Source organism: Stenotrophomonas sp. PvP093, assembly GCF_017876915.1.
Classification (GTDB): domain Bacteria; phylum Pseudomonadota; class Gammaproteobacteria; order Xanthomonadales; family Xanthomonadaceae; genus Stenotrophomonas; species Stenotrophomonas muris.
The window spans coordinates 507,776-620,788 of the sequence record NZ_JAGIOX010000004.1; the positions used below are offsets into that span (position 1 = coordinate 507,776).

At 66.0% G+C, this 113,013-nt stretch carries 101 protein-coding genes, 1 tRNA gene and 1 pseudogene (1 of these 103 running past the window's edge); 54 read left to right on the top strand and 49 right to left on the bottom strand.

Translation table 11 applies throughout. From position 1 onward, the window contains the following. On the top strand, positions 1–528 hold the 3' portion of the coding sequence (locus J3A72_RS05065; protein ID WP_019660789.1) for an SDR family oxidoreductase. 249 nt of this gene lie to the left of the window's left edge; the window shows 528 of its 777 coding nt (coding positions 250–777); its start codon lies beyond the left edge, outside the window; the stop codon is at positions 526–528. A gap of 94 nt (positions 529–622) precedes the next feature. On the opposite strand, the gene J3A72_RS05070 is transcribed toward J3A72_RS05065, so the two are convergent. The 9 genes from J3A72_RS05070 to J3A72_RS05110 form a co-directional block, all read right to left on the bottom strand. Next, positions 623–1,336, bottom strand: coding sequence for a hypothetical protein (locus J3A72_RS05070; protein ID WP_041864295.1), 714 nt, complete (start codon positions 1,334–1,336; stop codon positions 623–625). 34 nt (positions 1,337–1,370) lie between these two features. Next, positions 1,371–2,060 (bottom strand): hypothetical protein, encoded by a 690-nt coding sequence (locus tag J3A72_RS05075; RefSeq protein WP_046432746.1) that lies wholly within the window; start codon positions 2,058–2,060, stop codon positions 1,371–1,373. Positions 2,061–2,103: 43 nt separating this feature from the next. After that, positions 2,104–2,694, bottom strand: coding sequence for a Sua5/YciO/YrdC/YwlC family protein (locus J3A72_RS05080; RefSeq protein ID WP_080053022.1), 591 nt, complete (start codon positions 2,692–2,694; stop codon positions 2,104–2,106). Positions 2,695–2,822: 128 nt separating this feature from the next. Then, positions 2,823–5,315 (bottom strand): DNA topoisomerase I, encoded by a 2,493-nt coding sequence (locus tag J3A72_RS05085; protein WP_075076445.1) that lies wholly within the window; start codon positions 5,313–5,315, stop codon positions 2,823–2,825. A 193-nt stretch (positions 5,316–5,508) separates the two neighbouring features. Then, positions 5,509–6,438 carry an RDD family protein gene (locus J3A72_RS05090; protein ID WP_014648568.1) on the bottom strand — a complete coding sequence of 310 codons (930 nt, stop codon included), beginning with the start codon at positions 6,436–6,438 and terminating at the stop codon, positions 5,509–5,511. A 49-nt stretch (positions 6,439–6,487) separates the two neighbouring features. Beyond that, positions 6,488–7,252, bottom strand: coding sequence for a pilin (locus J3A72_RS05095; protein WP_014648567.1), 765 nt, complete (start codon positions 7,250–7,252; stop codon positions 6,488–6,490). Between the two features lie 39 nt (positions 7,253–7,291). Next, complete coding sequence (locus J3A72_RS05100; RefSeq protein WP_005419622.1) at positions 7,292–7,765, bottom strand: DUF494 family protein; 474 nt, start codon at positions 7,763–7,765, stop codon at positions 7,292–7,294. Positions 7,766–7,808: 43 nt separating this feature from the next. Continuing rightward, positions 7,809–8,936 (bottom strand): DNA-processing protein DprA, encoded by a 1,128-nt coding sequence (gene dprA, locus J3A72_RS05105; protein ID WP_014648566.1) that lies wholly within the window; start codon positions 8,934–8,936, stop codon positions 7,809–7,811. A 129-nt stretch (positions 8,937–9,065) separates the two neighbouring features. After that, positions 9,066–10,196: a LysM peptidoglycan-binding domain-containing protein gene (locus tag J3A72_RS05110; RefSeq protein WP_032958270.1), complete on the bottom strand. Its 1,131-nt coding sequence runs from the start codon at positions 10,194–10,196 to the stop codon at positions 9,066–9,068. A 126-nt stretch (positions 10,197–10,322) separates the two neighbouring features. On the opposite strand from J3A72_RS05110, the gene def reads away from it, so the two are divergent. The 5 genes from def (at position 10,323) to J3A72_RS05135 (ending at position 16,360) form a co-directional block, all read left to right on the top strand. Next, positions 10,323–10,835 carry a peptide deformylase gene (gene def, locus J3A72_RS05115; protein ID WP_014648564.1) on the top strand — a complete coding sequence of 171 codons (513 nt, stop codon included), beginning with the start codon at positions 10,323–10,325 and terminating at the stop codon, positions 10,833–10,835. A 120-nt stretch (positions 10,836–10,955) separates the two neighbouring features. Continuing rightward, entirely contained in the window at positions 10,956–11,879 is a 924-nt protein-coding gene (gene fmt, locus J3A72_RS05120) for a methionyl-tRNA formyltransferase (protein WP_075076444.1), read from the top strand. A 3-nt stretch (positions 11,880–11,882) separates the two neighbouring features. Continuing rightward, complete coding sequence (gene rsmB / locus J3A72_RS05125; protein ID WP_046432737.1) at positions 11,883–13,214, top strand: 16S rRNA (cytosine(967)-C(5))-methyltransferase RsmB; 1,332 nt, start codon at positions 11,883–11,885, stop codon at positions 13,212–13,214. 24 nt (positions 13,215–13,238) lie between these two features. After that, positions 13,239–14,948, top strand: a complete 1,710-nt coding sequence (locus tag J3A72_RS05130; RefSeq protein ID WP_075076443.1) for a glycosyltransferase family 39 protein — start codon at positions 13,239–13,241, stop codon at positions 14,946–14,948. A 152-nt stretch (positions 14,949–15,100) separates the two neighbouring features. Then, positions 15,101–16,360, top strand: a complete 1,260-nt coding sequence (locus J3A72_RS05135; protein ID WP_075076442.1) for an O-antigen ligase — start codon at positions 15,101–15,103, stop codon at positions 16,358–16,360. A gap of 30 nt (positions 16,361–16,390) precedes the next feature. Here the strand turns inward: J3A72_RS05135 and J3A72_RS05140 are convergent, their stop codons facing one another. Further along, positions 16,391–17,197: a glycosyltransferase family 2 protein gene (locus J3A72_RS05140; RefSeq protein WP_014648559.1), complete on the bottom strand. Its 807-nt coding sequence runs from the start codon at positions 17,195–17,197 to the stop codon at positions 16,391–16,393. On the opposite strand from J3A72_RS05140, the gene J3A72_RS05145 reads away from it, so the two are divergent. Then, on the top strand, positions 17,196–18,254 hold the full coding sequence (locus J3A72_RS05145) for a CDP-glycerol glycerophosphotransferase family protein (RefSeq protein WP_032958279.1): 1,059 nt from the start codon (positions 17,196–17,198) through the stop codon (positions 18,252–18,254). The two genes, J3A72_RS05140 and J3A72_RS05145, sit on opposite strands and share 2 nt — an antisense overlap. A 97-nt stretch (positions 18,255–18,351) precedes the next feature. Here J3A72_RS05145 and J3A72_RS05150 read toward each other — a convergent pair whose 3' ends face one another. From J3A72_RS05150 to J3A72_RS05165, 4 genes are all read right to left on the bottom strand, one after another. Beyond that, entirely contained in the window at positions 18,352–19,890 is a 1,539-nt protein-coding gene (locus J3A72_RS05150; RefSeq protein WP_075076441.1) for a PH domain-containing protein, read from the bottom strand. Continuing rightward, entirely contained in the window at positions 19,887–20,387 is a 501-nt protein-coding gene (locus J3A72_RS05155; RefSeq protein WP_032958281.1) for a PH domain-containing protein, read from the bottom strand. The genes J3A72_RS05150 and J3A72_RS05155 overlap by 4 nt, the downstream gene beginning before the upstream one ends. Before the next feature lie 74 nt (positions 20,388–20,461). Further along, entirely contained in the window at positions 20,462–21,598 is a 1,137-nt protein-coding gene (ribA, locus tag J3A72_RS05160; protein WP_075076440.1) for a GTP cyclohydrolase II RibA, read from the bottom strand. An 87-nt stretch (positions 21,599–21,685) separates the two neighbouring features. Beyond that, positions 21,686–22,606 carry a lauroyl acyltransferase gene (locus tag J3A72_RS05165; RefSeq protein WP_075076439.1) on the bottom strand — a complete coding sequence of 307 codons (921 nt, stop codon included), beginning with the start codon at positions 22,604–22,606 and terminating at the stop codon, positions 21,686–21,688. A 61-nt stretch (positions 22,607–22,667) separates the two neighbouring features. Here J3A72_RS05165 and dtd point away from each other — a divergent pair, with 61 nt between their 5' ends. From dtd to J3A72_RS05180, 3 genes are all read left to right on the top strand, one after another. Further along, on the top strand, positions 22,668–23,108 hold the full coding sequence (gene dtd / locus J3A72_RS05170; RefSeq protein WP_014648553.1) for a D-aminoacyl-tRNA deacylase: 441 nt from the start codon (positions 22,668–22,670) through the stop codon (positions 23,106–23,108). A gap of 90 nt (positions 23,109–23,198) precedes the next feature. After that, the gene (gene rpoD / locus J3A72_RS05175; protein ID WP_014648552.1) at positions 23,199–25,052 is read left to right on the top strand and encodes an RNA polymerase sigma factor RpoD; all 1,854 of its coding nucleotides are present in this window, start codon (positions 23,199–23,201) and stop codon (positions 25,050–25,052) included. Between the two features lie 944 nt (positions 25,053–25,996). Continuing rightward, a tRNA-Ile gene (locus J3A72_RS05180) sits at positions 25,997–26,072 on the top strand. 231 nt (positions 26,073–26,303) lie between these two features. On the opposite strand, the gene J3A72_RS05185 is transcribed toward J3A72_RS05180, so the two are convergent. The 6 genes from J3A72_RS05185 to J3A72_RS05210 form a co-directional block, all read right to left on the bottom strand. Further along, entirely contained in the window at positions 26,304–27,248 is a 945-nt protein-coding gene (locus J3A72_RS05185) for an aldo/keto reductase family protein (protein ID WP_158490976.1), read from the bottom strand. 105 nt (positions 27,249–27,353) lie between these two features. Further along, positions 27,354–27,539, bottom strand: a complete 186-nt coding sequence (locus tag J3A72_RS05190; protein ID WP_049404788.1) for a hypothetical protein — start codon at positions 27,537–27,539, stop codon at positions 27,354–27,356. Positions 27,540–27,694: 155 nt separating this feature from the next. Continuing rightward, positions 27,695–28,930, bottom strand: a complete 1,236-nt coding sequence (locus tag J3A72_RS05195; protein ID WP_049404786.1) for a radical SAM protein — start codon at positions 28,928–28,930, stop codon at positions 27,695–27,697. Next, positions 28,927–30,375 (bottom strand): hypothetical protein, encoded by a 1,449-nt coding sequence (locus J3A72_RS05200; protein ID WP_049419465.1) that lies wholly within the window; start codon positions 30,373–30,375, stop codon positions 28,927–28,929. Before J3A72_RS05200 ends, J3A72_RS05195 begins: the two co-directional genes overlap by 4 nt. Before the next feature lie 207 nt (positions 30,376–30,582). Continuing rightward, positions 30,583–32,727, bottom strand: a complete 2,145-nt coding sequence (locus J3A72_RS05205; RefSeq protein WP_075076437.1) for a peptidase domain-containing ABC transporter — start codon at positions 32,725–32,727, stop codon at positions 30,583–30,585. Further along, positions 32,720–34,003, bottom strand: a complete 1,284-nt coding sequence (locus J3A72_RS05210; protein WP_075076436.1) for an HlyD family efflux transporter periplasmic adaptor subunit — start codon at positions 34,001–34,003, stop codon at positions 32,720–32,722. The genes J3A72_RS05205 and J3A72_RS05210 overlap by 8 nt, the downstream gene beginning before the upstream one ends. 797 nt (positions 34,004–34,800) lie before the next feature. Here J3A72_RS05210 and J3A72_RS05220 point away from each other — a divergent pair. After that, a complete protein-coding gene (locus J3A72_RS05220) occupies positions 34,801–35,535 on the top strand; it encodes an AAA family ATPase (RefSeq protein WP_230374577.1) in 735 nt (244 codons plus the stop codon). A 140-nt stretch (positions 35,536–35,675) separates the two neighbouring features. Here the strand turns inward: J3A72_RS05220 and J3A72_RS05225 are convergent, their stop codons facing one another. From J3A72_RS05225 to J3A72_RS05240, 4 genes are all read right to left on the bottom strand, one after another. Beyond that, positions 35,676–36,173: a fasciclin domain-containing protein gene (locus tag J3A72_RS05225; RefSeq protein WP_230374580.1), complete on the bottom strand. Its 498-nt coding sequence runs from the start codon at positions 36,171–36,173 to the stop codon at positions 35,676–35,678. 241 nt (positions 36,174–36,414) lie between these two features. Further along, entirely contained in the window at positions 36,415–36,666 is a 252-nt protein-coding gene (locus tag J3A72_RS05230; RefSeq protein ID WP_075076433.1) for a hypothetical protein, read from the bottom strand. Between the two features lie 91 nt (positions 36,667–36,757). Then, a complete protein-coding gene (locus tag J3A72_RS05235; protein WP_014648541.1) occupies positions 36,758–37,003 on the bottom strand; it encodes a hypothetical protein in 246 nt (81 codons plus the stop codon). A 489-nt stretch (positions 37,004–37,492) separates the two neighbouring features. Then, entirely contained in the window at positions 37,493–37,885 is a 393-nt protein-coding gene (locus tag J3A72_RS05240; protein WP_075076432.1) for a DoxX family protein, read from the bottom strand. A gap of 117 nt (positions 37,886–38,002) precedes the next feature. Here J3A72_RS05240 and J3A72_RS05245 point away from each other — a divergent pair, with 117 nt between their 5' ends. The 3 genes from J3A72_RS05245 to J3A72_RS05255 all read left to right on the top strand — a co-directional run bounded on the left by J3A72_RS05245 (position 38,003) and on the right by J3A72_RS05255 (position 39,667). Beyond that, complete coding sequence (locus J3A72_RS05245; protein ID WP_075076431.1) at positions 38,003–38,422, top strand: H-NS histone family protein; 420 nt, start codon at positions 38,003–38,005, stop codon at positions 38,420–38,422. Positions 38,423–38,471: 49 nt separating this feature from the next. After that, positions 38,472–38,879 carry a hypothetical protein gene (locus J3A72_RS05250; protein WP_014648538.1) on the top strand — a complete coding sequence of 136 codons (408 nt, stop codon included), beginning with the start codon at positions 38,472–38,474 and terminating at the stop codon, positions 38,877–38,879. A gap of 143 nt (positions 38,880–39,022) precedes the next feature. Further along, positions 39,023–39,667 carry a hypothetical protein gene (locus J3A72_RS05255; RefSeq protein WP_230374576.1) on the top strand — a complete coding sequence of 215 codons (645 nt, stop codon included), beginning with the start codon at positions 39,023–39,025 and terminating at the stop codon, positions 39,665–39,667. Positions 39,668–39,954: 287 nt separating this feature from the next. Here J3A72_RS05255 and J3A72_RS05260 read toward each other — a convergent pair whose 3' ends face one another. Then, positions 39,955–40,596, bottom strand: a complete 642-nt coding sequence (locus J3A72_RS05260; RefSeq protein WP_075076429.1) for a glutathione S-transferase family protein — start codon at positions 40,594–40,596, stop codon at positions 39,955–39,957. A gap of 86 nt (positions 40,597–40,682) precedes the next feature. Then, positions 40,683–40,952: pseudogene (locus J3A72_RS23155) on the bottom strand (helix-turn-helix domain-containing protein); the annotation flags it as partial. 164 nt (positions 40,953–41,116) lie between these two features. Between J3A72_RS23155 and J3A72_RS22965 the strand changes: the two are divergent. Then, positions 41,117–41,311, top strand: a complete 195-nt coding sequence (locus tag J3A72_RS22965; protein ID WP_230374578.1) for an EamA family transporter — start codon at positions 41,117–41,119, stop codon at positions 41,309–41,311. A 453-nt stretch (positions 41,312–41,764) separates the two neighbouring features. Further along, a complete protein-coding gene (locus tag J3A72_RS05275) occupies positions 41,765–42,217 on the top strand; it encodes a PA2169 family four-helix-bundle protein (protein ID WP_014648535.1) in 453 nt (150 codons plus the stop codon). Between the two features lie 91 nt (positions 42,218–42,308). On the opposite strand, the gene J3A72_RS05280 is transcribed toward J3A72_RS05275, so the two are convergent. Then, entirely contained in the window at positions 42,309–42,980 is a 672-nt protein-coding gene (locus J3A72_RS05280; protein ID WP_032958333.1) for a response regulator transcription factor, read from the bottom strand. A 312-nt stretch (positions 42,981–43,292) separates the two neighbouring features. Continuing rightward, positions 43,293–43,394: a class III lanthipeptide gene (locus J3A72_RS05285; protein ID WP_014038605.1), complete on the bottom strand. Its 102-nt coding sequence runs from the start codon at positions 43,392–43,394 to the stop codon at positions 43,293–43,295. Between the two features lie 460 nt (positions 43,395–43,854). On the opposite strand from J3A72_RS05285, the gene lanKC reads away from it, so the two are divergent. Genes lanKC through J3A72_RS05310 form a run of 5 tightly spaced genes read left to right on the top strand, consistent with a single transcriptional unit; the run spans position 43,855 to position 51,552 of the window. After that, on the top strand, positions 43,855–46,575 hold the full coding sequence (gene lanKC, locus J3A72_RS05290) for a class III lanthionine synthetase LanKC (RefSeq protein WP_075076428.1): 2,721 nt from the start codon (positions 43,855–43,857) through the stop codon (positions 46,573–46,575). After that, the gene (locus J3A72_RS05295; protein ID WP_075076427.1) at positions 46,572–48,215 is read left to right on the top strand and encodes an ABC transporter ATP-binding protein; all 1,644 of its coding nucleotides are present in this window, start codon (positions 46,572–46,574) and stop codon (positions 48,213–48,215) included. The genes lanKC and J3A72_RS05295 overlap by 4 nt, the downstream gene beginning before the upstream one ends. A gap of 37 nt (positions 48,216–48,252) precedes the next feature. Next, positions 48,253–49,578 carry an ABC transporter permease gene (locus J3A72_RS05300; RefSeq protein WP_075076426.1) on the top strand — a complete coding sequence of 442 codons (1,326 nt, stop codon included), beginning with the start codon at positions 48,253–48,255 and terminating at the stop codon, positions 49,576–49,578. 10 nt (positions 49,579–49,588) lie between these two features. Continuing rightward, positions 49,589–50,803, top strand: a complete 1,215-nt coding sequence (locus J3A72_RS05305) for an FtsX-like permease family protein (protein WP_032958343.1) — start codon at positions 49,589–49,591, stop codon at positions 50,801–50,803. A 53-nt stretch (positions 50,804–50,856) separates the two neighbouring features. Continuing rightward, entirely contained in the window at positions 50,857–51,552 is a 696-nt protein-coding gene (locus J3A72_RS05310) for an ABC transporter ATP-binding protein (RefSeq protein ID WP_049439239.1), read from the top strand. A 79-nt stretch (positions 51,553–51,631) separates the two neighbouring features. Here J3A72_RS05310 and J3A72_RS05315 read toward each other — a convergent pair whose 3' ends face one another. Together J3A72_RS05315 and J3A72_RS05320 are read right to left on the bottom strand one after the other, a co-directional pair. Next, positions 51,632–54,982: an autotransporter serine protease gene (locus tag J3A72_RS05315; protein WP_075076425.1), complete on the bottom strand. Its 3,351-nt coding sequence runs from the start codon at positions 54,980–54,982 to the stop codon at positions 51,632–51,634. A 153-nt stretch (positions 54,983–55,135) separates the two neighbouring features. After that, a complete protein-coding gene (locus tag J3A72_RS05320; protein WP_075076136.1) occupies positions 55,136–56,116 on the bottom strand; it encodes an IS5 family transposase in 981 nt (326 codons plus the stop codon). Between the two features lie 202 nt (positions 56,117–56,318). Between J3A72_RS05320 and J3A72_RS05325 the strand changes: the two genes are divergently transcribed. From J3A72_RS05325 to J3A72_RS05330, 3 genes are all read left to right on the top strand, one after another. After that, positions 56,319–56,732 carry a Rossmann fold nucleotide-binding protein gene (locus J3A72_RS05325; protein ID WP_049404763.1) on the top strand — a complete coding sequence of 138 codons (414 nt, stop codon included), beginning with the start codon at positions 56,319–56,321 and terminating at the stop codon, positions 56,730–56,732. Between the two features lie 91 nt (positions 56,733–56,823). Beyond that, a complete protein-coding gene (locus tag J3A72_RS23210; protein WP_032958391.1) occupies positions 56,824–57,024 on the top strand; it encodes a hypothetical protein in 201 nt (66 codons plus the stop codon). 104 nt (positions 57,025–57,128) lie between these two features. Further along, positions 57,129–57,479: a VOC family protein gene (locus J3A72_RS05330; protein WP_032958352.1), complete on the top strand. Its 351-nt coding sequence runs from the start codon at positions 57,129–57,131 to the stop codon at positions 57,477–57,479. A 15-nt stretch (positions 57,480–57,494) separates the two neighbouring features. Here the strand turns inward: J3A72_RS05330 and J3A72_RS05335 are convergent, their stop codons facing one another. Beyond that, positions 57,495–58,124, bottom strand: coding sequence for a TetR/AcrR family transcriptional regulator (locus tag J3A72_RS05335; protein WP_046432686.1), 630 nt, complete (start codon positions 58,122–58,124; stop codon positions 57,495–57,497). 124 nt (positions 58,125–58,248) lie between these two features. Between J3A72_RS05335 and J3A72_RS05340 the strand changes: the two genes are divergently transcribed. Then, complete coding sequence (locus J3A72_RS05340; protein WP_134965934.1) at positions 58,249–59,721, top strand: MFS transporter; 1,473 nt, start codon at positions 58,249–58,251, stop codon at positions 59,719–59,721. An 11-nt stretch (positions 59,722–59,732) separates the two neighbouring features. Here the strand turns inward: J3A72_RS05340 and J3A72_RS05345 are convergent, their stop codons facing one another. Next, entirely contained in the window at positions 59,733–60,038 is a 306-nt protein-coding gene (locus J3A72_RS05345) for a KGG domain-containing protein (protein ID WP_046432675.1), read from the bottom strand. A gap of 194 nt (positions 60,039–60,232) precedes the next feature. Between J3A72_RS05345 and J3A72_RS05350 the strand changes: the two genes are divergently transcribed. Beyond that, on the top strand, positions 60,233–61,717 hold the full coding sequence (locus J3A72_RS05350; protein WP_075076423.1) for a DUF4434 domain-containing protein: 1,485 nt from the start codon (positions 60,233–60,235) through the stop codon (positions 61,715–61,717). Between the two features lie 4 nt (positions 61,718–61,721). Here J3A72_RS05350 and J3A72_RS05355 read toward each other — a convergent pair whose 3' ends face one another. After that, positions 61,722–62,186, bottom strand: a complete 465-nt coding sequence (locus J3A72_RS05355; protein ID WP_014648520.1) for a MarR family transcriptional regulator — start codon at positions 62,184–62,186, stop codon at positions 61,722–61,724. Between the two features lie 49 nt (positions 62,187–62,235). Between J3A72_RS05355 and J3A72_RS05360 the strand changes: the two genes are divergently transcribed. The 3 genes from J3A72_RS05360 (at position 62,236) to J3A72_RS05370 (ending at position 66,882) form a co-directional block, all read left to right on the top strand. Next, positions 62,236–63,147, top strand: a complete 912-nt coding sequence (locus J3A72_RS05360; RefSeq protein ID WP_209572150.1) for a S41 family peptidase — start codon at positions 62,236–62,238, stop codon at positions 63,145–63,147. A gap of 98 nt (positions 63,148–63,245) precedes the next feature. Further along, entirely contained in the window at positions 63,246–64,139 is an 894-nt protein-coding gene (locus tag J3A72_RS05365; RefSeq protein WP_014648518.1) for an NAD(P)-dependent oxidoreductase, read from the top strand. 211 nt (positions 64,140–64,350) lie between these two features. Beyond that, positions 64,351–66,882 carry a methyl-accepting chemotaxis protein gene (locus J3A72_RS05370; RefSeq protein WP_032958364.1) on the top strand — a complete coding sequence of 844 codons (2,532 nt, stop codon included), beginning with the start codon at positions 64,351–64,353 and terminating at the stop codon, positions 66,880–66,882. A gap of 78 nt (positions 66,883–66,960) precedes the next feature. On the opposite strand, the gene J3A72_RS05375 is transcribed toward J3A72_RS05370, so the two are convergent. After that, positions 66,961–67,347 (bottom strand): DUF2628 domain-containing protein, encoded by a 387-nt coding sequence (locus J3A72_RS05375; RefSeq protein ID WP_014648516.1) that lies wholly within the window; start codon positions 67,345–67,347, stop codon positions 66,961–66,963. Between the two features lie 217 nt (positions 67,348–67,564). Here J3A72_RS05375 and J3A72_RS05380 point away from each other — a divergent pair, with 217 nt between their 5' ends. Further along, complete coding sequence (locus tag J3A72_RS05380; protein ID WP_005419553.1) at positions 67,565–67,735, top strand: hypothetical protein; 171 nt, start codon at positions 67,565–67,567, stop codon at positions 67,733–67,735. Positions 67,736–67,795: 60 nt separating this feature from the next. Here J3A72_RS05380 and J3A72_RS05385 read toward each other — a convergent pair whose 3' ends face one another. Next, complete coding sequence (locus J3A72_RS05385) at positions 67,796–69,841, bottom strand: TonB-dependent receptor (RefSeq protein WP_075076422.1); 2,046 nt, start codon at positions 69,839–69,841, stop codon at positions 67,796–67,798. 496 nt (positions 69,842–70,337) lie between these two features. On the opposite strand from J3A72_RS05385, the gene mdoH reads away from it, so the two are divergent. The 5 genes from mdoH to hemC all read left to right on the top strand — a co-directional run bounded on the left by mdoH (position 70,338) and on the right by hemC (position 76,358). Beyond that, on the top strand, positions 70,338–72,263 hold the full coding sequence (gene mdoH, locus J3A72_RS05390) for a glucans biosynthesis glucosyltransferase MdoH (RefSeq protein ID WP_075076420.1): 1,926 nt from the start codon (positions 70,338–70,340) through the stop codon (positions 72,261–72,263). A 50-nt stretch (positions 72,264–72,313) separates the two neighbouring features. Continuing rightward, complete coding sequence (locus J3A72_RS05395; protein ID WP_046432661.1) at positions 72,314–72,973, top strand: alpha/beta hydrolase; 660 nt, start codon at positions 72,314–72,316, stop codon at positions 72,971–72,973. Positions 72,974–73,003: 30 nt separating this feature from the next. Then, complete coding sequence (locus J3A72_RS05400) at positions 73,004–74,020, top strand: sensor histidine kinase (protein ID WP_041864274.1); 1,017 nt, start codon at positions 73,004–73,006, stop codon at positions 74,018–74,020. A 10-nt stretch (positions 74,021–74,030) separates the two neighbouring features. Next, positions 74,031–74,762 (top strand): LytTR family DNA-binding domain-containing protein, encoded by a 732-nt coding sequence (locus J3A72_RS05405; protein WP_014648511.1) that lies wholly within the window; start codon positions 74,031–74,033, stop codon positions 74,760–74,762. A gap of 684 nt (positions 74,763–75,446) precedes the next feature. Beyond that, positions 75,447–76,358, top strand: a complete 912-nt coding sequence (gene hemC, locus J3A72_RS05410) for a hydroxymethylbilane synthase (RefSeq protein WP_014648510.1) — start codon at positions 75,447–75,449, stop codon at positions 76,356–76,358. A gap of 116 nt (positions 76,359–76,474) precedes the next feature. On the opposite strand, the gene J3A72_RS05415 is transcribed toward hemC, so the two are convergent. Both J3A72_RS05415 and J3A72_RS05420 read right to left on the bottom strand, forming a co-directional pair. Beyond that, a complete protein-coding gene (locus J3A72_RS05415) occupies positions 76,475–77,251 on the bottom strand; it encodes a DUF481 domain-containing protein (protein WP_014648509.1) in 777 nt (258 codons plus the stop codon). A 106-nt stretch (positions 77,252–77,357) separates the two neighbouring features. Next, entirely contained in the window at positions 77,358–77,960 is a 603-nt protein-coding gene (locus J3A72_RS05420) for a hypothetical protein (RefSeq protein WP_075077122.1), read from the bottom strand. Between the two features lie 81 nt (positions 77,961–78,041). On the opposite strand from J3A72_RS05420, the gene J3A72_RS05425 reads away from it, so the two are divergent. Both J3A72_RS05425 and J3A72_RS05430 read left to right on the top strand, forming a co-directional pair. Further along, positions 78,042–79,013, top strand: a complete 972-nt coding sequence (locus J3A72_RS05425; RefSeq protein ID WP_014648507.1) for a YafY family protein — start codon at positions 78,042–78,044, stop codon at positions 79,011–79,013. A 25-nt stretch (positions 79,014–79,038) separates the two neighbouring features. Continuing rightward, positions 79,039–79,833: a MetQ/NlpA family ABC transporter substrate-binding protein gene (locus J3A72_RS05430; protein ID WP_075077123.1), complete on the top strand. Its 795-nt coding sequence runs from the start codon at positions 79,039–79,041 to the stop codon at positions 79,831–79,833. 136 nt (positions 79,834–79,969) lie between these two features. On the opposite strand, the gene glpK is transcribed toward J3A72_RS05430, so the two are convergent. The 3 genes from glpK to J3A72_RS05445 all read right to left on the bottom strand — a co-directional run bounded on the left by glpK (position 79,970) and on the right by J3A72_RS05445 (position 83,962). Then, entirely contained in the window at positions 79,970–81,469 is a 1,500-nt protein-coding gene (glpK, locus tag J3A72_RS05435) for a glycerol kinase GlpK (protein ID WP_014648505.1), read from the bottom strand. A gap of 96 nt (positions 81,470–81,565) precedes the next feature. Beyond that, entirely contained in the window at positions 81,566–83,080 is a 1,515-nt protein-coding gene (glpD, locus tag J3A72_RS05440) for a glycerol-3-phosphate dehydrogenase (RefSeq protein ID WP_075077124.1), read from the bottom strand. A gap of 246 nt (positions 83,081–83,326) precedes the next feature. Beyond that, positions 83,327–83,962, bottom strand: coding sequence for an OmpW family outer membrane protein (locus J3A72_RS05445; protein ID WP_014648503.1), 636 nt, complete (start codon positions 83,960–83,962; stop codon positions 83,327–83,329). Between the two features lie 186 nt (positions 83,963–84,148). Between J3A72_RS05445 and J3A72_RS05450 the strand changes: the two genes are divergently transcribed. The 3 genes from J3A72_RS05450 (at position 84,149) to lpdA (ending at position 88,454) form a co-directional block, all read left to right on the top strand. Then, positions 84,149–84,664 (top strand): DNA-deoxyinosine glycosylase, encoded by a 516-nt coding sequence (locus J3A72_RS05450; protein ID WP_049405907.1) that lies wholly within the window; start codon positions 84,149–84,151, stop codon positions 84,662–84,664. 167 nt (positions 84,665–84,831) lie between these two features. Then, complete coding sequence (aceF, locus tag J3A72_RS05455) at positions 84,832–86,544, top strand: dihydrolipoyllysine-residue acetyltransferase (RefSeq protein ID WP_075077125.1); 1,713 nt, start codon at positions 84,832–84,834, stop codon at positions 86,542–86,544. 107 nt (positions 86,545–86,651) lie between these two features. Next, positions 86,652–88,454, top strand: a complete 1,803-nt coding sequence (gene lpdA, locus J3A72_RS05460) for a dihydrolipoyl dehydrogenase (RefSeq protein WP_014648500.1) — start codon at positions 86,652–86,654, stop codon at positions 88,452–88,454. Positions 88,455–89,107: 653 nt separating this feature from the next. Here the strand turns inward: lpdA and J3A72_RS05465 are convergent. After that, positions 89,108–89,926 carry a hypothetical protein gene (locus J3A72_RS05465; protein WP_046432636.1) on the bottom strand — a complete coding sequence of 273 codons (819 nt, stop codon included), beginning with the start codon at positions 89,924–89,926 and terminating at the stop codon, positions 89,108–89,110. Positions 89,927–90,384: 458 nt separating this feature from the next. On the opposite strand from J3A72_RS05465, the gene J3A72_RS05470 reads away from it, so the two are divergent. The 10 genes from J3A72_RS05470 (at position 90,385) to J3A72_RS05515 (ending at position 99,887) form a co-directional block, all read left to right on the top strand. Beyond that, positions 90,385–90,750, top strand: coding sequence for a hypothetical protein (locus J3A72_RS05470; RefSeq protein ID WP_014648497.1), 366 nt, complete (start codon positions 90,385–90,387; stop codon positions 90,748–90,750). A gap of 31 nt (positions 90,751–90,781) precedes the next feature. Further along, a complete protein-coding gene (gene atpB / locus J3A72_RS05475; protein WP_014038569.1) occupies positions 90,782–91,582 on the top strand; it encodes a F0F1 ATP synthase subunit A in 801 nt (266 codons plus the stop codon). A 73-nt stretch (positions 91,583–91,655) separates the two neighbouring features. After that, positions 91,656–91,961, top strand: coding sequence for a F0F1 ATP synthase subunit C (atpE, locus tag J3A72_RS05480; RefSeq protein ID WP_005411133.1), 306 nt, complete (start codon positions 91,656–91,658; stop codon positions 91,959–91,961). Between the two features lie 106 nt (positions 91,962–92,067). Beyond that, positions 92,068–92,538, top strand: coding sequence for a F0F1 ATP synthase subunit B (locus J3A72_RS05485; protein WP_005419512.1), 471 nt, complete (start codon positions 92,068–92,070; stop codon positions 92,536–92,538). A gap of 2 nt (positions 92,539–92,540) precedes the next feature. Beyond that, entirely contained in the window at positions 92,541–93,068 is a 528-nt protein-coding gene (locus tag J3A72_RS05490; RefSeq protein WP_032129048.1) for a F0F1 ATP synthase subunit delta, read from the top strand. 44 nt (positions 93,069–93,112) lie between these two features. Then, a complete protein-coding gene (atpA, locus tag J3A72_RS05495; protein ID WP_005419511.1) occupies positions 93,113–94,660 on the top strand; it encodes a F0F1 ATP synthase subunit alpha in 1,548 nt (515 codons plus the stop codon). Between the two features lie 97 nt (positions 94,661–94,757). Continuing rightward, positions 94,758–95,621 carry a F0F1 ATP synthase subunit gamma gene (gene atpG / locus J3A72_RS05500; RefSeq protein ID WP_014648494.1) on the top strand — a complete coding sequence of 288 codons (864 nt, stop codon included), beginning with the start codon at positions 94,758–94,760 and terminating at the stop codon, positions 95,619–95,621. A 37-nt stretch (positions 95,622–95,658) separates the two neighbouring features. Next, positions 95,659–97,065 (top strand): F0F1 ATP synthase subunit beta, encoded by a 1,407-nt coding sequence (atpD, locus tag J3A72_RS05505; protein WP_005419510.1) that lies wholly within the window; start codon positions 95,659–95,661, stop codon positions 97,063–97,065. 113 nt (positions 97,066–97,178) lie between these two features. Further along, entirely contained in the window at positions 97,179–97,601 is a 423-nt protein-coding gene (locus J3A72_RS05510) for a F0F1 ATP synthase subunit epsilon (protein ID WP_005419509.1), read from the top strand. Positions 97,602–97,673: 72 nt separating this feature from the next. Beyond that, entirely contained in the window at positions 97,674–99,887 is a 2,214-nt protein-coding gene (locus tag J3A72_RS05515) for a hypothetical protein (RefSeq protein ID WP_069117829.1), read from the top strand. Positions 99,888–99,907: 20 nt separating this feature from the next. On the opposite strand, the gene J3A72_RS05520 is transcribed toward J3A72_RS05515, so the two are convergent. Continuing rightward, a complete protein-coding gene (locus J3A72_RS05520) occupies positions 99,908–100,291 on the bottom strand; it encodes a GtrA family protein (protein ID WP_069117831.1) in 384 nt (127 codons plus the stop codon). 83 nt (positions 100,292–100,374) lie between these two features. On the opposite strand from J3A72_RS05520, the gene glmU reads away from it, so the two are divergent. Then, positions 100,375–101,742, top strand: coding sequence for a bifunctional UDP-N-acetylglucosamine diphosphorylase/glucosamine-1-phosphate N-acetyltransferase GlmU (gene glmU / locus J3A72_RS05525; RefSeq protein WP_069117833.1), 1,368 nt, complete (start codon positions 100,375–100,377; stop codon positions 101,740–101,742). Continuing rightward, complete coding sequence (locus tag J3A72_RS05530) at positions 101,711–102,244, top strand: GNAT family N-acetyltransferase (protein ID WP_041863844.1); 534 nt, start codon at positions 101,711–101,713, stop codon at positions 102,242–102,244. The genes glmU and J3A72_RS05530 overlap by 32 nt, the downstream gene beginning before the upstream one ends. 56 nt (positions 102,245–102,300) lie before the next feature. Here the strand turns inward: J3A72_RS05530 and J3A72_RS05535 are convergent, their stop codons facing one another. The 7 genes from J3A72_RS05535 to J3A72_RS05565 form a co-directional block, all read right to left on the bottom strand. After that, positions 102,301–103,653, bottom strand: a complete 1,353-nt coding sequence (locus tag J3A72_RS05535; RefSeq protein ID WP_014648489.1) for a HAMP domain-containing sensor histidine kinase — start codon at positions 103,651–103,653, stop codon at positions 102,301–102,303. Beyond that, entirely contained in the window at positions 103,650–104,996 is a 1,347-nt protein-coding gene (locus tag J3A72_RS05540; protein WP_014648488.1) for a sigma-54 dependent transcriptional regulator, read from the bottom strand. Before J3A72_RS05540 ends, J3A72_RS05535 begins: the two co-directional genes overlap by 4 nt. A gap of 121 nt (positions 104,997–105,117) precedes the next feature. Then, positions 105,118–105,489: a PDZ domain-containing protein gene (locus tag J3A72_RS05545; protein ID WP_014648487.1), complete on the bottom strand. Its 372-nt coding sequence runs from the start codon at positions 105,487–105,489 to the stop codon at positions 105,118–105,120. Positions 105,490–105,505: 16 nt separating this feature from the next. Further along, complete coding sequence (locus tag J3A72_RS05550) at positions 105,506–106,720, bottom strand: FtsX-like permease family protein (protein ID WP_014648486.1); 1,215 nt, start codon at positions 106,718–106,720, stop codon at positions 105,506–105,508. 21 nt (positions 106,721–106,741) lie between these two features. Then, positions 106,742–108,043, bottom strand: a complete 1,302-nt coding sequence (locus J3A72_RS05555) for an ABC transporter permease (RefSeq protein ID WP_075077126.1) — start codon at positions 108,041–108,043, stop codon at positions 106,742–106,744. Between the two features lie 10 nt (positions 108,044–108,053). Then, on the bottom strand, positions 108,054–108,779 hold the full coding sequence (locus tag J3A72_RS05560; RefSeq protein WP_014648484.1) for an ABC transporter ATP-binding protein: 726 nt from the start codon (positions 108,777–108,779) through the stop codon (positions 108,054–108,056). 35 nt (positions 108,780–108,814) lie between these two features. Further along, positions 108,815–110,092, bottom strand: a complete 1,278-nt coding sequence (locus tag J3A72_RS05565) for an efflux RND transporter periplasmic adaptor subunit (protein ID WP_032961233.1) — start codon at positions 110,090–110,092, stop codon at positions 108,815–108,817. A gap of 203 nt (positions 110,093–110,295) precedes the next feature. Here J3A72_RS05565 and glmS point away from each other — a divergent pair, with 203 nt between their 5' ends. Continuing rightward, complete coding sequence (glmS, locus tag J3A72_RS05570; RefSeq protein ID WP_014648482.1) at positions 110,296–112,134, top strand: glutamine--fructose-6-phosphate transaminase (isomerizing); 1,839 nt, start codon at positions 110,296–110,298, stop codon at positions 112,132–112,134. Positions 112,135–112,579: 445 nt separating this feature from the next. Next, positions 112,580–113,011: a CBS domain-containing protein gene (locus tag J3A72_RS05575; RefSeq protein WP_014648481.1), complete on the top strand. Its 432-nt coding sequence runs from the start codon at positions 112,580–112,582 to the stop codon at positions 113,009–113,011. The last annotated feature ends 2 nt before the right edge of the window (positions 113,012–113,013 follow it).

The following is a 113,013-nucleotide window of genomic DNA, read 5'->3' on the forward strand; positions in this document are numbered from 1 at the left end:
GAAGACCACAGTGATGGCCTGCACATCCTGGTCAACAACGCTGGCGGCAACGTCACCAAGGCGGCCACGGAGTATTCAGAGGACGAATGGCGGAAGATCTTCGAGACCAACCTGTTCTCGGCGTTCGAGCTGTCGCGCTACGCGCATCCGCTGCTGGCTCGCCACGCATCGTCGTCTATCGTCAACGTCGGCAGCGTATCCGGCCTGACCCATGTGCGCAGTGGCGTGGTCTATGGCATGACCAAGGCGGCGATGCACCAGATGACCCGCAACCTGGCCGTCGAGTGGGCCGAGGATGGCATCCGGGTCAACGCGGTGGCGCCCTGGTACATCCGCACGCGGCGCACGTCCGGTCCGTTGTCGGACCCGGACTACTACGAGGAAGTGATCAACCGCACGCCGATGCGCCGCATCGGCGAGCCGGAGGAAGTGGCCGCAGCCGTCGGCTTCCTGTGCCTGCCGGCGGCCAGCTATGTCACCGGCGAATGCATCGCGGTGGATGGCGGCTTCCTGCGCTACGGGTTCTGATCTTCCAAAAGGTAGTGCCGGCCGCTGGCCGGCAACTGGAATCATTTGAAGATCCTGCGATTGCCGGCCAGCGGCCGGCACTACCGGGTGGCTGTCACCCCGGTACCGGGCAGTTGCTGGCCTCCAGCACGCCCTGCAGCCGTTCGCGTTCCCCACGGGCGTTGTCGCGGTTTTCCGGCGAGGCGAACCGCTCACGGCCACGTGCGTCGCGGAAGCGTTGCTGCCAGCTGCTGCAGCGCTGCGCGTCCGGCAGTTCCTCGCAGCGGTCGCGCACCACTTCGCAGCCGGCGGCATTGACCGGCGTGGCGCCGCCCAGTCCCTGCACGGTCATCAGTTCGCAGCGCCCGGGGGCGGCTTCGTATTCGTGCAGGTAGCCACCGCCCTGGCTGTCGGTGCACTGGAAGATCGGTGGCAGCGGCGGCTTCGGCGGCGCATTGCTGTCCGGCGCGGCATCGGCCTGGCGTGGCAGCGATGCACTGTCGAGTATCAGATCGCCGCCTTCGCGTTCGACCATGCCAGCTTCCATGATCGTGCGTCCTTCGCCGGGGCGACGAGGCGCGGGTGCGGGAACGGACGGCGCAGTGGCCGCGGCCGGTCCGGGCGCGGCCGGCACGGGTGCCGCTGAGGCCGGCGCCGGCGGAGCACTGGCCGGCACCCTCACCACCTGCTGCTTGCTGCCGGCAGGGCAGGGCGTGCGTTGCAGGGTGGGCACATCGCTGCTACTGGAGGTACAACGGTAGATCACCCCGTCGTCGGCCAACGCGTTGCCGGCGAACAGGCCCAGGGCCAGCCAGATCAGGTTCTTCATGCGCACAGCGTACATGCCCAGGCAGGCATCGCGCTCAGCGTTCGCAGTCCCGCGACAGGCGCGCGTCGATGCCACGCTGTTCATTGCTGATGGCGGTGCGCTCACTCTGCAGCGCGCTGTTGTAACGGCGGTCCAGTTCCCAGCGGCGGTCACGCAGGCGCGCACAGACGTCCTGCGGCGGCAGCGCATGGCAGCTGTCACGGACCAGCACGCTGCCGGCCGGCACCTGCACGCCGACGCCCACCGCAGGCGGCCGGTAGCCTGTGCCTTCACCGATCGGCGCACCGACCGGCGTGCCGAAGCCCGGGCGTGGACCGGGATGGACCGCGCCGTGGTGCCCGTGCGGGAGCCACACGCTGGTCCACAACGGGACCCAGCGCGGATTGCCCTCGTTGCTGTCGCTGGTGTAGCGGCGACCGTCGTCGCTCACGCACTCGTACAACGGTTGTGGCGGCTGGATGTAGACGTGGCGCACTTCGCGATCGCGCATCACCGGAACCTCGCTGGGCACCGCGGGAGGGGCGTCACTGCGCACCACCCGGGGTGCCGGATCGCGCGGGCGCTGCAGGTCACGCACCTCCTGCCGGCCGCTGCTGCAGGGCCTGTCCTGCAGGGCCACGGCGCCATTGCTGGCGACGCAGCGGTAGACGCGCACGTCCTCGGCGGCCGGTGCGGTCCATGGCAGCAGCAGGCACAGGCCCAGGGCGGTGCGCAGCAGGTTCATGGCGGCAGGGTGCGTGATTGTGCGTGGCAGTGCAATCGTCCGCTCAGGAGCGCAGCACGTTGCCGCTGAGCGCGTCGCGGATCGGGGTGGGCTGGGCCAGGCCGCCGGTTTCGCCATCGAGGATGCCATCGAGCAGGCGCAGCAGGCGTGGATCCAGCTCGGCACGGCTGCGTGCCGGTGGTTCACCGGCCAGGTTGGCGCTGGTGGAGACGAGGGGCCCCCCCCAGGCGCGGCACAGGGCGGCGACCAGCGGGTGCGCGCTGATGCGCACGGCGATGCCGCTGTGCTCGCCGGTAATCCAGGGCTGGGCGCGCGGACCGGCCGGCAGGATCCAGGTGTTGGCACCCGGCCAGCTGGCCAGCACCGCGCGCTGGCGGGCATCGGGCAACGCCTGCAGGCGCACCCAGCCCTCCAGCTGCGACAATTCGGCGGCGACCAGGATCATGCCCTTCTCGATCGGGCGCTGCTTCAGCCGCAGCACCATGTGCACCGCCGCCTCATGCGAGGGATCACAGCCCAGGCCCCAGACCGCTTCGGTCGGATAGGCGATCACGCCGCCGGCGCGGAGCGTGGCGACAGCAGAGTCCAGGGTGAGTTCTTTCATGGCGGCGACCGGCCCGACGTGGGCCCCCATTATCCCCCTGCGGCGTGCAGAAGGGGTGGACCCTGGCCCGGTAGTGCCGGCCGCTGGCCGGCATCGGGTGCTTCTGGATGTTGCCGGCCAGCGGCCGGCACTACCCCTTATCCACGCATGGCGTGAATCTACTTCGCGGCTTTCTTGACGGCCTTCTTCGCCGGTGCCTTCCTTGCAGCGGCCTTCTTTACCACGGCCTTCTTCGCCGCCTTCTTGGCAGGCGCTTTCTTGGCTGCGGCCTTCTTCGGCGCCGCTTCCTTCTTCACCGCCGCCTTCTTGGCCGGTGCCTTCTTCGCGGCAGCCTTCTTGGCGCCGAAGCCCTTGCGCACGGGCTTGCCGGTTTCTTCCATCAGCTGCTGCACTTCGGCCAGGGTCAGCGATGCCGGCTCGCGATCCTTGGGGATCTTGCCGTTCATCCTGCCGTCGCTGATGTACGGGCCGAAGCGGCCGTTCAGCACCTGGATGTCGCTGTCCTCGAACTCCTTGATGATCCGGTTGCGCGCGATCTCTTCCTTCTCTTCGATCAGGAACACGGCGCGGGCCAGGTCGATGGTGTACGGGTCGTCTTCCTTCTTCAGCGAGGCATAGGTGCTGCCGCGCTTGGCGAACGGGCCGAAGCGGCCGATGCCGACGCTGACCGGCTCGCCGTTGTCCTCGCCCAGCGCGCGTGGCATCAGGAACAGTTCCAGCGCATCTTCCAAGGATATGGTGTGCATCGACTGGCCGGGGCGCAGCGAGGCGAATTTCGGCTTCTCCTCGGCGTCCTCGGCGGTGCTGCCGATGGCGGCGTAAGGCCCGAAGCGGCCGAGGCGCACGCTGACCGGCTTGCCGGTCTTCGGGTCGGTGCCGAGCTCGCGCGCGCCACTGGCCTCGGCGCGGTCCACCGATTCCTTCTTGTCTTCCACCAGCTCCTTGAACGGCTCCCAGAAGCGGGCCATCAGCGGGATCCACTCTTCTTCGCCACGCGAGACGGCGTCGAGCTCGTCTTCGAGCTTGGCGGTGAAGTCGTAGTCCACGTACTGGGTGAAGTGGCTGGACAGGAACTTGGACACCGCGCGGCCGACGTCGGACGGGCGGAAGCTGCGGCCTTCCATTTCCACGTACTTGCGGAACAGCAGGGTCTGGATGATCGAGGCGTAGGTCGACGGACGGCCGATGCCGTACTCTTCCAGCGCCTTCACCAGCGCCGCTTCGGTGTAGCGCGGCGGCGGCTGGGTGAAATGCTGCTCGGCCTGGATGCGTTCCAGCGGCACGCGGTCGCCCGGCTTCATCGCCGGCAGCTTGCGGCCTTCGTCCTCGTCTTCGGCGCTCTTGTTGTCCTTGCCTTCCTCGTACACGGCCAGGAAGCCGGGCACCACCACGGTGGTACCGCTGGCACGGAACACGTGCTCGCTGCCAGCCGACAGGTCGACGCTGACCGTGTTGAGCGTGGCCGGAATCATCTGGCAGGCGACGGCGCGCTTCCAGATCAGTTCGTACAGGCGGCGCTCGTCGTCGGTCAGGAAGCGCGCCACCTGGGCCGGGGTGCGCAGGGCCGAGGTCGGGCGCACCGCCTCGTGCGCTTCCTGGGCGTTCTTGGACTTGGTCTGGTAGGTGTTCGGCTGGTCGGGCAGCGAGGCGATGCCGTAATCACGGGCGATCACGTCGCGGATTTCGGCCAGCGCGTCCTGCGACAGGTTCACCGAGTCGGTACGCATGTACGAGATCAAGCCGACGGTGCCTTCGTCACCGATCGCCACGCCTTCATACAGCTTCTGCGCCACCTGCATGGTCTTGCGGGTGGTGAAACCGAGCTTGCGCGAGGCTTCCTGCTGCAGGGTGGAGGTGGTGAACGGCGGCGCCGGGCGGCGCTTGCGCTCCTTGCTGGCCACGTCGGTGACATGCAGCGAGCCCTGCGCGGCCTGCTGGATGCGCAGGCGGGCGGCTTCGGCGGTGTCGCCGTCGGTGATGGTGAACTGCTCGAATTTCTGCCCGTCCAGCTTGATCAGCTTGGCGTTGAAGTGCTGCGACGGGTGTGCGCACTCGGCGGCGATCGACCAGTACTCGCGGGCGATGAAGGCTTCGATCTCTTCCTCGCGCTCGACGATCATGCGCAGCGCCGGGCTCTGCACGCGGCCGGCGGACAGGCCGCGCTGGACCTTGCGCCACAGCACCGGCGACAGGTTGAAGCCGACCAGGTAGTCCAGCGCGCGGCGCGCCTGCTGGGCATCGACCAGGTCGCTGGCGATCGCGCGTGGCTGGCTGATCGCTTCCTTGATGGCGCGCGGGGTGATCTCGGTGAACACCACGCGCTGCATCGGCTTGTCCTTGACCAGCCCGCGTTCCTTCAGGATCTCGGCGATATGCCAGCTGATCGCTTCACCTTCGCGATCCGGGTCGGTCGCCAGCAGGATGTCGTCGGCGCCCTTGGCGGCCTTGGCGATCGCGTCGACATGTTTTTCGTTCTTGTCGATCACGTCGTAGTGCATGGCGAACCCGTTGTCCGGGTCGACCGCGCCTTCCTTCGGAATCAGGTCACGCACATGCCCATACGAGGCCAGGACGGTGTAGTCCTTGCCGAGGTATTTGTTGATCGTCTTGGCCTTGGCCGGCGATTCGACGATGAGCAGGTGCTTGGGCATGGCAGCAGTGTCTGTGGGGCGAGCCGCAGGGGAGGGGCCGCTAGGGTGGAGCAAACGGCCGCATTAGTGAAGCGGCCACGGACAAATCAATACGCTGAACGCCCGGTAGTGTGCCGGGCGTTCAGGTTTCACCTTATTAGAGGAATCACGCCCGGCCAGCCCCTGTCAAGCAGCCAGACGTGAGGATGGCCGTTCATGAGGCCATCTTGGCGATGAAGCCGACCGCGGCCACCAGCAGCACCAGGCCCGCCAGCACCAGCAGGCCGGTGAGCACCAGGATCACGATGGTGACCGTGCCCAGCTCATGGCGCTGCAGGTGCGGCTGGTCGGTATAGGCCCAGCGGTCGACCACCAGGGTGTCGCAGATCATGTCGTGCAGGCCCTGCTTGCGCTCGGTGAAGGCGGCCATCAGGAAGCCGATGCCGAGGGTGAAGCTGCTCAGCAGCATGGCCCAGTAGCGGCCGAAGGCGCGGCCCTTGGTCAGGCGATCGCCGTTGCTGCGCACGACCTTGATGCCGACCGCCATCTTGCCCAGCGTGGCGCCACCCTGCGAGGAATGGAACCAGGTGTAGTAGGCAACGCCGATGGCCATGTTGATCAGCGCGCTGGCCACCTGCGCGACGATTTCGATGGAGGTCTCGCCGCTGCCCACCGCGCCCATGCTGGCGCCAAGCACCACGCCGATGATGGCGCCGATGATGCCGCCCGGAATGGCCAGCACGAAATAGTCGATCATGTACGCCGCTACGCGCTTCCAGAAGCCTGCGTAGACCACCTCGCCGCCGATCACCGGCTGCGGGCCACCGGCACCGGAAGCGGCCGGGGCGCTGTAGGGCGAGCTGCTGAGCGCACCCGTGCCAGGCAGCGGTGCAGTGCCGTTGTCGATGGCGGCGTAGTCGCCGCGCAGGTCGAAGCCGCCGCTGGCGGTGGCCGTGCTGGCATCAGCCAGTGTCTGCAGGCCGAGCTCATCGACCACCTGGCGCAGTGCAGCCCACTGGGCCATGCCTTCGCGCCAGACCAGGGTGTCCAGGTTCAGTTCGCCCCGCTGGAAGCGCTGGCGGATTTCCTGGACCGGCAGCGGGCCCTGGCGTTGCTGTCCTTCGGCGTAGTACCACTCGGTCATTGCATGTTCCCTGTTGGATCGTCCTTGGAGGTGCTGCCGTGCGCGTGGCTCAGCCGCGGCACGACGGCGGCAGGTACTTGTCGTCGCTTTCACCGCTGCATTCCCAGCGGCCGCTGTCGCGATCATATTCCAGCCACAGCAGGTCGCCATCGAGGCTCTTGCCGGGCACGGCCAGCGTTGCTTCGATGCCGCAGTGGCCGTTGTTGAAGCGGCCGATGTTCACCGCCGACAGGCCGGCCTGGGTGAAATCACCCGGCGCCGGGAAGCCGGCATCGTTGGCACCGGGGCAGCGGCCTTCGTCGTCGGCGAAGTGCTGCACCTGCTGTTTCAGCGGCTGCAGGGCATTGACCGCGGTGGCAACCTTGGCACGCACGGTGTAGTCGTTGTAGGCAGGCAGGGCGATCGCCGCGAGGATGGCCATGACCGGCACCAGCACCAGCAGCAGGCCGCCGCCGATGATCGCGGTCAGGGCGCAGCCGGAGAGCTTCTTTTTCGGCGGCGGCAGCACCCCGGCCGGGGTCTGCGTGGCATAGGGCGTGGACGGTGGCAGCACCGGTGGTTGCGGCGGCGGCGGCGCAACCGGTTCCGGTTCGGGCTCCGGCTCGGGTTCCACGGCCGGCGCGGCGACGTCCAGCGCCGGCACGATCAGGCCCAGCTCATCGACCACGCTGCGCAACGGCTGCCATTGCGGCAGGCCGTCGCGCCAGACCAGGGTGTCCAGGGAGATCTGGTTGTTGCGGAACAACTCGACCAACTGTTCCGCCGGCAGCGGGCCTTGCTGCCGGTTGCCTTCTGCGTGGAACCACTCGCTCACGGGGACGCTCCTGAATGCGCTATGCCCCCAAGTGTACGGTCAGTGCAGGGGTTCTGGCTCGTCCATGAACATCTGCGTCTCCATCCAGGCGTAGGCCGCTTCGGAGCCGGGCTGGTTGAACAGCACCATCAGCACGACCCACTTCAGGTCGTCCAGGTCCAGTTCGTCCTGGTCCAGGGCCATCGCCCGGTCCAGCACCAGCTCGCGCTGGTCGGCGTCGAGGATGCCGTGCTGTTCCAGGTACAGCAGGAAGCCGCGGCATTCCACGTCCAGCTTGTCCAGCTCGGGGCCGTGGTAGATGCGCACGGGGCCATCGACCCGCGCCTGGGCCACGCTCGGCCGCTGCGCGGCCAGGGCATCGAGCCAGTCGAACGCCTTGTTGATCTCGGTGGGGCTGAAACCGGCCTGGATCAGGCCGTTCTGGAGCGAATCGCGGTCACGGATCAGGTCCGCATCTTCGCTGAAATAGTGTTCAAACAGGTACAGCAGTACATCCAGGATGCTCTCTTTCATTGCCCCTCGGCCTGCGTCGCGCGACGCTGTGGAGGTGAAGAAACTAGGGAGTTCGACAGTAGCGGCCGTGTACGCACACCACGATTCCCGCCAGTTCCATGGCCAGCAGCATGGAGGACACCTGTGACGCCGTCAATCCACAACGCGTGATCAGTGAATCCATACCGCTTGGGTTGTGGTCCAGCGCCCGCCACAAGCACTGGTAGTCAGGGTCGTCGGCCCAGCGCGCCGGCAGGAGCGCCGGCGGTGCCTGTTCAGTGGGGGTGGCCAACCGCGATTGCAAGCCCGGCAGCTGCTGGCGAAGGGCGGGGGCGAGCAGTTCCAGGACCTCCTCGGGGCGCTCGACCAGCGCCGCGCCCTCGCGGATCAGGCGATGGCAGCCGGTCGCGCGCGGGTTGAGCACCGACCCGGGCAGGGCACAGACCTCGCGGCCTGCCTCGGCGGCCAGGCGCGCGGTGATCAGCGCGCCCGAGCGCTGCGCGGCCTCGACCACCACGGTGGCCAGCGCCAGTCCGGCCACCAGCCGGTTGCGCGCAGGGAAGTGGCTGGGACGGGCAGCCGTGCCCGGCAGGTACTCGCTGAGCACCACGCCTTCGGCGGCGATCCGCGCCTGCAGCCGCGCGTGGCTGTCCGGATAGGCCCGGTCAGGGCCGGTGCCGATCACTGCCATGGTGCAGCCGCCGGCCTCCAGCGCAGCCTGGTGCGCGGCCGCATCGATGCCTGCGGCCAGGCCGCTGGTCACCGCCAGGCCGGCCTCGACGAAGCAGCCGGCAAAACGCGCGGCCAGTGCACGCCCGCCCGGGGTGGGCGAGCGGCTGCCGACCAGCGCCACCGAAGGGCGCCAGGCCAGGCAGGGATCACCGGCCACGAACAGCGCCAGCGGCGGGTTGGGTACCTCCAGCAGTGATGGCGGAAAGGCCGGATCGGTACACGGCAGCAGGTGATGGTTGTCCTGTTCCAGCCAGCGCCGGGCGGATGTCCAGGCCCGGGTATCGGGGCGTTCCAGGGCGGCGCACTGCTCCGGCGTGCAACCGTGCGCACGCCAGGTCGCAGTGCCTTGCGCGATGGCGGTTTCCGCATCGCCCGCGGCCTGCAGCAGGGCCCGTCGGGACGCCAGTGCGCCTCCCGCCATCAACAGGCGCAGCAGCGCCTCGTATGCATGTGTGGTCATCCCCCACTATCGGCCGCACACAACAAAGGCGCCCTAGGGCGCCTTCGCATGTGGCTGTCAGGTTTTGCCGGAGGTGCCTGCCGGCCCGCGGCCGGCACTCCAGTGGTGGCCGGGGCAGTCCGGCAACCGTTACTTCGCGTCCGGGTGCAGCGCGTTGTAACCCACCTGCACCGGCTTCACGCCCTGCATCACCAGCGCGTAGCTGACGTTGTCGAAGGTGCGGAACACCATCGCATGCGCGGCATATTCATCCGGCAGCGAGACCCGGCCTGCGCCGGTGCTGAGCGAGTCGTCCATGCGCGAGGAGGTCGGGTACTTCATGCGGTGCGCTACATGGCGGCCCGGGCGCCACAGCGAGAACACGGTGCCGTTGTCCACGCCCTGGGCACGGCCGGCCGAAATCGCGATCACGTCGCGTGGGCCACCGGCGGTGAACATGTCGGTGACCGCCAGCACGCGCACGTCCACACCCTCGACACCCGCAGCGGGTACGTGGGGCACGAACTGCAGGTCGTACGGCCGGGCTTCGACCGGCACCAGGCGGTCGCCGGCGCGCACTTCGCGGCCGCCGACGTTCTTGTCCAGCACCAGCGTGGAGGCCTCGACCTTGCCGCCGGCGATCTGGGTGATGGTGCCGGTGGCGACCTGGGCCAGTTCGTAGCCGAGCACGCCACGACGTGCGTTGGGTGCGTTGTAGGCCTTCCACAGGTTGCCGCTGCCCGGGGTGACGTCGCCGTTGGCGGTCAGGTCCTCGGTCGGCTTGGGCTGGGCGTAACGCACGGTCGGGCGTACCACGGCCCAGCGCTGGCCCACCTGGGCATCCGCCAGGCGCACGTAGACGGTGTCGCCACCGGACACGCGCAGGCGGCTGTCCTCCAGGCCGACGACGTAGGGCAGCTGCTTGACGCTGTCGACAACGCTCAGCTGCTTCAGGAACGGCTCGACCTGGGCCAGCGGAATGGCGTCGATCGGGGCCTCCTGGCGCGGACCGGCCTGGGACACGGTCACCCGGTCCAGGTAGGCCAGGCTCAGCACGTCACCTGGATAGATCAGGTGCGGGTTGGCGATCTGCGGATTGGCTTGCCAGATCTCCGGCCACAGCCAAGGCTTCTGCAGGAAACGTGCGGCGATATCCCACAACGTATCCCCTTTTCGGACCACATAGGTGTCCGGGTGCCCGCCATTCACTTCCACGGCGGTAGCATAGGCAGCCACGGTCAGCATCGCCGCGGCGACGACCGTACGAAAACGAAGCAACATAGGTGTGAAGCCCTGATTCCCCAACAGGTCCACGCACTATAGTCCAGAAACCGGGGCGCAAGGCAAGCGTTGGAGCTAGAATCTGCGACGTATGCCGGCGTGCCGGCCCCCTACCCGGAAACAGCCATGGCCCTTCTCCCCATTCTCGAGTTCCCCGATCCGCGCCTGCGTACCAAGGCTGCGTTGATCGACGCCGCCGAAGTCACCACGCCGGCCTTCCAGGAACTGATCGACAACATGTTCCTGACCATGTACGACGCCCCGGGCATCGGCCTGGCCGCCACCCAGGTGGACGTGCACAAGCGCTTCATGGTCATCGATGTCAGCGAAGAGAAGAATGAACCGCATGTGTTCATCAACCCGGAAATCGTCGCCAAGGACGGAGGCCGGGTGTACCAGGAGGGCTGCCTGTCGGTCCCGGGCATCTTCGCCGACGTGACCCGCGCTGACACCATCACCGTGAAGTACCTGGACCGCAACGGCCAGGAGCAGCAGCTGGAGGCCGGTGAAGTGCTGGCCACCTGCATCCAGCACGAGATGGACCACTTGGACGGCAAGCTGTTCATCGACTATCTGTCGCCGCTCAAGCGCGAGATGGTTCGCAAGAAGCTGGCCAAGCAGCGCAAGCACGTGGCGTGATCGCCAATCCGGGCCGCCCTCCGGGTGGCCCGTGCCTGCGCGACGCGCGCGGGCTGTACGGCGCCGGCCGACGGCGCCGTTTTCTTTCCTGCACGAATCCATCCTGCAAGTGGGGTAGCCATGAGGATTGTCTTTGCCGGTACGCCGGAATTCGCGGTGTCGTCGCTGCGCGCCGCGGCGCGCCACCACGAGGTCGTGGCCGTCTATACCCAGCCTGATCGCCCGGCCGGGCGCGGCCGTGGCCTGGCACCGTCGCCGGTCAAGCTCGAAGCCGTGGCCCGTGGCATTCCGGTCTACCAGCCCGAATCGCTGAAGGATGAAGCTGCCCAGCGGCAGCTGCGCGACCTGCAGCCGGACCTGATGGTGGTGGTCGCCTACGGCCTGATCCTGCCCAGGGCGGTACTGGCGATCCCGACCCACGGCTGCTGGAACGTGCATGCCTCGCTGCTGCCGCGCTGGCGCGGTGCCGCGCCGATCCAGCGCGCGATCCAGGCCGGTGACGCAAAGACCGGCGTGTGCCTGATGCAGATGGAAGCCGGCCTGGATACCGGCCCGGTGCTGCTGCACCAGGAGCTGCCGATCGCGGCCACCGATACCGGCGGCCAGCTGCATGACAAGCTGGCCGAACTGGGCGCACAGGTGCTGTCAGACGGCCTGGGCCTGCTGCGTGCCGGCATCAAGCCGATCGCGCGGCCGCAGCCCGAGCAGGGCGTGACCTACGCGCACAAGCTGGACAAGGCCGAAGCCCGCCTGGACTGGGCACAGGACGCCGATGCACTGGCGCGCACCGTGCGCGCCTTCAATCCGTGGCCGATCGCCGAGGCCACGCTGGCCGGCGAGCGCGTGCGCATCCACGGCGCGGTCGCTCTTGACCTGGCCCACGGCCAGGCGCCGGGAGCGGTGCTGGCGGCCGGCCGCGATGGTATCGACATCGCCTGCGGCCAGGGCGCGCTGCGCCTGCGCACGCTGCAGCGCGAAGGCGGCAAGGCGATCACCGCCGCCGACTACCTCAATGCCCGCCGCGACCTGCACGTGGGGGCATAAGCGGTGTCGAAGCAGAATGATTTCTCCGTCGCCAAGGCGGCGCCCGGCGCGGCCACCCGCATGCTGGCCGCACGCGTACTGGCGCAGGTGTTCACCCGTGGCCGCTCGCTGAAGGCGGAACTGGCCTGGGCACTGCCCAAGCTGGCCGACAGTCGTGATCGGGCCTTGCTGGAAGCGCTGTGCTTTGCAGTCCTGCGCCGCCGCAGTACCTACGACGCTGCCTTGCAGTCGTGGATGCAGAAGCCGCTGTCGGCGCGTGATGCCGACCTGCGCACGTTGCTGATGGTGGGCTTCGCGCAGCTGGACGTGCTGGAACTGCCGGCGCATGCGGCCCTGTCGGCCACGGTCGACGCCGCCCGCGCGCTGGGCCGTGAGCGCCAGGCCGGGCTGGTCAACGCGATCCTGCGCCGCGCGCAGCGCGAGGGGTTCCCGGAGCAGCCTGCGCGTGACGCCTTTCCGGCGTGGCTGGCCGATGCCGTCGAGCGCGACTGGCCGTCCCAGGCCCAGGCGATCTTTGCTGCCAGCCTGCAGCCGGCGCCGCTGTGGCTGCGTGCCAACCGCCAGCAGGGGGGGCGTGACAAGGCGCTGGCCACGCTGGCCGAGGCCGGCATTGCTGCCGAAGCCAGCCCGCTCAGCGCCGACGCGCTGCGCCTGGTGGCGCCCATCGCGGTGAACCAGTTGCCGGGGTTCGCCGACGGTGCGCTGTCGGTGCAGGACCTGTCGGCGCAATGTGCGGCGGACGCGCTGGCACCGGCGTCCGGCGCCCGCGTTCTGGACGCCTGCGCGGCACCGGGTGGCAAGTCGGCGCACCTGCTGGAGCGTGACCCGAGCCTGCGCCTGCTGGCGCTGGATATCGATGCGCGTCGCCTGGCGCGTGCCCGCGATACCTACACCCGCACCGGTGTAGGTGAGGGCGCGCAGACCCGGGTGGCCGATGCCAGCGACCCCGGTGCGTGGTGGGATGGCACCCCGTTCGACGCCATCCTGCTGGATGCGCCGTGTTCGGCCACCGGCGTGATCCGCCGCCAGCCGGACGTGATGTTCCACCGCCGCGCCGAGGATATCGATGCGCTGGTCGGCGTGCAGGCCCGCCTGCTGGAGGCCTGCTGGTCGATGCTGCGCCCGGGCGGCGTGCTGCTGTACGCCACCTGTTCGATCCTGCGCGCCGAGAACATCGATCAGGTGCGGGCCTTCCTGAAGTGGCATCCGGACGCGGTGGCACAGCCGCTGGATGACAGATTCGGCCTGGACTGCGAGGGGATCGCGCGCCAGCGACTGCCGGGTGACAGCGATGCTGACGGTTTCTTTTACGCGCGTCTGCTAAAAACGGCCTGACCCCCCGCTGACGTTGCGAGTCCCATGCTGAAATCCCGCGCGTCGCGCGAGACGTGGTTGTTCGTGGTGATGGCCCTGCTGGTGCTGGGGGCCGGGCTGGGCCTTCGTGATCCGTGGCCGTCGGACGAGCCGCGCTTCGCGCTGGTGGCCAAGCAGATGTTCGACAGCGGCCACTGGCTGTTCCCGCACCGCGGGACCGAGCTGTACTCGGACAAGCCGCCGATGCTGATGTGGTGGCAGGCCACGCTGTACAGCCTGGTCGGGCAGTGGCGCGTGGCTTTCCTGCTGCCGTCGCTGCTGGCGGCACTGGGCACGCTGTGGTGCGTGGTCGACCTGGGCCGGAGGCTGTGGACGCGGCGGGTGGGGCTGTATGCCGGCTGGGCGCTGCTGTTCGCGCTGCAGTTCACCTTCCAGGCGAAGAAGGCGCAGATCGATCCCCTGCTGCTGCTGTTCATCACCCTGGCCAACTACGGCCTGCTGCGCCACCTGCTGCTGGGGCCGGCCTGGCGCTGGTGGTGGCTGGGCTGGTTCTTCGCCGGCATCGGCGTGATCACCAAGGGCGTGGGCATGCTGGCGCTGCTGATGATCGTGCCCGCGGCAATCGCCACGGCGCTGCGGTGGCCACGGGTGGGCCTGCACGCGCGCGACGCGCGCTTCTGGCTGGCGCCGCTGGCCTTCCTGCTAGCGGTGTCGTTGTGGCTGGCGCCGATGCTGCTGGCCGGCTTTGCCACCGGCTCGGACGAATATCGCGCCTACATGGACGATATCCTGTTCCAGCAGACGGCGCGGCGCTACACCCATTCCTGGGATCACCACCAGCCCGCCTGGTACTTCCTGGCGACGATGCCGCTGATGTGGATCCCGGCATTCCTGGCCCTGCCCTGGGCGATTCCGGCCTGGCGCCGCCGGCTGCAACGCCGCGACGCGCGCTATCTGCTGCCGCTGGCCTGGTGGCTGATGGTGGTGCTGTTCTTCTCGATTCCCGCCGGCAAGCGCGACGTCTACATCCTGCCGGCGCTGCCGATGTTCTGCCTGGTGCTGGCACCGCTGTTGCCGGGGTTGCTGAAGCGACGCGATGTGCAGGCCGTGGTGGGGCTGTTCACCGGCCTGCTGTCATTGGGCCTGGCCGTGGCTGGCGCGATGGCGGTGCTGGGTGACCCGGCCTTCGAGCTGCGCCTGACCCATAGCCGCGGGCTCGCCCCCGGGGCCGTCGACGCGCTGGCGTGGACGATCCTGGCGATGGGCCTGTGGGGCGGATTGAGCCTGCTGGCCTGTGGCCGTCGCCGGCAGCTTGCGCTGGTGTCGAGCCTGGCGGTGGTCTGGGTGCTGTACAGCCTGGTCGGCTACCCGCTGCTGAACGATTCCAGTTCGGCCCGTGGCCTGATGCGCGCGGTCGGTACCCGCCTGGGCCCCGATGCCGAGCTGGGGCTGGTGGCCTGGAAGGAACAGCACCTGCTGCTGGCCGACCGTCCCGCAGCGACCTTCGGTTTCGAGACTGACTGGGACGAGCAGCTGGTGGCGGCCACGCGCTGGCAGCGGCTGGCTCCCGGACGCCGTTGGCTGCTGGTCCACGAGTACGCGATGCTGTCGTGCGTCGACCGCAACCGCTCCGAACTGGCCGGCGTGGCCAACCGGCGGCGCTGGTGGCTGGTGCCGGCGGCGGCGGTGACGGTGCCGTGCGTGGTCACTGCCGAGGAGCGGGAACGTGAACGGCGTTTGCAGGAACATGACTAGCCAGCACGATTTCCGCTTGTCCAGTCTGCCCAAGCGGGTCCAAAGGCAGTAAAACAGCAGGCTGGGACGGCCCGCGTTGGCCCGTCCCATTCTTCCAGCAGATTGCAGCGATACTTCCCGACGTGCCAGCTTCACCGGACAACCTGAACCTCATGGCCGGCGACCCGCTGGGCGTTCCCGTCGGTGGGCGTCACGGGGTTGCACACGGGCTGGCCCAGCTGGGGCTGTTCTGCCTGCCGGCACTGGTGCTGACCGTGCCGATCAACCTGTTGCCGTATGGTCTCCTGCTGCTGCTCAGCACCCTGCTGGCGCCGGAGCTGCTGTGGCGCGCGCGGGGCATGGCCGGCCAGCCGGTGAAAGTGCTGGTCTGGCTGATGCTGGCGGTGCTGGCGCTCGGCGTACTGTCGGTGGTGCTGTTCGAACAGGGCCTGCGTGACGTCGACAACCGTTCGCGGTTCGTGGTGATCCCATGGATCGCGCTGTGGATCTGCGCGCTGCGTCCCAGCCTGCGGTGGCTCTGGTACGGCTCGTTGGCCGGCCTGCTCGCCACCTTCGTGATGTCGCTGTGGCAGGTGCTGGGCGGCGCCCCGCGCGCGGAGCTGTTCACCAACGCCATCGTGCTGGCCGACATCGTGATGGTGTTGATGGTGCTGCTGGTGTTCTGCCGCCCGTCGCGGCGCTGGTCGCTGGTGATGCTCGGCATGGCCGCCGGCTGCGGCACCATCGTGCTGACCGGCAGCCGCGGTGTGTTCGCCGCCTTGCTGGCGCTGCTGGTGGTGCTGGCGCTGAGCCTGCGCTGGCGTACCGGTGCGGCGCGTCTGTCGGTGCTGGCCGGAATGCTGGCGATCGGTGCGACGCTGCTGCTGTCGGTACCGGAGCTGCGCCACCAGGTCCGCCTGAGCGAGCTGCACAGCGACGTGCAGCGGATGGAGCTGGGCGACAGTGATTCTTCCGCCGGTGCCCGCGTCGAGCGCCTGCAGGTGGCCTGGCAGACCTTCCTCGATCATCCGCTGGTGGGTGTTGGCATCGGTCATTTCGACAGCGCGATGCAGCGCGTGCCGGTCTGCCGGGAGAACCCGGAAGAGTTGCGCTGCCACCTGGGTCATGCCCACAACGACGTGGCCGAATGGGCGGCGACCCAGGGTGTACCGGGCCTGCTGCTGTTGCTGGCGGTGTATGGCATCCCGCTGTGGTTGTTCGTGCGCCTGCATCGCCGCAGCGGACGGGCGACCTTCCGCGGGCCGGCCGCTGCCGGCGTCATGCTGGTGATCACCTACGCGTTGTGCGGGCTGACCCAGTCGATGTTCGCGCACCAGATGACGGCCAGTTTCTACGTGACCCTGGTCGGGCTGCTGACCGGCCTGTCGATCGTCGAAGGCGCGCGCCACCGGGCGATCACCGGCGGCTCGTGATGCGTCGGCGCGCCGGGCGGGCCCCGGCGATCAGGGGTTCGGCGGGTCGGCCACGGGCTGGCCGTTGCCCAGCATCCACAGCATGATGGTCTTCTGCCGCACGTAGTTGGCGCGCACGTAGGCGTAGACCAGGCCGTGCCAGCCGTCGCGGAAGCCGCCACGGAACACGAAGCCGCGCCAGAACCGCCAGGCCGGCGCCAGCACCAGCTTGCCCAGCGTGGCCCGCTTGCCGCGTGCGAACTCGTGCTCGGCCATCATCCGCGCGTACTTCTCGGTCTTGGCCAGCTGCTGCTGCAGGGAGCGGTACGGGTAATGGACCAGGTCGCCGCGCAGGGTGCCGACGCTGCCGTCGACGCTGGCCGCCTCGTGGATCTCGCGCTTGCCGCGCCAGCCGCCGCGGCGGCGGTCGAACAGGCGCATCACCCGGTCCGGGTAGGCGTTGCCATGGCGCAGGAACCTGCCGAAGTACTCCGACAGGCGCGCGAAGCGATAGCCGGCATGGCCGGCGAAGCCACCGTCGCGGGCCCGTTCGATGGCTGCGCGCAGTTCCGGGCTGATCCGCTCATCGGCGTCCAGGCACAGCACCCAGTCGTGGCTTGCCTGCTCGACGCAGTAGGCCTTCTGGCTACGGAAGCCATCGAACGCGCGCTGCAGCACGCGGGCGCCTGCGGCCTCGGCGATGGCCAGGGTGGCATCGGTGGAGTACGAGTCCACGACGATGATCTCATCGCAGAAGGCCAGCGAGGCCAGGCAGTCGCCGATGCGGCCGGCCTCGTTGAACGCGATAATGCAGGCCGAGATGCGAGGCCGTTCGATGGGAGCGGTCGTGGAGGACATGATGGCCGGGTACCTGTTGTTTGCGACGGAGCGCTATGCGCTGCCTATTCTCGCCCCGTTGGCGCAGGCCTTGCACGCCTCCGGGCAGGAGGTGGCGGCCTGGTTCGAGGACGGCGCTGCCGCCAGCAGCCTGCCGGGCGTGCCCAACATCGGACTGAAACAGGCCCTGGCGATGCGGCCGCGTGCCGTGTTCAGCGCCGCCAACTGGGTGCCGACCTTCCTGTCCGGCGCCAAGGTACAGCTGTTCCATGGCTTCAACGTGGAGAAGCGCGACAGTGCGCGCGGCCACTTCCGGGTGCGCGGCATGTTCGACCTGTACTGCACGCAGGGGCCGGCCACCACCGCTCCGTTCCGTGAGATCGCCGCCCTGCAGGGCCACTTCGCCGTAGCCGAGACCGGCTGGCCGAAGCTCGACCCGCTGTTCCGCGACGACGGTGGCGAGAGCGCCGCGCTGCGCGCAGCGGCGGGCGGGCGCCCGGTGATCCTGTTCGGTTCGACCTTCACCGAGCGCCTGAGCGCAGCGCCCCACCTGCATGCGCAGATCGCCGCCGATATCGCTGGCGGTGAGCGCTACTGGCTGCTGACCCTGCACCCGAAGTGCCCACCGGAACTTTTCGAGCGCTACCGCGCGCTGGCCGGTGCCCATGCCCGCTTCATCGAGCCGGAGCAGGTGATGGCCGCGCAGCGCGCCGCCGATGTGCTGGTGTCGGACACCTCGTCGATCGTTTCGGAGTTCATCGTCCAGCACAAGCCGGTGGTGACCTTCCGCAACCGCGTGCCCAAGCCGCACATGATCGACTTCGACGACCCGGCGCAGCTGCCGGCGATGCTGCAGCGCGCGCTGCATCCCGACGCCGCGCTGCAGGCGGAGATCGTGCGCTACGCCGACGCCATCCATCCGTACCGCGATGGCCTGTCCAGCGAGCGGGTGATCGCCGCCACCGAGGATTTCCTGTCCGGTGAAATGGGCGTGCTGCGGCGCAAGCCCTTCGGCAGCTGGGTGCGCGACCTGCAGATCCGCAAGGACCTGGGATATTGGGGGCCGTCGCAGCGCTGATGCCTCGCCGACCCCGCTCGCGGTAGTGCCGGCCGCTGGCCGGCAACCTCGGGAATGTCCGCGGTTGCCGGCCAGCGGCCGGCACTACCGGTATTGCTTACCAGCGCAACTTGCGCCGCGCCAGCGCCGCGGCCAGCTGCTCCATCACGTGTTGCGCCTGCGCCTGCGGCAGGTGGCGCAGGGTCAACGCCACATCACCGTGCGCACCGGCCGTATCCAGCGGCAGGCTGCTGGTGCCGAGCAGCTTGTCCAGCGGTGAACGCTGCAGGCGCAGGCCCTGCACCTTGTCCAGCTCGGCCCAGCGCCACCAGCGCTTCCACCAGCCGCCGCGCACGGCCACGTAATGGGCATCCAGATACCAGCCCATGCGCGCCATCTGCCGATGTGCCACCAGCAGCGCCACCGGCAGCCAGGCCAGCACGATCAGGCCCCATGATCCCCAGCGCCAGTACGCGGCCGCTGCCAGCACCGGCACCAGCAGCAGCGCGCCCAGGCACAGCCGCCACCAGCCACGCTGCGGAATGGACTGCCATTGCGCTGGCGGCCACTGCAGTTGAGGCAACAGGTGCTGCACCAGCTGCTCGCAGCGCATTGCCGGTGCCAGCGGTGCCAGCTCGCGCAGGGCGCGGTCCTCGTCGCGCGAGGGGCCGCCGGCGGCGCTGTCGATGCGCAGCTGGCGCAGGCCGAACCAGCGATGCAGGGTGGTTTCGCGCAGCGTCCAGGCCTGGATGCGGCGACGCGCGACACTGCTGCGGGTACGGCTGAGCAGGCCGGCCGAGACGGTCAGGCGGCGATCCTGCTCGCTGAGGGTGAAGCCGTGATAGCGCAGCAGGGTCAGCACCACCGACAGCGCACGCAGCGCCAGCCAGCCCAGCAGCAAGGCTGCGGCCAGCAGCAGGAAGGCGCCGGCCACGCCGGGATGCAGGTGGCTTGCGTAGCCGAAGGCTTCCCGGCCGCCACGCTGGATGGCCGCGTCCATCACCGGCCGCGGCACGGTCTGGAACAGCACGCCGAAGGCGGCGATCGCCAATGCCCAGCCGCGGTTGGACAGCAGGCCCATGCGCACCACGTCCCAGCTCGACAGGCGCAGCAGCACCTGTTCGGTGTCGGCGTCGGTGATCGAGTGGGCGGCCACGACGTCGGCGGCCTGCGGTGCCTGCCCACGCTGGCGCACCAGTCGTTCCAGCGCCAGCGCCTGGTCCAGCTTCAGCACGCGCATTTCGGCTTCCGGACGCACGCCGCCGGCCGATTCAAGGCGCAGCTCGGCCACGCCGAACAGGCGGTGCAGCGGGTTCTGCCGCACTTCCACGTTGTGGATGCGGGCGAACGGGATCTCGCGGCGGTTGCGCGCCAGCAGTCCGCTGCGCACGGTGATCGCGTCGCTGCCGATGCGGTAGCGGTAGCTGAGGTACTGCAGCACGGAGACCAGCACCAGCGCGGCAATCGCCGACAGCGGAATCAGCTGCGCCCACATCGGGTCGCGGTCACCGCGCTGGCCGAACACCAGCAGCGCCACCAGCGGCAGGAAGTAGTGACGCAGCTGCATCAGCAGCACGAACAGCCACGACCACGGGTGCAGGCGATGGTCCTCGCCACCGGCAGGCAGCGATGCGGGCAGGGGCGGCGGCAGGCTCACAGGGCGTCGGCGTCCTGGTCGAGCTGATGGGACAGGGTGTCACGCAGGCGCTCGGCGTCGGCCTCGTCCAGGCCGCTCACGGTCACTGCGCTCATGCGGGTCCCGGCGGTGTGCACGATCAGCGTGGCCAGGCCGGCACGGCGTTCCAGCGGGCCGCGGCGCAGGTCCAGGTGCTGCACGCGCGAAATGGGGATGCGCGTTTCCAGCTGCCACATCAGGTCGCGGCGCAGGCCCAGCCCTTGGGTATCCAGCCGCCAGCGGGTGCGGGTCAAGCGCCGGTGGCCAAGCCACGCGCCGAAGACGATGCCGATCAGCAGCCCAAGGGCGGCCGTCCACAGGCCGCCGGGCAGCTGGAAGAACCACGCGGCCGCGGCCAGCGGCAGGCCCGGCACGAACAGTCCGCCGAAGGCGCCTTCCAGTGCGGCCAGGCGGGCGGCGCGCTGCGGCAGCGACTGCCAGGCATCGGCAGGCGGGGAGGTCAGGGGAACGTCGATCACGCAGGCTCCGTCAGGTGGCAGGGCGGGCGGTGGCGGCAGGGCCGCACCGCGCAGACGGTAGCAGGTCGACCGCGCTACTGGGCAGCCTGGATCAGCGCGTCCACATCCAGCATGTGGCCGGCACGATCGGCCTTGGTGCGCAGGTAGTGTTCGTTCTCGGCAGTGATCTCGCCGGTGACCGGAATGCAGTCCAGCACCTCGATGCCGGCGTTGCGCAGACGCTGTGCCTTGGTCGGGTTGTTGCTGAGCAGGGCCACGCGCGAAATGCCCAGGCCATGCAGCATCGCCACCGCACTGCCGTAGCGGCGCTCGTCGGCACCGAAGCCCAGCTGTGCATCGGCATCGATGGTGTCCAGGCCGTCGTGCTGGTAGCCGTAGGCGCGCATCTTGGCGGCGATGCCGGTGCCGCGGCCTTCCTGGTCCAGGTACAGCAGCACGCCGCCGCCCAGTTCCTTCAGCTTGCGCAGGCCGCGCCGCAGCTGGTCGCCGCAGTCGCACTTGAGTGAGCCGAACAGGTCGCCGGTCAGGCACGAGGAGTGCACGCGTACCGGCACCACCGCCGACAGGTCCGGTTCGCCGACGATGATCGCGACCTGGTCGCGCTGGGCCACGCCGCCGCGGAACACCGCGAAGGTGGTCATGCCGACGTCGCGCAGCGGTACCGGCGAACGGGCGACCAGTTCGTAATCGTGGGCGGCGTGTGCCGCGCCCTCGGCCAGGTCGCACAACGCCACTTCGGCCGCACCCGCAAAGGTCGTGTCCTCTGCATCCAGGCGCACCGCCACCATGGCCGGCAGCAGCAGGCCCAGGCGGGCCAGCTCCACCGCGCCGGCATCGAAGGCGTCGCCGGCCGTCCAGTCGTCCGGCATCGGCCCGGGCTCGCGCAGGTAGCCCAGCGAGGGCAGGGCATCGAAGGCAACCCCTGCCAGCGGCAGGCGCGCGCCTGCCGGTGCCTCCACGCCGAGCACGCGGGCGCGGGTGGCGGTCAGGAACAGGTAATGGCGCTCGCGTGCGGCAGCGGCGAAGGCAGCGAAGCTGCTGGCAGTGGCGCTGTCCAGTGCAATCACCGCCAGGCGCTGGCCCTGCCCATCGTGGAGCAGTACCGGGCGACCGGCACGCAGTTCGGCCACCGCGCGTTCGCAGCGGATCGCGGCGGGGTCGCCGAACAGGGAAGAGGCAGCAGGCATGGCGGGACCGGGGGAGGCGGACATCGCAGTCTCTATGGGGGCGCCGGCGTCGTATTCAACGTGGTGCGGCCGCCGGTCGCAGGGGCCGGATGGGCATGGGCGTGGGGGCCGTCAGTGCGGATGCTCTTCGGTCGCATACGGATCTTCCTCGCCGCTGCCCGGTGGCCGCAGCGTATAGCGCTTGTAGGTCCACTGGTACTGCGTCGGGTCGCGGCGGGCGATGCGCTCGATGCCGGCATTGAGCGCGGTGGCGGCCACCTGCGGGTCCGGATCGGCCACGGCCGGGTCGGTCGGCTCGATGTGCAGGGCGAATTCCATGTCCGGCCCGATGCGCTCGCACCAGCCATACAGCACGGTGGCGCCGGTGCGCTCGGCCAGCCGGTTGACCAGGGTCATGGTCAGCGCCTGCACGCCGAAGAACGGCACGAACACGCCATCGCCGGCCTTGGGCTGCTGGTCGGGCAGGATGCCGGTGGCGCCGCCGTCCTTGAGCACCTTGAACAGCTGGCGCACGGCCGGGCCCTCGGCGCGTACCTGCTGCACGTTCTGGCCGCCGCGCACCAGCTGCAGGAAGGCGTCGCTGGCCTCGTCTTCCGGCGGCTTGTAGACGATGGCGATCTGCCCGCGCGAGGCCAGCCACTGGTTCAGCAGCTCCCAGTTGCCGAAGTGCGGTGCGGCCACGATCACGCCCTTGCCGCTGGCCAGGGCCGCGTCGTACAGGGCTTCGCCGTGGCGCTGCTTCAGGTGCAGCCGCAGGTTGTCGGCCGGCTGCCGGCTCCACAAACGCAGGGTCTCGATGGCCTGCAGCGCAGTGGAGCGCAGCAGTTCGCGGTGCAGGCGGTCGCGTGCAGGACCGTCCAGCTCCGGGTAGGCCAGTTCGAGGTTGCGCCGGGTGACGCGGCTCTCACGGGCATTGACACGAACCCACGTCCACGCCAGGGCGTGTGCGACCCCCCGCAGCAGCGGCCAGGGCAGGCGGGCGAACAGGGTGGTGGCGCGGTAGACCAGCCGGGCTTTGCGTTGCGGATTCATCGGCGCCAGTTTAGCCAAGGGCGCTGCTATCGTGGCTGGCCCCGTTCATTGGAAGCCCACGATGCTCGTCCTGATCCAGCGTGTCAGCCAGGCCGCCGTCCATGTCGACGAGGAGGTGGTGGGGCAGATCGGCCCCGGCTTGCTGGCCCTGGTCGGCATGGAACCGGGGGATAGCGAGGCCCAGCTGCGGCGGATGGCCGAACGCCTGCTGGGTTACCGGGTGTTCGCCGACGAGGCCGGGAAGATGAACCGGTCGCTGCGCGACACCGGTGGCGGCCTGCTGCTGGTCAGCCAGTTCACCCTGGCGGCCGATACCCGTTCGGGCATGCGGCCGAGTTTCACCAGCGCCGCACCGCCGGACGAGGCTGAACGCGGGTTCAATCGATTTGTCGACATCTGCCGTGAAAATCATGCGCCAGGGGTGGAAACGGGCCGGTTTGGTGCCCATATGGTCGTCAGCCTGGTCAACGACGGTCCCGTGACCTTCCTTCTCAGGCCCTAGGCCGCCGGGACCACCGCCCGGCAGGCAGGGCCCCGGGCTGGTATAATGCTACGTTCCCTATTTCTCCCTAGCCGGTGGCGCGAGCACTACATGGCCAACGAACGTCCTGCCCAATCCGAAATCAAGCAACTGATCAGCAAGGGCCTGGAACAGGGCTACCTGACCTACGCCGAAGTCAATGACCATCTGCCGGACGACATGGTCGACCCGGAACAGATCGAAGACATCATCGGCATGATCAACGGCATGGGCATCGATGTCCATGAAGTTGCGCCGGATGTGGAAACCCTGCTTCTCAACGACGGCAACACCGGTAACCGCGAAGTCGATGACACCGCGGCCGAAGAAGCTGCCGCCGCGCTGAGCGCGCTCGACACCGAAGGTGGCCGTACCACCGACCCGGTGCGCATGTACATGCGCGAAATGGGCACGGTCGAGCTGCTGACCCGCGAAGGCGAAATCGCCATCGCCAAGCGCATCGAGGAAGGCCTTTCGCAGGTCCAGGCCGCCCTGGGCCAGTTCCCGGTTTCGGTCGAATCGCTGCTGACCGACTACGAGGCCCACAAGGAAGGCAAGAAGCGCCTGGCCGAAGTGATCGTCGGCTTCAACGACCTGGCCGACGAAGAGCCGGCGCCGCCGGCGGTCGCTGCCGATGACAGCAGCGATGCCGACGCAGAAGGCGACGAGGACGAGGACGATGACGTCGAGGGTGGCGAGGAAGAAGCCGCACCGACCGGTCCGGATCCGGAGGAAGTCGCTGCGCGCATGCAGGCGCTGAGCGATGCTTTCAATGCCTTCAAGAAGGCGGCGACCAAGGGCGACAAGAAGAACCTGCCGCGCCTGCGCGAAGAGATGTCGGCGGTGTTCGTCACTCTGAAGCTGCCGCTGCCGCTGACCGACGTGCTGACCAAGCAGCTGCGCGACACCATGGCGTCGATCAAGGCCCATGAGCGACGCGTGCTGAACCTGGCCACCGTCACCGCGCGCATGCCGCGCAAGGACTTCATCCGCTCCTGGGAAGGCAACCAGACCAACCTGGAGTGGGTGGAAGACGCACTGAAGCGCAAGCAGAAGTGGTCGTCGGCCCTGCGCGAAGTGAAGGATCAGATCATCGCCGAACAGCAGGCGACGATCGACATCGAGAAGCTGACCCAGCTGGACCTGGAAGAGCTGAAGGAAATCAGCCGTGCCATGGCCTACGGTGAAGCCAAGGCGCGCAAGGCCAAGAAGGAAATGGTCGAGGCCAACCTGCGCCTGGTGATCTCGATCGCCAAGAAGTACACCAACCGTGGCCTGCAGTTCCTCGACCTGATCCAGGAAGGCAACATCGGCCTGATGAAGGCCGTGGACAAGTTCGAGTACCGCCGCGGTTACAAGTTCTCGACCTACGCCACCTGGTGGATCCGCCAGGCGATCACCCGCTCGATTGCCGACCAGGCGCGCACCATCCGTATTCCGGTGCACATGATCGAGACGATCAACAAGTTGAACCGCATTTCCCGCCAGATGCTCCAGCAGTACGGCCGCGAGGCTACGCCGGAGGAGCTGGCCAAGGAAATGGACATGCCGGAAGACAAGATCCGCAAGGTGATGAAGATCGCCAAGGAGCCGATCTCGATGGAAACCCCGATCGGCGACGACGAGGATTCCCATCTGGGCGACTTCATCGAGGACACCAACGTGGAGTCCCCGATCGAGAACACCACCAACATCAACCTGTCTGAAACCGTGCGCGACGTGCTGGCCGGCCTCACCCCGAGGGAAGCCAAGGTGCTGCGCATGCGCTTCGGCATCGACATGAACACCGACCACACGCTGGAAGAAGTCGGCAAGCAGTTCGACGTGACCCGCGAGCGCATCCGCCAGATCGAAGCGAAGGCGCTGCGCAAGCTGCGTCACCCGAGCCGCTCGGAGCAGCTGCGCAGCTTCCTGGATATCGATTGATTTCCAGCGGCTGGTGAAGCGTTGAGAGAAACCCCGCCTGGTGCGGGGTTTTTCTTTTTTGGGCGTGCTTTCTGTAGAGCCGAGCCATGCTCGGCTGCTGTTCGCGATGACGTATTCGACGGGTCTTCTCAACGGGTGTCGGTTGCTTGCCGCACCTTGTGACGTAACTGGCCTGAGGATTCTTGAGGACTTCGCTGCGATTCGCTGCCGGGGGAAGTGGTCATTCAGCCGAAACCCCAAGTGCCTCAATGAAATGAGTAGCCGCATGTGAGTGATAAGCGCACGCAATGTCGCATTCACCAATTGAAGCCTCTAGCCTTCCTTCCACACAGTCCTCCTCAGGTGCTCAACACACCGTCGTAGGCGGACTGTCTGCCGCAACAGCAGGCAATCCAAGGTCAAACCGCAACTCTCGCCATTCCGGTGAGCCCAAGGGTTTCTGGCCGGGTGGCGCGCAGCCATACAAGACCCTGCAAGGGGAAAGCTGCGGGCGGCCCTACGACCGTGTTGAAGCACCCGGTCGCCTCTCTCAACAGGAGGCGGAAGAGGTTCGACGAATCGTAGGAGAGTGAGTATGGGGCTGACGGAGATTGACGGTGGGTGTGGCTGGGGTGGCTCGGGTACGCGTGGTTGCGACTTCCCCCCGTTGTTGGACTGGGACGATGTGCTGCGTGATGAACGCGAGGATCCACTGGGGTTCGCCCGACGAGCGACATTGGCATTGCTGACACAGTCGGGTGCCGGACTGCTTGCTGGCTTCGGCGGCGGCAACCAGATTGGGCTGGAAGAGGCCAGGAGGACGGTGGCGCTGTTCCACGCCCACTTGCGGCGACTGGAGTGGTTCGCGGAAGTGGCGGAGAAGCGATTGGGGCGCGTTGCTGAGACTCTTGATGCTACCGGGTAGCCGATCGAGCGCGGCCTCCACTACACTGTGAGGCTGCGCAGGGCCTATAGCTCAACGGTTAGAGCAGGGGACTCATAATCCCTTGGTTCCAGGTTCGAATCCTGGTGGGCCCACCATCGAATCAGGCACTTAGAATCATCCGCAGCGCCTTCTTCGTCAAGCCGGCGCGACCCGGTGACCGCTCGGTGACCGTTTACGCTCCGCTGCTGTCACAGTTGGCCGCGGGTTGCCCTGCATCTTCGGGCGTCCACTGCAGAGCGCTCCTGCGTGCGCGAATCCAACGCTGGATGTCGCTCTGGTATCAACGGCGGACGGATCTCTCCCGACCCCTCGGCTGGCGCATGAGATCAGCACTGACCCAGCGAGTGCAACTCCAGCCACAACTCTGGAGTGATGGAGCTCGCGACGTCTACTGATTTCAGACATTCGGCTAGTTGCGTGCCCTCCGAACAACCGAGCAGGACACTACTGACGAGCCTGTTTTGCAAGCACCACGCAATGGAAAGCTGGGCGCGAGATACTCCCAGAGCCTTGGAAATTCTCTCGATGCCTTTTGCAGCTTCGACCCATCGCAGGAATTGTGCCTCACCCGCATGATCCCTCAACGTCGTGAAGTCCCGGAAGGACAGTCTCGAGCCAGGCGGGATGCCCTGGTCGTAGCGACCAGCGAGTATGCCCTGCTTCAATGGCGACCAAGTGAGCAACCCCATGCCATATCGATCAATCAGGTCTGGTAGATCTTCCTCCACAGCTCTGGTAGCGACCAGGTTGTACTCAGGCTGCTCGACGGACGGGCCAATCAGATGATTGGAAAGAGCGAAATCATGCGCCTCCGCCACCAGTCCAGCAGGCCACTTCGACGTCCCCCAATGCAGCACCTTGCCCTGCACAATCAACGAGTGCATCGTCCATACGATCTCTCCAACACTCACATTTGCATCTTGTGAATGGCAAAGATAGATATCCAGGTACTCCAAGCCCAGCCGTGTCAGCGCAGCATCACACTCCTCCACCAGGTGCTTGCGGCCCAAACCGCGTTGAGTCGGCTTGAGCTGGTCGTCCGGCTTTGCCCCGTAGAATGCTTTGCTACAGATGGAGTAGGTGTCGCGCTGCCAGCCGGCATCTCTTATCGCACGCCCCAGCTCCGTCTGCGCCCCACCCCAGCCATAATTCTGGGCGGTATCAAACAGATTGATTCCTCTATGGTAAGCCTGCGATAGCAACCTGGCGCCATCCGAATTACTCAGCCGCTGACCAACACTAAGCCAGGTGCCAAGGCTGAGTACAGACACGCTCAAGCCCGTCCTTCCAAGATATCGATATTGCATGAAAGTACCGGTAAAGACGGGGTGGCCATAGGACACCCCGTCACGCAGCAAGATTAGAAGTTGAATATCTCAGGAAAAGCTAGGCGTCTCGCACTTCTGGTCATATCCGCCGCTTTTCTGGTCGAATTTGCAATACCCACCTGTATTCTGCGCATAGGTTTCGAACCCGCCACCAGCGACGGCATCGGTCTCCTGCGGCGTCAGCAGCCGCGCGACCAATTCTTCACCCTGTGACTTCTTGTCGCTTGCATTCATCGCGAACTCCCTTCTGATTGTAGATCAACAATTGACCGCACTTCCTTTGATTTCTGTCGACCGCGGTCGGGATCGACGGGTACAACAGGCATGAGCCTCGGTGAAGCGAGAGAGCAGGATTGCCAAGCAATCACCGCTCAGGTCCAGCACACTGCTTAGATGGCGAAGGTGGGCTGCATGACCTCGTCAGCCTTCAGGCGCTCCTGAATCGCTGCCTCCGGATATCCGTTCTCGATCAGAAAATCAACTACATGTGAGTAGTACTTCTTCAGTCCAGCACAATAGACGCTTGGATTATCGAACTGTCGAGTGCGGCTAAAGCGATTCTCTAGTGCGCCCCCTCCGCATATTCTCACCCACCTGCAGTTGAAACAGTCATCGGGGAGGTTTGCTCGCGCCCGATCAAGTACCACAAGGCCTGGGTCATTGACGAAGCTATAGAGCGACGAACCGAAGATTGAGTACGAACGCTGCGAGGATCGCCACTCCAATGCGGGAATCAACGAGTCATCGCAACTCACTTCGCCCGTGCTCTGGATCACCACCACATGGGTTCGTTTGTCGAATACGTCCGTGGCCGCGGCGCGTGCAGGCGCATACTCTTGAAAGTAGCGAATTACCTTCGTTACTTCCCTCACAGAGATGTCCTGGTGGCTCAGCCACTTATTGAAGAGGCCTATCAGTAGATCTCCGTACTCGTCTGGGGTCTCTCCATCGACGAATGGTTCATCATGACTCCTGTCCGGCAACAGGAACCCCATATGACGGAACTTGAGCTCCTCAACGAAGTGATCAAATGTTTCTTCAATCGGGATGTCGCGTCCAAGCACACTTAGTACGCCGATTGCACTGATCTTTCGCTCGGCCTCCAACTCGTGAAGTCGCCCAACCGTGCGCGCGATCTTCTCATGCGATCCCTTCCCCTTATGGGTTACCCGGAATCTATCGTTGTACTCAGCCGGACCATCAAGACTGATGCCAACGGAAATACTGAACTCTGAAATCAGATCTTCCCACTCGGCCGTAAGGTGATATCCATTTGTCTGTATGCCAAGACTCAACCCGCATATGGGGGTCAACGTCTCACGCAGAGCAGAAACCAGTCCCCTGAAATCGCGAGCCCTCATGAGGGTGGGCTCCCCGCCGTGGAAGACGATGTTTACATTCCTGATGCCTAGATCCTCGACGCCACGCTTGATGTAATCAGCGACGGCTGAGAATTTGTCAGGCTTCATGATCGGATCACGGCCCTTGTAGGAATCATCGCCCATGAAGAAGTAGTAACAGTAGCTGCAAGCGAGGTTGCAGCGCTCGGCGATCTTGATGATGACCTGCAGCTCATGTAGCTTCTGAATCGGGGAAGATGTGTCGCTGTTGAGTACGTCGATCATGGTCGCCCCCTTGGCGTGATTCGGGAAAGATGAAACGGCGTGTACAGGGATCTTGGGGGGGATTGGCACGACACGATCGACCGTTTCGCAGAGCTGTCGGAGTAGTCGATGCGCACTGCTCCTCCATTCCGGCAAGCAGAAATCCATGCAGATCGAGCGTCCAACACATGCTCTCTAAAATCAAACCCATCTATTGCCGCGGGTTTTCCCCCAGGCCTCAGAGAGCTGCAGGTCTTCACTTCGGGATCAAGCACAATCACCCCGCCACCGGTAAACAGGCCGTAGTTCCCTTGGCAGTCGTTGCGTGAAACCTCTCGCATCAGTTCGGCGGCAATGCGGAACTGCTGGTCCTTGCTCAAGCCGCTGATCGCTTCGCGAAGCGCGTAGCCATTCTGGGCTAGAAGTTCGATCATGGCGTTCTGCACCGACGATCGCGCACCGAATGCCTCATTGAAGTCGGTGCGTTCATTGAAACGAGACGAGGAGTTATCCTGCAGGGTACTTTTCCAGAACGTGCCCAGAGCAGCTGCTGGATCAGAATCTGTCCGGACGAGGTTGAGGAACGTGTAGACCATCCCGCAGGAGTAGGCGAGTTGATACTTGCCCTCACTGATCAGGTCGTTCAATGGTCGCTTCCTGTACTCTGCCTGGTCGATACATGACTCTGCAGCTGCGCCCACGTCGCGCGTGATCCCTTGCTCCTTGCTCCCAGTCTCCTCCGAAAGAAACAAGCTTGCTGCCATTTCTGCCCCGCCCTCGAGCAGCATCATTCTGCTTTGCTGTGGGAGTGACTCCATCATTTGCACATCTTGATTCCATTGATGAAATGCTTCATGGGCAATGAAGTGAGATAAGTCTTTTGGAAAGCCCTTTGAGGTGTCCAGGCAACCCGCACGAAGGCCAATCAGCAGCAGTCCGGGCAATGAGCTTCCGCTGAAGTGGCAGCCCTGCTGGGTATTGGCGCCCTGCTCAAGCAAGAAGATTACAGAGCTCACGCTGTGCTGCTCAGGTCCGAGGGCACGCCCATAGAACTTCTGGGCCTTCTCCAGCCAATTCTTATACTGGCTCCTGAACACCTGTGGCACGCCTTGATCGGCCAGCATCGTTGGAACGGGTACTGGCCGCCCATCGCTGAAGAATGCGTAGCCTTCGAACACCGTCACTGGAGAGCTTGCTGGGTGCTGTGAGGCTCCTGGATCGATATCGCCACATAGGCGTTCAAACTGCGGATCGTCAGGATTGATCAGAGGCTGTAGGTTGATCATGACAGTGGAGGGCGCCAACCTGATGATCAGCGGATACTTTCTTCCCTCCGGAAGCCGGCTCCTGCTGATATCCAAGGTATAGACGTGTTCGTCCGGGCGGGCGCTCTTCGACGCTTGCCACTCCTGCAGGTTGAGTTTGGGCGTACCCAGCGAGGTCACTCGCAAGGTCGCCTTTGACATGGCTGTGTCAACCTCAAGGCCGGACGCGAGGCAATCACGCTTCCCTGCCCATGCGTTTGCCGTGGGCAGAGCCAACATGAGCAAGGTTGCCAACAGCGCCCATGGCTTTGGAGCTATGGGCACCAGTCGAATGAAAGCTTTGCCGACAGTTACGCGCATATCACCCCGTCCACAGCCACTTCCTTGAATCCTCAGACTCAGCATTGCTCAGCACTCCCGGTGCTTTATCTCGAACCGTTCGTCTGCACTTTGTATTGTCTCCAGCCGATGGGCGATCACCACCCGGGTCATGCTCGACATCTTCACGGCCGCATTGACGCGCCGCTCACACTCGAGGTCCAGATGGCTGGTTGCCTCATCCAGGACCAGCAGACGGGGGCGGCGATATAGCGCTCGAGCGAGGATCACTCGCTGCTTCTGCCCTCCAGACAGGCTGGAACCCATGTCGCCTACCAGAGTTCTGTAGCCCATTGGCATCGCCTCGATATCGTCGCTCACTGCAGCGAGCGTCGCCGCCTCCCTGATGCGCTCATCGGTTGAGTCCTGATCACCAAAACTGATGTTGTCCCCGATCGTTCCGGCGAACAGCTGATCTTCCTGCATGACTGCACCGACCAGGCCTCTGAATCGTCCGTGACCCATATCATCAATTTTCTGTCCTCCAAAGATCACCTCTCCTTCGCTAGGCTTCAGTAGGCCGAGCATGATCTTGGCGAGTGTCGTCTTGCCGCTCCCTGACACTCCAGTGATGGCGATTGAACGACCCGATTCCACTTTAAAACTACAGTTTCTCAACACCCAGGGCTCTCCGTCGGAGTAGCGGAAACTGACATTCTTGAATTCGACACTCGAATCGTCCGGCACGTGGCACGAGTCGACTCCGTCGGGGCTCTCCTGTTCGCTGAGGGCGATATCGGACAACCGTTCCGCGTGCAATCTAAGCATCCTGAAATCCACCCACTTATCCGCCAAAGAAGTAGATCTATGAATAAACATGTCTGCGAAGGCGACAAATGCAACCATCATGCCAACAGAGAACTTCTCATCCATGACCAGAGAAGCAGCTATCCAGATCAGTGCGACTCTGCCCAGGCCAAAGATAAGTCCGTTGATAATTCCGAAAGAAATATTCAGTTGCTGAATTCGGATTCCGCGGTTTATTGCCTGAACCGAAGCATTGGCATAGCGTGCGCGTCGCACATTCTGCTGATTGGCCAGCTTGATCGGAAGAATTCCTCGGATGCTTTCTAGGATTTCGCCCTGCTGGCGTGCCGCATGAACAATCTGATCTTCGTTTGCCCTCCACAACGGAGCAAAGAACACCCATCGAAGCATCGTGTAAAGTAGAAATAGGCCCGCTACCAGCGCCGCCAATCCAGGGCTGTAGAAGGTCATTATCAAAAGAACGACAAGTGACATCAGCCCGTCCAACAGTGAGCCGATGAACTGGACTGTCAGCGTACTTTGGATGATCTGGACTGAGCCAAGTCGCGAGACGATGTCACCCACCTGCCGCTTCTCAAACCAAGCCAAGGGCAGCCGGAGGAGATGCCCAACCATGTTGCTCATCCATTGCGCAGATGTTGTTGCACTGATCCAGCTGAGTAGCCAGGCGCGTAGTGCCGTGATGACAACCTGGAAGACCGCAACAATTGCGAAACCAATCGCCAGCAGCGAAAGAAGATCTCTATCAGCGGATACGATGACCTGATCCATCGTCCACTGGAGATAGAATGGTCCAATGAGAATGAATGCCTCTAGCGCCAGTGCAAGCCCCAGAACTTGGAGGCAAGCCGGCACGAGTCCCTGGATGGTACCTGCCAGTCGCCGAAGTGAAATAGATGGGGATCTGTGCGCTGGACGGAAGTCGGCGCCTGGTATGAGCTCCAAAGCGACACCGGTGAACTGGCTTGACACCTCCAGAAGATCGAGCTTTCGGACACCTCGTGCCGGATCGTGAATTACAGCCGATCGAGGGCCAATCTTGCACAGCACGACGAAATGATTCATGCCCCAATGCAGGATACAGGGCAGCTTCAATCTTGATAGGTTGCCAAGATCGAGCTTCAGCGGGCGCCCCTCCATGCCGAGTGCCGTCGCCAAATGCATCATCTGCCTCAGCGTGACGCCCTTCTGGGACGATCCGAATTTCGCCCGCATTCCCAGCATATCCACATGATGACCGTGATGCCCCGCGACCATGGCTAGACAGGCCAGTCCACATTCAGCGGTCTCTGCCTGCAGAATCAATGGCGTATCGCGACGCCACCCAAAACGGAGTTCGGCCCGGACGTCCGCTCGCGAATGTCGATCGGGGCGCCTCCGCTCTGCCGATGCGGAGCCATCAGCCATTGGAGTTTTCCTCGAACACACGTCTCTGGATGCCAAAAAGCGGCTCAAACAACCATTCGATAAGGCGTCTCCGCTCTATAAGCACATCTGCTTGTAGCGCCATCCCAGGCCGGATCGACTCCTTGATCCCATATGCGGAAACGTACTGCCGGTCCAGCTCTACATCTACTCGATAGAGTGGTCCTTGATCCGCTGGCGGTAGTCGGCCAGTCAAAGCGGAATGTTCCGCTGGCGTCAGTGCGCTTCGGGAGACGATGGATACCCTTCCGTACTGCTGACCAAATTTCTGGTACGGAAATGCCTCATAGCGGAGGATGACGCGATTGCCTGGAGCGATGAATCCAATTGCACGACTAGGAATAAGGAGCTGCGCCTGCAGCTTCGCGTCGCCAGGCAGTATCGTTATCATGGGCTGACCGGCACTCACCATTTGACCGGTCTTAACAAGTAGAGCTGCGACGACACCTCCTTGTCTCGCTCTAAACAGTGTGCCGCGTTGTAGATCGTTTTGGGCCTGCGATTGAGCTACGTCGGCAAGCTCTCGCACGATTTCGTTTCGGCGAGTTGCGTCCTCTAGCGGAAGTTTCGCCAAGGACTCCTGGGCGGCAGCAAGCTGTTGCTGGAGTTCGAGCCCCTGCCGCTGCAGTTCTGCCTTCCGGGAGCGTGCGGCACGTACCACCGCTTGCTGCCGCTGAATCTCAAATGCCGAAATGTATCCACCCTTTCCCAAAGGCTCGATCCGCTCCAAGAGCGCCTGCGAGCCTTCAACTTCCTCAGCCTGCAATGCAACCTGTTCGCCGACTTGGTCCAGCTGTCGTCGTATGAGCGATTCGCGAGCAACCAGCGCCTCTCGCTGATGCCGGGTGACAGAATCCTGGGAAACGAGATCGGCCCTGTAGCGCCCCTCCTTTTCCGCAAGCTGCTCATCAATTGATGCTCGGGTTGCACCAAGTCGAACCGTGTCCTGATCGCTTGAGATCTCCATCAGGACTTCGTCTGCCTGTATGGATTGGCCATCTTCAACATGTAGTCGCGCGACTGTTCCCGGGCTAAGAGCGGTGATATTGATCAGTCCGCTAGCGGGCACCAGTTGACCCGTCACCGTTTCTCGGCGGGTGTATTGGCCTAGGACCAGGAACAGGCCCATAGCAGTCGTTAGCAGAAGGATCAGGCAAAGCCATAGCCAGCGAGAAGGTGGTCCGGCAAGCAGGGTCTCGCCGAGGCCACTATGCTGATCTTCAGGTGAAGCCTCTCTGCGAAAGAGGTTATCTGCCACGGCATACCTCGCGCCATTGATGCACAGTCGCGATGTCGCTCAGCCTCGAAATGAGGCGATGTCCGCAATCGGTTCCGGTGGCTATGCCCCCCCCCAGCCGGGCATCTGTCGCCATTGGCGTCGGGCCTAGACCAGCCCCGCTGGTCCTTGATCGCAGCGCACGCGAAAACAGGAAATGCCCCCATCGAATTTCTCCGCCACCATCCTTGTATGCAATTTCTTTATGGAAGTATTTGCATGGCGTCAACCCCTTCGGCGTGGAGCGTGGAGCGGGGTGCATCGAAGATGGTGGCAATGCTTTGATCTCACATAGTCACCCTCGGCGTTGCGGTGTACGCAGGTCAGCGCCAAGCAGGCGAAAGGCGACACAATGGTGGGGGTGCGCTTGGATCCCCTGCATCACCAGTTGACTTGGCCGCCTGAATCCAGCCGCTACGAAAACCGAAGTGAGGTTCGGGGGAGTGATGTAGGTGGGGGGATGTATCGGGCCGTCCTGACCAGTGCTGCAATCGGCATGACATGTCAGGGGCTCCCTTCCTTACTGCCATGTGGATTGCGACATGATCAATCGTGGAGACATTGCTCTCTTTCATCGCAATCAGCATCAAATTGTCGGCCTGTTTTCGGGGGCATAACTGAGACCAGTGCAGGCAATCGTGAATGATGGCGGCCTGGCCCTACCAGCGTGTCTTGGGAGTGGCGACATGTAGGATTCTCGGGATGGACGCTCCGTCATGCACGAATCCCGCGAAATGTGGGTAGTGTGAGTGCTGGTGGGCCCACCGCAGGAATGGCACTTGGGTTCCGCCCAGGTGCTCATTTTTGTGCCGCGGGCAGAATTCACGTGGGGCAGGAGCGCGGGGTTGCCAGCGGTCCAGGTGAGCCTGATCGTCAGTGTCACGGATGTCCATGGTCATACCCCTCACCTCTGCTATCACCTCCGAAACAGCGATTGGTCTCTGATGGCCGGTCTGTCTCTGAATGCAATGAAGGATGGCTCAACCACGATGGCAACGATTCACCTGGTCGAAGGGCCCGTCGGTGCGGGCAAATCCACGTTTGTTGCCGAGCTGCGAAGTCTGCACACGGCTGCAGGATTCATTCTGGACGCGTGGTTCGTACGGCTGTACAGCCCGGACCGTCCCGCCGCCAACCTGATGGAATGGTATGCCGCAAGGAAGGCGCGTTGCATGGCGCAGATATGGATCACAGCCTGCGAAGTGCTCGATACGGGTCGCGACGTTGTACTCGAGCTGGGTCTGGTGGAGAGAGCCAGCCGCGAGAGCTTCTACGCGCAGGTCAGGGAGGCGGGCTACGATCTGGCCGTGTATCTCCTGGATGCCCCACGTGACGTTCGTCGTGATCGCGTCCGCCAGCGCAATCGCGAGAAAGGCCCAACGTTTTCCATGGATGTGCCGGATGCCTTCTTTGAGTTGGCGAGCGACCATTGGGAGCCCATGGACCAAACCGAGTGCGAGATCTACGACGTCCAGGTAATCACCTGGAATCCAGGGTCTGCTTCTGGTGGATGAGGGATATCAAGGCTGCCGGGTGCTTCAGGAGCGATGCGATGGCGTGTCATCTGCCCTGCAGCCGCGATTCTGGTTCAAGGAAGGCGACAGCGGCAGCCGCTACGCGACTGCCGCTCATGTGGACGTCCTGCTGCGTGCAACTACTTCGGCATCAACACGGTGTCGATCACGTGGATCACGCCATTGGACTGGCCGACGTCGGCAATGCTGATCCCCGCCTTGCCGCCCTTCGCATCGATGACCCACAGCTTGCCGTCATGCAGTGCGACGGTGAGGGATTCACCTTCAACGGTCTTCAGCGTGGCCTTGCCGCCGTGCTTCCTGGCATCGGCCATCAGCTGCGCTGAACTGTAGTTGCCTGGCACCACGTGGTAGGTCAGGATCTTGGTCAGTTGTGCCTTGTTTTCAGGTTTCACCAGCGTATCGACCGTACCTGCGGGCAGCTTGCTGAAGGCTGCATTGGTGGGCGCGAAGACGGTGAAGGGGCCGGCGCCATTGAGGGTATCGACCAGGCCCGCTGCCTTGACCGCAGCGATCAGGGTCGTGTGGTCCTTGGAGTTGATGGCGTTCTGGACGATGGTCCTGGTGGGATACATCTCTGCTCCGCCGACCATCACGGTACTGGCGGCGAAGCTCATTGAAGTGGCTGAGACGAGTACGGCGAAGCTGACTGTGGCGGCTATCCGCTGAAGGGCTTTCACGGCGCGTTCCTCTATGGGATGCCCGCAAGGCGCGGGCATCCTACATACGCGCTGGCGCGGCCCTTGGATGCAGGCAGATGCATCAGTGCGCGTTGTCGCCTGAAACGTGGCAGCGTTGTAAAAGCCGAGTGAACGACTGCCCCCTGCCGGCGGCTACGCAGTACGAACTGCGCGCCGCTCAGCGGCGCGGATGGCGGATGTCGGATGCGCAGCCAGAAAGGCGCGCATTGCTGATGGCCTGGCGGACACCACAGCCACGGCATGACAGCACGGTTCCACCGGCAACGTGTTCCATCTCATGCTCGTCCCACACGCTCGTCGATCCGCAGGCGATGCAGGTGGCGACGATCTGCAGTGCGCGGGCCAGGTCGCCTTGCTCCCCAGCCTTGTAGGTGAGATCGGTGATCTGAAAAATGCCGGTATGACTCATGGGAATGCCGGGGGGTGCTTGTTGGCGAACGATAGGGCCAACCGGGTATCGGTCGTGTCGGTGCTGTGTTGATGGATGGTTGAAGTGCAGGCTATTCGTCGCTGCGTCGATTGAGCTCTTCAAGCCGTGCGCGGCTGACTGACTGGTGATTGCCGCAGGTTGGGCAACTGAGGGCAGCCGCACCGTCGAGATCGACAAGGCCATGGTTGGGAATGGCCCTGAACTGCCAGGAACACTTGATGCAGGAGCAATCGATTCGGGTGACCTGCAGCAGGGTGCCGTCTGCCCGCGTCACTCCCTCGACGCTGATTACGTAGAACTGTCCGATGTCACGCATGAAGATGAACGAAATTCCTGAATCCGTAGGGCGCCATCATGCTGTCTTGTGGGCCATCTGGGACAAAGGTGGCTTGGTCGAATTCTGAAGAGTTAAGAATTCGAGTGACGATGCGGAATGGTGTCGACCCATCGCCAGCATGCCGGTGTCACCGCGCGGGGTCGTCGACCACAGGCATGCTTGGCGTGCGGATGCTGATTCCGATCCCGACAGGAGATCGCATGATGCGCAGTGCTTGTACGTTCTTCGTTCTGGCTGCATCGCAATGCGTTCCGGCATTCGCGTCCGACGCTGGCGAATCACCCAGGTCAAGACGCCGGCGCCGATCATCGATGGCCTGCAGTACACGCGCGCCTTCAACGCGGCCGGACCCTCACGGCCGAGGGTTACGGTGCCATCGAGTTCCTGGATGCACAGGGCAAGGTGATCCACACGCTGGCGCCAGAGGCCGAACTTCGCCGCCAGCGCGTGCACACCTCGAATCGAGGCTTACCCGCGCCGACCGCGCCCGTCGATGCTGTAGCGCCCGGCCCCGGTGCAGGCCAGCAGCAGGAACCCACCGGCCAGCCCCAGGTTCTTCAGGAACATGATCTGCTGGGTCTGGTCGGCGAAGTTGTGGTGGAAGATGAGAGCGGTGACCAGGCTGAAGCCCACCAGCACGATCGACACCAGCCGGGTCTGGAAGCCGAGCAGGATGCACAGGCCACTGCCGATCTCGAAGGCGACCGTTGGCCACAGCAGGATGCCGGGCACGCCCATGGCTTCCATATAGGCCTGGGTGCCGCTGAGATCGCCGAGCTTGCCCAGCCCGGAGACCAGGAACAGCGCCATCAGCAGGATGCGCGCAAGCAGGTAGGCAAGCGAATGCGATGAGGTGCTCACAGGGATGTCCTCGGGGATGGCCGACGAAGGCGATCGGAGCCCACCCGCAGTGAAGCCCGTGTCTACGCGGGGGCAAGCCGCCTTGACAGGCGCCGCGCGGCAGTAGACCTTTCCAGCATGACGATCGATATTGAATCGCTCAGCCTGCGGGAGCTGGGCGCCTTGGTGGTTGCCGCTGAACAGCGGAAGCAGCTGATTTCCAACCGCCGTCCTGCCAGCGCGGTGCGGCGTATGCTGAAAGCCGCCGCGGCGGAAGCGGGATATACCCTCGAAGAACTCTTTGGCGATGAAGCCATCGAAGCGGGCGCACCCAGCCGGAAACCGGCACGGCGCAGAACCGGCAAAGTGGCCGCCAAATACCGAGACCCGGAATACAAGCGGCTGACCTGGTCCGGCCGCGGGCGCATGCCGCGTTGGCTCGCTTCCAGGATCCAGAAGGGCCACAAGGTCACCGACTTCCTGATTCCCGGGTTGGCGCGACCGACGGCGCGCAAGGGCAGCCCGATCGGCCAGCGCACGGTCTTCAAGAAGGATTGAACCTGCCACGCTGCTACCCTGCCGGGGTCTTTGAACGAAGGAGCGCGGGATGGCACACGATGCAGGCAGGACGATCACGCCCACGATGCTGTATACCGCCGCGGCCGCGGCCGTGCTGGTCAGCCTGCTGGCCTGGGCGGTGGAATGGAGCGGGATGGCCTATGTCTGCCCATATTGCCGCGTGCAGCGCACGGTCATCGGCGTGCTGGGCCTGCTGACGCTGTTCGCGCGCCCGGGCGGCATCGTGGTGCCCTGGCTGTCGTACAGCGCGGGCGCCTTCGCGTTCGTGGTGGCGGCGATGCAGCACTTCAACGGTTGGAAGCGCATTTCCGCCGGCGACTTCAGTTTCAACGAACAGTGGTACATCGATCCTTGGCTGCTGTCGGGCTGCGCGATGCTGGTCCTGGTGGCGCAGCTGATGCTGGTGCAGGCCGCCTGCCGGCGCAGGTTGCACTGACAGTGTCGTCGCTGCGGGAGAAGTGCCGGGTATGGCAAGCGCTCTCAATCCTTCAAAGCGGTAGTGACATCGCGTGTGGCGCGCGATGCTCATGAAGTATGCCGTCGCACAGGATCCTCTACATACTGGATCCATCGGGCAACATGGCACGAAAGTTCAGCGTCATGCGTGATCGTGAAGGCGGTATCCGTTGCGACAAAATGGAACCCGGCGCGATGGATTGCGAACCCTTCGTCATCATCGACGAGCTCCCGGTCGAGCAACCGGCGATCAACTATCTTCAGTTCAAGCGCATAGTCGCTCAATCGGTGATCAGCCTGTCTGAGCCCGGCTACCCGACCAATGTGTACGATGACATCCAGAATCCGCAGAGAAGGGATGCGGTCAGCCAGCATCTGGGGCAGCGTTTCGAGACTTACATCTACCTGGCTTCCGGCGCGTACTCGCTTGGCATCGATGTCTGGGCGCCGCAGAAGATCCGCTATGCTGACGGGTCTACCGCTTCCTACAACTACAGCATGATCAACCGTCGCTGGGAGCCCAACGCCCTCCTTTACAAGGACAGGTTCGGTAACTCCATTCCGCTTAGCGTTACACAGTTGAGCGAGGGGCGAGGCGGCGTTACGCATCGCTTCGAATTCCCGAATGGGAATGCCACCGATATGGGAAGCTTCGTCAATGCGCTCAACAACATCGGTGTCCCGGTGACGGGGGCGGGCAATCAGTCTGTCACCTGCACCAGCACGATCAGGCTCACCGAGGTCAAGGTGACCTGCAACCGGAACTGATGAGGAATAGATCGATGCGAGTTTCACCAGGCCTGGGTTCCACGGTCATATTCGGTACTTCCTTTGTGGGAGCACTGCTATGCGGGTTCGTGTTTCCATCCATGTCGGCAGGTTCCCCGGAGCTGACCCCTTGGATGTTCAACGGCCTGCTGGCGTGCGGTGCGGTTGCGCTTTTTAGTGCTCCCTTTGGCTGGCGGGGTTACCTGAACTGGAGATCGCGTCGATTGAAGTAACGCATGGGGCCTGCGTGACTGCTGGCCCCTTGTTGCCTGGGAGGAGGCGCAGCGCTAGGCGTCCTGGAAAACCGCCAGCTGCGCAGCAAACGCACGCTGGTAGGCGGGCCGCTGCGTGGCCCGGGCCACATAGGTGGCGACCTGTGGGTACTGGTCGAGCAGGCCGCTGCTCTTCAGGCGCAGCAGCACCGAGACCATCATCAGGTCGCCCACGCTGAATTCGCCGTCCAGCCACGTTGTCCTGGCCAACCACGTCGATAGTTGGGCCAGCCGCGTCCGGACCCGCTCATCGAGCATTGGCAGCCGTTGCGCGTACCAGGGTTGCTCGCGCTCAAGCACCCAGGCCATGGAGCGCTCGACGATGGGGGGCTCCACCGTGTTCAGCGCAGCGAACACCCACATGATCGCGCGCATGCGGGCGTCCGGATCGCGCGGCAGCAGGCCGGGGTGCTGTTCGGCCAGGTGCAGGGCGATGGCGCCGGATTCGAACAGGGTCCGGTCGCCCTCCTGCCACGTGGGAATCTGCCCGAACGGATTCCGTGCCAGGTGCGCGGGCTGCTTCAGCTCGGCGAAGCTGAGCAGTTGTACGTCATAGGCTACGGCCAGTTCCTCCAGCGCCCAGCGCACGCGCATGTCACGGGCCAGGCCCTGGCCGCGGTCGGGGGAGGCGGCGAAGGCGGTGAGGATCGGTGGCATTGGAGCGCTCCTGCAGGCCGATGGGCCTGCCTTTCCTGTTCCGACGAGCGACGGGGCGGGAAATCGACAGCCCTCGATGCGGGCCTTCACCCGGCCCGATGCTGCTCCCGATACTGATCGGGCGTGCACTGCGCGTGCCGCTTGAACATTTCGGCAAACGCGCTGACGCCTGAATAGCCCAGCTCCCCGGCGATGCGGCTGATCGGCTTGCGTGTGCACAGCGCCTCGGTGGCGCGCACGAACTTCACACGCCCACGCCGGCCGCCGAGTGACATGCCCAGTTCACTGCGCGCCATGCGCTCCAGCGTGCGCACGCTCATGTGAGGCCGCTGCGCGATCTCGGCCACGGATTCGGCCGTGCATTTGCCGCCTGCATCGTGCTGATGCAGCGCCGGAAGATTCCGCTGACGGTGCTGGAGTCACTGTTCCTGCAGGCCACGGCGGCGTCGCTGATCCTGCTGCCGGTGCAGCTGCCGGAGTGAACAACCTGACCGCGGTGGGCTGTTTCGGTTTCGCTGCGGTGTGTGCATCGATCCTTGCGCCCCTCAGCTGGATGACCGGTCTTTCGCGCTTGGGCGCGGCGCGCGTTTCGGGATTCTTCAGCCTGGTGCCGATCGTGACCGCCGCACTGGCGGTGATGCTGCTGGGTGAGTCACTCAGCGGATGGGGTGCTGGGTGGCAGCCTGCTGGCGGTGTCGGGTGTGGTACTTGCTGAATATGCCGCCAGGCACGGGTGCGGAAGGCCGATGCGGCCCGATATTCCAGCAAGGTCTGCACGAACCGTGCACCTCACGTCGACGTTGTGCGATGCCGTTGCGCTTCAGTCTGGCAACCCCATTCCCCGCCCGCGCAGGAGCCCTTCGATGAATACGCCTGGAAAGCCGAGACCCACCTGGAAGCAATGGCACGTGCTGCTGGTGATCCTGGCAATCGCGCTGCTGGTCACTCTGATCATCGTCACCGCACCGTGGTAACGCGTGCAACGCGCTCAGATTCCGTGAAAGCCGACGATGCTTGAAATGACGAAGTCAGCAGGTGTTTTGCATGGTGATGCGTGCATCAATTCGTGCTCACCTGGTTGGCACACGCGATTGCACACAGTGGGGTCGAAGGCAATGCAGATGCACTGCCATTCTCCACTGACTTTCGAGCACACAGGAGCGACGCCATGAGCACCCAGTCCACCATCGAACATCGCCTCAACGACCTGATCGAAATCGCCCGCGATGGCAAGTCGTTCTATGAAGAAGCGGCCACCAAGGTCAAGGATGCCGAGCTGTCGGCACTGTTCACCCGCATCGCTGGCGTCAAGGGCCGCATCGTGGCGGCGTTGAGCGGTTCAGTGGCCGCCAGCGGTGGCAAGCCGGCCGAACATGGCACCGTGGTCGGTTCGATGCAGCAGTTCTACGGCAAGGTTCGAGCCGCTTTCGGTGACACCAACTATGGCTACGTGGCTGAACTTGAAGAATCCGAGGACCGCCTGCTGGGCGCGTTCAAGGATGTGCTGCAGGACAACGAGCTGCCGCCGGCCGTGCGCCAGGAAGTGACCCAGCTGCTGCCGGAAGTGCAGGAGTGCCACAACGTCATGCGTGCGCGAAAGCACGCAATGAAGGCCGCCTGACCGCAGCGGTCGGCCCAATCAGCGGGACTGGCAGCCGGGGCGGTTTACCGCCCCGGCTGTTGCATTTGCGGCCCGCGCCGATGGCCTTTGATCAGGCCGCGTCGTCGTTCAGCATGTAGCCCAGCCCACGCTTGGACTCGATGCTGACACTGGCCGAGCGCAGGGCACGGCGCAGGCGTGATACGTGCGGATCCAACACGGTGGTACCGCCGTCGGCGCCGGCCAGGTGCACGGCAGCACTCAGCACTTCATGGCGGACGATCCGACCCTGGCGGGCGCAAAGCGCTTCCAGCAGCAGCAGCTGGCTACGCGGCAGGCTCAGGGGCGCACCGCCTACCAATGCCATGCGGTTGGAAAAATCGAACGTGAAATTGCCGATTCTCAGAATGTGGCCGGCATCAGCGTCGAGGCGCCGGGTAATCGCGCGCAGCCGCGCGGCCAGTTCGTCGAACTCGAACGGCGTGGGCAGGTAGTCATCGGCACCGGCATCCAGGCAAGCGATGCAGTCGGCAGCGTGGTTGTGGCGCCCCAACAGCAGAATGGGCAGCCAGGTACGCAAGCCGCGCACGATCTGCACCAGCTTCAGTGAATCGCCTTCGGGCAGCCAGCGGTCGAGAATGAGGGCGCGGTACTCCACGGCCTGTACCGCGGCCTTGGCCAGTGACCAGGTTGCCACGAGGTCCACCAGCATGTTGCGGCTCTGCAATACGTTGCGAAGCGCCTGTGCAAGTTCGGCGTCGTCCATGGCCACGAGGATGCGCATGCTGCGTCTTTTCCTGATTGCTGGATCCGGCGGGCGTGCAGGCGCACTGCGTAGCGTCCGTCATGGTGGTGAGGTCGCAGCGGGGCCGAGCAATGGTCACGGCTGCAGCACGTGCTGCAGCTGGCTGATCATCCCCCCCCGGGATGCCTGTCCTGGCATTGGCAGATGCAGGACGCGCAGCGCGGGCAGCGGACGGCTGCCTGCCAAGCGATCTCTACGTCGTATGGAGACCTGCCACGTGGCGGTGCATCACGCTGTGGCAGATGTCGAGGTGGTGGGCGCGCACCACCACCTCAGGCAAGCCGGAGAGGCTTAGCCGTTGCAGCAGTTGCTGTCGGAGCTGCTGCAGCTGTTGCCCAGGTTTTCCTGCTGGTTTTCGATCATCAGGCGCTGCAGATTCAGGACGCGATTCATATCAACTCTCCTTAGTCGTACATGGGATCGGGAGGCATGCGTGCCTCCCACGCGTTACGCAATGAAATGATTCACTGCGCGATTGCACCACGCAATCTCAAAGCCCTGTTGCAGTTGCTGAAGAACCCCGGTCTATACGTGGCGGATGGAAAATGGCATTGCCGATTGGAATGAGTCAAGTCAATTGTGGAATGAGAATCGCCTGCGCAATGTAGCGGCAAGGTACGGTGGCAATCATCGATCTGCAGGGACATTCCGGGCGGCTGCATTGCAGCGATAGCCGGCGGATTTCACGCCGTGCTTACGAATGAAGCAGGCAGGGAATCCGCATTCCGCATTTTGCGATGCCTGCAGGCTGGAGCGCCCGCAATGCATCCATCGCGCATGTGCGAGGCGTTGCGAGGCGTTCGCGGATGTGTGCACCGGGCAAACGAGCCGTGGAACCGACCAGGGAGAGACGATGTCAGCGCGTCAACGATCACTGCGTGAAGCACGCCACATGGACAAGGCCGCCTATGTGGGGGGCGACGAGCGGTTCTACGAATTGAGCTACAACCAGTACCGGCCCAGCGAAGATTTCCGCAGTATCGTTGAAGCGGAGATCGAGGCGGCCGGCATGGCGTGGACGATCCATCGCATCGGTGTCTGGTCGCACCTGGCGACGCATGGCGACCCGGTCGCCGGCAACCTGCCGCCGCAAGGCTGGAAGATCCACGTTTCAGCCACGCAGGAGAACTGCCAGCGGGTGCTGCGCACCGTCACCCGGATGGCCCTGGCCGAGCGCGTGAAGTTCAAGTTCGCCAATGACATGAACACGATGCGCATGATGAGCTCCAAGCGTTGGCCACGCGGTGGCTCAGGCAAGTTCATCACGCTCTATCCGCTGGACCTTGCGGTCTTCACGCGCTTCATCGAGCAGCTGCATGGGGCGCTGAAGGACGAAGATGGCTCGTACATCCTGTCCGATCGGCGCTACAAGGACTGCCGCTGCCTGTATTACCGCTATGGCGGCATGCGCCAGGTGTACCGGCTTGATTTCATCGGCCAGAAGGTGCCGATGCTGGTCGCGCCCGACGGCAGCCATGTTCCCGACCTGCGCAATCCCTATTTCGAGGTGCCTGCCTGGGAAACCGACCCGTTCCCCAGCGAGGATGATCCCGGCGAGATGACGTTGAAGGAGGGCCGCTATCAGGTGCAGGCCGCGCTTGGGTTCTCCAACACGGGCGGGGTCTACCTGGCGTTGGACCAGGTCACCGGGGAGGAAGTGGTCATCAAGGAGGCGCGGCCCCATGTGGAAATGCACGGGGAAGGGCTCGACGCCACCAGCCGCCTGGCACGCGAACGACGCAATCTGGAGTTGCTGGGCCCGGTGGGCGCCTCGCCGCGCTGCCTGGATGCATTCACCGATTGGGAAAACAGCTATCTGGTGGAAGAGCGCCTGGATGCATTCGATCTTCGCGAGCTGATGCTCAAGCATTCGCCGCTGATGAAGGCCCGTCCCAGCGCACGCGATGGTAGTGACTACTACGGGATGTGCGTGACCATCTTCACCGGTCTGCTTCGCGCGGTCGACCGCGCGCACAAGGTGGGAGTGGTGATCGGTGACATCTCGCCGTCCAACATCATGGTCGACCGCAGCGACATGCGTGTGCGCCTGATTGATCTGGAGGCCGCGTTCCTGGACGGCAGCGATGAGTGGGATGACATCCACACGCCCGGATTCCGCCGGATCATGAAGGGTCGCAAGCGCGCCAGCTGTTTCAGGGATGACCGCTATGCGACCGCGGTGGTGATGTTCTACTGCCTGTTCCCGCTGATGGCCATGGCCTACATCCGTACCGACCTGTTCCAGAAGGTGCTGCCGGTGATGATGGAGGATATCGGCTGGCAGCACACGCCCGTGGCCGAGGTCATCCAGGCGCTGGTGGACGACCGTATCGGCCTGGAAGAGGCCGCACAGCTGCTGCAGCAGCCGGCGACCCTGCAGGCGCCGTTCTCGTCGCCGCAGCGCCCGTTACCGGCGCCGCGCCAGTGTATCCGGCGGCTGCTCGCGTTCATGGATGCACACAGCCGGCTGCAGCCGGAGCGGACGCTGTTCCCACTTGATCCGTTCGCGCACTCCACCAACACGATGAGCCTTGGTCTGGGGGCGACCGGTGTGATCCACGCCTTCCATGGGGTGGGTCATCAGCCGTCGCCGGCGGTGATGGAGCGCTATGCGCAGGAGCTGCAGGCCCTGGATCGCACATCGCTACCGCCGGGGTTCCTCACCGGCCTTGCCGGCATCGCCTGGTCGGCGCTGCTGCGTGGCGAGGTGGAACTGGCCCGCAGCCTGCTCGACAGCGCTGACGGCAGTGACCTGTTGCATGCGCATCACTCGCTCTATCACGGCATGGCGGGTATCGGAATGGCGCACCTGGCCATGCATCACGCGACCGGCCTGCCCGGGCATCTCGACAGGGCGCTGTCGCTGGCGCGGCGGCTTGCAGACACCGTCCACCACGGAGAGCGGGGTGCCTACTGGCAGGACGAAGGTGGCGTCCGCATCGGCATGGGTTACGGCCAGGCCGGCGTGGCGCTGTTCCTGCTGAGGCTGTCGCAGCTCAGTGGTGATCCGGCATGGCGCGTGCTTGGCGAGCAGGCACTGCGACACGATCTCTCCTACGGCTTCGAGCTGGAGACCGGAGTGACCACCTTCCCCAGCTCACCGGAAGAGGTCAACACCTATGAACCCTATCTGGAGCAGGGGACTGCGGGCATCGCCAAGGTCGCGATCCGTTACGGCCTGTGGCAGGACGTGAATCGGCTGGTGGATGACTTCCATCGCAAGTATTCCGGCTTCTGCGGCCTGTTGTATGGCCTGTCGGGCATGCTGGATGTGTTTGTCGACGCCCATCTCTACTCCGGTGACCCGAGGTACCTGCAGATGGCGGAGCGACCGTACCAGGGCATCGTCGATCTGTATCTGTTCGAGGAGGAGGAGGGAATGGCGGCGGTGCCGGGCGAGAATCTGTTCCGCATTTCCTTCGACCACGGTACCGGCATCGCCGGAGTGATCCGCGCCCTGCATCGGTACGACACGCTGGCGCCGGATGAGTTCTTCCTGGATGCACTCGATGTGCATGGCGCGGTGGTACGGGAAGTGGACGCAGCCGGGGTGGGGCAGGCGGCGGTTGCATGAATGCGCGCCCGCACCCGGCCGGACAGCCACCTCAGCGCGAGCAGACCGCGCAGCGGCGTAGTGTGCGCGCCATCCTCGCCAGCTTCGCGATCCTGCTCGGCCCCCTCCGCGGGCGCTACCTTGCGGTGGCCGCCACCACCGCGATGTTCGGCGGACTGGGCGGGCTGCTGCATCCGCTGCTGATCCGCGCGATCTTCGACGAGGCCGCCAGCCGGCAGGATTTCAATCGCTTCCTGCTGCTTACCGGTGCATATCTGCTGCTGTGCCTGGTGACCAACCTGGGCAACTACAGCTGCGCGCTGTGGCAGCAGCGCGTGGATAACCGCATCGTGGAGCGGATCGGGACCTCGTTGCTGACCGCCTACTATGGCCGCAGTTATGACGAGGTGGTGCAGAAGGGGGCCGGCTACTATGTGGCGCGGATCCGCTCGGACGTGAAGGATGGCGTGGTGCCGATGCTGTCGGTCGCACGCACCACCCTGACCCAGGCGGTGACATTCGTCGCCTTGATCGCAGCCCTGCTGATCATCTCCTGGCGTGCGTTCCTGGTGCTGATGGCCATCATCCCCATCGCCACCACGGTCAGCGTGCTGGTCGGCCGACGCATCCGCGAGCTGACCGTGGTGGAGCGTGACCGCGAGGCCGAACTGGTTTCTTTGCTGACCCGGGCCGTGTCTGCCTTCAAGATGGTCTGTACGTTCGGCCTCGGCCCCAGGACGGTGCAGGCCCATGACCGCAGCCTGCGCGAGGTGCTGGATTCGACCTACCAGCGCTTCAGGGTGGTGAGGACCCTGCAGGGTGCGAGCGACCTGACGATGGTGATCTCGGATGTCTGCTCGATCTTCGTCGGCGCACTGTTCGTGTTCCGCCAACAGATGACACTGGGTTCGTTCATCGCCTTCATGAACGCCTTCTGGCGCTCAGCCACGACGCTCATCGGCATCTTCAAGAACATTGCCGAGATGCACAGCCACGGTGTGGTGGTGGTGCGGGTGGCGGAGTTCATGACCGCGCCGGCAGCCGCGGCGTCGGCCACGCACATCGAGGGTGGTCTGCTGGCGACGTCGATCGGCTACGGGTACGGCGCCACTCCCGTGTTTTCGGATTTCACCCTGGCCCTTTCACCCGGTGAACGTGCACTGGTGATTGGCGACAATGGCAGCGGCAAGACGACCCTGGCCAACGTCCTGGCCGGGTACTTCCAGCCCGTCGCCGGCCAGCTGCTGCGACCGGCGCGTATCCGCGCCATCACGCTTCCTCTGCAGTTCCCTCCGCTGAAGGTGCGCGACCTCGGCGCCGATCCGGTGCTGCTGGCGCGACTGGGGATGGACGGCGACGGGATCGCCGACAGCCTGCCGGAAACCCTGTCGGCAGGGCAGCAGCAGAAGATCGCCCTGGCGATGGTGCTGGGCGAGGACGCCGACCTCTACATTCTTGATGAGCCGGTCGCCAACCTCGATACGGCCAGCCGCGAGATTGCGATGGACGCGATCTTCGCACGCAGCCATGGCCGCATGCTGGTGATGATCATGCACGGCGCCGAGGCCTACCGCGCCCGATTCGATCACGTACACGAACTTGGCAGGTCCATGTGGCAACCGGCACGGGTCACGCCCGTGCACGTCCGGGGAGAGGCATGACATGAAGTCGATACAGGGTGCAGGAAAGGGTGCGGGCATGCGCAGGCTGGTCTACTGCGCGCAGGTGGCGCTGCACAATACACTGCGGAGCAAGGCCATCACCGCCCTGATGGTGCTGGCCATCGCGGTGGGAATTGGAGCCAGCATGACCACCTTGACCGTGGTCTACCTGCTGTCCGGCGATCCCTTGCCCGGGCGCAGCGGTGACCTCTACTACCCCCAGCTGGATGCCAACCCGAACTCGAAGGGCCGCGAGCCGTACGACGTGCTGGACTATCGCTCGGCCTTCGACCTGTGGTCGTCCGGGCGCGCGGACCAGCAGACACTGGTGGTCACCAACCCGGTCAAGCTGCGGCCCGATCAGGGCAGCGCACCACCGGTCATCCGCTCATCGATCTCCACCACCACCGACTTCGCGACGATGTTCGCGGTGCCGCTGGCGCATGGACGCTGGTGGTCACGCGAGGAGGATGACGCGCGCGCACGTGTGGTGGTGATCTCGTCGGAGCTCAACGAGCAGATGTTCGGTGGGGGCGACAGTGTGGGGCAGACACTGCGGGTCAAGGACACCGCGATGCGCATCGTGGGCGTGCTCGCGCCCTGGCGACCCTCGCCGCTGTTCTACAAGGTGCGGGGCGGCCGCTTCAGCGGCGGCAACACGTCGGGCTTCTTCGCCTCGGCCGATGATCTGTTCATGCCGCTGACCTCCAGCCTGGAGATCAATGACGGCGACTTCGTGCCGTTCACCTGCTGGTCCACGCCGGAGCAGCGCGGCCGGCTGCAGACCGCGCCGTGTGTCTGGGTACACCTGTGGGTCAAGCTGGACAGCGCCGCCAGGGTGGCCGCCTATCAGCGGTTCCTGCAGAACTATGCCGCTGAGCAGAAGGCCCTGGGCCGGATCAGCCACGCCGACAACACGCGGCTGCGCTCATTGATGCAGTGGCTCGACTTCAACCAGGTGGTACCCAGCGACGTGAAGCTGCAGGCCATCCTGGCCTTCGCCTTCCTCGGGATCTGCATTGCCAATGTGGTCGGTCTGCTGCTGGCGAAGTTCCTGCGCTACAGCGGCGAGATCGGCTTGCGTCGCGCACTGGGCGCAAGCCGCGCGGCGATCTTCCTGCAGTGCGTGGTCGAGGCCGCGCTGGTGGGGGCACTGGGTGGCACGCTGGGCCTGTTGCTGACCTGGCTCGGCCTGAGCGCGGTGCGCAGCCAGCCGGTGGCCTATGCGGACCTGGCGCGGCTTGATACCACCATGCTGCTGTTCACCCTGGCGCTGTCGGTGCTGGCCAGCCTGCTGGCGAGCCTGATTCCCGCGATCCGTGCCAGTGCGGTCCAGCCCATCGCCCAACTGAAGCTTCTGTAGAGGAACCACCATGCAGATCGGCATCGTACTTTCGGCCCTGCGCCGGCACCGCCTGGCGACCTTCCTCATCGCGATGGAGATCGCATTGGCCTGCGCCGTGCTGTGCAACGCGATCTTCCTGATGATTGAGCGGAACGCTGCAATGCAGCTGGTCAGTGGCCTGGACGAGTCACGGCTGGGGGTGATCCAGCTCGACGGCATCGATGCCGAGCGCGCCAACGATGTCAACGCGCGGGTCGTTGGTGCATTGCGGGGGCTGAGCGGCGTGACGGCGGCCGGGCTGGTCAGTGCCATGCCGTTCGGCAGCCCGGGCATACGCGCCGGCGTCAACCTGGACGAGGACCAGCAGGTGCCCGGCGGTGTTCTGGATTTCTACCTGGCCGATGCCGTGGCCCTGGACGCGCTGCAGTTGCACCTGGTGGGGGGGCGCATGCCCGGTGCGGACGAGTTCGCACCGACCGATGAACTGGTGCCGGCCAATCCCCCGGCGCTGGTCACCCAGGAGCTGGCCCAACGCTACTGGCCCGGCGAAAACGCCGTGGGCAAGAGCCTGTGGGCGATGGATACCCGGCTGCGGGTGATCGGCGTGGTCGAGCACATGGCCGTATCCCGCCCCGGCCGCGGTGAAGCCAAGGGCTCGGACTGGTCGGTGATCGTGCCCGCATCGCAGGGGCCGCGCCTGACCGGCCGCTATCTGGTGCGCGCCGAGGCCGGCGACATGAACCGCGTAATGCGCGATGCGCAGCAGGCAATCCGCCGTGTCGCGCCGGACGTGGTGTTCGATGTCGAGGGCAGCCGGCGGATCTCCGAACTGCGCGAGCGGCATTTCGAAGGTGACCGGGTCATGATGGGGCTGCTGGGCGGTGTCATCATCGCACTGCTGGCTGCCACTGCCCTGGGCATTGTCGGACTGGCCAGTTACTGGGTGGAGCAACGTCGCAAGCAGATCGGCATCCGCCGCGCGCTGGGGGCCACGCGCACCGATGTGATGCGCTATTTCCAGATCGAGAACCTGCTGATTGTCTCCATCGGCATCGCGGCCGGGGCTCTGCTGGCCTACGCGATGAACCTGACCCTGATGCGCTTCTACGAACTGCCGCGCCTGCCACTGCTGTACCTGCCGGTGAGTGCGGTGATCCTGCTGCTGCTGGGCCAGGCGGCGGTACTGCTGCCGGCGCTGCGTGCCGCGGCCATCGCGCCGGTGTCGGCCATCCGTTCGTTGTGAGTCCCGCAGCGGCCTTGGCCGGTCGCTGCTTTCATCTGCAAGCGAGAATTCCCATGCTCAGGATGCAAGGCGTCAGCAAAGTGTTCCAGGTGGGTGAAGTCATGACCCATGCATTGCGCTCCATCGACCTGTCGGTGCAGGAGGGCGATTTCCTGTCGATTACCGGCCCTTCCGGCTCCGGCAAGTCCACACTGCTGAACATCCTCGGTCTGCTCGAGGGCTTTTCCGGGGGCCACTACGCGATCGGTGGCGTGGATGTTGGCGGCATGCGCGACGCGGCGCTCAGCGCGCTGCGCAACGAGAAGATCGGCTTCGTGTTCCAGGCGTTCAACCTGATTCCGGATCTGACCATCCAGGCCAATGTGGAGGTGCCCCTGCGCTACCGTGGCATGGCGGCAGCCGAATGCAGGCAGCGTGTGGCCTCGGCACTGGCCCAGGTCGGACTGGGCAGCCGCATGTCGCACTATCCCGGCGAACTGTCGGGCGGGCAGCAGCAGCGCGCGGCGATCGCCCGCGCCATCGCGGGTACGCCGGCCCTGCTGCTGGCTGACGAGCCGACCGGAAACCTGGACTCGCAGATGTCGCAGGGGGTCATGGAGATTCTGCGTGAGCTCAACCAGGGCGGCATGACCATCATCATGGTGACGCATGACAAGGAGCTGGCGGCGTGCGCGGGTCGCAGCGTCCACATCGTGGATGGGCAGATCGTCGAGGTCACAGCACAGGCCATGCAGGCGCTGTGCGCCTGAGCTGAAAGAGCGTCACCCGCAAGCAGAAGGGGCGGCCGATGGGCCGCCCCTCCTGTTTTCATCGCACTGCAGGCACAGATCAGAAACGCACGGACCAGCGTGCATTCGCACCATGGTCACGGCTCTCGCTGCCGAACTGGCCGCTGTAGCCCAGCTCCAGCTGCTGGCGCGAGGTGAGCCACGCCGACAGGCCCAGTTCGGCCACCACCGCGTTGTCGGCGATCGGCGCGCCGTTGACCGCGAACGTGGAGCTGCCATTGGCAAACGCAAGGTTGGCGACCTGGCTGCGATCCCCCGAGGCACGACGATAGCCGACGCCCCCGCGCAGGTGCAGCCAGCTGTCCTGCTGGAACGAAGCCTTCAGCCCCTTGTCGAAGCGCACGCCGGCGGTGGCGATCGTGGTTCCGGTGTCGTCCACCTTGCCCTGCAGCGCCGCTGCTCCACCGCGTTCGCTGATGCGCTTGAGGTCCACTTCCACGCGCGCCACCTGCAGGTACGGCTCCAGCCCGGCTTCGGGGCCACCGAAGCGATAACCAGCTTCGATGAAGGCCTGGCGGGTGCGGGCGTCGTAACGCGCGCTCAGGCTGTCACTGAAACCTGCGAAGGCGACTTCACGCGTGCTCTTCACCTCGTGCTTGCTCCACGCCACACCACCGCGCAGGCCGAAGCCGCCCCAGGTGTGGCTGGCATAGGCACCGAAGTGCGTGTTGTCGATCTTCGACTTGGCGCGGCGGTCCTGCTGCTTGACGTCGGTACGGCCGGTACCGGCCAGCACGCCGACCTGCCAGCCGGAGAACTCGCGGTCGATGCCGACCAGCAGGCCGTTGCTGTTGGCCTCGGTGCGGGCGGTGTTGAAGTCACCGTCCAGCCTGCTGTTGCCACCGATGGCCTGCACCCATGCGCCCGTCGCATCACCCACGTCGCTGCCGGGTGCGGCGGCGCCGGCCCGGCGTGACAACGCGGCATCGCGCACGTAGCGGCTGCCCTCGACCAGGGCGATGGCCGTGGCCGGATGCAGCTCGCCGCTGAGGCCATCGAGCACGCCACCGACCTGCTGCGGGAACAGCTGAGTCAGCGGCTTGGGCAGGCCCTGGGCGATCGGCAGCAGGTCGGCGGCGGCCGCCACCGCACGCTGGTTGGGCGTGTTGGCAGCCGTGGCCAGCGAAGCGCCACGGGCAACGTCGATGCGCGTGCCATTGGCACCGTAGGCCAGGCTGAACTGCAGGAAGGGCGAGAACGCACTGAAGTCGGTCTTGGCGAACTGGCCGCTGATGCCACCGTCGGCACGCAAAACGTTGAACTGTTCGCCGAGGTAATACACGCCCGGTTCCGGCAGGGCGACCAGGGTGCCGCCGAGGGTGGCGGTGCCGGTCACGTGCAGCTGGTCACTGCGGCCACCCGGTGCCAGCTCCGCCGCATACACGCCGGTGGCGCCCTGCACGTAGTTGCCGTTGATGGTCAGCGTGCCGATCGAGTTGCCCGGCGCGATGATGCCGTCCACGCGGGTGTTGCCGAGCGTGCCGACGCCCTTCAACAGGCCATTGGCGCCGACCGTGGTGGTGCCACCGGCCTGCGTGCCGTTGAAGGACACCACGCCGCCGTTGACCACCAGGTTGCTGTTATCCAGCACGCCGCTGGTGCTGACCGTGCTGACGCCACCGGTAGTGGTCAGGGCGGTGGAGACCAGGCTGCCGTTGAGCAGCAGCCGGCCACCCTGGACCTCGACCGCCGAGGTGAGCGTGTTGGCGCCGTTCAACTCCAGCATGCCGTCCTGCACCACGGCGCCGTTGAAGCTGTTGTTGCCGCTCAGGCGCAGCCAACCGATACCGGATTTGGTCAGCTTGCCGGGGCCGCCGATGTCGTTGGTCCAGTTGTCCCACGCATCGCCTTCCCAGACCTTCAGGCCGCCGGCCCTCTGGTTCATCACCACGTTGGTGTCCACGCGCAGCGAGCCATAGCCTTCGATGGCCTTGCGCAGGTCGACCATGCCCCAGCCGTAGATTGCATCGATGCCTGGCGCGCCGAGATCGCGTGCGGTGGTCAGCAGCACGTCGCGGACCTGGGCGTTGTCCAGGTACGGGAAGCGCTCCATCAGCAGGCCGAGGGCGCCGGTGATATGGGGGGCGGCCATCGACGTGCCGGTCTTGGTGCCGTAGACGTAGTTGGTGCTCTCGCTGTCGATGATCAGCCGCACGTAGGCGGAGGTGTTCTCGATGCGGCCCTGGATATCGCCGGAGACGATGGTGCTGACGATATCGGTACCGGGGGCCGAGATGCACCAGTTGGCGGCAACCCCGCAGATGCTGGAACTGCCATCGATCACGTAGTCGGTTTCACCTGCGGCGGTGTCGGGCCGGCGGACATTGGCGACCGCCAGCCAGTACGGTTCCAGTTCGGGCTTCCAGCGCGGCATCGAGGCGGTGATGCCGGCAACCGCACCGCTGCCGTTGCCAGCCGACCACACCTGGATGAGAGTGGAGCCCGGGGCATCGCCGTTGTTGGCGTAGATGCTGCCGTACACGCCGTAGTCGGCACCGATGCTGGCGTACTGCTGGTCCAGCGCGGCGGCGGTCATGTTGCGCGTGGAAATGCCCCAGCTGTGATTGATGGCGCGTACACCCTGCGCCTGGATCTGCGCATACATGTCCAGCGTGGCGGCATCATCCGGATCGGTGCGGTACACCGCGCGCGGACGATAGAACCTGTCTGGGTCCAGGCGCCACTCGTAGTAGGTGTCACCGAACACGCGGGCGGCAGTGAGATCCGCACCAAAGGCCACACCATGCATGCCGGTGCCATTGCGGTTGGCGCCGATGGTGCCAAGCACATGCGTGCCGTGATCGGCGTAGCTGAAGCCATAGGGCTGGCCGGCGGCGATCAGGCGTGCCGCCAGTGAGGCCGGAACGCCGGCGCCCAGTCCGTAGTAGTTGTAGCCGGGCTGTTCGCCGCGGGTCTGCCCGCAGGCGCCCGCCCCTGCGACCACGCCCGGCGTCGCACAGTCGGCACCGATGGTGATGCTGGAGGTATTGCGTCCTGCAAACTCCGGATGCGCCAGTGCGGAGCCCGAGTCGAACAGCGCCAGGCGTACGCCCTTGCCGGTCAGGCCGCGCGCATAGGCGTAGTCCGCGCCCATCGCGCCCAGGCCCCAATCGGCGTTGAATTCGTCGCTGCGCCAGCTGGCCGGATCGCCGGGATTGCCAAGAACGGCGTTGCTGCTGGCGGCAGCTGCCGTGGCCGTGGTTGCAGGTGCGGTGCTGGCAGCGGGCTGCGCCCACGCGGCCTGCAGCTGGCGCTGCTGCTGCCAGGCCTCGAGTGATTCGCTGGCCATGGCTGGCAGTGCGGTGGCCAGCAGCAGCGAGCTGGCGACGGCAAGCGCCAGCGGGCGATGCGACAGGGAGCGGGACGAACGGCCGTACAGCGGGTGATTCATCGGACAACTTCCTTGGTTGACGGACAACAAGGCCGTTAAGGAGGGTCTGAACAACGCACTCTGACACTTGGATTTCAGCGTCAGAGCGCCGGACCAGCGTCGATTTGATCAATTTCCCGCCCTTTCAGGCGGTTTCTGGCGGGTTTTCCCGCCTTACAGGCGCACCACCCCCATCGCCGGCAACAGGCGCCGGCGCGCCATCCACAGGTTCGACAGCGCGAACAGCGTCAGCACCTGCGCCGCGTTCTTCGCCAGGCCGCGGTAGCGCACCTTCGTGTAGCCGAACTGGCGCTTGATCACCCGGAACGGATGCTCGACCTTCGCGCGCAGGCTCGCCTTGTACCGCTCCCAGCGCTCGGTGTAACGCCGCTCGCGCGGGTTCTTCATCGCCCGCAACTTCGACGGCTTCTCCGCGATCAGGAAGCCGGCCTCCACATCCTTCAACTCTTCACGCTTGTCGGCACCGGTATAGCCGCTGTCGCCACAGATCGTGTCTTCCCGGCCGTGCAGCAGCCTGTGTACCCGGGTCACGTCGGCCACGTTCGCCGCCGTGCACTCGACGTGGTGCACCAGGCCGGATTCATCATCGACGCCGATGTGCGCCTTCATGCCGAAGTGCCACTGGTTGCCCTTCTTCGTCTGGCACATTTCCGGATCGCGCTTGCCTTCGGCGTTCTTCGTCGAGCTCGGCGCGGCGATGATCGTCGCGTCCACGATCGTGCCCGCGTGCAGGCTCAGGCCCTTGCGCGCCAGATGCGCATTCACCCGCTCGAAGATCCGCCCGGCCAGGCCGTGGGTTTCCAGCAACCGGCGGAAGTGGAGGATCGTGGTCTCGTCGGGAATCGCGTCCACGCCGCCCAACCGCGCGAACCGGCGCATCACCGGCGTGTCGTACAAGGCCTCTTCCATCGCCGGGTCGCTGAGCGCGTACCACTGCTGCAGGAAATGGATGCGCAGCATCGTCGCCAGCGGGTACGGCTGGCGGCCGGGACGGCCCAGCTTCGGGTAGTGCGGCTCGATCAGCGCCAGCAGCGCCTGCCACGGCACCACCTGCTCCATCTCGGCCAGGAAGATCTCCCGCCGCGTGCGCTTGCGCTGGCCCAGGGTCTCGGCATCACCGAACGTCAGCTGCATCGATCGTCACCCCAATCTGGTGCGCTATTGTCGCCTGCAGCAGCGGAGTTGTTCAGACCTTCCTTAACGCCAAGGCATGGCGATATCCCCCAGTAATGTGAAGGGAATTTTATGAACGTGTTAATGTTTTGTGATCGGTGCATGGTGCGGCTCCAGCGGGCAGGGCAACGTGACCCTTCCTTCCGAGGCTTCGGAACCGCCCATGCGTACCGCATTCCGTAAACCACCGTTGGCGATATTGGGCGGTGCCGATCCTGGCAGCGACGCGTTCGAGCGCGCAGCTGGTGGCCAGGTGCCCAGCGTCATCCCGGAAGGCAGCATGCCGCCGGCCGACTGGCCGGCCACGGTGGTGGTGCCCTGTGGCATGGGGGATGCGCGCAACCTGATCATGGCCCTTGCCGGTGATGCCTGCATCGTCAGCGGTGGGCGCGCCTGCACAATCTCGGAGGTTTGGCTGCACAAGCGGCCGCTGCTGCCGCTTGCAGGGGCAGGTGGCGGGTCCGACGCGCTGCCGAACACCCCGCCGGACGAGCGCGGCAATTCGCCGATCCTGCCGTGGCGCAACAGTGATGAGCTGGCCGGGCAACTGCGTGTCCTGGGAATGCTGCAACACTGAGTCCAGCCGCATCCGCCTTCACCCAACGTCCCGTGTGCAGCGCTAAGGTGGCCCGGCCTGGGCTCACCAGGCTTATCAAGGAGTGATGTCGATGCGTACTTTCAGGAAAGTGATCGCCGGTGCTGTGTTCGCGTTGGCCTGCAGCGGCTCGGTGGCCGTGGCCGGACCGGTCCAGCCCTGCGATTTTCCCTGCTGGAAGGCCTACCAGGCGTGTGTAGCCGGTGGGGGTGATGCCATGGAATGCCAGTACGAATACGATCGATGCGTCATGGAGCGCTGCGGCGCGGTGTAAGCCCAGCCATGATCGGCTGATGACGGGCCCCGTCCATGACGGGGCTCTTCTGTTTGTGCGCAGGGTCGGGCACTCTCGGCGCATTCTTCCTGGTGGAGTGGAACATGGCCGTCATGCGTGTCGTCGCCAACATCGCCACGTCTGATCCCGCCCGCGCCGCTGCATTCTATGGCGAGCTGCTCGGCATGCCGGTGGTGATGGACCATGGCTGGATCGTCACCCATGGCGGGCAGGGCAGTGCGCTGGCGCAGGTCAGCTTCGCCAGCGAAGGGGGTTCCGGCGCACCGGTGCCGGACCTGTCTATCGAAGTGGACAACCTGCAGGAGGTGCTGGAACGCATGCACGCGGCTGGCATCGCGCTGGACTATGGGCCGGCCGACGAGCCCTGGGGCGTGCGGCGCTTCTTCGTCCGCGACCCGTTCGGCCGGCTGTTGAACATCCTCGCCCACGCCTGAGCGACGGCGGGCGCTTCAGCGACGGGTGCCGCCACGCTTCGGCGCCGGCGACACGCCGACCATGCGCAGGCAATCGGCCACCACCGCCGCAATGAAGGTGTCGGCGTCCTGCGTGGGCGCAGCGATCAGGTCATCGGTGGCGCCATGTACGCCGGCATAGATCAGCGAGGCCGTGATCTGCGGTGCCGGCAGCTGCCACAGGCCTGCACGGGTGCCCGCCTCGAGGATGTCGAGCAGCTGCTGCTGGATGGCGTTGCGCTCGGCATTGCCGCGCTGGTGGTGGTGATGGTTGGCGTAGACGACGTCGTGCAGTGCGTGCGTGCGCACATAGGTCTCGATGTTGGCGCGGATCCAGGCGCACAGTCGCGCCACGCCATCGTGGGCAGGCTGCTGCTGAACGGCATGGTCGACCTCGGCCATGAACTGCAGCGTGTAGCGCTGCGCCAGCGCCTGCAGGATCTCGGTGCGCGAGGCGAAGTAGGTATAGAACGTGCCCTTGGCCACGTCGGCGGCGGCCACGATGTCACTGATGGTGGTCGCTTCCACGCCCTGTGACAGGAACAGCGCCTGCGCGGCGTCCATCAGCTCTTCCTGGCGGGTTTCAGCGGGTTTGGTGCGGGGCCTGGCGACTGCGGGAATCTGCATGGGGCGGGGTCCGGGTGCGACGGTCGCCATTCTAGCTTCCTCCGGCAATGACTGACCGCCGGTCATTGACTGACGGTCAGTCAGCAAACTACGATGCGCGCACGCTCCCTCCCGGCATCCGCACATGCAACGCTTCCGACGGCCGGCCCTGGTGCTGGCGGCCTACCTGGGCACCTTCCTCGCCTCGCTGGACATCAGCATCGTCAACGTCGCGCTGCCGACGCTGCAGCAGGCACTGCACACCGACATGGCCGGGCTGCAGTGGGTGATCAACGCCTATGCCATCGCCCTGTCCGCAGTGATGCTGTCGGCGGGGCCGCTGGGTGACCGCTATGGCCACCGCCGCATGTGGCTGCTCAGCGTGGCGACCTTCACCGTGGGCTCGCTGCTGTGTGCCTGGGCAGGCAGTCTTTCCGCACTGGTGGCAGGGCGGGCGGTGCAGGGGGTGGCCGGCGCCCTGCTGATCCCGAGTGCGATGCCGATCCTCAGCCATGCATTCCCTGATCCGCGCCAGCGTGCACGCGCGATCGGGGGCTGGTCGGCGTTCAGCGCGCTGGCGCTGGTGCTGGGGCCGCTGCTGGGAGGCGAACTGGTGCAGCGCGCAGGTTGGCCCAGCATCTTCCTGATCAACCTGCCGCTGGGCCTGCTTGCACTCGCGCTGGGGGCCTGGGGCATTCCTGAGCGACGGCATCCGCAGCACGCCGCGCTGGACCCGGCCGGGCAGCTGCTCAGCATCGTCGCGCTGGGTGCACTCAGTTACGGCCTGATCGCGATCGGCGAGCACGGCCTGCTGGCACCTTCGACCCTGCTGGCGCTCGGCATCGCAGCATCCGGCCTGGCGCTGTTTGCGTGGGTCGAGCGCCGCGTGGCGCGGCCGCTGCTGCCGCTGGACCTGTTGGCGAAGCCGGGTTTCGGCATGCTCAACCTGGCCTCGTTCGTGCTTGGATTCACCGCTTATGCGAGCCTGTTCTTCCTGTCGCTGTTCTTCCAGCAGGCGCAGGGACATGGGGCTGCGCAGGCCGGTGCGCAGCTGGTACCGCAGTTCGTGCTGATGGCGGTGGTGTCGCTGCTGTTCGGCCGTCTGGCGGCGTGGTTCGGGCTGCATGCCGCGCTGGTGACGGGCTATGCAATGACAGGCATGGCGCTGTGTGCGATTGCCACGTTCGAGCCGACTACAGCGCACGGCCAGGCCAGCGCACTGCTGATGCTGCTCGGCACTGGCATGGGGCTGGCGGTACCTGCGACCGGCATGGCAGTGATGTCATGCGTACCGGCCGAGCGTGCCGGCATTGCGTCGGCCACGATGAACGCGCTGCGCCAGGCGGGCATGAGCCTTGGCATCGCGCTGCTGGGCAGCCTGATGGGCCTGCGCGCGGTACGCCAGTTCACTGCGACCGCGCAGGCGGCAGGGCAGCCCGCAGTGGCCGCACAGGCGCGCACGCTGATCCTGCAGCCGTCGTCACTGCTGCCGGGGACGCAGATACTGGCCTGGTACCGCGGCGCGATGGCCAGCGGTTTCGGCTGGGCGATGGCTGTCGCCGGCGTGCTGGCCCTGTTGGCGGCGCTCGCCCTGTACCGCCAGTGCAGGCGCGCCTGAGTACGCTGCGGTCAGCCCTGCTGGCGTTGCGGCCCTTCCTTCGTCGGCGCGGGTTCGGCCGCGTGCTGCCGCTGTTGCCGTGCATTGGCGTGGCGCGCGTGCCCGCCTTCGCGGCCGATCGCTGCCATGTGCTGGCGATTGCGGCTGATCGCCTCGCCGCCCTTGCGGCCTGCCACGCGTGCCTCGGCCGGGCTGAACTCATGTGCATTGCCGGACGCATGCGCGGCGCGTCCACCCTTTGCGGCGATCGCGCGCTGCTTGTCCCGGTCCATCGAAGCGAAGCCACGATGGGAGGTGCCGTGATGCTGGTCAGCCATGTGAAGGCTCCCGGTGCATGGAAGGGGAGCTCATCCTTGCGTGTGCCCGGCTAAGGCAGTGTCCGCACCGGCGGTGCTGCCCTCACGCCACGCCGCACTGGCTTTCACGGCGCAACTACGCCGCTGCGCGATGAGCGCCGCTTGGCTAGGATGGACCGGCATGGCGGATGACCGCCCAGACAGGAAAGGACGCCGTGAACAGATTCGGATGGTTTGTACTGCTGGCCTGCGCTGCACCGGCCCATGCGGACACTGCGCTGCTGAGCGGCAGTTTCGTTCACTTCGGTTACTCGTCCACCGATGAGCAGCTGCCAGCGGCGCAGCTGCCGCTGTTCCTCGACGAACTGCGGGACCTGGGCAACGACACGCTCATCATCGGCCAGACCCGCGCCACCCGTGCCGGCGTGGGCTGCGCCAGCAGCGCGCAGGATTTCGAATGGATCGCCGGCTTCCCGGCCAAGCTGGGCACGGTGCTGGACGCGGCCGCAGCGCGTGGGATGAAGGTCGTGGTCGGCACCACCTACAGTTCGGGCCAGTGTGCGGCGTTCTGGCAGGGCTCGAACGCTGCAGCGGTGGCGCAGGACGCAGCGCAGTCGATGGCGCAGCTGGCCCAGCAGTACGCGATGCATCCGGCATTCGCCGGCTGGTACATCACCGATGAGCCCGCGCAGGTACCGGCCGATCGTGCGTCGTTCTATCGTTCAATCGTTTCCACACTGAAAGCGGCGACGCCGTCCAGGCCGGTGATGGTGGCGCCCTATCTGGCATCCTCCAGCGTCGACCCGGCCAGCGTGGCCAGTGCTGCGCTACGGTTCCGCTCTGCCACGGGGGTCGACGTGCAGATCTGGCAGGACGGCATCGGCGCGGCGTCGCACGCGAAACTGTTCCAGTGGGATCGACCGGGCTATTCCACCGAGCAGTACTACCAGGCGTTGTCGGCGCAGCTGGGCGCCAGCGCTGTGTGGGCCGACATCGAGCTGTTCAACCATGGCAGCCCGCTGTTCCTTGATACCGGTAACGGCCTGTCCGGTGCATACCGGTCGGCGTCGGTGCAGCGCATCAACCAGCAGTTGTGGAGCGCGCGTTCGGCTGGCAAGCGCGTTGCCTGGCTCAACCAGTACCACATGTCCGAAGTGGTCGGCCCCGGCCAGGGCTACGGCGAGGCGACGCGGATGATGAACACCTATCGCGGGTTGTACGGGCTGGGTGCCTCGTACATCGTCGATCCGGTGCAGACCACCTATCACTACAGCGTGGCGCCGGCGACCAGCTATCCCGACGGCAGCGGCCATGAGCTGTTCGACCGCCGGGTAGGCGACCCGCGCAATCCGATGGACGCGGGCTGGGTAGGCGTGCACGGCAACGTCAGCATCACCATCGATCTGGGCCAGCGCCGACGGGTGGACTGGATCGGCCTGCATACGATGACCCGCCCGGCCTGGGGCATCGTCACGCCGACTTCGGTGGAGGTGATGTGCGCCGAGCCCGGAACTGCCGCGGTAACCATCGGCACGCTGTCGGCACCCTTCACCCAGTCCGGCGTGATGGGCTCGACCGAAGAGGAGTACGTGCTCGGCAATGCAGCCCCCCTGGCTGCGCAATGCCGCACGCTGGAGCTGCGCGTGGCCAACGGCAGCTGGACATTCCTCAGCGAGATCGAGATGGCTGCAGAGCAGTAACGCCTCAGCGCCGGCGGGCGTCCTGCAGGCGCTGTGCGAAGGGCCGTTGTTCGAGCGCCACCAGTGCTTTGCGCAGCACCTGCTCCAACGACTGCCCCAGATCGGCATCGAGGCTGCGTGCCGCCACTGCGGTGGCCTGCCATTGCGCCTGCAGCACAGGCATCGCGCGCTGCGCGCGCGGGCTCAACTGCAGGATGCGTTCGCGCCCGTCGTCACCATTGGCAGTGTGCAGCCAACCATCGCGCACCATCGCCGCCACGGTCTGGCTGAGCGCCGAATGGCTGAGCCCGCAGGCCAGCGCGAGGTCCTTGATCCGGCAGGGGCCCTGCGCCATCAGCGTGCGCAGCACCGGCGTGTAGCGCGGCCGGTAGTCCAGTTGCAGGTGCCGGTAGGCCTGCTCGACGGCCGGGTCCAGCTGGTCGAGCAGGGCGCGCAGCAGGGTACCCAGTGTGGCGTGTTGGAGATCCATGAGTGGGATGATATATAAGCGCTTATATATCCTCAATGCGGGGTGGATGATGGCGGTCTCCTGGATGCTCGGCGCGCTGCTGGCGACGGCCTGCCCGGCGCAGGATGCGGTGCTGCAGGCGGCCGCCAGCGCCGTGCAGGCGCAGTACCTGGACGAGGCGGAGGCCGCCCGTATCGCCGATGCCCTGCGCAGCTGGTCGGCGCAGCAGCGGTATGCGGACAGCTGTTCGGATTCTGCTGCGTTCAGCGCACGCCTGAACCAGGACCTGGACATGTTCGATGGCCACTTCCACGTTGAGCGCGTGGACGCAGCTGCCGGCCAGGACGACTGGTTGATGGCCTGGCGTGCCGATGCCCGCAGCAATGGTGCCGGTGTGCGCGAGGTGCGGGTGCTGGAAGGCAACGTTGGCTACCTGCGGCTGAGTACCTTCTATCCGCTGGATCTGGCGCGGCCGAAGTTCGCTGCGGCCTTCACGCTGCTGGCCGACACCGATGGCCTGGTGTTGGATCTGCGCCAGAACGGGGGAGGCGACGATGCAAGTGCCGACCTGCTGGTGCGCACGCTGCTGGACGCGAAGATCGGCGCGGTGCAGCAGCTGGACCAGCGTGGCCGGCGCACGCCGGCACCGCTGCCGCCTGCCAGCCTGCCTGTGTACCTGAAGCCGCTGGTGGTGCTGATCGACCGGCGTACCGGTTCGGCGGCCGAGTTCGTCGCCTATTCGCTGCAGGCCCTGGGCCGCGCGCGCATTGTCGGCACGCGCAGTGGCGGTGCCGCGCATATGTTTGGTGATCCTGTGCTGCTGCCCGATGGCTATCAGATCAGCATTCCCGACCGGCAACCGATCAATCTGTGCACCGGCGGCAATTGGGAAGGCACCGGCGTGAGGCCTGATGTGGCCGGCGGCGACGATCCGCTGTTCATCGCGCGGCAACTGCTGGCGCCTGCGAGGTCGTCAAGATGAACGCACGATTGCATGGCTGTCCTATCGCAGATGCGCGAATGCATGCCTAGAATCGAAGCATCCCGGTAGTTCCCGGGCGCTTCGAGTGAATGGACTCAATGAAGATTCTGTTGACCGGCAGTTCCGGGCGCATCGGGCGCGCGATCTTCGGTGCGTTGGCGGCCGCCCACGAAGTGGTGGGGCTGGACCGCAGCCCGTTCGCCACCACGCGCATCATTGCCGATGTCACCGATCGCCAGGCGGTCACGCGTGCGGTGCAGGGCGTGGACGCGGTCATCCATACCGCGGCCCTGCATGCTCCGCATGTCGGCCTGGTGCCGGACGCGGTATTCCAGCAGATCAACGTGGAGGCAACCGCGCACCTGCTGCAGGCCGCACGCGAAGCCGGCGCACGGCGTTTCGTGCTGACCAGCACCACCGCGCTGTACGGCCATGCCGTGGTAGCCGGTGGCTGCCGTTGGATCGACGAAGACACCGAGCCACTGCCGCGCACGATCTACCATCGCACCAAGCTGCAGGCCGAGACCCTGGCTGAAGCTGCCGCCACGCCGGGCTTCAGCGTTCGCGTGCTGCGCATGGGCCGGTGCTTCCCGGAACCGCCCGAGCGCATGGCGATGTTCCGCCTGCATCGCGGCATCGACGCCCGCGATGTGGCCAGCGCACACGCTGCACTGCTGCTCGACGAAGGCGCCCGATTCGCCCGCTATCTCGCCTGCGCACCGACGCCGTTCCGGCGCGAGGACTGCCTGGAACTGGCCACCCACCCGCGCAGCGTGCTGGCCCGTCGCGCGCCGCAGCTGCTGGCCGAGTTCGAACGCCGTGGCTGGCCGCTGCCATTGAGCATCGACCGTGTCTACGACAGTGCCCGCCTGCGCAGTGAGCTGGGCTGGCAACCGTGCTTCGGGCCGGACGACGTGCTGCAGCAGTATGCCGTCGGCAGCATCGAGGTACTGCCGCGCGCGCAGTGGATCAAGGACCGCGTGGCCGAGTGAGGCCATCGCGACGGACGGGTGGCTGACCCGACCCTGAGCAGATTCAGGAATGTGCAGGCCGGTCGCCTCAACCTCGTTGGCGGGCGGCCGCTAACCCGGTGCGCTTCCAGCGCCGGGCCCGCCCGGCGGCCGGTGGCCTGCGCGACGGATCGCGCGCCTGCGCGGTGCCTTCGTGGTGCCGGTCGTCCTGAACTGCCTTGCGGACCCTCCCATGCCTTCTTCCCGTTCCGCCGCTGCCCGCCGCCCGGGCAGCATCGCCCACAAGCTGATGCTGGGCACCGCCGCGATCGCGCTGCTGTGCTTCGGCCTGACCGCGTTCCTGATCTACCGACAGGCCAGCGCCAGCCTTATCAGCGCCTCGCGCCAGACCATGACCAGCGAGGCGACCGCTGAGGCGCGCCAGGTGGCGGCCGATCTGGGCACCGCCTTTGCCAGCAACGATGCCATGGTTGAAAGCGTGCTGGCCCAGCGCGCCCGTGGTGACGTGCCCGACCGCGCCAGCCTGGCGGCGGTGCTGGGCGAGCAGCTGCGCGCCCATCCCGAATGGCTGGGCAAGAGCACCATGTGGGAGCCCGATGCCTTCGACGGCAAGGATGCCGAGTTCGTCAACACCGAGGCGCACGATGCCACCGGCCGCTACATGAGCTACTGGGCCTGGCAGGAGGGCAAGCCGCAGCAGTCGGTGATGACCGATTACACCGAGACCGCCAGCGGTTCCGGTGACTGGTACATGGTGCCCAGCCGCGACAAGCTGCCGAAAGTGAGCGAACCGTATGCCTACGACATCGCCGGGCAGCAGGTGCTGATGAGCACGCTGAGCACGCCGATCATCGAGAACGACAGGTTCCTCGGTGTGTTCACCGTCGACTTCTCGCTGGCAGCGTTGCAGAAGCACCTGGCCACGCTGAAGCCGATGGGGGCCGGCCGCGTCGAACTGCTGTCGCCGAAGGGCGTGGTGCTGGCCTCGGCCAATGCCGCCGAAATCGGCAAGCCTCGCAACGACGCACTGACCCGCAGCATGCTGGCCGAGATCGCCGCCGACCGCCCCTTCGAGGCCTTCAGCCCCGATGCGGCCGGCAACGTGCGCGTGTATGTGCCGCTGCGCGTGGGCGATGCCCCGCAGCGCTTCGCGCTGGGCGTGGTGATGCCGCATGCGGTGATCGTGGCCGAAGCGCGCCAGCTGCTGTGGCTGACCCTGCTGGTCGGCGTGATCGCCGCGCTGACCCTCAGCGCCGGTGTCTACATACTGCTGCGCCGCCTGGCGATCCGCCCGCTGGCCGAAGCGGTGCGCGTGGCCGGTGACGTCGCCGCCGGCAAGCTGGACAGCACCCTGCCGGCGCGCAGCAACGACGAAGTGGGGCGCCTGCTGGACGCGATGCAGGGCATGCGCGGCCAGCTGCAGGCGGTGATGGCTGCGCAGGCCGAAATGGCGCGCCGCCACGATGCCGGTGAACTCAGCTACCGCATGGATGCCGCGGCGTTCCCGGGCGAGTACGGCCGCATGGTGGCCGACAGCAACCAGCTGGTGGCCTCCAGCAACGCGGTCACCCAGCGCCTGGTTGAAGTGATGCAGCGCTATGCCGTCGGCGACCTCAGCGTGGACATGGAGGCGCTGCCGGGCGAGAAGGCGGTGTTCACCGCTGCGATGGCGACCACCAAGCGCAACCTGGCCGCGATCAACGAGCAGATCCAGCAGCTTGCCGCTGCGGCCGCCGCCGGTGACTTCGCCGTGCGCGGTGATGCACTGCGCTTCGACCACGATTTCCGCCGCATGGTGGAGACCCTCAACACCATGATGGAAGTCAGCGACCACAACCTGGCCGCACTGTCGACGCTGCTGCGCGCGATCGCCGCCGGTGACCTCAGTACCCGCATGCAGGGTGACTTCCATGGGGTATTTGCGGTGATGCGCGACGATGCCAACAGCACCGTGCAGCACCTGACCCAGATCGTCGGCCAGATCCAGCAGTCGGCAGCCAGCATCCGCCTGGCCGCCGGCGAGATCGCCGCCGGCAACAGCGACCTGTCGCGCCGTACCGAACAGCAGGCTGCCAACCTGGAAGAAACCGCCGCGTCGATGGAAGAACTGACCTCCACCGTGCGCCAGAACGCCGACCACGCGCTGCAGGCCAACGCGCTGGCCGGTTCCGCGGCGGGCGTGGCCAGCGAAGGCGGCCAGGTGGTCAGCCAGGTGGTGCACACCATGGAGCAGATCGAGGCGTCTTCGCAGCGCATCGCCGAGATCATCTCGGTGATCGATGGCATTGCGTTCCAGACCAACATCCTGGCGTTGAACGCGGCAGTGGAAGCGGCGCGCGCCGGTGAGCAGGGCCGTGGCTTCGCCGTGGTTGCCAGTGAAGTGCGCGCGTTGGCGCAGCGTTCGGCGGGTGCTGCGAAGGAGATCAAGGAGCTGATCGACGCCTCGGTGGCCCAGGTCGGTGCCGGTGCGCAGCTGGTGCACGGCGCGGGGCGCACCATGCAGGACATCGTCGGTCAGGTCGGTCGGGTCAACGAGATCATGGCCGAGATCTCGGCCGCGTCGCGCGAACAATCGGCGGGCATCGAGCAGGTCAACCAGACTGTGGTGCAGATGGACGAAACCACCCAGCAGAACGCCGCGCTGGTGGAGGAAGCCAGTGCCGCCGCGCGCGCGATGGAGGAGCAGGCCGAGCAGCTGGCGGTGGCGGTGTCGCGCTTCCGCCTGCAGGCCGAGCCGGCGGCCGTGGCACGCCGCGCGGCCTGATCGCGCAAATGAAGACGCCCGGCGGGGGCCGGGCGTCGGTTGCATCCTTGCCGCGCATCCCTGCGCCGGTCTGATGGCTTAGAACATTCCTTCAAACGGGTTCCAGCTGGCGCGACCTTCCACCTTCTCCAGGTAGTAGCTGTAGTTGGTGCTGGAGGCGACCAGCAGATTCATCGCGATGAACAGCATGCGCCCGACGACGTCGGGAAGGAACATGCTGACGATGGCCAGCGCGATGTTGATGCCGATGACCACCAGCGCCTTGCGCCACATGCCCAGGATCAACAGGTAGATCGCACCGAAGAACAACGCGAAGAAGTTCAGGTTGATCTTCAGGCGGTCACCGAACGACAGCGCCTTCCAGGCCTGCTTGAAACCGGGATTCTTGGGCGCGCCATGCTGGCGGAAGAAGTTGAAGCGGAACTGCCACTTCGGGCTGAACTGGGACAGGTCAGTGGTATTCATTTTGGGGAAACATCCCTGTGAGAAAACGTTTTCATGATAAGGCAAGTCCTATTCAGGATCCAAGGGCTGCCGTCAAAAATGTGACGCGTGCCGTGTTCCACGTGCTGCGGCCGGGTGCCGCACCGTCACCCGCCCGCCTTGTTTTTAGGATAGGGTGCGCAGTTCCGCTGCCGCCCCGGTTGGACCCGTGCGGCGGCGGGATGTCCATGGAGGTTGCATGACCACACCTGCTACACCGGAAAACGCACCGGGACCGGTGCTCCTGCCGACACCTGAAGTGGTGCAGGCACAACAACTGCTCGCACGCCAGCAACTGGCGGTGGCGATGGACCGTGCGCGCACGGCCGCCACGCGGGACGCGGCACCGGCCGCGCTGGAAAGCGAGTAACCCGCAATACCGTCGATCGCGCTGGCATGTCGCCAGCGCGATCACGGCGCGTGCCGCCGGTCAGAAGCGCGCGGTCATGCTGAGGAAGTAGCTGCGCCCGGCGACGAAGTAGTCGGTGGAGCCTTCCGCATACAGCTTCTTGTCGGCCAGGTTGCTGACGCCACCGCGCAGGGTCAGCACCTCGTTGACGTTCCATGCGACGGTCAGGTCATACAGGGTGTAGGCCTTGAGGAAGGTCGTGGCGGTGCCGGTCTGCTTGCCGGTGTACTGCGCCGACAGGCTGCCGGAGAACACCGTATTCGGCGACCAGTCCAGCGACGAGTAGCCGGAGAATTCCGGCGTATCGATCAGGTTGCGGCCGGTGGTCAGGTTCCTGGCTTCCTTCATCCAGGTTGCCGAGGTGCGCCAGCGCCACTGCTCGCCGAAGCGGACGTTGAAGTTGCCTTCCATGCCGCTGGTGCGCGCGCGCTGCACGTTGCTCATGCGCGTCCACCAGATGCCGTTGAAGCGGCCCAGCGGTGCGTATTCGATCTTGTTCCGGAAGTCGGTGTGGAAGTAGGTCACGCCAACATCGATCAGGTCATTGTCGAAGCTGATGCCGATCTCGCGGTTGGTGCTGGTTTCCGGATCCAGGTCCGGGTTGCCGGCCATGTAGCACCCGCCGCGGGTATAACCCAGCGGGATCAGCGAGGTGCAGCCACGGCCGCCGGACTGGGTGGCAGCGGTGGCCGAGTTCTCGGTCAGGCTGGGCGCACGGAACCCCTTGGAGACGCCACCGCGGATGGTCCACTGTTCGGCCGGATGCCAGACCAGGTACGCACGCGGGCTGACGTGGCCGCCGAACTTCTCATGGTGGTCCAGGCGCGCGCCCACGGTCAGGGCCAGGGTGCGGTGCAGCTTCAGTTCGTCTTCGACAAACAGCGCCCAGGTATCCACTTCCAGGCTGGAGCCGCTGACGGCGTTGCCGGCGTAGTCGATCGGCGCACGGCCGATGGTATCGGTGTTGGTCAGTTCCTGGCGCTTCCACTGCCCACCCACGGCAAACTGGTGTTCAACGCCCAGGGTGAACGGCGTGGTCAGGCTGCCTTCGATGATCGTGTCGGTGGCCTCTGAGCGGCCGGTGGCGCCGATGTCGTTCTTGTATTCGGTCCAGTACGCGCTGAGCCTGGAGGTGCCGAAGCTCCACGTGCCATCGTGGTTGAGCGCCAGCGAGCTGCGCTTGAGCTCACTGGCTCCCCAGGCGCCTTCGTCCTGCTTTTCCAGCGACGCATCGATGAAGGCCTGCTGCACGCCATGGCCGGCTTCCAGCGACAGTTCCTGTGCGTCGCTCAGCTTCCACTGCAGCAGCGCATCGACAGTGCGGTCCTTCTCGCCGGCGTAGGCATTGCCGTAGACACCGTGGTTGGACTGGTCCGAATCACGGCGCATGCTGTTGGCACCGATGCGCAGGGCGAAGCGTTCGCCCAGTGGGCCGGAGAAGGTCGCGCCGATCTGCTGGGTATCGCCGCGCTTGCCATCACCGGGACGGGTGTAGCTGTGGGTGGCGCTGCCGTTCCATTCGTCGCCGATGCGCCGGGTGATGATGTTGATCACCCCGCCCATGGCGTCGGAGCCGTACAGCGAGGACATCGGCCCACGCACCACTTCGATGCGTTCGATCTGGTCGGGCGAGATCCAGTTCAGGTCCTGGCGGCCGAGGTCGGGGCGGTAGTTGGTCGCGGCCGAGCTGCCCATGCGCTTGCCGTCCACCAGCACCAGCGTGTAGTTGGACGGCATGCCGCGCAGCTTGATCTTGGACTGTTCGCCGACGGCGCTGAGGCCGCCGGTCACGCCCGGCACGCGGCTGAGCAGGGTGGCCAGGTCGGGAACCGGCTGGCGCTCGATGTCCTCACGGCTGATCACGCTGATGCTGGCCGGGGCATCCTTGATCCATTGCTGGCTGCCCGAGGCGGTGACCACCACGGTATCCAGATCCTTGGTGGAGGCATCGGCGCCGGCCTCTGCAGCGGCCAGGCCTGGCAGGGCCAGCAGGCAGGCGGAGGCCAGGGCAGGGGCCAGGCGGGTGCGCGGCAGGCGCGCGGAACGGGAACGGGACGATGGGGACATGGCGGCTTCCATGGGAGGTGGGGTGACCCGGTGGAAGCAGCAGGCGCAGGCAGACAGCAGGCAGCCACCCTTCCGTGGGTCGTCGGTGCGCGCGGTGTGGACCGGCGCAGCTGGGTGGGTCGCGGCCGTGCGGAAGACGGTGACCTGCCTGGTTAATGAAATGATAACCGTTCGCGTTTGATACGATCCAGTACCCGGGGCGATGCAATGACATCTGGCCATCCCCCGACGTGATCGCCTGCTATTTGCTGAATGGGGATAAATCCCGGCGTAGGCCTTCGCACCCGGCTTACATCCAGCGCCCTAGACTGGGCCGCATTTTCGATTCCGCCCCGTTGGAGATCGTGTGGGTTCCGGTAGTGACAGACATCGACTGTGCGGCCTGAAGCCGACACAGTCTGGACAAGTGCGGGCGCCGGGAAAGCGCGCCGGGAACCTTGGTGCATGCAGCCCGGCCGGGATGGCCGGCCGTGCCGACGGCGCGGAGTAGGCGGCGATGGGGGTGCAGACCATCCATGCGGAAGCAGAAACGCCCCGGCTCGACGCCGGCTGGGCGCTGCTGCCCGCTGAATCTCCGTTGCAGATGCCCGAACAGACCCTGCGCGAAGGTGCACTGAAGGTCCGGCGGCATCGCACGTCGCCGCGCCTGATCGGCCTGCGCCGGCTGTACGTCTTCGGTGGCACGCTCGGCATGACCGCCGTGGCCACGCGGATGATGTGGCGGGTGCTGTCGGCCAATGGCATCAGCGTGCTCGAAGCCTGCCTGCTGGTGCTGTTCGTTGGCCTGTTTGCCTGGATCGCCCTGTCTTTCGCCAGCGCCCTGGCCGGCTTCCTGACCGCCGTGTTCGACCGTGGCTATCGCCTCGGCATCGACCCGGACAAGCCGCTGCCGACCGTGCACAGCCGCACCGCGCTGCTGATGCCGACCTACAACGAAGACCCGCGCCGCCTGCTGGCGGGCCTGCAGGCGATCTACGAGTCGGTGGCGGCCACCGGCCAGCTCGGCCGATTCGATTTCTTCGTGCTCAGCGATACCCGTCGCGAGGACATCGCCGCTGCCGAGGAGCGGGTGTTCGGCGAGCTGCGCGAGCGGGTGCCGGACGGCCAGACCCGCCTGTTCTACCGTCGCCGTGGTGACAACAGCGGGCGCAAGGCCGGCAACATCGCCGACTGGGTCCGTCGCTTCGGCGGTGCCTACCCGCAGATGCTGATCCTCGACGCCGACAGCCTGATGACCGGCGACAGCATCGTGCGCCTGGTGGCCGGCATGGAGCACAACGCCGACGTCGGCCTGATCCAGACCCTGCCGTCGGTGATCGGCGGCCGCACCCTGTTCGCACGCATGCAGCAGTTCGGTGGCCGCGTGTACGGGCCGGTGATCGCCCGTGGCGTGGCCTGGTGGCATGGCGCCGAGAGCAACTACTGGGGCCACAACGCCATCATCCGTACCCGCGCCTTCGCCGACCACGCCGGCCTGCCGGCGCTGCCGGGGCGCAAGCCGTTCGGCGGCCACGTGCTCAGCCATGACTTCGTCGAAGCAGCGTTGATGCGTCGTGGCGGCTGGGCCGCGCACATGGTGCCCTACCTCGGTGGCAGCTATGAAGAGGGCCCGCCGACGCTGACCGATCTGCTGGTTCGCGACCGCCGCTGGTGCCAGGGCAACCTGCAGCACGGCAAGGTCGTGGGCAGCCGCGGCCTGCACTGGATCAGCCGCACGCACATGCTGATCGGCATCGGCCACTATTTCACCGCACCGATGTGGGCAATGCTGATGCTGATCGGCATCGCCATCCCGCTGTTCCAGGAGGGCATCGACTTCAATGCCCTGCTGCACCTGTCGCCCAGCGTGTACTGGCGCGCACAGGACGAAGAGCAGGTGGTGCGCCTGTTCGCCGCCACCATGGCGGTACTGCTGCTGCCCAAGGTGCTGGGCTACCTGGCGATGCTGCTGGACCCGGTCGACCGCCGCGGCTGCGGCGGTGCGATCCGTGCCTTCGTGTCGATGCTGGTGGAGACCGTGCTGGCCGCGCTGATGGCGCCGGTGGTGATGTACGTGCAGTCGCGGGGCGTGGCCGAAGTGCTGTCCGGCCGCGATTCCGGCTGGGATGCGCAGCAGCGTGACGACGGCGGCATCTCGTGGCTGGCACTGATCCGCGGCTACGGTGGCCTGGGTGTGTTCGGCGCCTTCATGGGCGTGCTGGCCTGGGCCGTGTCGCCGTCGCTGGCGGCGTGGATGGCGCCGGTGGTGATCGGCATGGTATTGGCCATTCCGGTGGTGGCGCTGACCTCCTCGCGTGGTCCGGGCGCCTTCCTGCATCGCCTGGGCCTGCTGGACATTCCCGAAGAGAACATCCCGCCACCGGTACTGGTCCGCGCCGCGCAGCTGCGGCGCGAAGCGGCCGAGCAACCGCCGCTGTACTGATTGCCCCACGCCAGCGGCATAATGCGGCTCGAACTTGAAGGAGCCGCATCATGCTGCAAACGGTGGAACAGGAAACCGGCGCCTCGCCGCAGTGGTCGGTGATCTGGCTGCACGGCCTCGGCGCCGATGGCCATGATTTCGCGCCGATCGTGCCGGAGCTGGTGCGGCCGCACTGGCCGGCGCTGCGCTTCGTGTTCCCGCACGCACCGGTGCGGCCGATCACGATCAACAACGGCGTGCCCATGCGCGGCTGGTACGACATCGTCGGCATGGACTTCCGGTCGCGTGCCGACATGGCCGGCGTGCAGGAATCGGTGGTGCAGCTGGACGCGCTGATCGCGCGCGAGATCGAGCGTGGCGTCGCGGCGGAGAAGATCTTCCTGGCCGGCTTCTCGCAGGGTGGTGCGATCATCCTGACTGCTGCGCTGTCGCGTACCGCGCCGCTGGCCGGCGTGATCGCCCTGTCCACCTATCTGCCCGAAGCCGACAGTGCCACGCGCGTTGAAGGCGCGGTGCAGGTGCCGGTGTTCATGGCCCATGGCAGTGGCGACCCGGTGATTCCGCAGGCCGTGGCGGCCCACAGCGCACAGGCGCTGCGTACGCTGGGCCTGGACGTGGCGTGGCACAGCTACCCGATGGCCCACCAGGTCTGTGCCGAGGAAATCCAGGCACTGGGTGACTGGCTGCAGGAACGGCTGGGCGCGGCCTGAGCCATGCCCCTGGCCAGCCCATCGCCGTGGATGCCGGAACTGTGCCGCCTGCCGCGGCTGGCGGCGATGCTGGGCCTGGCCGAGCTGGTGGTGGTGGTGCTGGCGCTTGCGCCGGATGGCAGCCGCCACTGGACCGTTGGCGAGCTGCTGTCGGCCAGCGGCTTCGCGCTGTGGCTGGCGCTGGCCGTGACCGCCAGCCTGTGCCTGCTGCGGCAGGCGCTGTCCAGGCTGCCGCAGGTGATGGGGGCGGTCGCTGCCATCGCACTGGCGGCCCTGATCGCGGTGGTCTGCGCCGGCATCGTGCACGCGCTGTACGCGGTGCTGGGTGACAGTTTCGCCAACGGCATCAGCTTCTGGCGCTTCACCCTCGGCAGCGCCGCCACCACCGCGCTGATCAGCGCGCTGGCGCTGCGCTACTTCTATGTCAGCGACCGCTGGGCGGCCCAGGTGCAGGCCAATGCGCGCGCGCAGGCCGATGCGCTGCAGGCGCGCATCCGCCCGCATTTCCTGTTCAACAGCATGAACCTCATCGCCAGCCTGCTGCATCGGGACCCGGCGGTGGCCGAGCGTGCCGTGCTCGACCTGTCCGATCTGTTCCGTGCTGCGCTCGGTGCAGGCGAGGGCGATTCCACCCTGCGCGACGAATGCGAACTGGCCGAGCGCTACCTGTCGATCGAATCGCTGCGCCTGGGCGAACGCCTGCAGGTGCGCTGGCAGCGTGACGAGCCGCTGCCGTGGGACCTGCCATTGCCAAGGCTGGTACTGCAGCCGCTGGTGGAAAACGCCGTGCTGCATGGCATTTCGCGCCTGCCCGAGGGCGGCACCATCGAGCTGCAGCTGCTGCGCGAGGGCAACGATCTGCAGATCCGCGTGCGCAATCCCGCGCCTGATCCGCAGGCGCCCGGGCTGGCCCTGGCGCGGGGGGCTGGCCATGCCCAGCACAGCATCGGCCATCGGCTGGCCTGGCGCTTTGGCAGTGCCGCGCGGATGACGGCTGGCTGGAGCGAGGGCTACTATGCCTGCCAGGTGACAGTGCCGATCCAGTGAGGGGACGATCGTGAGGGTAGTCATCGCCGATGACGAACCACTGGCGCGTGAGCGCCTGCGCAGCCTGTTGGCCGCACAGGACGGCGTGGACGTGGTGGCCGAGGCCGGCAACGGCGAGCAGGCCCTGCACGCGTGCGCGGAACTGCAGCCGGACCTGGTCCTGCTGGACATCGCAATGCCTGGGCTGGACGGCCTGGAAGCAGCCCGCCACCTGGCCAGCTTCGAACCGCGGCCGGCGGTGGTGTTCTGCACTGCCTACGATGCGCATGCGCTGTCGGCCTTCGAAGCGGCAGCCATCGATTACCTGATGAAGCCGGTGCGCGCCGAACGCCTGGCAGCGGCGATTGCACGGGCACGCACGTTCCTGGCCGGTCGCGATGGCCAGCCGCAGGCGCACAGCGGGCAGCAGGCACGCAGCGTACTGTGCGCACGCCTGCGCGGCAGCCTGCGGCTGATTCCGCTGGACGACATCCACTACCTGCAGGCCGAAGAGAAGTACGTGGTGGTGCACCACGCGCGCGGCGAGGACCTGATCGAGGAATCGCTGAAGTCGCTGGAGGAAGAGTTCGCCAGCCGCTTCATCCGCATCCATCGCAACTGCCTGGTGGCGCGGCACGAGCTGGTGGAGCTGCGCCGCGGCTCCGGCGGGCAGGTGCAGGCGGTGCTGCGGCATGGCAGGCAGCCGCTGGAAGTCAGCCGCCGCTGTGTGGCGACGCTGAAGCAGGAACTGCGGCATCTGTGAGTGGTCCCGCGCGGCCTGCGGCCGCGACTGCTATGAAATCAACAGCAACAGCAACAGCAACAGCAACAGCAACAGCAACAGCAACAGCAACAGCGGGTCATGGCTCGTTGTTTCTACGTGCTGGGCTGGGCCGGGCCGGGGTGGGGCGGCGGGACACGCTGCAAGTACATCCATGTAAGCTCGATGGCGCCATCCATGGCGCCAACGGTCCCGCCACCCCACCCCGGCCCAACCCTCTCGTTTTTCCCGCGTCGGACGGCAAAGGCATTGTTGTTATCGGGTGGGGGAAGAGGGGTCAGATCCCTTTTCCTGCGGAAAAGGGATCTGACCCCGGAAGCCGTCGGCTGTTGCCTTTGCTTCTGCACTCTTTTTTTTGATCTTCCGTGGCTGGCGCACACGGAAACTGTCAGGGGCCGGGGCGGTGGGGTCATGCGGGGTGTCCGCGGCATGGGCCCGAGGCATGCCTCGGGCGGGTTGGGCAGGACGCCCAACCCCGGTCTTGCCGTGTGCGCAGGACAGCGCACACGAGCAAGCCGCGGCCAAGCCCCCAGGGATGGGTTCACGGCGTCCCCGCATGACCCCGCCGCCCCGGCCAAGCGCGGCTGTTGCTTTCACGACCCCTCCGCCAGCCACGAGGGGCTCCGCCGTTGGCCGTATCCGCGCCGAAGGCGCGATAATGACCGGATGGAAACCGTCCGCATCGCCACCCGCAAGAGCCCGCTCGCCCTCTGGCAAAGCGAACACGTCGCCAACCGCCTGCGCCAGGCCCATCCCGGGCTGCATGTGGAACTGGTGCCGATGAGCACCCGCGGTGACGAGGTGCTCGACCGCTCGCTGGCCGCCATCGGTGGCAAGGGCCTGTTCCTGAAGGAGCTGGAGCTGGCCATGCTGCGCGGTGAGGCCGACTGCGCCGTGCACTCGCTGAAGGATGTGCCGATGGAACTGGACGAACCCTTCGCGCTGCCGGCGATGCTGACCCGCCACGATCCAGCCGATGGTTTCGTCTCCAACCTGTACGCCTCGCTGGACGCGCTGCCGATCGGTGCGCGGGTCGGCACCTCATCGCTGCGCCGCCAGGCCCAGCTGCGCGCGCTGCGCCCGGATCTGGAATTGCTGGACCTGCGCGGCAACGTCAACACCCGCCTGGCCAAGCTCGACAATGGTGGCTACGACGCCATCGTGCTGGCCGTGGCCGGCCTGGAGCGCCTGGGCCTGGGCGGGCGCATCGTCGCGCGCCTGCAGCCGCCGCAGTGGCTGCCGGCACCGGCGCAGGGCGCGGTGGCGGTGGAGTGCGACGGTGGCAATACGCGCCTGATGGCGCTGTTCGCCACGCTTGATGACGCCGCTACGCGCGCCTGCGTGGAAGCCGAGCGGGCGATGAACCGCGCGCTGCATGGCAGCTGCCACGTGCCGGTGGCGGCCATCGCGCAGTGGCAGGGCGACGACCTGCACCTGCAGGGCCTGGTCGGCAGTGCCAGCGATGGTCGTGCGGTGCGCGCCGAGGCGGTGGGACCGGCCCGGGATCCGGAGGCGCTGGGCCAGCGCGTGGCGAAGATGCTGCTGGAAGCCGGTGCCGGCGAACTGCTGAACGTCTGAGCTACCGCCGGTAGTGCCGGCCGCTGGCCGGCAACCGCGTGCCCAGTTGAATGCAGTTGCCGGCCAGCGGCCGGCACTACCGGAAGAAGAACGGGCGCCCTGGGCGCCCGTTCTGCTTACTTGAACTTGTAGACCACGTTCATCGTGGTCAGCGTATCGGTCTTGCGCTTGTCCTCGGCCACGTCACTGTTGTAGCGCGCCTGCCAGCCGGCCTTCAGTGCCAGGTGCTCGTTCATGCTCACCGAGACACCGAAGTCGTTCTGGCCGAAGGTGTTGTACGAACCGGATTCGACCAGCAGCGTGTTGACCAGGTCGGTGTTGTCAGTCAGCGAATACTTCATGTCGAACAGGCCACGGCCGATCAGGCCGGTGCGGGTGCGGTCGTCCTCGGTGCTGTGGGTGCGGCGCACACCGGGGCCGATCTGCGCGTCGAACGAGAAGCGCTCGGTGTTCCACAGGCGGGTGCCGTAACCCAGACCGAACGAGCTCTGGCGGTCGTAGGTGGCGAAGTCGTCGCGTTCCGTACGCACCGTCGCGGTCAGCTGGCGGTGTTCGCCCAGCTGCAGCGCGCTGCCGGCACTGCCGGTGTAGCGGTTGGCGGTGGTGTTGTTGCGGCGGGTGGTGGTGCCGTCGTCGTTGGTTTCGGTCACCTTGGAGCTGGAGCGCAGGCCGAACAGGTCCATGCTGTGCACCCAGTCACCGTCGGTGTAGCGCAGGCGCAGGCGGCCGTTGAAGCTCTCGGTGCTGCTGTTGCCGCGTGCCGAGGCAAACCCGAGCTCGCCACCACTGCCACTCCACGGCGAGGACATCGCCGCCAGTTCGGAGGCATCCTGTGCGTATGCGAGCGGCGCACACAGCAGCAGGGGGACCAGCAGGGACACGCGCAGGGACATCGAGGCTTCTCCGAAACGGTTGACAGCCGGTGATGATACTGGAAGCGTGATGGCGGTCCGAATCGATCCAATGCGCGCTTCAGCGAACGTTGGCGCGGTCGCCTATTCAGGGCAGATCGACGCGCACCTCAGGGTCGTTGAAGCGCGAATAGCGCAGGCGCAGCTGGAAGCTGCGGCCATTGCTGCTGCCGCTGCGTACGATCTGGCGTGGCAGGCCCTGGGCATCCACCCAGTACTCCAGGCGTTCGCCGGGCTGGGCACCGCGCAGCCGGTAGTGCCGGGTCTGCACCCCCTCCAGCGACTGGCTGCCGAGATCTTCGGCCTTCAGATCGGCGGGCAGGGCATCGGCGGGCAGCGGGTTGCGCCATTGCTCGAGCAGGCCGGGCGGGGTCGGCACCTGGCGGATCGCGCCGTCGGCCTGCAGGAACATGGTGTCGCCGATGATGGTCTGCGGCCCCGCCGGCGTCTCCACCCGGAAACGATCGGGCGCGACGAAGTCCATGCCGCTGCGTACCGGCTGCGGCGCGCCCAGCACCTCCAGTTCGGCGTGGAAGCTGCGCAGGGCCGCGAAACGCTGGCTGGCGCCCAGCACCGCCTGCGTCGGATCGGCGACGGGTACCGGGGGCTCGGCGCCGGCCGGCGCCGGCGCGCGATCGCAGGCGGCCAGCAGCAGGCAGGCCAGCAGGGACAGGGCAGGCAACCGGCGCATCGGGCATTCCATGGGGGTGGGGGCGACCACGATAGCCCAAACGTCCCACACAAGACCCGCGACTCGGACATAATCGGGGGTATGGACCGATACGAACGCATCACCGCCCTGCATCGTCTGCTCAAGTCCGCGCGCTATCCGGTGACGGTGGCGACCCTGCAGGACAAGCTCGGTTGTTCCCGCGCCACCGTCTACCGCGACCTGGCCTTCCTGCGCGATGCGCTGATGGCACCGATCGAGGGCGACGGCGAGGCGGGCTTCCGCTACCAGGCTGACGAGAGCGACCGTTTCGAGCTGCCCGGCCTGTGGCTCAGCTCGGAGGAGCTGCATGCCCTGCTGGCCTCGCAGCACCTGCTGGCGCGGACCGGCGGTGGTGTGCTGTCGTCGGTGCTGGCACCGCTGCAGCAACGCATCGAGAGCCTGCTGGCGGCCCAGGCCGGCGTGTCCAGCTGGCCGGTCGACCGCGTGCGGGTGATTCCGCACCGTGGCCGCAAGTTTGACGAAGGCAGCTTCCGCAGCGTCGCATCGGCCGTGCTGGAGCGCCGCCAGCTGGCGTTCGAGTACCGTGCCCGTTCCACCGACGAGCCGACCAAGCGCACCGTCTCGCCGCAGCGCCTGACCCACTATCGCGACAACTGGTACCTGGATGCCTGGGACCATGACCGCGACGCCCTGCGCAGTTTCGCGGTCGACCGCATCCACAAGGCGCGGGTGGTCGACAGCACCGCGCGCGACGTCGCCGACAGCGAGCTGGACGAGCAGCTCGGCGCCAGCTACGGCATCTTCTCTGGCGCGCCGAAGGGCTGGGCGACCATCCTGTTCAGCGCCAAGGCCGCGCGCTGGGTGGCCGACGAGCACTGGCATTCCAAGCAGCAGGGCCGCTTCCTGGCCGACGGCCGCTATGAGCTGAAGGTGCCGTACAGCGTCTCGCGCGAGCTGCTGATGGATGTGCTGCATTACGGCTCGGATGCCGAGATCGTCGAGCCCATGATGCTGCGCGAGCAGGCCAAGGCGTTGCTTGAGCTGGCCCTGAGCAACTACGAAAACTCCTGACACTCCCCCGAGAATTCAATCCCCCATGAAAAAGACCCTGTTGCTGCCCCTGCTCGCCGCTGCGCTGGCCCTGACCGCCTGCGGCAAGTCCGGCGAGCCCTCGCAGAAGCTGGTGGTGGCCGCCACGGCCGTGCCGCATGCCGAGATCCTCGAGGTGGTCAAGCCGATCCTCAAGCAGGAAGGCGTGGACCTGGACGTGCGGGTGTTCAATGACTACGTGCAGCCCAACGACCAGCTGGTGCAGAAGCAGGTGGATGCGAACTACTTCCAGACCGAGCCCTACCTGGATGCCTACAACCGCGACCGCAAGACCGACCTGGTGAAGGTGATCGGCGTGCACATCGAGCCGTTCGGTGTGTACTCGCGCAAGGTCAAGTCGCTGGCCGAGCTGCGCGAAGGCGCCGACGTGGTGATCCCGAACGACCCGAGCAACAACAGCCGCGCGCTGATCCTGCTGCACAAGGCCGGCGTGATCGAGCTGAAGGACCCGACCAACGCACTGGCGACCCAGCGCGACATCATCGCCAATCCGAAGAACCTGAAGTTCCGCGAGCTGGACTCGGCGATGCTGCCGCGCGTGCTGGACCAGGTCGACCTGGCCCTGATCAATACCAACTACGCGCTGGACGCAGGCCTCAACCCGACCCAGGATGCGCTGGCGATCGAAAGCAAGGACTCGCCGTACGTGAATTTCCTGGTCGCGCGCCCGGACAACAAGGACGACGCCCGCGTGCAGAAGCTGGCCAAGGCCCTGACCAGCCCGCAGGTGAAGGCCTTCATCGAGACCAAGTACAAGGGCGCGGTGCTGCCGGCGTTCTGACGCCAGCGCCCATTCGCCTGTAGAGCCGAGCCTATGCTCGGCTCTGCTTTTTGCGGTATCCCGCCAGCGGCAGCCGAGCATGGCTCGGCTCTACAGTGTCACTCCACGTGCCGCAGCAGGGCAGGGCATTGCCGTTTCAATCGACGTGGAAGGCGAGGGTCGCGGCCACCGCCTGCTGCCATCCCGCATACAGTTTCTCGCGCCGGGCCACCTCCATCCGTGGCTCGAAGCGCCGGTCCAGGCCCCATTGCGCGGCGATCTGTTCGCGGCTGTTCCAGAACCCCACTGCCAGGCCGGCCAGATAGGCCGCACCCAGCGCGGTGGTCTCGGTCAGTCGCGGCCGCAGCAGCGGCACACCGAGAATGTCGGCCTGGAAACCGGCCAGGAAGTCGTTGCCGATCGCACCGCCATCAGCGCGCAGCTCGGTCAGCGCGATACCCGCATCGGACTGCATCGCATCGAGTACATCGCGGGTCTGGTAGGCCATCGCTTCCAGCGCGGCGCGCACGAAGTGCGCCTTGCGGGTGCCACGGGTCAGGCCGAACATCGCACCGCGCACATCACTGCGCCAATAGGGCGCGCCGAGGCCGACGAACGCCGGCACCAGGTAGGCGCCGCCACTGTCGGGCACCTGCGCAGCCAGCGCCTGGCTGTCGCTGGCGCGTTCGATCATGCGTAGTCCATCGCGCAGCCACTGCACCACCGAGCCGGCGATGAAGATCGAACCCTCCAGCGCGTACTCCACGCGCCCGTCCAGGCCCCAGGCAATGGTGGTCAGCAGGCCGTTGCGCGACCGCACCGCCTGCGCGCCGGTGTGCATCAACATGAAGCAACCGGTGCCATAGGTGTTCTTGACCATGCCCGGCTGGAAACAAGCCTGGCCGAACAGCGCCGCCTGCTGGTCACCGGCGATGCCGGCGATGGGGATCGGGTGGTCGAAGAAGAACTGCGGCCGGGTGTGTGCGTACACCGCGCTGGAGTCGCGCACCTGCGGCAGCATCGCGCGCGGAATGTCGAGCAGGGCCAGCAGGTCGTCATCCCAGTCCAGCGTGTGGATGTTGAACAGCAGCGTGCGTGCCGCATTGCTGTAGTCAGTCACATGTGCCTGGCCACCGCTGAGGTTCCACACCAGCCAGCTGTCGATGGTGCCGAACAGCAGCTCACCACGTTCGGCGCGCTGCTGCGCACCATCCACGTGGTCGAGGATCCAGCGCACCTTGGTCGCGGAGAAATAGGCGTCGATCAGCAGCCCGGTCCGCTCGCGGATCAGTGCTTCATGCCCCTCCGATTTCAGCCGCTCGCAGATGGCGTGGCTCTGCCGCGATTGCCAGACGATGGCGTTGTGGATCGGCTGGCCGGTGGCACGGTCCCAGACCACGGTGGTTTCGCGCTGGTTGGTGATGCCCAGCGCGGCGATATGGCGTGGGTCGATCTGCCCGCGGCTGAGCAGTTCGGTCAATGTGGCATAGACGCTGGTAAGGATCTCGCGGGGGTCATGCTCGACCCAGCCGGGCTGCGGGAAGATCTGCGCGAACTCGCGCTGCGCGCTGCCGACGATGTCGCCGGCGCGGTCGAACAGGATCGCGCGCGAACTGGTGGTGCCCTGGTCGATGGCCAGCACGTAGCGGGGCGTCATGCAGCGTCTCCAATGGCGATGGGGAAATCCTAATGCATCGATCGCGTCGCGCGCGGCTGCCCTGGTAGCTGCCAACCTGGGTTGGCACACGTGGCATCACGGGGGGCAGAGCCCTTTCCGTGGAAAAGGGATCCGACCCTCCATCCACGCCTGCAGCCGTGCCACCTGCGCAGCATCCAGCCGCAACCCCAGCTTGCTCCGGCGCCACAGGATATCGTCGGTGTCACACGCCCACTCGCGTTCGCGCAGGAAGTCCACTTCGCGTGCATGCAGGCCACCGCCGAAGTCCTCGCCCAGATCGTGCAGGCCGTGTACACCCTGCAGCAGTTCCGCGCTGCGACTGCCATAGGCCCCGGCCCAGCGTCGCGCGATACCTGCGGGCAACCACGGTGCCAGCGCCAGCAGGCGCGAGCACGCCTGTGCGGCGTCGCCCCAGTCGCTGCCCGGCAGCGGGTCTCCGCGCGCCGTCCAGGCCGGTCCCATCTGTGGCAGGGCAGGGCGCAGCAGGTCCAGTGCCTCCTCGGCCAGCACCCGGTAGGTGGTCAGCTTGCCGCCCATTACATGCAGCGCCGGTGCCGGGTCCACCTGCACCTGCAGGCGGTAGTCGCGGCTCAGCTGCGCTGCGCGCGGATCCGGGTCGGCCAGCAATGGACGGACACCGGCGAACGCCCAGACCACCTCGTCCGGGGCGATGGGGTCACGCAGGTAGCGATTGGCCGCTTCGCACAGGTAGGTCACCTCGGAAGGCAGCACGCTGCAGCGCGCCGGGTCACCGCGATAGTCGGTATCGGTGGTGCCCACCAGCAGGTGGTCGTGGGCGAAAGGCAGCAGGAACACCACCCGCCCGTCGGGCTGCTGCAGCAGGCAGGCGCTGTCATCGGGCCAGGGCCTGCGCAGCACGATGTGGCTGCCCTGCACCAGGCGCAGCGCAGGGCCGCCGCTGCGCGTCTGCATCCGTTCCAGCAGGCCCCCGGCCCACGGGCCCGCCGCATTGACCACGGCGCGGGCATTCACGGGGTGCCGCTGGCCATCGGCGGATTCCAGAACGGCCCGCCACCGGCCCTGCACGGGGTGCAGGTCGATGCAGCGGCTGCGCACCTGCACCTGTGCGCCCCGCTGCGCGGCATCCAGGGCGTTGAGCAGTACCAGCCGCGCGTCATCGACCTGCGCATCGGCGTAGCTGAAGGCCTGCCGCAGCGCCGGGGAGAGCCACTGGCCGAGCGGATCGTGCTGCAGTTCCAGTGCGCGTGACGCGGGGAAGGCGGGGCTGCGCCGGCCCAGATGGTCGTACAGCCACAGCCCCGCGCGCAGCATCCAGCGTGGGCGCAGGTGCGGTTCCCACGGCAGGACGAAGCGCAGCGGATGTACCAGATGGGGCGCCTGCCGGCGCACCACCTCGCGTTCGCCCAGCGCCTTGCGCACCAGCCCGAACTCGCCCTGCTCCAGGTAGCGCAGGCCGCCGTGGATCAGCTTGCTGCTGGCGCTGGAGGTGTGCGCGGCCAGGTCATGCTGTTCGCACAGCAGCACGCGCAGGCCGCGACCGCTGGCGTCACGGGCGATGCCGGCGCCATTGATGCCGCCACCGATCACCAGCAGGTCGACGTCGTCCATCGTGTCTCCGCGTCCTGTGTCTGTAGAGCCGAGCCGCGCCACCCTTGACCGTGGGCGCCATTGAACGTAACGCATCGCAATGCGCGCGGAGCCCGCCGCTCGACTCGGGATAGGGGGCTTGGCTCGACTCTACAAAAAAGCAGCCGAGCATGGGCTCGGCTCTACACGCGGAACGCGGGTGACGGAAACGACGACGGGCCCCGAAGGGCCCGTCGCGTTGCATCAGTGAAGCAGGTGCTGCCTGGATCAGAAGCGGGCGCCGATGCCGAAGCCGACGGTCCACGGATCCATCTTGGCTTCGCCGATCTTCTCGCCGCCGACCTTGATGTCCGGGCGGGCGCGCATGTAGCGGGCGTCAGCGCGGGCAAACCAGGTGGAGTTGATGTTCATGTCGACGCCGACGGTGCCGATCACGCCCTTGGCATCCTTGAAGCGGATGTCGGTGTCAGCGCCGTTGCCCAGCTTCTCGTTGCTGAAGCTCGACTGGTAGTAGCCCACGCCCACGAACGGGCGGAACACGTTGTCAGCCTGGCCGAAGTGGTACTGGCCGCTCAGCGCGACCGGCTGCTGCTCGACCGAACCCAGGCGGGCGTTGTTCGGGCCCTTGAACTTGTTGTCGAACTTGTCGGCAGCGCCCCACAGCTCAACGGCCCAGTTGTCGTTGATGTAGTAGCTGAAGCTGACGGTCGGCGCCGGGCCACCGTCGGTCTTCTTCACGCCGGTGATCGGGTCGTTCTTCGGCTCCAGCAGCGAGATGCCGCCAACAACGGCAAAATGCTTGCCCGAAGCGGTATCGGTGGTGCTGCTGTCCTGGGCGAAAGCGGCCGGCGCGAAGGCGGCGGAGGTCAGCAGGGCGAGACTCAGGATACGGATGGAGCGCATGGGGGTATCTCCTAATGTTTCTTGTTTTGGGCCCCCGGTTGCGGGGCGAGCACACCGTAGTCGCCCCAACATGAATCGAATCCGACGCACGTTAAAAAATAGTTTTCCTTGTTCAGCGACGGGTGCGGAATGCCTGTATTCATGGCGCTTTCTGCTCTCGCCGACATTCATGCAGTTGGAGAAGATGTGAGCACGGCAACGTTGTGCATTGGCCTGCCAGCGCAGGTGAACGTCGATTGCAGGGTGCTGCTGCTGGGCTCGATGCCAGGCGTGGCATCCCTGCAGGAGCAGCGCTACTACGCGCATCCTCGCAACCGCTTCTGGCCGCTGATGGCCGATATCTGCGGTTTCGACGCGGATCTGCCCTATGCGCAACGGCTGCAGGCGTTGAACGCCGCAGGCATCGGCCTGTGGGATGTGATCGGGCGCTGCGAGCGGCGCGGCAGCCTGGATGCGGACATCGTGCGTGGCACGGAAGTGGCCAATGCACTGCCGGAACTGATCGCCACGTTGCCTGAGCTGACGCTGATCGGCTGCAATGGCGGCGCGTCATTGCAGGCATTCCAGCGCTGGGTGTTGCCGCGGCTGGAGGCCCCGCCGAAGGTGGTCGCGCTGCCGTCGACCAGCCCTGCCAATGCGGCGTGGTCGTTGCCGCGCCTGCGCCAGGCCTGGCAGCCGGTGGCCGACGCGCGGGCGACATGAAGCGGACATCGCCTGGACAATACGCTACCGACTGGTCGCGCACCCGACCCATGGGCAACAGCCTGTCCCGGCTGCGTGCGTACTGAAAACACCTGTAACGGTTGGCGCTGGACCCCGCTGGCCGCACAATAGACGTTTCCCTACACCAGATTGCCGGAGTTATCCCCATGGCCGAAATCAAGGAAGCACTTGTCCCCGATATCGGTGACTACAGCGATATCCCGGTAATCGAGGTGCTTGTCGCCGTCGGCGACACGGTCAAGAAGGACCAGGGCCTGGTGACGCTGGAAAGCGACAAGGCGACCATGGAAGTGCCGTCCTCGGTGGCGGGCGTGGTCAAGGAGCTCAAGGTCAAAGTGGGCGACAGCCTGTCCGAAGGCAAGGTCGTGGCCCTGATCGAAGTGGCCGAAGGCGAAGCCGAAGCCGCCAAGCCGGCCGCACCGGCACCGGCACCGGCCAAGGCCGCTGCCCCGGCTGCCGCCACCCAGAGCGCGCCGGCCGCAGCTGCGCCGGCCGCTCCGGCTGCCAGCGGTGGTGCGGTTGAAGCCCTGGTGCCGGACATCGGCGACTACGCCGGCATTCCGGTCATCGAAGTGCTGGTCGCCGTGGGCGATACGGTCAAGAAGGACCAGGGCCTGGTCACGCTGGAAAGCGACAAGGCCACCATGGAAGTGCCGTCGTCTGTGGCCGGCGTGGTCAAGGAGATCAAGGTCAAGGTGGGCGACAATCTGTCGCAAGGCGACGTGGTTGCCATCATCGAAGCCGAGGGCGCTGCCGCGCCGGCGCCGACCAAGGCCGCTGCTGCTGCCGCTCCGGCTGCCGCAGAGACCGCCACCAAGGTCGAGCCGGTTGCTGTGCCGGCGCAGCCGGACAAGCTGGCGGCCCGCGAGATCGCCTCGGCCGGTACCCCGTCCAGCCCGCCGGTGCAGTTCAATGCCGATGGCGTGCTGCCGGCCAAGGTGCCGTACGCCACCCCGGCGGTGCGCGTGTTCGCCCGCGAGCTGGGCGTGGACCTGCTGCAGATCAACGGCACCGAGAAGGGTGGCCGCATCACCAAGGGTGACGTACAGAAGTTCGTCAAGGCCGCGCTCAGCGGTGGCGTGCCGGCCGCTGCCGGTGGCGCCGTCGCCGCTGGTGGTGGCCTGAACCTGCTGCCGTGGCCGAAGGTCGACTTCAGCAAGTTCGGCGAGACCGAAGTCCAGCCGCTGTCGCGCATCAAGAAGATCTCCGGTGCGAACCTGGCCCGCAACTGGGCCATGATCCCGCACGTCACCCAGTTCGAGCAGGCAGACATCACCGACCTGGAAGGCCTGCGCGTGGCGTTGAACAAGGAGAACGAGAAGGCCGGCATCAAGCTGACCATGCTCGCCTTCCTGATCAAGGCCAGCGCCGCAGCGCTGAAGAAGTTCCCGGAATTCAACGCCTCGCTCGATGCCAGCGGTGAAAACCTGACCCTGAAGAAGTACTTCCACATCGGTTTCGCCGCCGACACGCCGAACGGCCTGGTCGTGCCGGTCATCCGCGACGTGGACAAGAAGGGTGTGGTGCAGATCGCGCAGGAAACCGGCGAACTGGCCAAGAAGGCACGCGACGGCAAGCTGGGCCCGGCGGACATGAGCGGCGGCTGCTTCTCGATCAGCTCGTTGGGCGGCATCGGCGGCACCGCGTTCACCCCGATCGTCAACGCACCGGAAGTGGCCATCCTCGGCGTCTCCAAGTCGTCCATCCAGCCGGTCTGGAACGGCAAGGAATTCGCACCGAAGCTGATGCTGCCGCTGTCGCTGAGCTACGACCACCGCGTCATCGACGGCGCACTGGCCGCACGCTTCACCACGTACCTGTCGCAGGTACTGGCCGACATGCGCCGCGTGCTGCTGTAAGGCACCGCTTCGCCCCCACCGTGCGGCCGCAGCCCCTGGCGCGGCCGCGTGAACAGATGCAGTGACAGCCCGCCGGCGCCGCCGGGCGGGCACGAGGAAAACCCACCATGGCCACGATTGAAGTCAAGGTTCCCGACATCGGCGATTACAGCGATGTGCCGGTGATCGAAGTGTTGGTCGCCGTTGGCGACACGGTGAAGAAGGATCAGGGTCTGGTGACCCTGGAGTCGGACAAGGCCACCCTGGAAGTGCCGTCCTCGGCCGCCGGCGTGGTCAAGGAAATCAAGGTCAAGCTGGGCGACACCCTGTCCGAAGGCGCCGTGGTCGTGGTGCTGGACGCTGAAGGCGCCGCCGAAGCCCCGGCCAAGGCCGCCGCGCCGGCTCCGGCCGCCCCGGCCAGCAAGCCGCCGGTGACCCCGTCGCACCGCGCCCCGGCCGAACCGGCTGCGCCGAAGCCGGCGCTGTCCAGCGGCAAGCCGGCCGACATCGAATGCGAGATGGTCGTGCTGGGCTCCGGCCCGGGCGGCTACACCGCAGCCTTCCGCGCCGCTGACGTCGGCCTGGATACGGTGCTGGTCGAACGTTACGCCAGCCTCGGCGGCGTCTGCCTCAATGTCGGCTGCATCCCGTCCAAGGCGTTGCTGCATGCTGCTGCGGTCATCGACGAAGTGGCCCACGCCGGTGATTTCGGCGTCGAATTCGGCAAGCCGACCATCACCCTGGACAAGCTGCGCGCGTACAAGGAAAAGGTCGTCAACCAGCTGACCAAGGGCCTGGCCGGCATGGCCAAGCAGCGCAAGGTCCGCAACGTGCAGGGCGTTGGCAGGTTTGTCTCGGCCAACGAGCTGGAGATCACCGCCGCTGATGGCAGCACCCAGCTGCTGCGCTTCCAGAAATGCATCATCGCCGCCGGTTCGCAGGCGGTGAAGCTGCCGAACTTCCCGTGGGACGACAAGCGCGTGATGGATTCCACCGATGCGCTGGAGCTGGCCGAAGTGCCGGGCTCGCTGCTGGTCGTCGGCGGCGGCATCATCGGCCTGGAAATGGCCACCGTGTACAGCGCGCTGGGCAGCAAGGTCACCGTGGTCGAGTTCATGGACCAGCTGATGCCGGGCGCCGACAAGGACCTGGTCAAGCCGCTGGCCGACCGCCTGAAGAAGCAGGGCATCGACGTGCACCTGAAGACCAAGGCCTCGGGCGTCACCGCCGATGCCAAGGGCATCACCGTGACCTTCGAAGCCGCCGAGGAAGGCCAGGCGCCTGCGCTGGCGCAAGGCACCTTCGACCGCGTGCTGGTGGCCGTGGGCCGCTCGCCGAACGGCAAGAAGATCGATGCCGAGAAGGCCGGCGTGCAGGTCACCGACCGCGGCTTCATCCCGGTCGATCGGCAGATGCGTACCAACGTGCCGCACATCTTTGCCATCGGCGACATCGTCGGCAACCCGATGCTGGCCCACAAGGCCACGCACGAGGGCAAGCTGGCCGCTGAAGTGGCAGCCGGCCACAAGAAGGAGTGGGTCGCCCGCGTGATTCCGTCGGTGGCCTACACCAACCCGGAAATCGCCTGGGTCGGCGTGACCGAGACCGAAGCCAAGGCCAAGGGCCTGAAGGTCGGCGTGGCCAAGTTCCCGTGGGCCGCCAGTGGCCGCGCGATCGGCATCGGTCGCACCGAGGGCTTCACCAAGCTGATCTTCGACGAAGAGACCCACCGCATCATCGGTGGCGCGATCGTCGGCGTGCATGCCGGCGACCTGCTGGCCGAGATCGGCCTGGCGATCGAGATGGGTGCGGAAGCGGAAGACATCGGCCACACCATCCATGCGCATCCGACGCTGAGCGAGTCGGTGGCGATGGCCTCGGAAATCTACGACGGCACGATCACCGATCTGTACATGCCGAAGAAGAAGTAAGGCGTCCGCGCCGTTCCGAACGAAAAGCCCTGGCATCTGCCGGGGCTTTTTTTCTTCGATCAGTGCTGCAGCAAAGGGTGGGGCCACTGCACGGGTGGCAGGCATTTCGACAAATGTCCCCCGTCGCCCGCCTGCGGCGGTCGCCTCCTCCTTTACTTTGTCGAAATGCCCGCCACCCGCGCAGTAGCTCGGCTTGCGGACAGTCGAGAGCAGTGCCAAAGCCGCCCGGATGCCCACTCCCCCGGCGCTCGACCACGCCTGCGTCTACGGCAACTGCCACCGCGAAGGTCTGGGCCGCTGCGCGGGTGGCAGGCGTCTGGACAAATGTCCCCCGTCGTCCGCCTTTGGCGGTCGCCTCCTCCTTTACTTTGTCCAAACGCCTGCCACCCGCGCAGCGGCTCGGCTTGCGGATAGTCGAGAGCCACAGCCTGGCCCGCCTGGATGCCTGACACGCGGGGGAAGAGGGGCTTGTGTGCGAAGTAAAGGAGGAGGTGACGGCCGTAGGCCGGCGCCGGGGGACATTCGCACGCAAGCCCCTCTTCCCCCAGCGCTCGACCAGCCTGCTTTTCTGCTCGACGATGCAAAGAAAAAACGCGGCCCCGATGTTCCGGAGGCCGCGCCAGGAGAGAAGATGCCGTGGAAGGGGCAGGGGATCAGAACACGAAGCTGATACCGGCCACCGGGCCCTTGAATTCCTGCTTCAGGCCGACCGTGCCGTCGCTGCCCTTCTTGTCCACGTCCAGCTTGAACCAGTCGTAGCCGGCGAACACACCGAAGTTCTTGGTGAAGCGGTAATCGACGATCGCATTGGCGCGGCTCAGGTCACCCTTGTAGTCATCGAAACTGCCCCAGCGCGTGTTCAGGTACTGGCCCTGCAGCGTGATCATCCAGCGCTCGGACGGAGTGAAGGTCATGCGCGCACCCACCACCGGTGCCACGCCATCGGCCTTCTCGTTGAGGAACTGGCCTTCATACACCGTGCCCAGGTCCGCGTAGCCCTTGGTGCTGACCTTGGCGTACTCGCCACCGATCTGCAGGCCCAGGTCGAAGGTGTCGGTATCGACGACCGAGTAGTCATAGACCAGGCTGGCCACCTGGTACTTCAGCTCGCCCTTCACGAAGCTGCCGGCCGGCACGCTCTCACCGCCGAAGGAAATGCCCTGGTCAAGCGTCTCGCGACGGTCCTTGTCGTACTTGAAGTAGTTGAACAGCAGGCGCTGACGGTTGCTGATGCGGAACATGCCGTCGATGCGCGGCTCCCATTCCTTGCCACCCAGCTTGAAGTCCTGGTCCAGGGAGATGTCCTGGCCGGCCACGGTGGTGCTGCCACGCAGCGTGTTGTCCGAATCGATGTTCATCGCACCCAGACGGATGGCGAAGCGGTCGTCGCCTTCGGCGGCGTGGGCGGCATTGGCGAACGAGGCGCCGGCAGCGAGCAGGGAAAGGGCGAGCAGGGTGGGTACGGGGCGCATCGAAGAGTCCTTGCAGTGGTTCATCAGAATGAAGACCACTGTGCCGGACGCCGCCGTCCACCATCCGTGAACGTATGGTCCACGGAGTGTGCACGGTTCAGCCCTGTCGCGACGACGCAAAAAGATGGCCCCGGAGCCGGGCTTCGGGGCCATCGTGGGACCTGCGGGGCGGAGCGTCGACGAGGTTGCTGCAGGCAGGTCGAAAGATCGGACCGGCGCATCCGGCGAAAGTTCCGCGCCTGCGACCAAAGTTCAATACTGCAGTGCAGCATCACGCGGACGTCATTGTCCCCCGGGTGGCACGCAAAAATGTAACCGTTACCGCAACTTGCGGCTTCCAGGGATGAACAGGCAGCGGTTGTCTCGCAAATTGTCCCATTGCTATAATTTGGCGGCTCGATGAGGCCCCCCTGCTGTAGCCGCCTCAGCCCTCCACTTGCAACCACGCGGGACGTCCTGTGCTGAACTCCGTTGATGCGGGTCGGCGACTGATGCTGCGCGCCGCGGTCTACCCGCTGGCCGCGGTGGCTGTCCTGGCCCTGGCCTTCCTGCTGGTAGGTCCGAAGTATGCCCTCGGCGCGCTGGCGTCCGGTGTGGCCATTTCGGCCGGCGGCTGGGTTGCGGCACGGATGGCTCTGGGCGGTGGTGCGGTGGCCGCAGGATCGGCGATGGCTCGCCTGATCATTGCGATCGTGGCCAAGTGGGTCGTGGTTTTCGGCGTCCTGCTGGTGGGGTTCCTGGTCTTCAAGCTGCCTGCATTGGCGCTGTTGGCCGGTATCGCCGTCGGCTTGATGTTCCAGGTCCTGGCCATGGCCAGGCGTTGACAGAATTCAATTAACTGAAGGTTCCGGACACATGGCGGGCGAGGCTCTAACCCCTACCAGCTACATCCAGCATCACCTGCACAACCTGACCGCACCGGTCGGCAAGGGTGAGGGTATGTTCTGGCATATCCACGTCGATACCTTCCTCACCGCCGTCCTGATGGGCCTGGTGATCGTTGTCGCGTTCTGGCTGGGAACCCGCAAGGCCACCGCCGGCGTGCCGGGCAAGTGGCAGGCCTTCGTCGAGATCTGCCTGGAGTTCGTCGACCGCCAGGCCAAGGACACCTACCACGGCAAGAGCAAGCTGGTCACGCCGATCGCCATCACGATCTTCTTCTGGATCCTGTTGATGAATCTGCTGAAGATGATCCCGGCCGATTTCATCGCCAAGCCGCTGGAATGGGTGGGCGTGCACTACTGGAAGCCGGTGCCGACCGCTGACGTCAATGCCACCCTCGGCATGGCCATCAGCGTGTTCTTCCTGATGCTGTTCTTCGCGCTCAAGTCCAAGGGCCTGGTCGGCTTCGTCAAGGAATTCCTGACGGCGCCGTTCGGCAAGTGGATGATGCCGTTCAACCTGATCCTCAACATCGTCGAGTGGCTGAGCAAGCCGATCTCGCTGGCGATGCGACTGTTCGGCAACATGTTCGGCGGCGAAATCGTGTTCCTGCTGATCTGGGTGCTGGGTGGTGCCGGTTTCTTCGGTGCCATCGCGGGTGGTGTGTTCGGCCTCGGCTGGATGCTGTTCCACCTGCTGGTGATCCCGCTGCAGGCCTTCATCTTCATGATGCTGTCGATCGTGTACCTGAGCCTGTCGGAAGACGCTCACTGAGTTTCAAGCTTCAACGCGTTTCAACCTTCATCCGTTTCATCACCCTTAGCAACTTAAGTTCCTGGAGATAACCATGTACTTCGCCGTCCTGACCAACTTCGCGCAGATTCAGAGCTCCACCGCCCTTGCCGTCGGCATCATGATCGGCCTGGCCGCGCTGGGCGCCGGTCTGGGTCTGGCCATCATGGCTGGTAAGTTCCTGGAGTCGGCCGCGCGCCAGCCGGAACTGATCCCGGTCCTGCAGGTCCGCATGTTCATCACCGCCGGCCTGATCGACGCCGCGTTCATCATCTCGGTCGCCGTTGGCCTGCTGCTGGCCTTCGCCAACCCGCTGTCGGCTGCCTTTGCTGGCGCCGTCACCAAGGCTCTGGCCGGCTGATACAGCGGTTTGAGACGACCGGGTGCTGATGCACCCGGTTTCGGATGAAGGCCGGATGTGCCGCTTCGGCGGCACGTCCACCCCGAAACCAGCGATCGAGCTAACCATGAATATCAATTTCACCCTTCTTGCGCAGGCGCTGGCCTTCGCTGGTCTGATCTGGATCATCGCGACCAAGATCTGGCCGCCGCTGATGAACGCGATCGAAGAGCGCCAGCAGAAGATTGCTGAAGGCCTCGCTGCTGCCGACCGCAGCCAGAAAGATCTGGCCCAGGCGCAGGAGAAGGTCAACGAAGCGCTGAAGGAAGCCCGCACCAAGGCCAACGAGATCATCGATCAGGCCCACGCGCGTGCCAACCAGATCGTTGATGCAGCCCGTAACGAAGCGATCACCGAAGCCACCCGTCAGAAGGAACTGGCCCAGGCTGAAATCGACGCCGCCGCCAACCGTGCCCGTGAAGATCTGCGCAAGCAGGTGTCCGCGCTGGCCGTGACCGGTGCCGAAAAGCTGCTCAAGCGCGAAATCGACGCCAACGCCCACAAGGCGCTGCTCGACGAGCTGGCCTCGGAGATCTAAGGATGAGCCAGGCCCTCACGCTTGCCCGCCCGTACGCCCGCGCCGCGTTCGCGACCGCGCGCGACGAAGGTGCGTTCGCGCCGTGGTCGGACGCCCTGGCGTTCTCCGCCCACGTCGCCGCCGACCCGCGCGTGGCGGCCCTGCTCGCCAACCCGGAGCTGGGTCGTGACGACGCCGTCGCCCTGCTGGCGCCGGTGTCGCACGGCGAGACCTACTCGCGCTTCCTGGCCATCCTGGCCGAATCGCATCGTCTGCCGCTGCTGCCGGAAATCTCCGGCATGTTCGACGCCCTGCGCGCCGAAGCCGAGCACGTGGTCAAGGCCACGGTGACCTCGGCTTCCGAGCTGTCGGCCGGCGAGCTGGACGCGATCAAGGTCGCGCTGCGCAAGCGCTTCAACCGCGAGGTCGACGTGACCACCGCGGTCGATGCTTCGCTGATCGGCGGCGCCGTGATCGACGCCGGCGACGTGGTCATCGATGGTTCGCTGAAGGGCAAGCTGGCCCGTCTGCAGACCGCGCTCGCTAACTGAATTCATTTAACGTCCGGCCCCGCTGCCGGCACTAGGACTTGACGATGGCAACCACGCTCAACCCCTCCGAAATCAGCGAACTGATCAAGAACCGCATCGAGAAGGTCAAGCTGGCCGCGGAATCGCGCAACGAAGGCACCGTGACCAGCGTGTCCGACGGCATCGTGCGCATCTTCGGTCTGGCCGACGTGATGCAGGGCGAAATGATCGAACTGCCGAACAACACCTTCGCCCTGGCCCTGAACCTGGAGCGCGACTCGGTCGGCGCCGTGGTCCTGGGTGACTACGAGCACCTGCGCGAAGGCGACGTCGCCAAGACCACCGGCCGCATCCTGGAAGTGCCGGTCGGCCCGGAACTGCTGGGCCGCGTCGTGAACGCGCTGGGCGAGCCGATCGACGGCAAGGGCCCGCTGGGCACCGACCTGACCGCTCCGGTGGAACGCGTTGCGCCGGGCGTGATCTGGCGCAAGTCGGTCGACCAGCCGGTGCAGACCGGTTACAAGTCGGTCGACTCGATGATCCCGATCGGCCGTGGCCAGCGCGAGCTGATCATCGGTGACCGCCAGACCGGCAAGACCGCCATGGCGATCGATGCGGTGATCAACCAGAAGGGCACCGGCATCAAGTGCGTGTACGTTGCGATCGGCCAGAAGGCGTCGACCATCGCCAACATCGTGCGCAAGCTGGAAGAGAACGGCGCGCTGGCCCACACCATCGTGGTGGCCGCGACCGCTTCCGAATCGGCTGCCATGCAGTACATCAGCGCCTACTCGGGCTGCACCATGGGTGAGTACTTCATGGACCGCGGCGAAGACGCGCTGATCGTGTACGACGATCTGTCCAAGCAGGCCGTTGCCTACCGCCAGATCTCGCTGCTGCTGAAGCGTCCGCCGGGCCGTGAAGCCTACCCGGGTGACGTGTTCTACCTGCACTCCCGTCTGCTCGAGCGCGCTGCCCGCGTGTCCGAGGAATACGTCGAGAAGTTCACCGAAGGCAAGGTCACCGGCAAGACCGGTTCGCTGACCGCGCTGCCGATCATCGAGACCCAGGCCGGCGACGTGTCCGCCTTCGTTCCGACCAACGTGATCTCGATCACCGACGGCCAGATCTTCCTGGAAACCGACCTGTTCAACGCCGGCATCCGCCCGGCCGTGAACGCCGGTATCTCGGTGTCGCGCGTCGGTGGCTCGGCCCAGACCAAGATCATCAAGAAGCTGTCGGGCGGCATCCGCATCTCGCTGGCCCAGTACCGTGAGCTGGCTGCGTTCGCGCAGTTCGCCTCGGACCTGGACGAAGCGACCCGCAAGCAGCTGGAGCGTGGCCAGCGCGTCACCGAGCTGATGAAGCAGAAGCAGTACGCGCCGATGTCGATCGCCAACCAGGCGCTGTCGATCTACGCCGTCAACGAGGGTTACCTCGACGACGTGCCGGTCAACAAGCTGCTGGCGTTCGAAGAAGGCCTGCACGCCCACTTCGCCAACACCCAGGGCGAGCTGATCAGCAAGGTCAACGCCACCGGCGGTTGGGACAACGACATCGAAGGTGCCTTCAAGAAGGGCATCGCCGAGTTCAAGACCACCGGCAGCTGGTAATCGCGGTCCTGTAGAGCGGAGCCGCTGGCTCCGCTGGACCAGATGACAAACGGTTGAACAACGCGGGGCATCAGCCCCGCGCCACGGGAAACAAGAGATGGCAAGCGGACGCGAAATCAAAACCAAGATCAAGAGCGTGCAGAACACCCGCAAGGTGACGCGCGCCCTGGAAATGGTCTCGGCCTCCAAGATCCGCAAGGCGCAGGATCGGATGAAGACCTCGCGTCCGTACGCGCAGGCGATGAAGCAGGTGATCGGTCATCTGGCCCAGGCCAGCACCGACTACCAGCATCCGTTCCTGGTCGAGCGCGAGCAGGTCAAGCGGGTCGGTTTCATCGTGATCTCCTCCGATCGCGGTCTGGCCGGCGGCCTGAACAACAACCTGTTCCGCAAGATGCTGGGCGAAGCCAAGGCATGGCAGGACAAGGGTGCCGAAGTGGACCTGGTGACCATCGGCCAGAAGGCTTCGACCTTCTTCCGCCGCGTGAAGGTCAACATGGTCGGCAGCGTGACCCACATCGGCGACGTGCCGAAGCTGGAATCGCTGATCGGAGTGATCAAGGTCATGCTCGACGCCTTCACCGAAGGCAGGATCGACCGCGTGTACCTGGTCTACAACCGCTTCGTGAACACCATGGTGCAGAAGGCCAGCTTCGATCAGCTGCTGCCGCTGCCGCCGGCTGAGAAGCAGGTCGCTCACCACGACTGGGACTACCTGTACGAACCCGATGCCGCGACCGTGCTCGAGCACGTGATGACGCGTTACATCGAGTCGCTGGTGTACCAGGCACTGCTGGAAAACGTCGCCTCCGAGCATGCGGCACGCATGGTTGCGATGAAGGCGGCGAGCGACAACGCCAACAAGCTGATCGGCACCCTGCAGCTCGTCTACAACAAGGCGCGCCAGGCAGCGATCACCCAGGAAATCTCCGAAATCGTCGGCGGCGCGGCAGCAGTCTGACCGCGTTCGTTCAAAGCACACATTAGAGGATGCAGCAATGAGTCAGGGCAAGATCGTTCAGATCATCGGCGCGGTCGTCGACGTCGAATTCCCGCGTGAATCGGTGCCGAAGGTGTACGACGCACTGAAGGTGGAAAACACCGAGATCACCCTCGAAGTCCAGCAGCAGCTGGGCGACGGCGTGGTGCGTACCATCGCCCTCGGTTCCACCGACGGCCTGAAGCGCAACCTGGTTGCCGTCAACACCGGCCGTGGCATCTCGGTGCCGGTCGGCGCCGGCACCCTGGGCCGCATCATGGACGTGCTTGGCCGTCCGATCGACGAAGCCGGCCCGGTCGCTGCCAGCGACAACTGGGAAATCCACCGCGCTGCGCCGTCGTATGAAGACCAGTCCCCGGCCACCGAGCTGCTGGAAACCGGCATCAAGGTCATCGACCTGATGTGCCCGTTCGCCAAGGGCGGCAAGGTCGGCCTGTTCGGCGGCGCCGGCGTCGGCAAGACCGTCAACATGATGGAACTGATCAACAACATCGCCAAGGCGCACAGCGGTCTGTCCGTGTTCGCCGGCGTGGGTGAGCGTACCCGTGAGGGCAACGACTTCTACCACGAAATGAAGGACTCCAACGTCCTGGACAAGGTGGCGATGGTGTACGGCCAGATGAACGAGCCGCCGGGCAACCGTCTGCGCGTCGCCCTGACCGGCCTGACCATGGCCGAGTACTTCCGCGACGAGAAGGACGAAAACGGCAAGGGTAAGGACGTCCTGCTGTTCGTCGACAACATCTACCGTTACACCCTGGCCGGTACCGAAGTGTCGGCACTGCTGGGCCGCATGCCGTCCGCCGTGGGTTACCAGCCGACCCTGGCCGAGGAAATGGGCGTCCTGCAGGAGCGCATCACCTCGACCAAGAACGGTTCGATCACCTCGATCCAGGCCGTCTACGTTCCCGCGGACGACCTGACCGACCCGTCGCCGGCGACCACCTTCGCCCACCTGGACTCGACCGTGACCCTGTCGCGTTCGATCGCCTCGCTGGGTATCTACCCGGCCGTCGACCCGCTGGACTCCACCAGCCGCCAGATGGATCCGCTGGTCATCGGCCACGAGCACTACGACACCGCCCAGCGCGTCCAGCAGACCCTGCAGAAGTACAAGGAACTGAAGGACATCATCGCCATCCTGGGCATGGACGAACTGTCCGAAGAAGACAAGCAGGCCGTGTCGCGCGCCCGCAAGATCGAGCGCTTCTTCAGCCAGCCGTTCCACGTGGCCGAAGTGTTCACCGGTTCGCCGGGCAAGTACGTGCCGCTGAAGGACACCATCCGTGGCTTCAAGGCCATCGTCGATGGCGAGTACGACCACCTGCCGGAGCAGGCGTTCTACATGGTCGGCGGCATCGAAGAAGCGGTCGAGAAGGCCAAGAAGATGGCCGAGAAGGCCTGATCCGGGACGGGCGGGAGCGATCCTGCCCGACCTGACGCCGGCGCCGGGCAACCGCCCGCGCCGGTGGACCCCCACGGCGGCATTGCGCCGCCGCGAACAGCGAAGAGATTTGCATGAGCACGATCCGTTGCGACATCGTCAGCGCCGAGCAGGAAATCTTCCGTGGCGAAGCGACCCTGGTCGTGGCCACCGGTGAGCTGGGCGAACTGGGCATCGCGCCCAAGCACGCGCCGCTGATCACCCGCCTGAAGCCGGGCAAGGTGGTGGTGACCACGCCGAACGGCGAGCAGCTGGATTTCGCCATTTCCGGCGGCATCCTGGAAGTGCAGCCGCAGGTGGTGACCGTGCTGGCCGACACCGCGATCCGCGCGCAGGACATCGACGAAGCCTCGGTCCGCAAGGCCAAGGAAGAAGCCGAGCGCATCCTGGCCAACCGCGGCGAAGCGATGGAAGTGGCTGAAGCCCAGCAGAAGCTGGCCGAAGCCGTCGTCCAGCTGCAGGCGCTGGAGCGCCTGCGCAAGAATCTCAAGCACTGAGGTTCGCGCGTCATCAAGCACAAGCGCCGGCTAGCTGCCGGCGTTTTTGTTTGTTCGCCACAGGAGCAGGGAATGCAGCACTACTCGACAGCGATTGAAGGCGGCAGCTGGCAGCGGCCGTGGCGCACACCGGCAGGCGTGTTCCTGATTGCGTGGATCGTTCTGTGCCTGCCATGGCTCAGTGGCATCAAGACCATTCCCTTTGATGCCGTGCAGCAGTTCTTCCCGGCGGTCAGTTTCAGTGCCGAGCAGTTGCGTCACCTGCAGGCCCCCTGGTGGAATCCGTATCTCTACGGTGGCTACCCGCAGGTGGCCGATCCGCAGATGATGACGCTGCAGCCGACGATGCTGCTGCCGATGCTGCTGGCGCCGGGCTCCCTGCACCTGTTCACGGTGGTGGTGCTGCTGCATGTGCTGGCAGGCGGCCTGGGTGCACTGCGGTTGAGCCGCGTGCAGGGCATGCCGCCGCCGGCGCAGCTGCTGTTCGCGCTCACGCTGATGTTTGGTGGCGTGGCCGCGTCGCGCCTGCAGCACACGCCGATGATCATCAGCTACTGCCTGCTGCCCTGGCTGTGGCTGGGCCTGGAGCAGGTCCGCCGGCGGGGACGGATGCGCGACATCCTGCTGGCCGGTGTGGCCGGCGGGATGTGTGCGCTTCAACTGACCCAGGTCACCTATTTCATCATCCTCGCGTGCGTGATCTACGCCGTGGCTGCTGTCGTGCTGGCACAGGGGCAGCGCATGCGCCTGCTGTGGCAGCTGGGCGTGGTGGCCATTCTCGCCGGTGGTGTCAGTGCGCCGCAGTGGCTGTCCACGCTGGCCTGGCTGGACCAGACCAATCGCAATGGCCTGACGCTGGAAGCCGCGCTGCCGGGTGCCATCCACTGGCAGACACTGGTGACACTGCTGTCGGGCAACGTGTTCTCGCAGGGGCGCGGCGACAGCTGGGCCTTCGGTGATATCAGCGCCGATTACCTCTATGTGGGGGCAGTGCCGCTGGCGCTGTGGCTGCTCTGGGGCGGTGAGGTGCTGCGGCGCAAGCCGGCGGCGACGCGCGTCGCGCTGTGTGCGCTGACGCTGGCGATCATGGTCGCGGTGGGTGGCGCCACGCCGCTGTTCCCCTGGTTGTTTGGCTGGCTTCCGGGGCTGGACCTGTTCCGGCGCCCATCCGATGCGCTGTTCCTTACCGTGCCTGCGGCGGCGTGGCTCGGTGCCAGTGCCCTGCAGGTTGCCCTGCAGCGGCAGCCATTGCGATTGCATCGGGTGTCCGTGGCAATCGTCGCAGTGCTGGGTGCGTGCGCTGCGTGGCTGGCGATCGATCATGGTCATCCGCTCGCTTTCGCCTGGCTTGCGGTCAGCGCCGCGCTGGGCGTAGCCGCGGTGTGGGTGCTGCGCCGCCACCAGTCACCTGCGCGCTGGGTGCTGGCGCTGGTGCTGTTGGACCTGCTGCTGTTCAACGTCGGCACCAGGTTCAACGCGGGCAGCGGCACAAAGTCGGTGCTCACCGCCGATCGTGCGGGTCCTGCGCAGCGCGCCTATGCGCTGCTGGCCGCAGAGCGGCATATCGGCATACCCGAGCGCGCGGTGGTCTTCGGCATCGGCGGACTCACCAACGGCGCGGCGGTGCATGCCATTGCGCTGGCAAACGGCTACAACCCGCTGCTGGCAAGCGACTATCTGCAGATGACCGGGATGCCGGGCGAGCCGGTGGATACCTTCCAGCAGAAGGTCCCCACTGCCTGGATGCCAGACACCGCTGCTCCCCTGTACGACCTGCTGGGCGTGCGTTGGCTGCTGGCCCAGGAGCCGTTCCCGGGCTCCAGCGCGCAGGGCGACCAGGTGGAACTTGCGCGGCGTGACAGCGTGCTGCCACGGGTGCTGAATCCGCGGCAGGTGCGCCGACATGAGGAGCGTCTACCGCCTGCGCCGCTGTTCAACCAGACCGATTTCAACCGGCAGCTATGGCTGCCGGCAGCCGCCAGTAGCCACTGTGCCGAACAGGATGCCGGCGAGGCCACGGTACAGGTGCTGCACTACCAGCCTGGACGCATCGAGCTGACGGTGGTGGCCGACGATGCAGCATGGGTGGTGATCAACGAAACCACCGGTCGTGGCTGGCAGGCGCAGCTCGAGGATGGCCAGGTACTGCCGCTGCTGCGCGGCAATGGCCTCTTCCATGCGTTGTGCGTGCCGGCCGGGCAGCATCAGGTGCGGTTGCGCTACAGCGCGCTGCAGCTGTGGCGTGAGGGACTGGGAGCGCGCCTGCGCCGTGACGGTGATCGCTGACCGCTGACCGCTGACCGCGATCAGCGGTACACCACATGGCGCATCAACAGGAACGACACGCACGCCAGCCCGCCTTCCACCAGTGGCTTGGCCAGCCAGGTGTACTGCAGGCCCAGCGCGTGGTCGACCAGGCTCACCAGCAACGTGCTTGCCGCGGTCAGCAGCAGCCACAGCGCGAAAAAGCGTGCGAAACGCCTCCAGCCCAGCTTGTGGGTGCCGGCCTCGGCAAAGGTGTAGCGGCCGTTGAGCCAGAAGCCCAGCAGCATGCCGGCCAGGCGCCCGGCGACGTTGGCCGGTGCGACCGGCATGCCAAGCGCGGTGGCGACCACGAACACCAGCCAATCGACCAGCAGCTGCACGAGCCCGATCACGAGGTAGGCGCTTCCCTGGCGGACAAGGCTCATCGGCATGGTGAAGGAGGAGGGATGCCCATGTTAACGGCGTACGCTCTAGAATCGTCGGCAACGAACCACGGACTGCCGTTCCCATGACCCAAGCCCTGCACGTCATCATCCTCGCCGCCGGCGCCGGCAAGCGCATGAGGTCGGTGCTGCCGAAGGTGCTGCAGCCGATCGCCGGCCAACCGATGCTGGCGCACGTGATCGATGCGGCCCGCGAACTGCAACCGGCGGCCATCCATGTGGTCTACGGCCATGGCGGTGAGGCGGTGCGGCAACAGTTCGCCGACCAGCCCGACCTGCAGTGGGCTGAACAGGCGCAGCAGCTGGGTACGGGCCACGCGGTGGCGCAGGCGATGCCGCAGGTGCCGGATGCCGTGCAGGTGCTGGTGCTGTACGGCGATGTACCGCTGATCCGCGCGCAGACCCTGCGCGATCTGCTGGCGCAGCCGGGGCGGTTGGCGGTGCTGGTCGCCGAGGTTGATGACCCGACCGGTTACGGCCGCGTGCTGCGCGATGCCGAAGGCAAGGTGGGAGCGATCGTCGAGCAGAAGGACGCGACCGACGACCAGCTGCGCGTGCGCACGATCAACACCGGCATCATCGCCGCGGAGTCGACCGCGCTGCGCCGCTGGCTGTCGCAGCTGTCCAACCGCAATGCGCAGGGCGAGTACTACCTGACCGACGTGTTCGCATTTGCCGCGCATGAGTACACCCCGGCCGAAATGGCGCTGGTGGCCGACGCGCAGGAAGCCGAGGGGGCAAACGATCCCTGGCAGCTGTCGCAGCTGGAGCGTGCCTGGCAGCATCGCGCCGTGCGTGCGCTGTGCGCACAGGGTGCACGCGTGCGCGACCCGGCACGACTCGACATCCGTGGCACCGTCACCGTGGGCAGTGACGTGCTGATCGATGTCGATGTCGTTCTCGAAGGCAACATCGTGCTCGGCGACGGCGTTACCATCGGTCCGTTCAACCGCCTGAAGGACGTTACTCTCGGCCCCGGTACCGAAGTACGCGCGCACTGTGATCTGGAGGGTGTGGTCACCGAAGGCGCGGCGCTGGTCGGTCCGTTCGCGCGCCTCCGCCCAGGTACCGTGCTGGCCGATGGCGTGCACGTCGGCAACTTCGTCGAAACCAAGAAGGTCACCCTCGGCGTCGGCAGCAAGGCCAACCACCTCACCTATCTGGGTGATGCGGTGATCGGCAGCAAGGTGAACATCGGTGCCGGCACAATCACCTGCAACTACGACGGCGTGAACAAGTCGACCACCACCATCGGCGACAACGCGTTCATCGGTTCCAACAGTTCGCTGGTGGCGCCGCTGATGATCGGCGAGGGCGCGACCATCGCTGCCGGTTCGGTCATCACCCGCACCGCCCCGGACGGCAAGCTGACACTGGCCCGCGCACGACAGGAAACCATCGATGGCTGGAAGCGCCCGGTCAAGAAGTCCTGAGCCACGTATTCCGCATGCCGACGAGCTCGGCGTGCTGCCGGCAATTGAACAGCGTGCCGGCGAACTGCTGAAGGATCACGAAGCCCATCCGGTATTTGCCGGCCACGGCCTGGATCTGCCGACGCTGCAGGACGGCCTTCAGCGGGGCCAGCTGTGGGTTGTGGATGGCCCCGGCGGCGACATTGCCGGCTACCTGCTGGGCGGCGAGCTGGGTGGCGAGTTCCATGTCCTGCAGATGGATGTGGACCCGGCGCACGCGCGTCGTGGCCATGGCCGTGCATTGCTGCGGCACGCCTTGGCGCAGGCCAGGGCCACCGGCTTTGCTGCAGCGGTGCTGACCACCTTGAGCGATGTGCCATGGAATGCAGCCTTCTATGCCAGCGAAGGGTTCGACGTAGTGCCTGAGGCTGAGTGGAACGACGGCCTGCGCGCCGTCATGGCCGAAGAGGCTGCGCTCGGGTTTCCGATGCACCTGCGGGTGGCGATGCGGCGGACCTGGTAGGTGCCGGCCCTGGTCGGCACATCCGCGCATGGCGTGGAGCTACCCGATCGGCCCGCTCAACCCACCGGCAACAGGATCGACACGCACAACCCGCCATCGCCGCGGTTCTGCAGCGACACGCGGCCACCGTGCGCTTCCACGATCTCGCGCGTCAGTGCCAACCCCAGGCCGGTGCCGTTGCGCTTGGTCGAATAGAACGGCATCAAGGCGTTCTGCAGCACCTGCTCGTTCATGCCCTTGCCGCGATCCAGTACGTCCAGGCGCAGCCATTGCGGCAGCCGCGTGAGTTGCACCTGTACGTCATCGTTGGGCGGATCGGCCTCGGCGCAGGCTTCATGCGCGTTCTTCAGAAGATTCAGCAATGCCTGCCCGAACTGCGCGATGTCGATGCGGCTGCTCAGGTCCTCGTCCGGCTCGCGTTCCATGGTGAACGGGATCTGCTGGCGCAGGCTGGACAGGAACGGCGCCCAGTGCACGGTCTGCAGTTGCGGCTGCGGCAGCTTTGCGAAGCGTGCATAGCCACGGATGAAGCCTTCCAGGTGGCGTGCGCGGTCCTCGATGGTGGTGAAGATCTCCGGCAACCGGTCGAAGCGTTCGCGCTGCACCAGCACGCCACCGGAGTGGGCCAGCGAGGCGATCGGTGCCAGTGAGTTGTTGAGCTCGTGGCTGATCACCCGGATCACCTTCTTCCACGTCTGCACTTCCTGGCGGCGCAGTTCGGCGGTGAGCAGGCGTACCAGCAGCAGGTCGTGCGGACGGCCGTTGAGCTGGAAGGCGCGGCGCGACAGGTGGTAGACCTGCTCGTCATCCTCGTCGCCGTCCTCGCCCTCGGCATGCACCGCGAACAGGCTGTCGCCGCCACGGGCGATGGCATCGCGCAGCTCTACCGGCACCTGTTCCAGCACCTCTTCCAGACGCTGGCCTTCCAGCTTCCAGCCGCCATGCAGCAGCTTGCGCGCAGCCAGGTTGGAGAACACCACGCGGGCGATGCCATCGCCGCCGGAGGCAATCAGCAGCATGGCCACCGGCGTGTTCTGCACCATGGTGTCCAGCAGCAGTTCGCGCTGCACCAGGCCCTGCCGCTGTTCGCGCAGCACATCGCCCAGCTCGCGGTGCGCCTGCACCAGGTCGCCCAGTTCGTCGTTGCCCGGCCAGTACACGCCGAAGTTGTACTCGCCGTCGCGGTAGCTGCTGGTGGTGCCGGACAGTGCACGCATCAGCGAGCGCACCGGTGCGGTGGCACGGCGCAGGGTCCACCACATCAACGCCAGCAGGATCACGGCCGACGCCGTGGTCACCACCCAGCCATGGTTCATCCAGTACGCCAGCAGCCACGGCAGCGCAGCGGCCAGCGCCAGCACCGGCAGCAGGCGCAGGAACAGGCGGAAGGTGAACGAGCGCCGTTTCATTCGCGTGGGATGCCGTGGCGGTCCATGCGCCGGTACAGGGCCTGGCGGCTCAGGCCGAGTTCGGCAGCCGCCTGGGCGATGACGCCGTGGTTGCGTGCCAGCACGTCCTCGATGCGCTCGCGGTCGGGATCGTTGCCAGCGCTCGGTGCGGGGCGTGGCGCCGGTGCGGTGCGCGGCAGGTTCAGGTCGGCCACCTCGATGCGGTTGCCGGTCGCCAGCAGTTCGGCACGCTGGATCACGTTGCGCAGTTCGCGCACGTTGCCCGGCCACGGGTGCCGTTGCAGGGCGGCACTGGCGGCACTGGACAGCGGCTTGCCGGCCGTCAGGAAACGCTCGGCCAGTGGAACGATGTCGCCCGCGCGCTCGGCCAACGGCGGTAGTACCAGTTCCACTGTATTGAGGCGGTAATAGAGATCTTCGCGGAACGTGCCGTCGCGGATCATCGCCGGCAGGTCGGCATTGGTCGCGCTGACCACGCGGACTTTGACCTGGCGTTCGCGATTGGAACCCAGGCGCTCGAAGCGGCCGGTTTCCAGCACGCGCAACAGCTTCATCTGCCCGCCCAGCGACAGGTTGCCGATCTCATCCAGGAACAGCGTGCCTCCGTCGGCGGCTTCGAACTTGCCCTCGCGTGCCTTGTTGGCGCCGGTGTAGGCGCCGGCCTCGGCACCGAACAGTTCGGCCTCGATCAGCTCCGACGGCAACGCGCCGCAGTTGACCGTGATGAACGGGCCCTTGGCCACCAGTGAATTGGCCTGGATGATCTGCGCGATCTTCTCCTTGCCGGCACCATTGGGACCGGTGATCAGCACCGGCAGCTCGGAGCGCGCGACCTGGCAGGCCAGGGCGATGACGCGCTCGCTGGCCGGATCGGCGAAGACCGCACCGCACAGGTCGTACTTTTCTTCCAGCGCATTGCGCTGGCGCAGCTCACGGCTGCGGCGGCGGTCCAGTTCGCGCCGCGCCTCGGACAGCTCCAGCAGGTTGTTGACCGTGGTCAGCAGCTTGCGGTCGTCCCAGGGCTTGGCCAGGTAGTCGGCGGCGCCGGCCTTGACCAGGTCCACCGCGCTGCTCAGGTGGGTCCAGGCCGTCAGCAGGATCACCGGCAGGTCCGGGTGGCGTGCGCGGATCTGTGCGAACAGCGCTTCGCCCTCCTCGCCGGAGGTGGTGTCCTCGCTGAAGTTCATGTCCTGGATCACCAGGTCGACCGGCTGCGACTCGAGCAGGGCCAGCCCCTCGGCCGGGCTCTGCGCCTGCAGGGTGTCGATGTCGTGCAGGGAGAACAGCACGTCGAGTGCAGTGCCCACACTGGCGTTGTCGTCGATGATCAGGATCGAAGGCATCAAGCGGTTCTGCAGAAAGGGATGGGCGGCGCCGATGGAGCCGTGTTCGTGTCCATACGCCGGGAGAGCCCGGCGCCACCCATCAAGCATAGCCAAACCCGTAGCCGTCGGGGCGGCGGGCTCAGCGTCGGGGCGGCGGCGGTGGCGGTGCTGGCGGAGGCGGAGCGACCAGCGCCCTGCGCCAGGCAGCGGCGTCCACCGCGACCGTCAGTTCCTGTCTGTCGCGCTGCAGCAGGAGATAGGCCCTGGCGGCGCTTGAACGCCGCAGGGCCTCGGCAAGATGCTCGATCCTGCGTACGGTGGTGTCATCCACCCGCAGGATGCGATCGCCGCTGCGCACGCCGAAGCGGGCTTCCGGGCCGGCGGCTTCCACGCGCACCTGGCCTTCGCTCGAACGCAATGCCAGGCGCGCATCGTCCTGGCGCCACTCCAGTGTCTGCGAGCTGCCACCGCCGGCCAGTGCCGGCAGTGGCAGGAGCATCATCATCAGCATCCAGCGGATACGCATCTCATGCGCCCCGCGTGGCAACCGCAGGCGGTACCGCTGCCGCGCGCCGGGCCGGCCCGAACACCGCGATCTGGCCAAGCACCCACAGCAGCAGTGCGCCCAGCGGCAGGTAGTGCAGCGGCATGCGCGGCAGCTCGTACATGTTCATCAGTGCCAGGTTGATCGCATAGGCGGCCAGCATGCCCAGCACGATGCCCAGCGTGGCCAGCAGGAAGTTCTCGGTCTGGAAGTAGCGCAGGATCTGCCCACGCGTCGCGCCGAGCGCGCGACGGATACCAATCTGCTTGCTGCGCTGCTGCACCCAGAAGCTGGCCAGGCCGATGATGCCCAGTGCGGTGACCACCAGCAGCGAGATGCACACCGTGATCAGCAGCCCGACCATGGCCCTGTCGTTCTTGAAGTAGTCATTGCGCTGCGCCTCATAGGTCAGCTTCTCGCGCACCAGCCGGTTGGGGTCGTTGCGTTCAAGCGCGGCGATCGCGCCCTTGAGTACTTCCTCGCGCCGTTCCGGAGCGGTGCGCAGGACGTACGGGCCCTGGGTGAAATCGGTCCGCACAGGCAGCACCATCGACAGCGTGGTGTTGTTGTTGTAATCGGTGGGCGTGGCCAATGACGCGACAATACCCACCACGTGCAGTGGCTGCTTGCCCATGTAGAACGTCTTGCCCAGTGCGTTCTCGCCGGGGTACAGCCTGTCGGCGAGCGTGCGGCTGATGATCACCGAGGAGGCGGTATTGGTGGAGGCGTTCTTCTGTGCATCCTCGACGTTGCTGTATTCACTGGGCTGGAAGTCGCGGCCGGCGGTCAGCTGCAGTCCAAGCGTGGACAGTCCACCTTCGCCGAACATGTACATGGTGACGAAGGCGGTCGGACGTTCCTGTTCCTGCTTCAGCGAAACGCTGGTATTGGAGGAGTTCGGGCGGAACGGCAGCTGGTTGACCTTCGCGGCGGCGGTGACCCCGGGAACGGCGCGCAGGGCGGACAGGTCCTCCTGGGTGCGGGCCTGGCCATTGGTCTGCTTGCCGATGCCGCTGACCCGGACGAACACCAGCTCGTTCTCGGCCAGGCCGCTGGTCTGGCTGATCCGTTCAACGCGCTGGGTGACCAGGAACAGGGCATTGCAGACGATGGCGCAGGTCAGGGCGACTTCCAGCACGATCAGGGCGGCGGCTGTCTTGTGCCGGCGCAGGGTGCTGAGGATGGGGCGGATATCCATGGGAGGTCCTCGTACTCGTGCTTACTGCGACTTGAGCTGGATGGCCGGGGTAACCTGCATCGCGCGCCAGGCGGGCAGGAAACCAGCGGCGAGGCTGGCGAACAGGGTCAGGCCAATGGCCAGCAGCAGCATGCTGCCGTCCAGGTGGGCCAGGCTCGCGTAGTCCACGGGTTGCTGGCGCACCGCATACAGGCCGAGCAGGGCCAGGCCGATGCCGAGCACGCCGCCGGCAACGCCGATCGCACCGGCTTCAATCAGGCATTGCAGGAAGATCTGCCCACGGCTGGCACCGAGGGCGCGGCGCACGCCGATCTCGCCGCTGCGGCGCAGGAACTTCGCCAGCAGCAGGCCCACCGTGTTGACCAGGCAGACGCCGAGAAAGCCCAGTGCCAGCCACATCTGCAGGCGCACGTCGCTGGGCACGGCATTCTTGAACGTCAACCACTCCATCACCGGGCGCAGGCGCACGTTGGTAGGGCGCTCGAAACGGCCCGCTGCGCGCTGCTGGTCCGAGTAGTTGGCCAGGTAGCTGCGGTAGTCCTCGACCTTGGCCGGATCCAGCTCCACCCAGTACTGGATCCAGCTGCAGGGCGCGTTGATCGAGTTGCTGCTGCCATCCGGATTCTCGCCGAAGCAGTTCATGTTGCCGTTGCTGCCGAACTCCAGGTCCATCGCAGTGGAAAACGGCACCAGCAGGTCTTCATCCTTGCCGTAGTTGCCGGTGGTCAGATCGAAGAAGTGGGGTTCGGGACTCCACTTCTTCATCACGCCGATCACCCGCAGTGAATGGCCACTCAGGCGGATCTCGCGACCGGTGCTGTCGGCACCCTGGAACAGCTTGTCGTTGATCGCTTTCGACAGCACCACCACCCGGCTGCGATTGTCATCATCGCTGCTGTTCCAGGCACGCCCGTACTGCATCGGCACGTCGAACATCGGGAAGAAATCGGCCGACGTCCAGCGCGTATCCACCGAGAACGGCTTGAGCGTGCTGAGCTCCGGTTCCACCGTGCCGCCGCCCGCGCTCATCATCGCCTGGCGGATGCCGCGCTTCTCGCGCAGCAGGGTCTCGGCGTCGCGCCGTGTCATCTGTTCCTCAGGCTCCTCACCCGGGGTATAGCCGCCGCGCGGGCGCGGATCGACCTGCACGTAGAACAGCTGGTCGCTCTTGCCGGGAATCGGGTCGCCGGACAGCACGTGGAACACCGTCAGCGTGGTCATCGAGGCACCGATGCCGAGCGCGATGGCGACCACCATCAGTGCGGTCAGGATCTTGTTGCGGCGGAAGCTGCGTACCGCCAATCGGGTGTAGTAGGCGAACATGGGAGTGCCCTCACTCGTTGACGGCAACGATGTGGCGCGGCGGGGTAGCCAGCACCGGTTCGCGCACCAGGTCGGTCACCTGGCCATCGACGATGTGCACGTTGCGCTGCGCGCGCGCGGCCAGTTCCGGGTCGTGGGTGACCATCACGATGGTGGTGCCGGCGGCATTGATCTCCTCCAGCAGTTCCATCACGCCGCGGGCCATCTGCGTATCCAGGTTGCCGGTCGGTTCGTCGGCCAGCAGCAGGCGCGGGCTGCCGGCCAGCGCACGCGCGATCGCCGCACGCTGCTGCTGGCCGCCGGACAGTTCGTTCGGGTAGTGCTTCATGCGTGAGCCCAGGCCGACCTGGGTGAGCGCCTTCTCGATGCGTTCGCGGCGCTCGTTGGCACTCATCTTCCGGTAGCGCAGCGGCACGTCGACGTTGTCGAACAGGTTCAGGTCGGGAATCAGGTTGAAGCCCTGGAAGATGAAGCCGATCTTCTGGTTGCGCAGGCGGCTGCGGGCGTCATCGCCCAGCGTGCTCACGTCCTGGCCGTCAAGCAGGTAGGTGCCGCTGGTGAAGGTTTCCAGCAGGCCGGCGATGTTGAGGAAGGTGGTCTTGCCGGAGCCGGACGGGCCGGTGACCGCGACGAACTCGCCTTCCTTGACCTGCAGTTCCAGCGAGCGCAACGCGTGGGTTTCCACCTGTTCGGTGCGGAAGACCTTGGCGACCGAACGCATTTCGAGCATGTACATGGGGTGTCCTCTCTCCAGGATTCAGGTATCGGGTATCAGTTGACGGAGACGCGTTCGGCGTCCTTGAACAGGTCGCTGCCGGAGACCACGATGCGGTCGCCCGGCTGCACGCCCGACTTGATTTCCACTTCGCCCAGGCTGCTGACGCCCAGTTCCACCGGACGCCGCACCGCGGTGCGGCCATCCATCACGTAGGCCACGCCATTGCCCTGTTCGACGAACGGGCCGCGCTCGACCTTCAGCACGTCCTTGCGGGTATCGAGCAGCACGCGCACCGACATCCGCTGGCTCTGGCGCAGGCCTTCCGGCTGCGCGCTGGCGAAGCGCACGCGGGCGTTGACCTCGCCGTTGACCACTTCCGGCGACACCGCGCTGATCTCGCCCGGGAACGGCTTGCCATTGCCGCCGGTCAGCTGCGCCGGCATGCCGATCGCCAGGTCGCGGGCGAAGCTCTCCGGCACCTTGATCTCGACCTCGAACTTGGACAGGTCGACCACGCCCAGCACCGGCGCGTTGGCAGCCAGGTTGGTGGACTGGACCGCCTGCACCTGGCCGACCTGGCCGTCAAACGGTGCGCGCAGGGTCAGTGCGTCGACCTGGCGCTGCACTTCGGCCACCACGGCCTTCTGGCGGTCGGCCAGCAGGCGCTTGTTGCGGGCATCCAGGTCGGCGCCCTGGCTCTGCAGGCGCGCATCGGTGGTGGCGTTGGCCAGGGTGATATCGGCCTTCTTCAGCGAGTCCTTGGCCTTGGCCAGGTCGATCTGTGGCACCGCACCGCCGTCGTAGCCGCGCTGGAAGCGCTGCAGGTCGCGGTCGGCGGCCTGGCGCTCGATGGTGGCCTGGTCGGTTTCCTTGCGCGACTTGGCGCGGGCCAGGGTGGCGTCCAGCGCGGCACGGCTGGCCTCGGCTTCCAGGCCGGCCAGGGTGGCCTGTTCCTGGGCCAGCTTGCTGCGCAGTTCCGGGCTGTCGATGACCGCCAGTTCCTGGCCCTTCTTGACCACGTCACCGGCGACCACTTTCAGGTCCACGGTGCCGGCCGAGATGGCGTACAGGATCGGGCTGTTGGCGGCGATCACCCGACCGTCGGCGGCGATGTCGCGGACCAGGTCGCCGCGCTTCACTTCGGCGATGCGCACCCGGCTGCTGTCGAAGGAGCGGCTGGCATTGGACCAGGCATGCACGGCCCAGCCGATGCCGGCCAGCAGCACGATGGCGCCCAGCGCCGGCCAGCGGTAGCGCTGCCAGTTGACGCGGGTGGCGCCGGCGGGGGCGGAGGAAACGATCTGGTCCTGTGCGGAAGTGTCGCGGATCATCGGGTGCGTGCCTGACGGTGGTAGCCAGTACCAAGCACGTAGCGTGCCAACTTTATTTCCTTTCAGTTCAACAGGTTGGGCGGGCCGCTGGAGTGTCCGGGTGTCCGCGGACACCTTTCCGGACACTTTCATTAAGCGGACAGGAGGGGGAAGCCGGACACGCGGGCTAGAATGCGCCGATCGTCTTCAAGGAAACGCGTGACATGTGTGGAATCGTGGGTGCAATCGCCGATCGCGACGTGGTGCCGGTGCTGATCGAAGGACTGAAGCGGCTTGAGTACCGTGGTTACGACTCCTCGGGCATCGCGGTGATCGATCATGCCGAGCGCCCCGAAGTACGTCGTGTCCGCCGCACCGGTCGCGTGTCGGAAATGGCCACGGCGGCCGAGGCCGAAGGGTTCAATGCGGTGCTGGGTATCGGCCACACCCGCTGGGCCACCCACGGCGGCGTCACCGAGGCCAACGCGCATCCGCACATCAGCCACGGCGTGGCGCTGGTGCACAACGGCATCATCGAGAACCACGAAGAGCAGCGCGAGAAGCTGCGGGCGCTGGGCTACACCTTCGAGTCGCAGACCGACACCGAAGTCATCGCGCACCTGATCCATCATCACCTGAAGGGCGGCGATGACCTGCTGGTGGCGCTGCAGCACACGGTGAAGGAGCTGACCGGCGCCTACGCGCTGGCCGTGGTCAGCCGCGCCGAGCCGGAGCGCTTCGTCTGCGCGCGCATGGGCTGCCCGCTGCTGGTGGGCCTGGGCGAGGGCGAGAACTTCGTCGCCTCCGACGTCTCGGCGGTGATCTCGGCCACCCGCAAGGTGATCTTCCTGGAAGAGGGCGACACCGCCGAGATCCGTCGCGATGGCGTGCGCATCTTCGATGAGCATGACCGGCCGGTCGAGCGCGATGTGCACCTGTCCGACGTGTCGCTGGCATCGCTGGAGCTTGGCCCGTACCGCCACTTCATGCAGAAGGAAATCCACGAGCAGCCGCGCGCGCTGGGCGACACCATCGAGGCGGCGATCGACGCCGGTGGTTTCCCGGCCGAGCTGTTCGGCAAGAATGCCGAAGCGGTGCTGTCGGGCATCGAGGGCGTGCAGATCATTGCCTGCGGCACCAGCTACTACGCCGGCCTGACCGCGCGCTACTGGATCGAGGCCATCGCCGGCCTGCCGTGCAGCGTGGAGATTGCCAGCGAGTACCGCTACCGCGCCGCGTATGCCAACCCGAAGCACCTGATCGTCACCATCTCCCAGTCCGGCGAAACGCTGGATACGATGGAGGCGCTGAAGTACGCCAAGGCGCTTGGCCACAAGCACACGCTGTCGATCTGCAACGTGCCGGAAAGCGCGATTCCGCGCGCCAGCGAGCTGGTCTGCTACACCCGCGCGGGCGCGGAGATCGGCGTGGCTTCGACCAAGGCCTTCACCACCCAGCTGGCCGCGCTGTTCCAGTTGACCGTGGTGCTGGGCAAGCTGCATGGCCGCATCGACGCGGCGCAGGAAGCGGATTACCTGGAACAGTTGCGCTTCCTGCCGGGCAGCGTGCAGCACGCGCTGAACCTGGAACCGCAGATCGCGGCGTGGGCCGAACGCTTCGCGCGCAAGTCCAATGCGCTGTTCCTGGGCCGTGGCCTGCATTACCCGATCGCGCTGGAAGGCTCGCTCAAGCTCAAGGAGATTTCCTACATCCACGCCGAGGCCTACCCGGCGGGCGAGCTGAAGCATGGCCCGCTGGCGCTGGTGGACGAGGACATGCCGGTGGTGGTGATCGCCCCCAATGACAGCCTGCTGGAGAAGGTGAAGTCGAACATGCAGGAAGTGCGCGCCCGTGGTGGCGAGCTGTTCGTGTTCGCCGACCAGGACAGCAACTTCAATGAGTCCGAAGGCGTGCACGTGATCCGCACGCCGCGCCATGCCGGCGTGCTCAGCCCGATCGTGCACACCATTCCGGTGCAGCTGCTGGCCTACCACACCGCGCTGGCACGCGGCACCGACGTGGACAAGCCGCGCAACCTGGCCAAGAGCGTGACGGTGGAGTAACACTCCCGGATCCGTTGAATGCTGCATGCGAAAGGGGCCCGCGTGGCCCCTTTCGTTTGCGTGGTTGGCCATGCCAAGTGGGACAGCCACCGGGTTTTCTGTCCGCCGTCGGCAGCAGGCAATCATTCTTTAATGCGTGGCATCGGCTGTATTCAGCGGCGGTTTCAGCCGCGGTGCCATTCTCTGGATCGTCGGTTGGTTCCCACGACGAACTGTCCTATCGATGCCGGTAGTTACCGATGGTCGCAGTCGTAGAATCGATTTGACCGAGGTCCGGGTTGAGCGGTTGAGCCCACCTCGTTCGCGTTGCAGCACATCGCCTGCCGATCCATTCCACGCGGCGGGCGGGTGCGCCAGACGTGCGCTGAAAGGTCTGTTCCCGGGGAGGGGGCGTATCGGAAGAGCACACTTTTTTGACTTCAGTGACCTGCACCAGGAAACAAGAATGAACGTCCGCGAACTCCTGCAATCCAAGAAAGAAGCTGTCATCACCATCGACGCCGAGGACACCATCGGTGCCGCCGCCCACAAGATGAGCGCGAACAGGATCGCTGCGCTGGTGGTGATGAAGGACGATGCCCCGGTCGGCATCATTTCCGAGAAGGACATCGTGCGTACCCTGGCCGACGACGGCCCGCAGGCCGGCCGCCGGGTGATCTCCAGCCTGCCGTCCACCGGCCTGGAAGGCATTGCGCCGGACGCGACGCTGAAGCAGGCCATGTCGTTGATGACGTACTCGCGGCGCCGTCATCTGATGGTGACCGACGGCAACCAGCTGGTCGGCATCCTCAGCCTGGGCGATATCGTGAAGAACCTGCTGGGCGAGCTGGAACTGGAAAAGGCCGTGCTTCAGGACATCTACATGGCCGCCCACTGAGG

What these genes read in the sequence shown, in the direction of transcription:
- J3A72_RS05070 (WP_041864295.1), bottom strand. Translation starts at nt 1,336, where the DNA reads ATGAAGAACCTGATCTGGCTGGCCCTGGGCCTGTTCGCCGGCAACGCG.
- J3A72_RS05075 (WP_046432746.1), bottom strand. Translation starts at nt 2,060, where the DNA reads ATGAACCTGCTGCGCACCGCCCTGGGCCTGTGCCTGCTGCTGCCATGG.
- J3A72_RS05080 (WP_080053022.1), bottom strand. Translation starts at nt 2,694, where the DNA reads ATGGGGGCCCACGTCGGGCCGGTCGCCGCCATGAAAGAACTCACCCTG.
- J3A72_RS05085 (WP_075076445.1), bottom strand. Translation starts at nt 5,315, where the DNA reads ATGCCCAAGCACCTGCTCATCGTCGAATCGCCGGCCAAGGCCAAGACG.
- J3A72_RS05090 (WP_014648568.1), bottom strand. Translation starts at nt 6,438, where the DNA reads ATGACCGAGTGGTACTACGCCGAAGGACAGCAACGCCAGGGCCCGCTG.
- J3A72_RS05100 (WP_005419622.1), bottom strand. Translation starts at nt 7,765, where the DNA reads ATGAAAGAGAGCATCCTGGATGTACTGCTGTACCTGTTTGAACACTAT.
- dprA (WP_014648566.1), bottom strand. Translation starts at nt 8,936, where the DNA reads ATGACCACACATGCATACGAGGCGCTGCTGCGCCTGTTGATGGCGGGA.
- J3A72_RS05110 (WP_032958270.1), bottom strand. Translation starts at nt 10,196, where the DNA reads ATGTTGCTTCGTTTTCGTACGGTCGTCGCCGCGGCGATGCTGACCGTG.
- def (WP_014648564.1), top strand. Translation starts at nt 10,323, where the DNA reads ATGGCCCTTCTCCCCATTCTCGAGTTCCCCGATCCGCGCCTGCGTACC.
- fmt (WP_075076444.1), top strand. Translation starts at nt 10,956, where the DNA reads ATGAGGATTGTCTTTGCCGGTACGCCGGAATTCGCGGTGTCGTCGCTG.
- J3A72_RS05130 (WP_075076443.1), top strand. Translation starts at nt 13,239, where the DNA reads ATGCTGAAATCCCGCGCGTCGCGCGAGACGTGGTTGTTCGTGGTGATG.
- J3A72_RS05135 (WP_075076442.1), top strand. Translation starts at nt 15,101, where the DNA reads ATGGCCGGCGACCCGCTGGGCGTTCCCGTCGGTGGGCGTCACGGGGTT.
- J3A72_RS05145 (WP_032958279.1), top strand. Translation starts at nt 17,196, where the DNA reads ATGATGGCCGGGTACCTGTTGTTTGCGACGGAGCGCTATGCGCTGCCT.
- J3A72_RS05140 (WP_014648559.1), bottom strand. Translation starts at nt 17,197, where the DNA reads ATGTCCTCCACGACCGCTCCCATCGAACGGCCTCGCATCTCGGCCTGC.
- ribA (WP_075076440.1), bottom strand. Translation starts at nt 21,598, where the DNA reads ATGTCCGCCTCCCCCGGTCCCGCCATGCCTGCTGCCTCTTCCCTGTTC.
- J3A72_RS05165 (WP_075076439.1), bottom strand. Translation starts at nt 22,606, where the DNA reads ATGAATCCGCAACGCAAAGCCCGGCTGGTCTACCGCGCCACCACCCTG.
- dtd (WP_014648553.1), top strand. Translation starts at nt 22,668, where the DNA reads ATGCTCGTCCTGATCCAGCGTGTCAGCCAGGCCGCCGTCCATGTCGAC.
- rpoD (WP_014648552.1), top strand. Translation starts at nt 23,199, where the DNA reads ATGGCCAACGAACGTCCTGCCCAATCCGAAATCAAGCAACTGATCAGC.
- J3A72_RS05190 (WP_049404788.1), bottom strand. Translation starts at nt 27,539, where the DNA reads ATGAATGCAAGCGACAAGAAGTCACAGGGTGAAGAATTGGTCGCGCGG.
- J3A72_RS05195 (WP_049404786.1), bottom strand. Translation starts at nt 28,930, where the DNA reads ATGATCGACGTACTCAACAGCGACACATCTTCCCCGATTCAGAAGCTA.
- J3A72_RS05200 (WP_049419465.1), bottom strand. Translation starts at nt 30,375, where the DNA reads ATGTCAAAGGCGACCTTGCGAGTGACCTCGCTGGGTACGCCCAAACTC.
- J3A72_RS05205 (WP_075076437.1), bottom strand. Translation starts at nt 32,727, where the DNA reads ATGGCTGATGGCTCCGCATCGGCAGAGCGGAGGCGCCCCGATCGACAT.
- J3A72_RS05225 (WP_230374580.1), bottom strand. Translation starts at nt 36,173, where the DNA reads ATGAGCTTCGCCGCCAGTACCGTGATGGTCGGCGGAGCAGAGATGTAT.
- J3A72_RS05230 (WP_075076433.1), bottom strand. Translation starts at nt 36,666, where the DNA reads ATGAGTCATACCGGCATTTTTCAGATCACCGATCTCACCTACAAGGCT.
- J3A72_RS05235 (WP_014648541.1), bottom strand. Translation starts at nt 37,003, where the DNA reads ATGCGTGACATCGGACAGTTCTACGTAATCAGCGTCGAGGGAGTGACG.
- J3A72_RS05245 (WP_075076431.1), top strand. Translation starts at nt 38,003, where the DNA reads ATGACGATCGATATTGAATCGCTCAGCCTGCGGGAGCTGGGCGCCTTG.
- J3A72_RS05250 (WP_014648538.1), top strand. Translation starts at nt 38,472, where the DNA reads ATGGCACACGATGCAGGCAGGACGATCACGCCCACGATGCTGTATACC.
- J3A72_RS05255 (WP_230374576.1), top strand. Translation starts at nt 39,023, where the DNA reads ATGGCACGAAAGTTCAGCGTCATGCGTGATCGTGAAGGCGGTATCCGT.
- J3A72_RS05260 (WP_075076429.1), bottom strand. Translation starts at nt 40,596, where the DNA reads ATGCCACCGATCCTCACCGCCTTCGCCGCCTCCCCCGACCGCGGCCAG.
- J3A72_RS05275 (WP_014648535.1), top strand. Translation starts at nt 41,765, where the DNA reads ATGAGCACCCAGTCCACCATCGAACATCGCCTCAACGACCTGATCGAA.
- J3A72_RS05280 (WP_032958333.1), bottom strand. Translation starts at nt 42,980, where the DNA reads ATGCGCATCCTCGTGGCCATGGACGACGCCGAACTTGCACAGGCGCTT.
- J3A72_RS05285 (WP_014038605.1), bottom strand. Translation starts at nt 43,394, where the DNA reads ATGAATCGCGTCCTGAATCTGCAGCGCCTGATGATCGAAAACCAGCAG.
- lanKC (WP_075076428.1), top strand. Translation starts at nt 43,855, where the DNA reads ATGTCAGCGCGTCAACGATCACTGCGTGAAGCACGCCACATGGACAAG.
- J3A72_RS05295 (WP_075076427.1), top strand. Translation starts at nt 46,572, where the DNA reads ATGAATGCGCGCCCGCACCCGGCCGGACAGCCACCTCAGCGCGAGCAG.
- J3A72_RS05300 (WP_075076426.1), top strand. Translation starts at nt 48,253, where the DNA reads ATGCGCAGGCTGGTCTACTGCGCGCAGGTGGCGCTGCACAATACACTG.
- J3A72_RS05305 (WP_032958343.1), top strand. Translation starts at nt 49,589, where the DNA reads ATGCAGATCGGCATCGTACTTTCGGCCCTGCGCCGGCACCGCCTGGCG.
- J3A72_RS05310 (WP_049439239.1), top strand. Translation starts at nt 50,857, where the DNA reads ATGCTCAGGATGCAAGGCGTCAGCAAAGTGTTCCAGGTGGGTGAAGTC.
- J3A72_RS05315 (WP_075076425.1), bottom strand. Translation starts at nt 54,982, where the DNA reads ATGAATCACCCGCTGTACGGCCGTTCGTCCCGCTCCCTGTCGCATCGC.
- J3A72_RS05320 (WP_075076136.1), bottom strand. Translation starts at nt 56,116, where the DNA reads ATGCAGCTGACGTTCGGTGATGCCGAGACCCTGGGCCAGCGCAAGCGC.
- J3A72_RS05325 (WP_049404763.1), top strand. Translation starts at nt 56,319, where the DNA reads ATGCGTACCGCATTCCGTAAACCACCGTTGGCGATATTGGGCGGTGCC.
- J3A72_RS23210 (WP_032958391.1), top strand. Translation starts at nt 56,824, where the DNA reads ATGCGTACTTTCAGGAAAGTGATCGCCGGTGCTGTGTTCGCGTTGGCC.
- J3A72_RS05330 (WP_032958352.1), top strand. Translation starts at nt 57,129, where the DNA reads ATGGCCGTCATGCGTGTCGTCGCCAACATCGCCACGTCTGATCCCGCC.
- J3A72_RS05335 (WP_046432686.1), bottom strand. Translation starts at nt 58,124, where the DNA reads ATGCAGATTCCCGCAGTCGCCAGGCCCCGCACCAAACCCGCTGAAACC.
- J3A72_RS05340 (WP_134965934.1), top strand. Translation starts at nt 58,249, where the DNA reads ATGCAACGCTTCCGACGGCCGGCCCTGGTGCTGGCGGCCTACCTGGGC.
- J3A72_RS05345 (WP_046432675.1), bottom strand. Translation starts at nt 60,038, where the DNA reads ATGGCTGACCAGCATCACGGCACCTCCCATCGTGGCTTCGCTTCGATG.
- J3A72_RS05355 (WP_014648520.1), bottom strand. Translation starts at nt 62,186, where the DNA reads ATGGATCTCCAACACGCCACACTGGGTACCCTGCTGCGCGCCCTGCTC.
- J3A72_RS05360 (WP_209572150.1), top strand. Translation starts at nt 62,236, where the DNA reads ATGGCGGTCTCCTGGATGCTCGGCGCGCTGCTGGCGACGGCCTGCCCG.
- J3A72_RS05365 (WP_014648518.1), top strand. Translation starts at nt 63,246, where the DNA reads ATGAAGATTCTGTTGACCGGCAGTTCCGGGCGCATCGGGCGCGCGATC.
- J3A72_RS05370 (WP_032958364.1), top strand. Translation starts at nt 64,351, where the DNA reads ATGCCTTCTTCCCGTTCCGCCGCTGCCCGCCGCCCGGGCAGCATCGCC.
- J3A72_RS05375 (WP_014648516.1), bottom strand. Translation starts at nt 67,347, where the DNA reads ATGAATACCACTGACCTGTCCCAGTTCAGCCCGAAGTGGCAGTTCCGC.
- J3A72_RS05380 (WP_005419553.1), top strand. Translation starts at nt 67,565, where the DNA reads ATGACCACACCTGCTACACCGGAAAACGCACCGGGACCGGTGCTCCTG.
- J3A72_RS05385 (WP_075076422.1), bottom strand. Translation starts at nt 69,841, where the DNA reads ATGTCCCCATCGTCCCGTTCCCGTTCCGCGCGCCTGCCGCGCACCCGC.
- mdoH (WP_075076420.1), top strand. Translation starts at nt 70,338, where the DNA reads ATGGGGGTGCAGACCATCCATGCGGAAGCAGAAACGCCCCGGCTCGAC.
- J3A72_RS05395 (WP_046432661.1), top strand. Translation starts at nt 72,314, where the DNA reads ATGCTGCAAACGGTGGAACAGGAAACCGGCGCCTCGCCGCAGTGGTCG.
- J3A72_RS05400 (WP_041864274.1), top strand. Translation starts at nt 73,004, where the DNA reads ATGCCGGAACTGTGCCGCCTGCCGCGGCTGGCGGCGATGCTGGGCCTG.
- hemC (WP_014648510.1), top strand. Translation starts at nt 75,447, where the DNA reads ATGGAAACCGTCCGCATCGCCACCCGCAAGAGCCCGCTCGCCCTCTGG.
- J3A72_RS05415 (WP_014648509.1), bottom strand. Translation starts at nt 77,251, where the DNA reads ATGTCCCTGCGCGTGTCCCTGCTGGTCCCCCTGCTGCTGTGTGCGCCG.
- J3A72_RS05420 (WP_075077122.1), bottom strand. Translation starts at nt 77,960, where the DNA reads ATGCGCCGGTTGCCTGCCCTGTCCCTGCTGGCCTGCCTGCTGCTGGCC.
- J3A72_RS05425 (WP_014648507.1), top strand. Translation starts at nt 78,042, where the DNA reads ATGGACCGATACGAACGCATCACCGCCCTGCATCGTCTGCTCAAGTCC.
- J3A72_RS05430 (WP_075077123.1), top strand. Translation starts at nt 79,039, where the DNA reads ATGAAAAAGACCCTGTTGCTGCCCCTGCTCGCCGCTGCGCTGGCCCTG.
- glpK (WP_014648505.1), bottom strand. Translation starts at nt 81,469, where the DNA reads ATGACGCCCCGCTACGTGCTGGCCATCGACCAGGGCACCACCAGTTCG.
- glpD (WP_075077124.1), bottom strand. Translation starts at nt 83,080, where the DNA reads ATGGACGACGTCGACCTGCTGGTGATCGGTGGCGGCATCAATGGCGCC.
- J3A72_RS05445 (WP_014648503.1), bottom strand. Translation starts at nt 83,962, where the DNA reads ATGCGCTCCATCCGTATCCTGAGTCTCGCCCTGCTGACCTCCGCCGCC.
- aceF (WP_075077125.1), top strand. Translation starts at nt 84,832, where the DNA reads ATGGCCGAAATCAAGGAAGCACTTGTCCCCGATATCGGTGACTACAGC.
- lpdA (WP_014648500.1), top strand. Translation starts at nt 86,652, where the DNA reads ATGGCCACGATTGAAGTCAAGGTTCCCGACATCGGCGATTACAGCGAT.
- J3A72_RS05465 (WP_046432636.1), bottom strand. Translation starts at nt 89,926, where the DNA reads ATGCGCCCCGTACCCACCCTGCTCGCCCTTTCCCTGCTCGCTGCCGGC.
- atpB (WP_014038569.1), top strand. Translation starts at nt 90,782, where the DNA reads ATGGCGGGCGAGGCTCTAACCCCTACCAGCTACATCCAGCATCACCTG.
- atpE (WP_005411133.1), top strand. Translation starts at nt 91,656, where the DNA reads ATGTACTTCGCCGTCCTGACCAACTTCGCGCAGATTCAGAGCTCCACC.
- J3A72_RS05485 (WP_005419512.1), top strand. Translation starts at nt 92,068, where the DNA reads ATGAATATCAATTTCACCCTTCTTGCGCAGGCGCTGGCCTTCGCTGGT.
- J3A72_RS05490 (WP_032129048.1), top strand. Translation starts at nt 92,541, where the DNA reads ATGAGCCAGGCCCTCACGCTTGCCCGCCCGTACGCCCGCGCCGCGTTC.
- atpA (WP_005419511.1), top strand. Translation starts at nt 93,113, where the DNA reads ATGGCAACCACGCTCAACCCCTCCGAAATCAGCGAACTGATCAAGAAC.
- atpG (WP_014648494.1), top strand. Translation starts at nt 94,758, where the DNA reads ATGGCAAGCGGACGCGAAATCAAAACCAAGATCAAGAGCGTGCAGAAC.
- atpD (WP_005419510.1), top strand. Translation starts at nt 95,659, where the DNA reads ATGAGTCAGGGCAAGATCGTTCAGATCATCGGCGCGGTCGTCGACGTC.
- J3A72_RS05510 (WP_005419509.1), top strand. Translation starts at nt 97,179, where the DNA reads ATGAGCACGATCCGTTGCGACATCGTCAGCGCCGAGCAGGAAATCTTC.
- J3A72_RS05515 (WP_069117829.1), top strand. Translation starts at nt 97,674, where the DNA reads ATGCAGCACTACTCGACAGCGATTGAAGGCGGCAGCTGGCAGCGGCCG.
- J3A72_RS05520 (WP_069117831.1), bottom strand. Translation starts at nt 100,291, where the DNA reads ATGAGCCTTGTCCGCCAGGGAAGCGCCTACCTCGTGATCGGGCTCGTG.
- glmU (WP_069117833.1), top strand. Translation starts at nt 100,375, where the DNA reads ATGACCCAAGCCCTGCACGTCATCATCCTCGCCGCCGGCGCCGGCAAG.
- J3A72_RS05530 (WP_041863844.1), top strand. Translation starts at nt 101,711, where the DNA reads ATGGCTGGAAGCGCCCGGTCAAGAAGTCCTGAGCCACGTATTCCGCAT.
- J3A72_RS05535 (WP_014648489.1), bottom strand. Translation starts at nt 103,653, where the DNA reads ATGAAACGGCGCTCGTTCACCTTCCGCCTGTTCCTGCGCCTGCTGCCG.
- J3A72_RS05540 (WP_014648488.1), bottom strand. Translation starts at nt 104,996, where the DNA reads ATGCCTTCGATCCTGATCATCGACGACAACGCCAGTGTGGGCACTGCA.
- J3A72_RS05545 (WP_014648487.1), bottom strand. Translation starts at nt 105,489, where the DNA reads ATGCTGATGATGATGCTCCTGCCACTGCCGGCACTGGCCGGCGGTGGC.
- J3A72_RS05550 (WP_014648486.1), bottom strand. Translation starts at nt 106,720, where the DNA reads ATGGATATCCGCCCCATCCTCAGCACCCTGCGCCGGCACAAGACAGCC.
- J3A72_RS05555 (WP_075077126.1), bottom strand. Translation starts at nt 108,043, where the DNA reads ATGTTCGCCTACTACACCCGATTGGCGGTACGCAGCTTCCGCCGCAAC.
- J3A72_RS05560 (WP_014648484.1), bottom strand. Translation starts at nt 108,779, where the DNA reads ATGTACATGCTCGAAATGCGTTCGGTCGCCAAGGTCTTCCGCACCGAA.
- J3A72_RS05565 (WP_032961233.1), bottom strand. Translation starts at nt 110,092, where the DNA reads ATGATCCGCGACACTTCCGCACAGGACCAGATCGTTTCCTCCGCCCCC.
- glmS (WP_014648482.1), top strand. Translation starts at nt 110,296, where the DNA reads ATGTGTGGAATCGTGGGTGCAATCGCCGATCGCGACGTGGTGCCGGTG.
- J3A72_RS05575 (WP_014648481.1), top strand. Translation starts at nt 112,580, where the DNA reads ATGAACGTCCGCGAACTCCTGCAATCCAAGAAAGAAGCTGTCATCACC.